The organism is Allobosea sp. GW823-FHT02B03 (assembly GCF_058797755.1).
Map to the genome: position 1 here is coordinate 334,088 of NZ_JBXAJY010000001.1, position 114,452 is coordinate 448,539.

A 114,452-nucleotide genomic window follows, 5' to 3' on the forward strand; every position below is an offset into this window, starting at 1 on the left:
ATGTCGGCCCAGCTCGACGGCTTCTTGTCGCGGTACTTCTCGTCGCTCCAGGCCAGGGTCGTGGCGTAGACCAGATTCGAGATCCAGCCCTTGCCCTTCATGTTGTCGGCGATGCCCTTGACCCCGAGGATGGCCGGCGTCAGCGGCTCGGTGTTGCCTTCCTTGTCGAGCAGCGCGCAGCCATAATTGCCCTGCTGGACGAGATCCCAGGTCGGGCGCCCGGAGGCCACCTGCGCGCGCACATCGGCGACGCCGGATGTGGTCTCCTCCTTGATCGTCACGCCGAGTTCCTTCTCGACGATGTTGAACCAGGCCTCCCTCTGCGCCTTCTGGTAGGCGCCGCCCCAGGACGAGATCGTCAGGGTCTGTTGCGCGGCGGCCGGTGCGATATGGCCGGCGGTCGCGGCCAGTGCCACGGCTGCGAGGGCGTGAGCGACGAATTTCATGGTATCTCCCCTTGTGGTTATGCGCGCATGCAGATGAGGCTGTGCTCTCCTTCTCGCGTCACGTCTGACGCGAGAATATTCGATCTCCCCCGAGATAGGTTTCATCGACACGGACATCGGCGAGGGTCTCTGGATCCACGCTGAAGACATCCTCGTGAAGGATGGAAAAGTCCGCAAGCTTGCCGACTCCGAGATCACCCTTGATGTGTTCTTCCTTGCCGCAATAGGCGCCGAGCGTCGTGTAGGCTTCGACGGCCTCGTAGACGCTCACCGCCTCGCGGCGGTCGAGATCGGCGCCGCTGTCGGTCTTGCGGTTCACCATCGAGTAGATGCCGCGGAACGGATTGGGGTGGCAGACGGGGCAATCGGAATGGCCCGGCGCCTTCACGCCTGCATCGATCATGCTCCGGTGCGGCCACATGTATCGCATCGCCGCCGCGCCGCGATTGCGCCGATACGCATCGCCGAGATCGTAGGCGAAGCCGGTGGCGGAGGAGCAGATGACCTGCAGCTTCTTGAGGCGCTCGAGGATGGCCGGGGTGACGTTGCAGCAATGCTCGACGCGCAGCCGGTGATCGTGGACCGGGTGATGATGGAGCGCGTGCTCGAACGCATCGAGCACGAAGTCGATGCCGCGGTCGCCGACACCGTCCGCGCCGACGAGCAGGCCCGCCTTGTGCGCGCGCAGGACCCGCTGCTTGAAGTCCTCGAGCTCGTAGAGCAGCATGCCGCGATTGTCCTCGGGCTCGCCGAGGACCTTCTCGCCGATATAGGGCTCGTAATAGGCGGCGGTCCGGCCGCTGGTCGAGCAGTCGGGGCACCATTCCACCCCGGTCAGCCGGATCCATTCGTCGCCGAAGCCGGTGCGCCAGCCCGAGCGGATGATCGCGTCGATCAGCTCGTCCTCGCGGCCGCTGGCCAGGAGGCCGACACGCATGCGCAGCTCGTTGTTCTCGCGCATCTTCTGATAGGCGACGATGCCTTGCGTCGAGCACAGGCTGTTGTGCACGGAGGTGATGCCGTAGGACGCGAAATCGTCGAAGACCCGCACCAGGCCGCCGGCGAAATCGTCCGGCGTGAAGCCGCGCTGGCAGAGATTGACGATCTCATGGGCTGCGGTCTCGCGCAGCAGCCCGGTCAATTCGTCCGTCTGCGGGTCACGGTCGAGGCGGCCGAAGGGCGGATCGCCGCTCTCACGCGTGAAGCCGGCCGCGGCCAGGGCCGCGCTGTTGGCGAAGCCGAGATGCGCGTCGCGCCGATAGAGAAAGGCCGGTCGCCCGCCTGCTGCCTGGTCGAGCTCGTCACGGGTCGGATAGCCGCCCAGCCGGGTATCGTCGTAGCGAAAGCCGACGAACCAGTGATCGGCCGGCTTGCCCTCGAGCGTGGCGCGGACATGGGCGAGCACGTCCTCCTTGCTGCCGAACCCGGTGGAAAGGTCCGACCAGCGGCCGAGCCGGGCGCCGTGCATGTCGGGATGGCAATGGCTGTCGATGAAGCCCGGCAGCACCGTCCGGCCACCGCAGTCGATCCGCTCGGCGAAGGGCGCGAGTTCCTTGATCTCCTGGTTGCTCCCATGTGCGACGACCTTCGAGCCGCTGATCGCGAGAGCTTCCACGAAATGGTCCGGTCGCTCCATCGTCGCGATCTTGCCGTTGACCACGATCCTGTCGATCCGAGGCACTGTCATCGCCGGTCCCACTCCCTCCCGCTCAGCGCGGCGCTCGACAAATCCCGCGCATCGCCGGCCGTCGCGCGGGCATCCGCGGACGGCGTAGGGTGGCGTCGGCCGGAAAACGAAGCTGCATGCCCGGCGCCCGATGATCGCAGCTGCACCGCTGCGTCAGGTCTTGTTTGACATGTCAGTAAAGGCAGCGTCACAAAGCTAAGAGGCGTTGTCAATCATGAATTTTCACGGAAACGCGAGCGTGGCTGTCTTGCCGTTCTGAGAGGTTGCAGCCTACTCTGATATGTCAGTTTTGGCCGGGCGCCCTAGGCGGTTTGAGGAGAGATGAATGGGTTTTGCGGGGGAGGCGTCCTCGACCTTGGCCGTGGAAGCCTACAGGCGTCTCGAGGAAATGATCATCCTCGGCGAGCTCAGGCCAGGAACGCGGTTGTCGGAGCAGACGCTGGCGCAGGCCCTGGCCCTGGGGCGCACGCCGATTCGCGAGGCCTTGCAGAGGCTGCGCGAGAACAATCTCGTCGATATCCTGCCGCGCTCCGGCGTCTTCGTCACGGATGTCGACTTCCGGGACCAGTTTCTGCTGATGGAGGTTCGTCGCCCCCTGGAGTGTCAGGTCGCGGTGCGGGCCGCCAGGCTCGCCTCGAGCGAGGACAGGGCGCGCTTCATGGAGATGGCGCAGCGCATGCGGGCTGTCGTCGACGCCGGAGACAAGGTCGGCTTGATGAACGTCGACCGAAGCTTCAAGGATTTGTCGCTGCGGGTGGCGCGCAACAAGTTCCTGACTGCGGCGCTCGCTCCCATTCAGGCCAATTCCCGGCGTGTGTACTTCATGCATCTCGAGGCGACGAACATTCCCATAGGGCATGCGCATGCTGATGCGATCGAGGCGATCGGGCGCGGCGATGTCGATCGGTCATTGGAGGCCGCGACGAAATTCCTCGACGAGATGGAGTCTTTCCTGAGGAGGCGGCTCGCGAATAGTCTTGTGTTTTCCTAGTCTTGGCGAGATTTCTGCCGAAGCGGTTCCCGAAGTGATCCGATCGCTCTCGTGAAGAGGCGTAAATTTCGGCTCGCTGGTTAGGCAGGTGGGGTCTTGCGCAGCCGTCATGGGTCGCTCGCAACGGCCGCGTCGCGAGGAATTGCACCGACCAGCCTGGTTGGCGACGCTGTGGGATCGCCGGCCGAGCAAGCCTGCCAAGCTTGACAAGCCCGTGCATTCAAACGACCAACGCGACGGTCCGGGGGCGGGCATGATCTCGGACGTCCAGCCTGCTCGGGTCGCCAGGAGGTGCCGTGCATGCCATTACGCATCATGAATGAGCCGGGCATGGCGGGAGAACGTCGCGCGGCATCTGGCTCGACCTTTCCGGTACGGCATTGAGCTGTTCGCTCGCAAATTTTCCTACAGTCGCAGTCGCAGCAGCAGTGCGCGATAGACCGTGAATTGCACCCGGGGCCAGCGTCGATGATCAGCAATCCGATCCCCTGGCCCAACAATGCGCGTTGCGCCGTCGCCTATACCTTCGACATGGATGCGGAGGCGCTGCTTCACATCAACTTCCGCGAGCAGGCGCCGGACCGTGTCGCACTGGCCTCGATGCTGCGCTACGAGCCGCAGGTCGCCGTGCCGCGGCTTCTGGAGATATTCCGCCGCTCCGGGTTGCGGCAGACCTTCTTTATCCCGGGATGGTGCGTCGAAGCCTATCCGGCGACCGTCGAACAGATCCTCGTGGCGGGGCATGAGCTCGGCCATCATGGCTACCTCCACAGGCGGCCGAATACGCAGAGCCGAGACGAGGAGGCGGAGAGCCTCGGGCGCGGGATCGAGGCGTTGGCGCGGCTGAGCGGGCAGAAGCCTGCCGGCTATCGTGCCCCGGCCTACGCCTTTTCCCGGCACACGCTGGAGCTGCTGCAGGATAGCGGCTTCCGCTATGACAGCTCGCTGCTGGGCGACGACCAGCCCTATCTGATCGGCAATGCACGCGGAGATCTCGTCGAGCTGCCGACCGACATGTCGCTCGACGATTGGACGCAATATGTCTGCGTCAAGGAGTTCGGCTACATGCTGCCGATCGCCTCGCCGGCGCGGGCGATGGAGGTCTTCCGGGCCGAGTTCGACGCCGCCTGGCGCCATGGCGGCCTGTGGAACGCCGTCTGGCACCCCTTCGTCTCGGGGCGTCCGTCCCGCGCGGACGCCTTCGCCGGGCTGATCGAATACATGCAGGAGAAGGGCGGCGTCTGGTTCGCTACCCTTGCCGAGATCGCCGCTCATGTCCGCGGCCTCGCCGATCAGGGAACCTGGCAGCCGCGGCGCGATCAGGTTCCGTTCTGGCCGGAGCCCCTGCAGGACAGGGAATTGACCTGAAACTGCGACCGGCGGCCAGGAATCGCTGGACGGGACATCATGCCAGGATGCGGCCGCGGTTCAGGATCCTCCCTGGGTCGAGCGCGTCCTTGAGCGTTCGCATCAAGGCGAGCTCGGAATCGGAGCGGCTGTAGCCGAGATAGGGGCGCTTCAGCACGCCGACGCCGTGTTCGGCCGAGATACTGCCCTCGACGTCCCGGACGGTGCGGTACACCACCTCGGCAAGTCCGTCGAAGCCCGTGCCTTCGGGCGGATGGATCGAGAGATGCAGATTGCTGTCGGCGAGGTGCCCGAACAGGATCAGTGTTGCGTCGGGCCTAGCCTCGGCGATCCGGGCGTGCAGGAGATCGACACCCTGCGCCATCGCCGCAAGCGGCACGCTGATGTCGAAATGCAGGCCGGTCGGCAGGTGCCGGTAGAACTCCGAACTCGCCTCGCGATAGGTCCAGAAGCGGGCGCGTTCCCGGCTCGATTGCGCGACGAGCACGTCTTCGAGCAGCCCTTCCTCGACGAGCGCGCCGAGCGCCTCCAGGAACAGCTCCGCATAGGCTTCGCCGGCGGGAAGCGCCGCCTCGACCAGCAGGGTGAGTGCTGGGCCCGATGTGAAGGGCGGCTGCAGCGCGGCATGGGCTGCCGTGGCGGCGAGATAGTCGCGCCACATCGCCTCGAAGGCGAGGAGGCCGCCCGGCAGCTTCGCCTCTAACCGGTCGAGTACCTGCAAGGCTTCAGCGACGCCCGCGACGGAACAGAGCGCGGTGTGGTGGCTCGGCACGGCCGGCTGCAGCGCCAGCAGGACACGCGTGACGACGCCGAGCGTGCCCTCGCTGCCGATCAGGAGCTGGGTCCAGTCGTAGCCGGCATTGTTCTTGATGACCTTGACGAGCGAGCTGACGATGCGGCCGTCCGGCAGCACCGCTTCGAGGCCGAGCACGTTGCGGCGGGTCATGCCATAACGTAGGACCTGCACGCCCCCGGCATTGGTCGCGACATTGCCGCCGATGGTGCAGCTGCCGCGCGCGCCGAGATCGACGCCGTAGAGGAGCCCGGCCTCGGCCGCCCGCTGCTGGATCGCCTCGAGCGCCGTGCCGGCGAGGGCGGTCATCGTCCGGCCGACGGGATCAAGCTCCTCGATGCCGTTCATGCGTTCGAGCGAGAGCGCGATCTCGCCTTCGACCGGATGCGCGCCGCCTGCGAGCCCGGTCAGGCCGCCCTGGACGACGACCGCCAGCGAGAAGCGATGGCAGATCGCTAGGGCCGCTGAAACCTCGGCCGTGCTGCGTGGCAGCAGCAGCGCCGCCGGGGCGCAAGGCGGCAACCCGGCGCTGTCGGCGCGGTTGCGCACGGGCACGGCGTCGCCGACGCGGATCTGCTCATCGCCGAGGGCGGTCCTGAGCGCCGCCAGCGCTTCCTGGGGCAGGCTCATGCCGCCGCGTTCTCGCAGCCGTGGCCGAAGTTGGCCGCGGCGTCGGCGGCCGGAACCCGGCGGCCGCCGATATCGAGCCGGCGCCAGGATTTCACGGGGTCGCTCCCGGTTTCGTCTCGGCGAGCCGGCGGTCGTAGTCGAGCACGGCCTGGAGCAGCACCTGCGCTCCGGCGCCGCAATCCTCGAAGGAGGCGTCCTCCGCCTCGTTGTGGCTGAGGCCCCCGGCACAGGGCACGAAGATCATCGCCGTCGGCGCGATGCGGGCGATATAGGCGGCATCGTGGCCGGCGCCGGAGACGATGTCGCGCATGCGGTAGCCGAGGCTGCCGGCGGCATCGCGCACCGAAGCGATGCAGCCGGGATCGAAGGGCACGGGCGGCGAGTCCCAGATCCGCGTCAGCGTGCCGGTGACGCCGTGTTCGGCGCAGATTGCCGCCAGAGCCTGCTCGATGGCAGCCTCGGTCCCGTCGAGCGCGCCGGCATCGGGATGGCGCAGGTCGACCGAGAGCGAGGCTGCGCCGGGAATGACGTTGCGGGAGCCGGGATGGACCGCGATCGTTCCGACGGTGGCGACGGCCCCGGGGCAGGCGCGGGCGGCAGCCTGCACGGCCAGCACCAGCGCGGCCGCGGCGGGGAGGGCGTCCCGGCGCATCGCCATCGGCGTCGAGCCGGCATGCGACTCTCGGCCGGTGATCTCGACATCGTACCAGCGCATGCCCTGGACGCCGGTGACGACACCGATCGTATCGCCCTCGGCCTCGAGGATCGGCCCCTGCTCGATATGGAGCTCGAACATGGCGCCGATCGGCGTCGTTCCGATCCCGACCTCGCCACGATAGGAGATCGCCTCGATCGCCTCGGCGAAGCTCACGCCCTCACCATCCTTGCGCGTATCGGCATAGGTCCGGTCGAACACGCCGGCATGGACGCCGGAGCCGAGCATGGCGGGCGCGAAGCGCGAGCCTTCCTCGTTCGTCCAGTTGGCCAGCATGACCGGCGCATGGGTCTCATAGTCGGCGGCGTGCAGGGTCCGCAGGCATTCGAGCCCGGCGAGCACGCCGAGCACACCGTCGAACTTGCCACCGGTCGGCTGCGTGTCGAGATGGCTGCCCATGGCGATTGGTGGCAGCGCGTTGTTCCGGCCCGGCCTGATCGCGAACATGTTGCCGACCTCGTCGACATGCACGCTGCAGCCGAGGCTCTCGCATTCGGCCCGGAACCAGTCCCGGACGCGGCGATCTTCCTCGCCCAGCGTCAGGCGCCGGATGCCGCCCTTGGCGGTTCCGCCGATCCGGGCGGTCTCCATGAGATCGCTCCAGAGACGCCTTGCATCGATGCTCAGATTGTTCGCGCGCTTCGTCATGACGTTTCTCAGCAGGGGACTTCGATCAGGAACGGCCCCGGCTGGCGGAAGCTGATTCCGACGAGTTCGATCAGGCGCTCGACGCTGTCCGCGCGGGCGGCTTCCACGCCCATGCCGCCGGCGAGCTTGACCCAGTCGAGATCGGGGCGGCGCAGGTCGAGCATGTCGAGCGCCGTCCGTCCTGGGTTCAGCGCGCCGACATTGAACAGCTCGGTCTCGAGGCTCTGATACGCCCGGTTCGCGAAGATGATGTTGGTGACATTGAGATTCTCGCGTGCCTGCGTCCACAGCGCCTGCAAGGTGTACATGCCGCTGCCATCGGCCTGCAGCGCTACCGTGCGCCGCTCCGGGCAGGCCACGGCAGCGCCGGTCGCCAGCGGCAGGCCGATGCCGATCGAGCCACCGGTCAGCTGCAGCCAGTCATGCGCGGGAGCGCCGGCCGTGTGCCGGTAGCAGAAGCCCGCGGCATTGATGCTCTCGTCGATGAGGATCGCGTCCTCCGGCATCAATGCGCCGACGACGGCGGCGGCGGCCTCGGCGGTGAGCGCCCCCGAGGGAAGGTCCGGACGGGCCAGCGCCTGCAGGACCGGCGGTGCGCCGGCACCGATCAGGTCGGCGAGGCGTTCGAGCGCGTCTTCGAGATCGTCCTCCGGCGCGGCGAGGCGGTGGATGGCGCATTCGGGCGGCAGCACGAGGCTCGGCTTGCCGGGATAGGCGAAGAAGGCCACCGGCTCCTGCGCACCGACCAGGACGACGCGGCGCACTTCGCTGAGTTGCGCGAGCGAGTCCGCGACCGGGTAGAAGACCCGCTCGAGCACGACGCGCCCGGCGCCGCGTGCGATGCGGGCATTGGAGGTCGGCGCCATCAGGCGCGCACCATGGGTTTGCGCGATCCGGCTGGCGAGCTCCAGCGGGCGGGCGCGCAAGGCGCGGCCGCCGACCAGCAGCAAAGTCGGCTCGCCGGATCGCAGAGCGGCGGCGGCGTCCTTCAGTGCCTCGTCCGAGACCTTCGGCCGTGCCGGCAAGGGCAGGCGCGGCGCCGGGCCGTCGGCATCGTTCCAGGCGGTGTCGGCCGGCAGGATCAAGGTCGCGACCCGGCCGGCGCCCGAAAGCGCCGCGGCTACCGCTTCGGCGCCGTCGCGTGCGACCGCGCGGGCATCCTTCGAGGTCCTGACCCAGTCTGACATCGGCCGGGCCACGCCTTCGACATCGGAGGTCAGGGGCGCGTCGTAGACGGCGTGGTGCGTGGCATGATCGCCGACGATGTTGACGATCGGGGTATTGGCCTTGCGGGCGTTGTGGAGATTGGCGAGTGCATTGCCGAGGCCGGGCCCGAGATGCAGCAGGGTGGCGGCCGGCTTGTCGGCCATCCGGGCATAGCCGTCGGCTGCGCCGGAGACGACGCCCTCGAACAGCCCGAGCACGCAGCGCATGCCGGGGACGCGGTCGAGCGCCGCGACGAAGTGCATTTCAGACGTGCCCGGATTGGCGAAACACGTATCGATCCCGCTGGCGATCAGCGTCCTGACCAGGCTTTCCGCGCCGTTCATGCCCTCTTGTCCCGCCTTGTCCTGCCGGAGGAATGTGAGGGCCGGGCGTGAGCCCGGCCCGCGGAGCCCGTTCCGATCAGATGGATTCAATCTGATCGGATCCGGCTCTGATGTCAGAGCGGATCGCGAACGAGCGGCGAGGTCGAGCAGTGAATGCCGCCGCCGCCGAGCGCAACCTTGTCGTACTCTACGACGCGGACGGAGATGCCCGCCTTGTCGAACTTCGCCTGCGTGCGCTCGGAGAGGCCGCCGGCCATGATCACCCGGCCCGGGCGCACCGCAAGGCAGTTGATCACCCAGTTGCCGTCATCCGGGCAGACCTCGATCTGGCGGATGCCGAGCTGCTTCAGCCGCTCGAGGAACCAGAAGGGCAGCAGCGTCGGATTCACGAACGCGGTCTCGGCGTCGACCATCACGAACATGCCGTCGATGTGCAGGCGATAGCCGGTGAGCTCGACCCGCAGCAATTCGACCCCGTGGACACGCAGCACTTCCTCGAGCTGGCGGGCGCCTTCCTCGTTGACGCGGCTCGAAAGGCCGACGACGGCGACCTTCGGCGTGATGAAGGCGAAGCTGCCGCCTTCCATCAGGCCGGTGCCGCCGATGGTCCGCAGGATCGGCATGCCGAGCTTGCCGAGGGTGCGCGTGACCGGCAGTTCCTCGCCACGGCGGATCGGCGGGCCGAGACGGGTGACGATGGCGCCGCCATCGATGGCGATGACGCTGTCGCGGGTGTAGACGGACTTCATCTTGCCGGGCGCGCATTCGTCGAGGAAGACGACCTCGGCACCTTCCTCGCGCAGCGCGGCGACGAGCTTGTCATGCTGGGCCTGCTGGGCCGGAAGGTCGGGGATCGAGTCGCCGCGCCAGTACCAGCCTTTCTCCGGGTCACCGAAGGCGCCGATGTCGGGGATGCGCTTGGTGGGATCGACGACGTTGAGCTCCGGGCCGGGGCGGTGCATTAGCACCTTGCGGATCTGGCCGACATCGTTGTTGCAGCCCCAGCGCTGCCCCCAGACTTCGACCTGCTCGGACTCGGCCTCGAAGGCCGGCTCGGCCCGCGAGGCGAAGGTCTTGATGAGCATGTTGTAGCGGTATTCGTGTTCCGAAATGATCGACATGGTCTTCTCCTGAATCCGATGCTGAACTGATCTCTCGCAGCCGGGTCTCAGCCGGCAGCGGTCGGAATGGTCCATTCGTCGCCACGGGCGGTGGTGACGTATTCCGGCCAGCGATAATTGACGGGGGCCTCGAAATCGGCCGGCAGAAGCGGCGCGACCCATTTCTCGCCGCCGATGCCGCCGCCGGTGCGATCCTTGAACTCCGCCTGCGCGGCGGCGAGGCTGGTGCCGTCGGTCAGGAGGTCGACGATGGTGGTGGCGATGACCTTGGCGGCCGTGCTCCACATCGGGTCGATGCAGGCCGGCATGCCGCCCATGGCGTAGCGGGTCCACTCCGGATAGCGGTAGCCGGGCGGCGCCTTGAGGGTCGGGCGGCCGACATAGAGCCGCACCGTCGGCGCGTGCCACGTGTAGTCGACATAGTCGTCGGCAGCGAGGTTCTTCTGCCAGGACGGCAGTTGCGCACGGAAGGCCTCCTCGCCCTCCCAGGGCGCCGTCAGGCGCTGGATCTCGGGCATGAACGGGTCGTCCATCGGCTCCAGGCCGAGATTGCGCTGGATCTCACGGCCGAAGGCGCGCGCGTCCTCGCCCCATTGCGGCGCGCCGATCGCGGCGAAGTTGCGCCAGGCCGCCTGCGCCATCGCGTGGTTCGGCAGGCCGGCGCGGGTGCGGGTGATCCAGGCGGGGCTGACCGTGCAGTGGCTCATCGCGGCGCAATGCTCGGCATTGCGGTCGAGCACCGCGAAGACGCGCTCGCACATGTCGAGCGTCGGGGCGCGCAGGGAGTACTGGATCTGGGCGAGGCCGGGCGCGAGATTGTCCGCGGCCGCATAGCCCGCCTGGATGATGTGCTCGTTGAGCGTCCAGCTGCCGTGATGCGGCAGCATCGACTCCTTCATGTACTTGGACGAGGTGTACATCAGGCAGACCGCGTCGATCGCGCCCGGGGCGCGCGCGGTCGAGTGGCTGTGGGTCACGCCGGCGAAGGCGCCGGTCTGCTGCCAGGTCTCCGGGTTCGGGCACTCGAAGGTGTAGACGCGGCTCCAGTAGGGCGCGCTGTGGGTATCCCAGAAGCAGCTGTTCGCCAGCGCCGGGAACGAGTGCGGGTGGAAGCTGATCGCCGCGTCGAGATCGTTGTAGTAGCCCTTCGCAGCGTGCACCGGCTTCGAGCCGCACATCTTCTCGGCCGGCTCGCCGAAGAACTTGATGCGCCCCTTGATGCCGTGCTTCTCCATGGCGTGCTTGGCGGCGAGGAAACCGGCGAACGCGCCGATGCCGAGCGCCGAGTGCGGGTCGGTATGGCCGGCGGCGTGGCGGCTCACGCCCTCGCGCGGCTTGCGGAAGGGCACGGCCTCCTGGGAGGTGCCGGGCACGGCGTCGTACTCGGCATAGCCGCCGATGGTCGGACCCTCGCCATTGGACCATTCGGCGCAGAACGCCGTCGGCATCCCGCCGGAGCCTTCCTCGACGGTGAAGCCCTCGGCGCGCAGCCGCTCGACATACCAGGCGGCGGAGCGGTACTCGCGCCAGGACGGCTCGTGCAGGTCCCAGATCGTCATATGGTCGGCGGAGAGACGCTCTGCGTTCTCTTCCAGCCAGGCGAGGGCGCTCTGCTTGTCGGCGCCAAAACCGCTGATGTCGGACATGGTTCTGCCTTTTCGGATGGTTCAGTTCCCGCGCCGGGAGCGCACATAGGCGTCCGCGCACAGAAGGCTCACGGTGACGGCGATGAGGACCGCCGCGACGGCGGCCATGGTGGGATCGAGCGCCTCGTTGATGCCGTCCCACATGCGGCGCGGCAGGGTGAAGACGGCGCGACCGGCGATGAAGAGGGCGAGGACGAGCTCATCCCAGCTATGGATGAAGGCGAAGATCAGCCCCGAGACGACGCCGGGCATGATGTTCGGGATGATCACCAGGCGCAGCGTCTGGCTCATGCTGGCGCCGAGGCTGAGCGAGGCCTGTTCGAGGCGCGGATCGAAGCCGGCGAGCGCGGTCGAAACCGTGATCACCACATAGGGGACACCCGTCACCGCATGGGCGATGATCAGGCCGGTGTAGGTGTCGAGCAGGCGCAGGTCGATCCAGAACTGGTAGATGCCGAGCGCGTAGACGATGGTCGGCACCATGATCGGCACCAGCATCAGCATGCGGACGAAGTCGCTGGCGCGGTTGCCGAGGCGCCAGCAGCCGATGGCGCAGAGCGTGCCGGCGACGACGGCCACCGCCGTCGAGACGCAGGCGATGATGAAGCTCTGCAGGATGCTGGTCAGCCAGGGACCGCTGCTGAACAGGTTGCGGTAGTACTGGAACGAGACCTCCGACTCCGGCAGCGAGAGATAGTGCCGGTCGGTCACCGAAACGGCGAAGACCACGGTGATCGGAAGGACGAGGAAGCAGATGATCAGCCACGCCAGCGAGCGTGTCATGATCGAGATGTTGCCGAAGCCGTTTGCGGTCATGGTCTCAGCCCGCCCCGAAGAGTTTGCGCAGATTGACCAGCCGGCTCAGCGCCGCGAGCAGCACGCCGATGACGATCAGCAGCACCGCGGCGAGCATGCTGGCGACGCCCCAGCGCACGACCTCGAGGATCTGGACCTTGATGTATTCGGCGATCATCAGCGTCTTGCCGCCGCCGAGCAGGGCCGGGGTGACGAAGAAGCCGAGCGAGAAGATGAAGACCAGGATGCTCGCGCCGACGACGCCGGGCAAGGAAAGCGGCAGGAACACTCGCCAGAAGGCTTCGAACCGCGAGGCGCCGAGGCCGCGGGCGGCGGCGATGCAGCGCTGGTCGATGTCCCGCATGTTCGAGAAGATCGGCAGGATGCCGAGCGGCAGCATGTAGTGCACCATGCCGATCATGACGCCGGTCTCGTTCCAGATCAGGCTCAGCGGGGAGTCGGTGACGCCCGTCGCCATCAGCGCCGAGTTGATCAGCCCCTCGCGGCGCAGCAGTACGAACCAGGCGAAGGCGCGCACCAGCACGGAGATCCAGAGCGGCACGAGCACGCCGAGGAACATCCAGCGCTGGACATTGGGCGAGGCGTGCACGAGCGCATAGGCGACGACATAGGCCAGCAGCAGCGTGAACATCGTCGTCAGCACGCTGATGCGGGCCGTGGTCCAGAGCATGCGCTGGATCGAGGCGCTGCTGGCGAGCAACTCGTAATTGTCGAGGCCCGGAGCCGGCACGGTGACGCTCATCCAGAGCACGCGGCCGATCGGGTAGATGTAGAAGACCCCCATCAGGAGGAGAGCCGGCGCGATCAGCAGCCAATAGCGCGTCGCAGGCGACGCGAAGAGGCTGAGACCGGCCCGGCTGCGCGCTGAGTCGGCAGGAGCAGTCATCACATGTCCGATCGGGGTGGGAAAGCGCCCTCGGGCGCGGTCATGCCCCCTTTGGGGAGGGCATGACCCGTCGTGCGTCGCGAGACGCCGAGCCGTTACGAGGAGATCAGATCCAGGAAGCTCTGGAAGGTCTTCGAATGGTTGGCCTTGTACCAATCGGCGTTGATCTTGGCCTGGACCGCGGCGTTGGCGGCGTCCGACGGGTTCTTCTTCTTCAGCTCCGCCGGCACGAGCGCGTCGGCGGCGGGGTTCGACGGGCCGTTGCCCATCGCCGCCAGGAGCTTCACCTGGCCTTCCGGCTGCTGCATCGAGGCGATGGCGCGCATCGCTTCCTTGCCGGCCGGGTTGCCCTTGGGCACGACCCAGAGGCCGGGCTGGAGCAGGCCGTCCTTGAAGGTGTAGGTGACGCGGCCCTGCGTCTCGTCGGCCAGCACATTGGCGCGGGTGTGCCAGAGCAGGCCCATCACGCATTCGCCGTCGCGCATCAGGCTCTGGCTCTCCGAGCCGCTGTTCCAGAACAGCAGGTCCTTCTTGATCGTCGCGATCTTGGCGAAGGCACGCTTGACGTCGAGCGGGTAGAGCTTGTCCTTCGGCACGCCGTCGGCCAGCAGCGCGAATTCGAGCATGGCCTGCGAGTCCTTGCGCATCATGCGCCGGCCCGGATACTTCTTGGTGTCGAAGAAGTCGGCCAGCGTCGGCTCGCCGGAAATCTTGCTCTTGTCCCAGGCGAGGACCGAGCTGAACATGTAGTTCACCACGCCTTCGTCATAGGCAAAGGTGGGATCCAGCTTGGTCTTGTCGACGATCGAGTAATCGATCTTTTCCAGCGCGCCATGCGGGCCGAGCTCGGCAAGGGTCGTGATGCCGGCGTCGCAGATGTCCCAGGTGACGTGGCGCGACTGGACCATGGTGAGGATCTTGCCGTTGAGCGCGCCGCTGCCGTCGAGCACGATCTTGCCGCCCTGGGCGGCGAACGGCTTCACATAGGCCTCGTCGAAGGCCTTCATCGCGACGCCGCCGAAATTGACCAGCACCACTTCCTTGCCGGCCTGGGCCCGCGCGGCGCCACCGCCCAGCGCGAGCGCCGCAGGCGCGATGCCGAGCGCGAGCGCACTGCGGATCAGGTCGCGACGGGTCTGACCGCCGCCGAGTTCGGCCGCGAGGGCCCTGCAATCTTCCGCGAAGCTCTGCTTTTCCATCATGATCCCCTGTTCTTGTTGATGATGAAGATGAGGCTTTCCGGTCGCCTGGCTCGGCCGTCAGGCCTCCTGGACTTCCATCCCCGCCCGCGCGCTCCAGCCCAGCTCGAGGGATTGCCCGACTTCCGGAGCCGCGCCCGCATTCCAGGCCGGCAGCGAGACGCTGATCGGGCCGCAGCCCGCGGTTTCGACGAGGATGCGGAACTCCGAACCAAAGTAGTTCCACTCGCTGACGACGCCGCTCAGCCGGTTGTCGCTTTCGGTGCCAGGGGCGACGATGGAGAGCTTTTCCGGCCGCAGCGCGACCGTGACGTTCGAGCCGATGCCCGGTTTGGCATCGCGTGCCTTCTGCACGAAGCGCACGCCATCCCCGGAGAAGACGAAGCCGTCCCCGACATGAGACTCGACCTTGCCGCGCACGAAATTGCTCTTGCCGAGGAAGTCGGCGACGAAAGCCGTCCGGGGCCGGTCGTAGAGCTCGCCCGGCGTGCCCTGCTCGACCAGTCGCCCGTCGCTCATCACGACGATGCGGTCCGACATGGACAGCGCCTCGTCCTGATCATGCGTGACATAGATGAAGCTGAGCCCGACCTGGCGGTGCAGGCGTTTCAGCTCCTCCTGGAGTTCGGCGCGCAGCTTCTTGTCGAGCGCGCTCAAGGGCTCGTCGAGCAGGAGCAGGTGAGGGGTGAAGACGAGCGCACGGGCAAGCGCCACACGCTGCTGCTGCCCGCCCGAGAGCTGGCGCGGCAGGCGCTCGCTCTGGGTCGTCAGCTTGACCAGATCCAGTGCCGCCTTGACCTTTTCCTCGATCTCGGCGCGCGGGCGCCGGCGGACCTTCAGGGGAAAGGCCACATTGTCGAAGACCGACAGATGCGGGAACAAGGCATAGCCCTGAAAGACCATGCCGAAATTGCGGCGTTCCGGCGGCAGGTGCGTAATCGGCTGCCTGTCGAGGTGGATGCTACCTTGGTCGGGTTGCACGAACCCGGCAATCATCATCAACAAGGTGGTCTTTCCGGAGCCGGAAGGACCAAGCATCGTAAGAAATTCGCCGCCCTTGATGTCGATGGACACGTCTTTGACAGCTTTGAATGTGCCGAATGTCTTCGAAACACCAGATATCGACAGGTCGTGACCTGGAATCATTGCCGTCATTGTCAAGGCAGCCCCTCTGTTATATTTATTTCGACCTTGGCTGTCTGGTCGAGTGATTACAGAGCTTAGCCACGTCAAAATCAGAGTCAACTATAAAAAAAGAGCCAACTCTAATTTTTTGAGGTAAGCTCGGGCATCGGCAGGAGGACGTTTTGGCCAGCAAGGTGATCGGACTGAGAGAGCGCAACCGGCAGCACCGCGTCGGGCTCATTCTGGGCGCAGCCTCTCGCCTGTTCGCGCAGAGCGGCTATGACAGCACGCGTATCGAGGAGATCGCAGAGGCGGCGGAGGTCGCGCCGGCGACGGTCTATAACTACTTCACGAACAAGGCGAACATCCTCACCGCGCTGGCTGCGCGGCATGTCTACAGCTCTTGGGCCGAGCGCAGCGCTTATGTTCAGAACCCGCCGAGCGACCCCGTGGAGGCCGTGCAGGGCTTCGAGCGCCTGCTCGCCGACCAGGCGATGCGCACGCTCGGCCGGGAATGCTGGCGGGTCATCCTGGCCGCACCCTATCTCCAGCCCGGCAGCCGCCTCCACCGCGCCGGAATCATCTTTGGCTGGCTGATCGAGCGCCATTACCGGCGCATGCTGCGAACCTTCCAGGAGCGCGGCCAGCTCGATGCCGATGTCGACATCAGGGCGCTCGCCGAACTGATCACCGCGATCGGGACTTATCATTTCGGCCGCCGCGTCTCGGACGAGAACATGACGCTCGACACGCTGAAGCAGGACATCGAGAAACATGTCCTGATGACCTTTCTCGGCGTCATGCCCAGACAGGCGCGCCCGGAGGCTCCGGGCGCGCTGCCTTAGACGCTGAGGCAGAGGTATTTGATCTCGAGATAGTCCTCGATGCCGTATTTCGAGCCTTCGCGGCCGAGGCCCGATTGCTTGATGCCGCCGAAGGGCGCGACTTCGGTCGAGATCAGCCCGGTGTTGATCCCGACCATGCCGTATTCCAGCGCCTCTGCGACGCGGAAGATCTTCGAGACGTCGCGCGAGTAGAGATAGGAGGCGAGGCCGAACTCGGTGTTGTTGGCCATCGCCACCACCTCGGCGACGGTCTCGAAACGGAAGAGCGGCGCGACCGGGCCGAAGGTCTCCTCGCGCGCGACCTTCATCGCCGCGGTGGCGCCGGTCAGCACGGTCGGCTCGAAATAGAGGCCGCCGCGCTGGTCGCGTCTGCCGCCGGTCAGCACCTGCGCGCCTTTGGCGGTCGCGTCGGCGATATGCTCCTCCACCTTTGCCAGCGCCTTGTCCGAGATGAGCGGGCCGGCGAGCGCGCCCGCCTCGAAACCGTCGCCGACCTTGATCTGTCCGACCCGCTCGGCAAGCTTCTGCGCGAAGGCGTCGTAGACTCCGGCCTGGACGTAGAGGCGGTTGGCGCAGACGCAGGTCTGGCCGTTGTTGCGGTATTTCGAGACGATCGCCCCTTCGACCGCGGCGTCGAGATCGGCATCGTCGAAGACGATGAAGGGGGCATTGCCGCCGAGTTCGAGCCCGAGCTTGAGCACCTGGTCGGCGCCCTGCCGCATCAGGATCTTGCCGACATTGGTCGAGCCGGTGAAGGTCAGCTTGCGGATCTTCGGGTTCTCGCAGAACTCGCGGCCGACGGAGACGGAATCGGTCGAAGGCAGCACGCTGAAGAGCCCGGCGGGCAGTCCGGCACGTTCGGCGAGAACGGCGAGGGCGAGCGCCGAGAGCGGGGTTTCCGACGCCGGCTTGGCCAACATGGCGCAGCCGGCGGCCAGGGCCGGCGCCAGCTTTCGCGCCAGCATCGCGTTGGGAAAGTTCCACGGCGTGATCGCCGCCACCACGCCGACGGGCTGCTTGACGACGATGATCCGCTTGTCGGGCTGGTGCCCGGGGATGGTGTCGCCATAGACGCGCTTGGCCTCCTCGCCGAACCATTCGACATAGGAGGCGCCGTAGAGGACCTCGCCCTTGGCCTCGGCCAGCGGCTTGCCCATCTCGGCGGTGAGGATCGCCGCGAGGTCGTCCGCATTGGCGACCATCAGGTCGAACAGCCGGCGCAGGATCGCCGCCCTGTCCTTGCCGGTGCGGGCCGCCCAGTCCTTCTGCGCCTCCTGCGCGGCGTCGATGGCGGCGGCAGCCTCAGAGCGGTTCAGGTCCGGCAATGTCGCCAGGACCTCGCCCGTCGAGGGATTGGTGACCTCGAAGGTCCGGCCCGTCGCCGCGGAGGCGACGGGCCGGCCGGCGATGAAGCCGCTTTCGACGACGAGCGAGGTGTCCTTCAGCCGCGCGAGGAGGCTTGCTGCGATCGCCATCGCCTCAGGCCTCCGCTGCGCATTCGCGCAGGCTGTCCTCGAGGATGTCGAGCGCCTCGGAGAAGATCTCGTCGCTGATGGTCAGCGGCGAGAGGAAGCGGATCACATTGCCGTAGACGCCGCAGTTCAGCAGGATCAGGCCCTTTTCCAGCGCCCGGGCGCGGACACGGTTGGTGAAATCGGGAGCGGGCGTCTTCGTGCCCGGCAGGGCGAACTCGACGGCGTTCATGAAGCCGGGGCCGCGGATGTCGGCGATCTGCGGTATGTCCGGCGTCAGCGACTGCAGGCGCTGCTTCAGGCGGGCGCCGAGTTGCTCGGCGCGTGCGCAAAGCCCCTCATCGGCGATGACGTCGAGCACGGCATGGGCCGCGGCGATGCCGATCGGGTTGCCGCCATAGGTTCCGCCGAGGCCACCGGCACCGGGAGCGTCCATGATCTCCGCGCGGCCGGTCACGGCCGCGATCGGAAAGCCGCCGCCGAGGCCCTTGGCCATGGTGGTGATGTCGGCAACCACGCCGGCGCGCTCCATGGCGAACATCCGGCCGGTCCGGGCGAAGCCGGTCTGAACCTCGTCGGCGATCAGCAGGATGCCATGCTGGTCGGCGAGCGCCCGCAGGGCCGTCATGAAGGCGCGCGGCGCCTCGTAGAACCCGCCTTCGCCCTGGATCGGCTCGATGATGAACGCCGCGACGCGGGACGGATCGACATCGGCCTTGAACAGCCGGTCGAGCGCGGCCAGCGAAACCTCCGCGGTGACGCCATGCAGCTCGACCGGGAAGGGGATGTGGTAGACCTCCGGCATCATCGGGCCGAAGCCGACCTTGTAGGGCGCCACCTTGCCGGTCATCGACATGCCCATGAAGGTCCGGCCGTGGAAGCCGCCGGCGAAGGCGATCACGGCCGAGCGGCCGGTGGCTGCGCGGGCGATCTTGACCGCGTTCTCGGTCGCCTCGGCACCGGTGGTGACGAAGATGGTCTTCTTGGCGAAGTCGCCCGGCACGGCCTCGTTCAGCCGCTCGGCCAGCCCGACATAGTTCTCATAGGGCACGACCTGATGGCAGGTGTGGGTGAAGCGTTCGAGCTGCTCCTTCACCGCCGCGATGACCCGCGGATGGCGGTGGCCGGTGTTCACCACGGCGATGCCGGCGGAGAAGTCGATGTAGCGCTTGCCCTCGGTGTCCCAAAGCTCGGCGTTCTCCGCGCGGTCGGCATAGATCTGGGTCGCGACGCCGACGCCGCGGGAGACGGCTGCAACCCTGCGGGCTTCGATGGCGGAATTGGACATTGCTTGCTCCCCTCGGATGGCCGCGCCTGCGCCGGCAACTCTTGGAGGAATTTCTTGCAGTTTTTCTGCAAGAAGACAAGATGGCCGCGGGACGCTTTCCGCCATAGGTTCTCGCCCGATCGCCGTGACGATCGGCGCAGCCCGGGACCGGATGTGGAGCCTGTTCGATTTCGCATTACCGAGGCCGCCCGCATGGCGGGGGTTTCGGCCTCTACCTTGCGGCTCTGGGAGGCGCAGGGGCTGATCGAACCGATCCGGACCGCGTCGGGACAGCGGCTCTACAGCCGCGAGCAGCTCGACCGCCTGCAGGAGATTGCCTGGCTGCGGCGCGAGAAGGGGCTCAACCCGCCGGCGATCGCCGATCGCATGGGCCGTGAGGACGCATCCGAGGCGCCAGCCGGAGCGGCCGCTGACGTGTCAGCGCGGGAAGTGCCGGTCGGGATGAAGATGCGGCGGCTGCGCCAGGCGGCGCATGAGACGCTGGAGGATGTCGCCCAGGCTACGGCGATCCCGGTCTCGGTGCTCTCGACCTTCGAGCGGACCTCGGTCGGCCTGTCCTTCAAGGCCCTGCATGAGCTCGCCCGTCACTTCGGGACGACGGTGGCGGCGATCAGCGGCCAGGAGGATCATGACGGGCGCGAATCCCTGGTGCGCGCCGGCGCCTGGGCGACATGGCCGCCCACCTCGCCCGGCGTCACCGTGCAGGCGCTTGCGCGGGGCCAGACCCTGATGGAATGCCATCGCTTCCAGCTCGCCCCCGGAGCCTCGAGCGAGGGCACCTACGAGCACGAGGGCGAGGAGTTCCTGCACATTCTCTCGGGAAGCCTCGAGATCGTTCTCGACGGAGACAAGTTCTTCCTGCTCGAAGCCGGCGACAGCTTCTATTTCGAGAGCCGCCGCCCGCATGCCTGGCGCAATGCCAGCGAACAGGAGACGGTGGTCGTCTGGATCAACACGCCGTCGAGCTTCTAGGCCGTGAAGCTCCGCTGGAGTCTCGCCTCTGTCGCCACATGCTGGTCGCCGCGGCAACCGCACCGATTGCAGGAAAGCAACCGAGTCGCGTGGCGCGAGATCACCTTGGCAAGCTGATGCAAGATGGCTTCGTCGAGCGGCTGCGCCGTCATGTCCTGGCGCTGGACGCCTCATCCCGAACAGGTTCGCGGCCTGGATCCGCAAGGGGCGAGAACGAGCATCGTGGCCGGTGCTGCCCCCGATCGATAGCGGGCCGGCATCACGAGCCTCCAACGACGCAGGAGAGGCAGGACGCCTTTCAGGAGCTGCCGGATAGGCTACAATGCGACCGGGCGCCTTCATCGCGACGAGGCGATGGAGGGAGCTCGATGCCTTCCACAGGGGAGGACGCCATGGGACGCAAGTTCATCGACTGCCGCGCATTCCCGAGTGAGATGAAGTGCTCGATCGCGATCAGCGCCGATTCTGAGAAGGAGCTGCTGGAGGCCGCCGTCCAGCATGCCGTCGCAGTGCATGGTCACAAGGACAGCCCCGAACTGAGAGGCCAGCTGCTAGGAGTCATCAAGGATGGCATGCCGAGCGAGACGGCGCCTGGCCGCGCCGCCTGACGCTCTGGACCCTCGGACGGCCGCTATCCTCCACGGCTCCGGACATGACATCGCTTCACGCTTTGCGTTCGCCTGGTGCCATAACCCGGCGGGGGCGGGGCCGTGTGGCTGACAGCGGTCAGCTCTGCTCCAAGCGCCCCCACGAAGCCCGCGGCCATGGGCCGGCGGTTGCCAGCGTGGGCGCGCCGCCGGATAGTACGCCTCCCGGTAGGCGAGGAGGTGATGTGATGACATTGTCGATCAAGACCGAGAATTCCCTGCTCAAACAGGACGAGATCGCCTTCGTCGCAGGGACGCATTACCCGGCCATCGTCGATGCCGACGACAAGGCGCTCGCGGAAATGCGCAAACGAATCCGCGACCTGCAGGAGAAGGAGCGCACATTCGTTCGGCAGATGCGCCGCAGTATTCGCGGCAAGGCAGATGCGCGCGGCGCGAGCTTTCCGGGCGAGGTCGAGCGCCCCTCCCGCCGCAAGCAGGTCTGGGCGCAGGCCGCCAAGCGGCTCAACCGGGAGACGGCGCGCCGCCGGGCGATCGCCGCCCATGAGGAGATGAAGGAGGCCGCCCGCCGGGCGCTCGCGCTCAAGGCTGACGGCAAGGCCAAGGCCCGCCCTGCCGACAAGACCGCGAGTGACGGCATGATCGCGATCGAGAGTCGCAAGCGCCGCTTCAGCGTCAACCGCGCCAAGGTTGGCAGCGTCTCGCAGGCCGGCAAGCGCGCCCAGGCCAGGCGGGACGCGAAAGGCGCGTAGGCGCCGTCAGGACAGGACGGCGCCGGGTTTCGACCGGCGCCGCTCGGTTTCTCACTGCGCCGCGCTGACGGCGGCTGCGACGGCAAAGCCGCAGACGATCATCGCTGCCATCCGGTAGGAATGTCGCCGCAGGCTTACCGGCAGGCTCGCGCCGAGCAGCGTCCAGCCGAAGCCGGCGGCGATCGAGAGCGCGACGAAGGCGAATAGGCCGAGCACCGGCTGCCCCGGCAGCAGCGACGGGATCGAGAGCGTCCCGACCAGCATCGCCTTCGGGTTGAGCAGGGTCGTGACGAGCACCCGCGCAAAGGCGCCGGAGCGTGCCGGCATCTCGGGAACGACCGGCAAGGACCAAAGTTTTCGCGCCGACAGCAGCAACCAGATGGCGGCGACCGCCTTCATCAACGGCAAAGCCTGCGGAACATCCCCGAGCAGGTTTGCGAGCGAGAGAAAGAAGCCGATGGCGAACGCATAGCCCAGCGCCTCGGCCAGCGGCAGCAACCTCGCCTGGCGCAGCCCCATCGCCGCGCCGGAGGCGGCGAGGATGGTGTTGGTCGGTCCCGGCGTGAGCAGGATCGCCGCGGATGTCAGCAGGAAGGTCGTGAGCTGCAAGGGGCGCCTCGGGATAGCGGTCGCCATCGGCTACCCCAGGACCACCCTTGGCACTTTGACTTGCCGCAAGCCGGTCCGGCTTTCCTTCGGAAATCAGAGCGAGGGCCCGGCCGCCGCGCGCGGAAGCCGGGCCGGTCGTTCAGTCTTCTGCGGCCATCGCGACCTGTGCCGGCTCCGGCTTCGGCTCGGGCTTTGCTTCCTTGGGCGCGAACAGCTTCATGATGAACACGAAGAAGGCCGGCACGAAGAAGATCGCGAGCACGGTCGCCGAGATCATGCCGCCGAGCACGCCGGTGCCGATGGCGTTCTGGCTCGCCGCACTGGCGCCCGACGCGATCGCCAGCGGAACCACGCCGAGCGTGAAGGCCAGCGAGGTCATCAGGATCGGCCGGAAGCGCAGATGCGCCGCCTCGATCGTCGCTTCCCGCAGCGGCTTGCCCTCGGCGTGCAGGTCCTTGGCGAACTCGATGATCAGGATCGCGTTCTTGGCCGAGAGACCGATGATCGCGATCAGCCCGACGAGGAAGTAGACGTCGTTGGGCATGCCGCGCAGCGTCACCGCCGCCACCGAGCCGATCACGCCCAGCGGCACGACCATCATCACCGAGAGCGGGATCGACCAGCTCTCATAGAGCGCCGCCAGCAGCAGGAAGACCAGGAGGATGCTGAGCCCGATCAGCAGCGGCGCCTGCGAGCCCGACTGGATCTCCTGCAGCGACTGGCCGGTCCACTCATAGCCGAAGCCGGACGGCAGCTCGCGCGCCAGCCGTTCCATCTCGGCGATGGCGGCGCCGGACGAATAGCCCGGGGCGGCCTGGCCGGCGATGCGCACCGCCGGATAGCCGTTGTAGCCGACCACCTGGGATGGGCCCTTCGACCATTCGATGCTGGCGAAGGAGGAGAACGGCACCATGCCGCCATGGGCGTTGCGGACGTTCAGGCGCAGCAGGTCGGCGGTCTGCATGCGCTGGCCTTCATCGGCCTGGACCGTGACCCGCTGCATGCGGCCGGCATTGGGGAAGTCGTTGACATAGGACGAGCCGAGATTGGCCGAGATCGTCGCATTGATGTCGGCGAAGGCGACGCCGAAGGTGTTCGCCTTCTCGCGATCGATGATGAGGTTGACCTGGGCGGCGTCGGCGAGCCCCTCGACGCGCAGGCCGGCGAGCACCGGGCTCTGCGAAGCGGCGGCGAGCAACTGCGCGCGTGCCGCCGAGAGCGCCTCCTGCCCGAGACCGGCGCGGTCCTGCAGGCGGAAGGTGAAGCCGCTGGAGTTGCCGAGGCCCTGGATCGGCGGCGGCGACAGCGCGAAGGTCTGCGCGTCCTTGATGCCGAACATCTTGCCGTTCATCCGCGCCGAGATGGCGGTGGCGGAATCGTTCGGGCCGCGCTCGCTCCAGTCCTTCAGGGTGATGAAGGCGAGCGCCGCGTTCTCGCCGGCGCCGGCGAAGCTGTAGCCGGAGATGCCGACCATGCGCGAGACGGCCGGCTCGGCGAGCGCGATCTTCTCGATCTGCTGGAGCACGTCGAGCGTCCGGTTGGCGCTGGCCTCCGGCGGAGCCTGCACGTCGACCAGGAGATAGCCCTGATCCTCGTTCGGCAGGAAGGCGGAAGGCAGGCGCATGAATGACCAGCCGAGGCCGACGAGCAGCGCGAGATAGATCACCATATAGCGTCCGGTGCGACGCGTGATCCCGCCGACGATGCCGCTATAGCCGTGCGACATCCGGTCGAAATTGCGGTTGAACCAGCCGAAGAAGCCCTTCTTCTCCGCGTGATGGCCCTTCGCGATCGGCTTCAGGAAGGTCGCGCAGAGCGCCGGCGTCAGCGTCAGGGCGAGGAAGCCCGAGAACAGGATCGAGACGACCATGGTCAGGCTGAACTGCTGGTAGATGATGCCGACCGCGCCGGGGAAGAACGCCATCGGCACGAACACCGCCGTCAGCACCAGCGTGATGCCGATGATCGCGCCGGTGATCTGGGTCATCGCCTTGCGGGTCGCCTCCTTCGGCGAAAGCCCTTCCTCGGCCATGATCCGCTCGACGTTCTCGACCACCACGATGGCGTCGTCGACCAGGATGCCGATCGCCAGCACCATCGCGAACATGGTCAGCACGTTGATCGAGAAGCCGGCCGCGAACATCACCGCGCAGGTGCCGAGCAGCGCCACCGGAACGACGAGCGTCGGGATCACCGTGTAGCGGAAGTTCTGCAGGAACAGGAACATCACCACGAAGACCAGGGCCATCGCCTCGAGCAGCGTGTTCAGCACCTTCTGGATCGAGACCTCGACGAAGGGCGAGGTGTCGTAGGGGATGTCGTATTTCAGCCCGGCCGGGAAGAAGCGGGCGAGCTCCTCCATCTTGGCCTGCACGCCCTGCGAGGTCGCGAGTGCGTTGCCCGTCGGCGAGAGCTGGACGCCGATGGCGGCGCTCGGCTGGCCGTTGAGGCGCGTCGAGAAGTTGTAGGATTCGCCGCCGACCTCGATCCGGGCGACGTCCCGCAGGCGCACGGACGAGCCGTCGAGATTGGCGCGCAGCACGATCGAGCCGAACTGCTCGGGCGAGGTCAGCTGGCCCTTGACCAGCACTGTCGCGGAGAGCTGCTGGTTGATCGGGTTCGGCTGGGCACCGATGCGGCCGGCCGCGACCTGCGCGTTCTGGGCGCGCACCGCGGCGATGACGTCGGCCGAGGTCAGGCCAAGGCCGAGCATCTTCTCCGGGTCCATCCAGATCCGCATCGAGCGTTGGGTGGCGAAGAGCTGGGCGCTGCCGACGCCGGAAATGCGCCGGATCTCGCCGAGCACGTTGCGGTTGAGATAGTCGCCGAGGCCGATCGCATCGACCTTGCCGTCGGGCGAGGTCAGGGTCACCAGCATCAGGAAGCCGGTGCCGGCCTGCTCGACGCGCATGCCCTGCTGCACCACGGTCTGCGGCAGGCGCGGCTCGACCCGGCTGATCCGGTTCTGCACTTCGACCTGGGCTTCGCCGATCTTGGTGCCGGGCGCGAAGGTGACGGTCAGGTTGATCCGGCCGTTCGCCTCCGAGGTCGACTCGAAATAGAGCAGGCCCGGGACGCCGTTGAGCTCCTCTTCGACCGGGCGCGTGACGCTCTGGTAGATGTCCTCCGGCGAGGCGCCGGGATAGTTGGTGCTGATCGTGATCTGCGGCGGCGCGACGTTCGGATACTGCGCGATCGGCAGCATCGGAATGGTGATGACGCCGGCGAGCATGATGAAGATCGCGACGACCCAGGCGAAGATCGGGCGGTCGATGAAGAAACTCGGCATTGCGTTCAGCCCTGCTTCTCGGTGGCGGGGGCAGGGTCGGCGGCGGCCGGCTTCCAGGGCGCGCCGGTGAACTTGGCGCCGGGGCGGATCTTCTGGAAGCCTTCGACGACGACCTGATCGCCGGGCTTCAGCCCGTCATCGATCACCTGGAGGTTGTCGACCGTGCGCCCGGTCCTGACCGGACGCAGCTCGAGCGTGCCGTCGGCCTGCAGGACATAGAGCTGTCCCTGGCCGGCGCCGTCGCGCTGGATCGCCTGCAGCGGCACGGCCAGCACGTTGTTCTGCACGCCCTGCTCGAGGACGACGCGGACATACATGCCCGGCAGCAGGTCGCCGTCAGGGTTGGGGAACTGGCCGCGCAACGTCACCTGTCCAGTCGTCACGTCGACCGTGGCCTCGGAGAACAGCAGCTGGCCGCGGTGCTTGTAAGTGGCGCCATTGTCGAACAGCAGCTGGACATTGGCGGCGCCCGGATTGGGGCCGGTCAGCGCGCCGAGCTTGAGCGCCTGCCGCAGGGCGAGCAATTCGCCGGCTGACTGGGTGAAGTCGGCATAGACCGGGTCGAGCTGCTGGATCGTCGCCAGGATATCGGCGGCGCCGGTGCCGACAAGGGCGCCTTCGGTGATCAGGGCGCGCCCGATCCGGCCGCTGATCGGCGCCCGAACCTCGGAATACTGGAGATCGAGCTGCGCTGCGTCGAGACCGGCGCGGGCGGCGGCGACATCGGCCTCGGCCTGGGCCAATTGCGCGACCGCCGTCTCCTGCTGCTGGGTGCTGGCGACCTTGCGATCGAGCAGCTCGACGATCCGGTCAGAGTGCTGGCGGGCCTGAAGCTGGCTCGCCTCGGCGCGCTTCAGCGCCGCTTCGGCGCTGGCGACCCGCACACGGAACGGCGCCGGGTCGATCCGGTAGAGCACGTCGCCCTGCTTGACCATGGTGCCTTGCTGGAAGACGCGCTCGACGACGATGCCCGAGACGCGCGGGCGCACTTCGGCGATCCGCGTCGGCGCGATGCGGCCCGGCAGGTTGTTGGTCACGGGCAGCGTCTGCGGCTCGGCGGTGATTACGCCGACGGCGACAGGCGGGCGCTGCGCACCGGCGCCCTGCGCCGGCTTCTTCTCTTCGGAGCAGGCGGCGGTCAGCAGAAGCACGCCGAGCAGGAGGCCGCGGCCGAGATGCGAGATCGGAAAGGTCATGCGGAAAATCCGGAGGGGACGGTGCAAAAGGAGAGGGCGGAGTTCGGGCCGGCTGCGGCAGGTCCGCCAGCTAGGCGGTCGGCAGGCCTGGGGACTGGTCGACCAGCCAGCCGATATCGGCGACGAGGCGCGCGCGCTCTTCTGCCGACCAGCAATGCAGCTCGAACCATTCCATCAACATCAGCCCCTGAGCGGCGAGGAAGGCGAGCATCGCGCCGCGCGGATGAGTGGACTGCTCGGCGATTTCGGAGACCTGCACGCGGTTGATCTGCTGGATCGGTTCGCGCAGCTCGGCATCCTGGGCCAGCGCCGCGCACAGGTTGAACGCCACGGCGCGTTCCTCGTCGGAGCGGAGGCGCGAGGCGGAGGCGAGACGCCCGCGTATCAGCGCATCGGGCTCGCCCGCGAGCGCATCGACGAAGGTCTGGATATAGGCGGTCTCGACGGCGACGCGCCGCTCGATCACCGCGCGGATCAGGGCGCGCTTGGTCTTGTAGTCGTAGAGCACGCTGGCCTTGCTGATCCCGGCCTCGGCCGCGACGGCCTCCAGCGTGAGATGCACCGCGCCGTCACGGCTCACCACTTTTTCGGCGGCGTCGAGGACGGCTTCCCGGTCGATGGTGCGATGGCGGCCCATATATCCTCATTGAAAATATCCGACCGGTTGGATATAAATTCTCTTGCGCTATGTCAAGCCACCCGGCCCAGCGATGGGGCATCCTCGGCGATCGCGGCGGCGCCAGGGCGCGCTACGAAATGCGTACGTGGAAGGAGCAGGATCCTGCGGACGGCCTATTTTCACGATCTCGAGAACGACATCCTCCTCGCCGAGGAGGGCGGCGTCCTGACCGTCAGCCAGAATGGCCGGTCCTATCTGGCCTTGCGCTGGAGAATGACCGAGGAGGTCGTGGCCGTCGTCCAGACCGCCATCCGCTTCGGCCTGTCGAAGCTCTGGCAGGACGGTCACCCAAAGGGCCGGCAAAGCTCGCACATCAGCTTTTCGTGCACCCATGAGCCGGCCTCATGGGTGTTCGCCCTCGGGCTCGAGGCGTGCCCGCCACGCCTGCAGAAGATCACCTTCAACAAGCGCTTCCTGCCGATCTTCGAGACCAGCCACCTGGAATGGAGCAGCCGGAAGAGCGGCGGGCACATTCTCGTACCGCCCGGCAGCCTCGCCGAGGTGCTCGGCCTTCTTCGCGCGGGTGTGACGCGTTCGGCGGCTCCAGAGTAGCGCGCCGTTCCGCGACGGCTGGCCGCTCCGAGCGGTCCGCTGTCGCCGGGGCGAAAGGAAACCCCGCGTTGTCGGTCAGGAGGCGCCGGCCGGCTTGTCGCTCGCATGGCGCGTCATGCTCGACGCCATCGCCGGATTGTAGCCCGGCAGGACGCGCGCATCGATCAGCACTGGGCGTCCCTTTCGAGCCAGCGTCGTTGCCTCCCGCACGGCCTGTGTCAGCTCCGCCATGGTCGCCACCGGTCCGATCCCTTCCAGCCCCTGCGCACGCGCCATGGCGGCGATGTCGATGTCGGGCTCGGCGATGCGCTGGCCGATCCATTTGTTCTCGACCGGGCGCTGGCGCTGCCTGGCGACGCGCTCCTGATGGATCTCGTCATTGAAGAAGGAGCGGTTGTTCGACACGATCGCGACGAAGGGCAGCTGGTAATGCGCCGCTGTCCAGAGCGCCGCGATGCCCATCAGCGTGTCGCCATCGCCGAGCACCGCGACCGGGAGCCGGCCGGTATCCTTCAGCGCCAGCGCCGCGCCGACCAGCATGCCGGGGCCGGCCGCGATGCCGCCGCCGCCATCGATGCCGAGATAGTCGAGCGGATGGCGGAAATGCCAGGATTCGCCGGCCCAGCCGAGCGGCAGCCTGACCAGCGAGATCACCTCCTCGCGCAATGCCGCGCCCATCGCGGCAGCAAGAGTGACGACGTCGAGCGGCCGATCCTCGTCGGCCTGGAAAGCGGGCAGGGCGGGTAGGTCGGCGGCCGCCTTGCCTGCGCCGATGCCGAGCGCATCCGCGATGAGATGCAAGGCGGCGTCGGGTGCGCAGGCAAGGTGGAGATCGGCCGGGGCCAGGGCCTGATGGTCCATGCTCCAGCCATTATGGAGCTGATGGTCCGGCGAGATGTTGATGATCTTCGCAACAGGCAGGCCGCCGGCCTGCTTCAGCATGCCGCCGAGATCGACGCAGTCGAGCGCCAGGATGACGTCGGCTGCGCGGATGGCCGCGCCGGCGGCCTCGTCGAGGAAGAAGCCGGGCTTGGTCACATGCAGTGGATGGTCGGTCGGGAAGCTGGCGCCGGTCTTGATGTCGGTCAGGACCCGCGCGCCGAGATGCTCGGCAAGCGCAACCCGCCTCGCCCAATCGACGGGGCTGCGCGACATCCGGCCCATCAGGAGGAGCGGCTCCCTGGCGGCGGCGAGCCAGTCGGCTGCGGTTGCGATATCCTTGGCTGCGGGAACCGGGGCCGCGGCGGCGGCATAGCGCTTCGGATCAGGCAGCGCGGGCATCTCGTCGAGCCGCTGCTCCTGCATGGAGACGTCGAGGCAGACATAGGTCGGCCCGCAAGGCGCCATGCGGGTGAGGTTGGCGGCTCTGGTCAGTGCCTCGATCGCGGCGGGGACCGAGACCGGCTGGTCGTCCCATTTCACGTAAGGCCGGATCAGCGCGCCCTGGTCCTTGGCGGTGTGCAGCCAGTCGATCCAGGGCCGGCGCTGGGCGGCGTCGACCGGGCCAGTCGCGCCCAAGATCAGCATCGGCACCCGGTCGCACCAGGCATTGTAGATCGCCATGGCGCCGTGCATCAGCCCGACATTGCTGTGCAGAATCACGCCCATCGGCCTCTCGGTCACCTTGGCGTAACCATGGGCGAGCGCGACCGCGTGCTCCTCATGCAGGCAGAGCAGCATTTGCGGCTCCTGGTTGCCGGTATGGTTGACCAGGCTGTCATGCAGGCCGCGGAAGCTGGAGCCGGGGTTGAGCGCGACATAGGGAATGTCGAGCGCCCGCAGCATCTGCGCGACGACGTCGCTGCCCCAGACGCCGTTATCGGTGCAGGGCAGGGGCTGATCGATGCCGGCAAGTTTGCCGCCGGCCTTGCCGATGTCGGTCATCGATGCTTCTCCGCAGCGCTGTCGGTTCGGGAGTTCAGTGGCCGAGTCGCGCCTTCCAGAAATCCCAGAGCCGGGTCTGGACCAGCGGCCCGAGATTGAGCTTGGCGGCGAGTTCGATCTCCTTCGCGGTCAAGGGCGAGACCTCGCCCAGCATCGCCGACTGGAACTGCAGTTCGGCGTTCTGCTTCAGATGAACCGAACGGAACACCATCTCCTTGACCGAGCGGCCGAGATTGCAGGCGCCATGGCGGCGCAGCAGCACGCTCCAATGCGGGCCGCAGGCGCGCGCCAGCGAGTCCGCCTGGGCCATGTTCTCGACCAGGAGGTTGGTGTCGCCGAACTCGTCGCGACTGTCCCAGAACGGCACCTGCGCGCCGATCACCGCGCCGACATGGAAGACCGGCACGACGGGTACCCCGGTCTGGCAGAACGGCATCACCGAGGCGGCATGGTGATGGCTGACCGCCATCACATCGGGCCGAGCCCTGTAGAAGGCGGCGTGGATGACGCGCTCGACATAGAGCCCGACGGAGAGCGGCGCTTCCGGCTCGCCATTCAGGTCGAGCTCGACGATGTCGGCGGCGGTGACGAGGGCGGGGCTGCGCGAGCGCGAGATCAGGAAGCGGTCGGCCCGTTCGGGATGGCGGGCGCTGACATGGCCGAACCCGTCGAGCACATCCTCGTTGGCGAGGATCCGGTTGGCGTCGACGATGTCCTGGATGGTCTGGGCGAGGGCAGAGGGCGTGTCTGGCATCGGCGTTTCCAAGCTCGGGCTGAGTGCCTCTGCGCGGACACTCGCCCGGCCATCGTCGCCTTTCCAAGACTTTCGCCGTTGGGCACCGATACGGGAAACGTGCTGGCGGACGGTGCGCTCAGCGCCCGGCGCCCGCCATTTCGGCTTCCGTCTCGTCCTACTCCATGCCATCCAGCGCCGCGATCTCCTCGCTGGAGGCGCCGAGCTTCCGCCAATCCTCGCTCTTGGGCACGATGCCCTGATACGAGGAAAGCCTCGCCTGCGGGATATGCGGCTCGATCCGCCCGATCGCCTCGCCGCCGGCCGCGAGCTTGCGCGCCGCGTCGATCATCACCCGCCGGAACTGCACGATGGCGATGTCACTGGCGCCGAGCCGCTCGCTGGTGCGGTCGGCGATAGGCCCCATCGACTCCCACATCATGATGTCCTGGTTGGGAATGCCGGGCACGCCGGTGAAGTCGCCGAGTTTCATCGCCTTGCGGTCCTGGAGATAGTCATTCTCCTTGCTGCGCAGCATCTTGCGGTAGTTCTTGTCGAGATCGATGCCGACCTGCGCGACGCAGAATTTTCGCCAGGCCTCCTGGTCGATGCAGTCGTCATTGCCCCAGGCGATGAAGTGGAAATAGCTGGAGACGTCGTCCTTGGGCACGATCACCGTCGCGACGTTGTAGGACGAGTTCGGCGGGATCAGCGCCGTATAGGGCGCGACGAAGACGGTCAGCCGGATGTAGTCATGGGTTTGTGCATTGCTGATCGGCCGGCGGATCGCGGCATAGCGGAAGCCGTAATTGGTCAGCTGGACCTGGATCCGCGGGTTCTTGTCGGTCGAGGGCCGCGTCCAGTGCGTGGCATTGGCCCCGGCAGAGGTGACGCGCGCCGGCTTCATGTCGGAGGAGTGCAGGCTCGAGGAATGGGCGGAGTCGATCTGCCCTTCCATGATCTGCGCCCAGTTCACCGGCAGGTCGATCTTGACGATCGAGACCTTGGCCTGCGGCGTCGGCGCCCAGGCAGGCGCCTCGAATTCCGGCTTCAGCTCGGGCGGGCCCATATAGACCCAGATGAAGCCGCCGGCCTCCTCCACCGGATAGGCCTTGTGCTTGACCTTCTCGGCAAAGCCGCTCTCCGGCGGCTCGGAGACCATCTCCAGGACGTTGCCGTCCACGTCGAACTTCCAGCCGTGATAGAGGCAGCGCAGCCCGCATTCCTCGTTGCGTCCGAAGAACAGCGAGGCCTTGCGATGCGGGCAGTACTCGCCGAGCACGCCGATCCGCCCATCGGTGTCGCGGAAGGCCACGAGGTCTTCGCCGAACAGCCGCACCCGGACCGGGGCACCATCGCTCTCGACGAGTTGCTCGGAGAGCAGCGCCGGCGTCCAGTGTCGCCGCATCAACTGCCCCATCGGGGCATCGCCCTCGACGCGGGTCAGGATCTCGTTCTCCTCATGCGTCAGCATGGCGGCCTCCCCGGCGCTTGCCCCGGTACTAGCCAGAGGCAAATTACTTAGTTATCTAAGTCTGAGATTAGTCGGGTTCAAAACGCTTGTCGAGAGAGGCAGGCGCAGGGCGGTGGGCAAGGCGGTGCGCATGGCTGACGGGAGCGAGGCGATCACCCTCAGGATCGCCGAGAAGACGATGATCGCTGAGGACATCTGCCTGTTCGAATTGCGGGCCGGCGATGGCAGCGAGCTACCGCCTTTCACTGCGGGCGCGCATCTTTCCGTAACCGTCCCCAATGGCGAGACCCGCAAATACTCGCTGTGCAACGACCCCGCCGAGAGCGACCGCTATGTCATCGCGGTCAAGAAGGAGATCGGCGGCCGCGGTGGCTCTGTCTGCCTGATCGAGCAGGCGCAGGAAGGCGACGCGATCTCGGTCGGCGCGCCGCGCAATGATTTCCAGCTGAAGCCCGGCCCGGCCAGCTACATCTTCATCGCCGGCGGCATCGGCATCACGCCGATCCGCGCCATGATCAAACACCTTACGGCGACCAGGGCAAAGCCCTTCAAACTCTACTACTTCACCCGCTCGCCCGAGCTGATGGCCTTCCGCGACGAGTTTTCCGCCCCGGAGTTCCGCGGCAAGGTGGTGATCCACCATGATGGCGGCGATCCCGCCAAAGCCTATGATCTCTGGCCGGTATTGGAGGAGCCGAAGGGCGCCCATCTCTATTGCTGCGGACCGCGTGGCCTGATGGAGGCGGTGCGCGACATGACCGGGCACTGGTCGTCTTCCGCCGTGCATTTCGAGGATTTTGGCGCCGCCAAGGCGAGGCCGGAAGACAATGTGCCCTTCACGGTCAGGCTGGCGAAGAGCGGCGGCAGCGTCATGGTGCCCGCCGACAAGTCGATCCTCGAGGCGTTGCGCGAGGCCGGCAAGGTCCTGCCCAGTTCCTGCGAGAGCGGCACCTGCGGCACCTGCCGGACGCGGCTGATCGCCGGCGAGCCCGACCATCGCGACCTCGCTCTGTCCGAGCACGAGCGCGCCCGCAACATCATGATCTGCGTCTCGCGGGCGAAGTCGTCCGAGCTGGTGCTGGACCTCTAGAGGAGCCGCCGATGAGCGAACCCCTGCGCCTCGGCGTCCTCGGCCTCGGCCGTGCCTTCATGCTGATGCTGCCGACGCTGTCGCAGCATCCACTTTGTCGGCTGGTCGCAGCCGCCGATCCTCGCCCCGAGGCGCGGGCGCAGTTCGAGGCCGATTTCTCGCGGCCCGGCGCGCCTGCCAGGGCTTATGCCGAGATCGAGGCGCTCTGCGCCGACCCGGACGTAGAGGCGCTCTATATCGCCACGCCCCACCAGTTCCATGTCGAGCATGTCGCGCTCGCCGCCCGCCACGGCAAGCACATCCTGGTCGAGAAGCCGATGGCGCTGAGCATCGCAGATTGCCAGGCGATGATCGCCGCGGCGCGGCAGGCCGACGTTCATCTCATGGTCGGCCACAGCCACTCTTTCGATACGCCCTATCTCCATGCCGCGGCGCTGATCCGCTCCGGCCGCTTCGGCGCGGTCCGCATGATCACCGCGCTGAACTACACCGATTTCCTTTATCGCCCGCGCCGGCCGGAGGAACTCGACACCGCCCAGGGCGGCGGCGTGGTCTTCAGCCAGGGCGCCCATCAGGTCGATGTCGCCCGCCTGATCGCCGGCGGCAGGGTCGAGAGCGTGCGCGCGATCACCGGGCGCTGGGATGCAGGACGTCCGACCGAGGGCGCCTATCAGGCCTTGCTGACCTTCGAGGGCGGCGCCAGCGCCAGCCTGACCTATTCCGGCTATGGCCGCTATGACAGCGACGAACAGTTCGGCTGGCTGGGCGAGCTCGGCCAGCAGCGCGATCCCGACAATTACGGTGCGGCCCGGCGCGGCCTCGCCAAGGTCGCGACGCCGGAGGAAGAGGCGGCCCTCAAGAACACCCGGACCTATGGCGTCGCCAAGAGTTCCGTCGCCGCCGCGCCAGTCGCGCACAACCATTTCGGCCAGGTCGTGATCTCCTGCGAGCGGGCCGATCTGCGCCCGCTCGCCGACGGCGTCATGGTCTATGCCGATGCCGAGCGCTGGTTCGAGCCGCTGCCGGCACCGTCCGTGCCACGGGCCGAGGTGGTCGACGAGATGCACGCCGCCATCCGCCATGGCGTGGCGCCGCTGCACACCGGCGAATGGGGCATGGCGACGCTGGAGATCTGCCTCGCCATCCTCGAATCGGCGGAGACCGGCCGTGAGATCCAGCCGCAGCATCAGGTCGCTGTCGGCTGACCTGCATCTTCTCCAGCCCTCATCCTGAGGAGCCGCGCAGCGGCGTCTCGAAGGATATTTCAGGAGTCTCCGGAAGCGGCTGGACCATCCTTCGAGACGCGGGCCGACGCCCGCTCCTCAGGATGAGGCTGAGTAGTTGGAGCCGTGTTCAGCGCCGGCTGGGCGGCTCCACCGGCGGCGGGTTGTTGGCGGCGGCGGAGAGGATCGCGATCATGTCCTGCTCGGCGGCGGCGGCGCTCTTGTAGCGCGCCGCCGTCGTCACCAGCGGGCGTTCCGCATCGGCCGGATAGTGGATCGCGATGGCATAGCGGCCGGTCTGCGGATCCTCGAAAGGCTCGATGCGCAGCAGCATGGCAGGTGTCTCCGATCTCGTGCTGCCGTCATTGAACCTGCCGATGCGCCGCAGTCCAAGACAAAGGCGCATTCGCAGCAAGGTCTTTTCGCACTGGCCGCGCGTTGCCGCGGCGGCCGGCTCGCCCTATCCCTTGGGAAAGGCTGAGGACCAGGGCGGAAAGCGTATGGCGGGCGAGACCAGCATCGGCACCTTCGACTATGTCATCATCGGCGCAGGCTCGGCCGGCTGCGTGCTGGCGAACCGGCTCTCGGCCGACCGGCGCAAGAACGTCCTGATCCTCGAAGCCGGCGGCAAGGACGACTGGGTCTGGTTCCACATCCCGGTCGGCTATCTCTACGCCATCGGCAATCCCCGGGCCGACTGGCTGTTCCAGACCGAGCCGCAGCCCGGCCTCGCCGGCCGCTCGCTCGCCTATCCGCGCGGCAAGGTCGTCGGCGGCTGCTCGGCGATCAACGCGATGATCTACATGCGCGGCCAGTCCGCCGACTACGATGGCTGGCGCCAGCTGGGCCTCGATGGCTGGGGCTGGGACGACGTTCTGCCGCTCTTCCTCAAGCAGGAGGACCATATCGCGCCGGCCAACGCCTTCCATCGCTCGGGCGGCGAATGGCGGGTCGAGCATCCGCGGGTGCGCTGGGACATCCTCGACGCGGTCCGCGACGCGGCCGAGGCGGCCGGCATCCGCAAGATCGACGACTTCAACACCGGCGACAATGAGGGCTCCTCCTATTTCCAGGTCAACCAGAAGCGCGGCCGGCGCTGGAGCGCGGCCCGGGGTTTCCTGGAGCCGGCGCTCGACCGAGAGAACCTGCGCGTCGAGCTCGGCGTCACCGTCGAGCGCATCATCGTCGAGGACGGCAGGGTGACCGGCGTCGTCGTCAGCGATGCCGACGAGAGCTTCATCGCCCATGTCTCCGGCGAGGTCATCCTCAGTGCCGGCGCGGTCGGCTCGCCCGCCATCCTCGAGCGCTCGGGTATCGGTGACGGCGCGCATCTGCAGAGCCTCGGCATCGAGACGGTCCGGCACGCGCCCGGCGTCGGCGAGAACCTGCAGGACCATCTGCAGCTGCGGCCGATCTACAAGGTCGAGGGCGTGCGCACGCTCAACACCGAATACGCCAAGCTCTGGCGCCGCCCGCTGATGGCGCTGGAATATGCCGCGCGTCGCACCGGCCCGCTGACCATGGCGCCCTCCCAGATGGGTGCCTTCGCCCGCTCGGACCCGCATTACGCCACGCCCAATCTCCAGTTCCACTTCCAGCCGCTCTCGCTCGACAAATGGGGCGACGGCCTGCACCCGTTCGGCGCCTTCACCGCCAGCGTCTGCAATCTGCGGCCCACCAGCCGCGGCAGCGTCCATCTCAAGACCCCCGACCCGAAGGCGGCGCCGGCGATCTCGCCGAACTATCTGGCGACGCAGGAGGACCGGCAGGTTGCGGTCGATGCGCTGAAGCTGGCGCGCCGGATCGTCGCGCAGCCGCCTCTCGCCCGCTTCCGGCCGCAGGAATACCTGCCCGGGCCCGGCTGCGACACCGACGAGGCGATCGCCGAGGCGGCCGCGCGCATCGGCACGACGATCTTCCACCCGGCCGGCACGGTGAAGATGGGGCGCGACGACGACCCGATGGCGGTGCTCGACCAGCGCCTGCGGGTCCGCGGCATTTCGGGGCTGCGCGTGATCGACGCCTCGGTGATGCCGGCGATCACCTCCGGCAACACCGCTGCGCCGACCATGATGATCGCCGAGAAGGGCGCGCAGATGATCCGCGAGGATGCCAAGCTGGCGACAGGCTAGCGGCGCTTCGCTCGGGCGCGGCGACCTCGCGTCCCGGTAGAGCCGGCTTCCAAGGAAACGAGCCCGGCCAAATCGGAAGACGCTGCCATGCGACCAAGAGGCATGCGAGGGCCTGATCTTGGGCGTTATTGGCTTTTCTAGTCTTTACATTTGCCTACAAATCACATCACCACGTTGGGGTCGTCGTGCGCTTTTTTAGGCGATGCCGCGGCGGGGGGCTTTCGTCATGTCTATGCTTGTTCCCGTGCTTTCAGGGAACCGTCGCGCGCGGCTCGCGTCGCGCCTGTGCGCGGGAACCGCGCTTTCACTCCTGGCCGTAATGCTCGCGGCGCCTGCTCTGGCCGGAGGGGGCGTCGGCGGTGGCGGAGCCCCCGGCGGTAGCGACAGTGCCAGCACTGGCGGAACGGCCGGCACCGGGGGTGGTGTCGGTGTTGGCGGTGGAGGTGGTGGCGCCGGCGTGGGCGGTGGCTGGGGCGGCCTCGGCAGTGGAACCGGCGTTCGCGGCGCAGGCGGGGCGGCTCCGGGAGCTTTCGGCGGCCCCGGTGGCGACGGGGGCATTGGCGACAGCGGTGGCGGTGGTGGCGGCGGCGCGCACGGTGCCTTCGGCATGACCCCGCCGCTTGCGGCCGTCTCCGGCGGCAACGGCGGTCAGGGCGGCGCCGCCGGTGGCATGGCTGGCGGTGGCGGTGGTGGTGCCGGTGGCTGGGGGGCGGTCGTCGCCGGCTCGGGCGGGTCGCTCGGTTCGCTCGATGCGAGCGCGACGGGTGGCACCGGAGGCAGAGGCGGCATCAGCGAGGGCTCCGCGGGCGGCGGCGGCAGCGGCGGGCATGGCCTGGCGGTCACCGGTAGCGCGGGAACGTCACTGGCGATCGGTGCCACAGTCCAGGGCGGTGCTGGTGGGAGCGGTGGCGAGGTTTGGGGAGGCTTGGGCGGGACTGCTGGCAAGGGAGGCGACGGCGGCAGCGGTCTGCTTCTGACCAGCGGTGCGACGGTGACCATCAATGCGAGCGTCAGAGGCGGCACGGGAGGCGCAGGCGGCCAAAGCCTGGAGTTCGGCTTCGGCGGCCATGGCGGCGCGGGCGGTGCCGGGGTGAGCGCGGCGACGGGCGCTGTGATCACGGTCAATGCGACCGTCAGCGGCGGCCTTGGTGGCGCTGGAGGTTCAGGCCTCACGCCCGCCGTCCACGGCTCGGCCGGCGCGGGCATCGCCGGCAATGACCTGACCATCACGCTGGGGGCGGGCGGCCTGATCGCCGATGCCGATGGCGTTGGCGGCATATTGGGCGACGCCGTTCAGCTGGGCGGCAACAACAGCAGGCTGACCATTGGCGTAGCAGGCACGGCCAACATCGCCGGAAAGATCAACATCACGAGCGGCGCGCTGACGCTCGATCAGGCAACCGATGTCACCATCGCCAACACGATTTCCGGCACCGGCGCCCTTGGCAAAACCGGCGCGGGAATGGTGACGCTGACCGGCGTCAGCACTTACGCCGGCGGTACGACGATCTCGGATGGGGCACTTTCGGTTTCCTCCGACGCCAATCTCGGGGCTCTGGCGGGTGGCGTGTCGATCTCGGGCAGCGCGCCCTATGTTCCGGCGAGCGATACGGGCGCCGACGCGACGCTGCGCACCACGGCCAGCTTCATCAGTGGCCGTACCTTTGGCTTCGACAGTGCCGGCGGTCGCATCGAGACCGACACCGGAACGACCCTGACGCTTACGGGCACGTTGACCGGGGATACCGGGGCGAGCTTCGTCAAGCAGGGCGCCGGTGCGCTCGTTCTGACCGGTGACAGCAGCGGTACGACTGCAGCGACCGGCTTCCTCGGCGCAACCCATGTCATCGGCGGTGCGCTGCGGATCGAAGGCGGCGGCAAGCTCGGCAGCGCCTCCTCCGGCGGCGGCTACATCTCGAACGGCGCCTCGGTGGTCGTGACGGGCGCCGGCTCGACCTGGAGCACCGGCAGCGACCTGATCGTCGGCGATGTCGGCGCCGGTGCGCTGACGATTGCGGATGGTGGTGTCGTGAACGTCGCCGCCTTCGCCGGGACCCTCCAGCTCGGCCGCCTGGGTGGCGCCGGCGGGACCCTGAACATCGGCGCGGCGCAGGGCATGGCCGCAGCGGCTGTCGGCGTCCTCGAGGCGGGTGGGGTCGCACTGACGACGAGCGACAGCCGCATCGTCTTCAACCATACCGATGCCTACTACTCATTCGCGCCCTCGATCAGCGGCACCGGTTCGCTGGTCCAGGTGGCGGGCACCACGCGCCTGCAAGGCAACAATGATTATTCCGGAGCGACGCAGGTCCTCGGCGGGGAACTCGCCAGCGTCAACGACACCGGCTTCTCGGCGAACTCAGACTATACGATCGCGGCGGGGGCGGTGCTGAAGCTCGATGGCGATCCCAGCACCGTCGCCAGGGTCGGCTCGCTTTCGGGCGCCGGTGAGGTCGTTGTCGTCGACGGTATCCTTGTCGTCGGCTCGACCAACGTCAACGCCACCTTCTCCGGCAGCTTTTCAGGCACCGGCGGGCTCGAATTCTCCGGGTCTGGAACGCAGATCTACACCGGCACGGGCACACTGGGCGGCGGTCTGTCGATCTGCGCCTGCGGCGGCGGCTCCTTCGTCATTCGCGGCGGCTCTCTGACCCTCGGCCAGGACGTCCAGGTCATAGGCGGCTCCCTGGTCGTCGACCAGGGCGGCATGCTCGATAATGGTGGCACGGGCTTTTCCGTGGCTTCGAGCGCCGTGATCGACGGGGCGGGCACCGCTGTGTCCGTCGGCACGATGTTCGTCGATGGTATCCTCGACCCGGCCTCGGTCACGATCTCAGGCGGCGCGACGCTGACCGGCAGCGACTGGGCCGGAGTTTTCGGCGTCAACGCCGCGGCTTCGGTGTTGGTGACCGGGCCGGGCTCGCGCTGGAGCGTCGCCGGCAGCGGACTGATGATCGGTGATCCGCTCCTGACCGAGGCGGCATCCGTAACCGTCGCCAATGGCGGAGCGTTGCGCGTCACCTCGGGTGATATTGCGATCAGCACGGCCGGCACGCTGAATATCGGCACCGGCGGCCTGGCGGGAACGGTCGAGATTTCCGCCGGCATCATCCGCAATGATGGCCGCATCGTCGCGGACTTCACCGACAGCGCGACGCTGACTGCGAACATCGACGGCAGCGGTTCGCTGACCAAAGCCGGCGCGGGTACGCTGACGCTCTCAGGCAGCAACACCTATGCCGGCGGGACCACGATCGCGGGCGGGGCGGTGAGTATCTCGTCCGACGCCAATCTCGGTGACGCCTCGGGCGTGCTGACCCTTGATGGCGGCGTGCTGCAGGTGACCGGCACGACGCTGACGCAGCTTTCGCGCAGCATCGTCCTTGGCGCTGCCGGCGGCGGCTTCGACATCGCCGATGTCGGAAGCTCCGTCGCGCTGTCGCAATCGTTCTTGGGCAGCGGAGCGCTTTCCAAGGCCGGCGCCGGGAGGCTCGTCCTGAGTGGCGCCAACAGCTACACCGGCGCGACGACGGTCCTCGGCGGAACGCTGGGAGCGGGCGCGACCGGCGCCTTCGCCGCGGCCTCCGCCTTCACGGTCGCTTCGGGCGCCACGCTCGATCTCGCCGGCTTCAGCCAGAGCATCGCCTCGCTTGCCGGGGCGGGCACGGTCACGCTCGGCTCGGGCACGCTGAGCACCGGCTCGGACCACACGTCGACGAGCTTCTCAGGCGCGATCACCGGCACCGGCGGCCTGAACAAGGCCGGGACCGGCAGCTTCACCTTGACCGGGACGAGCAGCTATACCGGCGCGACGACGGTCAATGCCGGCAGGCTGGTGGTCAATGGCTCGCTGGCGAGCGCGGTGACGGTCAATGGCGGGGCGACGCTCGGCGGCTCCGGCACGGTCGGTGGCATCGCGGTCGCGAGCGGCGGCATGGTGGCGCCCGGCAATTCGATCGGCACGCTGAGCGTCGCCGGCAATGTCGCCTTCGCGGCGGGCTCGACCTATCAGGTCGAGATCAACGCCGCCGGCCAGGGCGACCGGATCGCTGCGACGGGGATGGCGACTCTGTCCGGCGGCACCGTCCAGGTCCTGGCCGAGGCCGGCAATTATGCGGCGGGGACGCGCTATACCATCCTGACCGCGAATGGCGGCGTGACCGGCCAGTTCGCCGGCGTCTCCTCGAACCTAGCCTTCCTGACGCCGACCTTGGTCCATGGCGCCAGCGACGTGACGCTGACCATGACCCGCAACGACACCGGCTTCGGCCCGGATGGCGGCGGCGGGTCGGGTGGTGGAAGCTCAGGTGGCGGGAGCGGTGGTGGTTCGGGCGGAGGCTCCGGTGGCGGCGGGGCTACGGGCGGCGGCGGCAGCGGCCCGCGCCCCTATATCGCTGCGACGCGCAACCAGGGCTTCATCGCCAATGCGGCGGAGCGGCTGGGCGTCGGCAACCTGGTCTACGACACGCTGGTCTCGGCGACGGCAGCCGAGGCAAGGGCCGGTTTCGACCTGCTCTCCGGCGAGGCCCATGCCCAGGGCGTTGCGGTCGCGGTCGGCGAAAGCCGGCTGGTGCGCGAGGCGGTGCTCGGGCGCCTGCGCGGCTCGCTGCTGCCGGTGCCGGGCGGCGAGGTCGCGGCCGGTTTCTCGGCCGATCTGCCGAGCGCCAAGGGGCCGGTCGCGATGCCGGCGCCGCGGCCGGGCGAGCGCTTCAGCTTCTGGGGCGAGGGTTTCGGGGCCCATGCCAACACCGACGGCGACGGCAATGCCGCCTCGCTCTCGCGCCGCACCGGCGGGGCGATCCTCGGCGCCGACATGAAGCTCTACGACAGCGGCCTGAGCTCGCTCAGGGTCGGCATCGCCGGCGGCTATACCCGCTCGGACTTCGACGTCGATACCAGGTTGTCGAGCGGCCGGCTGGAGAGCGGCCATGTCCTGCTCTATGCCGGGGCGCGCCATGGCAACTGGCGGCTTGATGGCGGCGTCGGCTACTCCTTCGGCGAGACGAACCTGACCCGCCAGGTCCTGATCCGCGGTTTTGGCAACACGCTGCGCTCGGAGCGCGACACCGACGTGCTGCAGGCCTTCGCCGAGCTCGGCTACGCCTTCCGCTTCCAGGGCTTTGCGCTCGAGCCCTTCGCGCAGGTCGCGCTGCTGCGGGTCTCCTCCGGTTCGGCGATCGAGCAGGGCGGGGCGGCGGCGCTGCGGGTCGCCTCGCAGGACCAGTCGCTCGGCTTCACCACGCTCGGCCTGCGGGCCGAGGCGCAGCTCGGCGCGATGCCGCTCTTCGCGCGCGGCCTCGTCGGCTGGCGCTACGGCTTTGGCGATCTCACCCCGCAGGCCGGAACCGCCTTCGTCGCCGGCATCGCCCCGGCCCGGGTCTATGCCGCCCAGATCGACCGCAATGCCCTCGTCGCCGAGGCCGGGCTCGACTGGCGCGCCACCGCTTCGACCACGGTCGGCATCGCCTACTCAGCCGCGATCGGCGAACGCACCAGGGACCATGCCCTCAAGGGCAGGCTCGAGGTCAGGTTCTGAAGGCCGGGGGCGCGCTTCGCGCCCCTCTCACTCCGCTTCGAGCACCAGCTCCAGCGTCATCAGGACCGGGTTCTCGCCGCGCCTTAGCGCGCCTTGCGCCATGCCGCCGGTATAGTCGACCAGCGCGATGGCGATCTCGGCCTCCGGCCCGCCGTCGCTGCCCGGGCCGATGCCGCCGGCGGTGATCGCGATCTCGGTGGCGAAGGGCTCGATCTGCGCGCCATCGGCAAAATGCGCGCCGATCGTCGAGCCGACGCCGCCATGGATCGTGGCGCGGCCGATGCCGCGTTCGGCGCAAAAGCCTTCCAGCGCTGCGAACACGTCCTGGTTCGGGCGCAGGCGCAGCGCGTAGAAGCGCCCTGCGGCCCGCGGAGCGGCCAGCGTCGCTTCCGCCGGCATGAACAGCTTGAAATTCGTCTCGGGATCATGCCCGGCGACGAAGGCCGCGCCATCGATCCCGACCGCCTCGACCGTGATCGGCTCGGCGAGGAAACTCTGGTCGGGCAGGATATGGCCGCCATTGCGCCGGCCATCGGCCTCGCGCCAGAGCGCATGACCGTGGAAGAAGGGCGCCCCGTCGCGCTCGCCGAAGGTCAGCGCGCCCGTCTCGATCCGCGCCACACCGTCCGGCCGGAAGGTCTCGCTGTAGAAGGCGGCGTGCTCCGGCGTCGCCGAGAGCGCCGGCATCACATAGGCGAAGGGCGAGAGCGCCAGTCCCGCCGGCAGGCGCAGCACGCCGCTGGCAAAGCCTTGCGCTGCAAAGGCCTCGGCGACCGCGTCGAGCAGCAACTGGCCGGGCTTCAGCGCGAGCGTGAGCCGTTGGCCGCCTGCCGCGACCCATTGTACGCGCTCGGGCTGGGCCGGTCCCGGCTGGCGTATCGTCCTCATGTGCCGGAGCCCGGCGCGCGCACGAAATCGAGCAGGCCGCGCTTCTCCAGTTCGTCGCGGACGAGGCGCTTCGGCACCTTGCCATAGCCGGATTTCGGCAGTTCCTCGAAGAAGAAGAAGCGCTTCGGCATCTTGTAGCGCGGGATCTTCTCGCCGAGATATTCGGCGAGCTCCGCCTCGCTCGGGCCGTTGCCGCGCGCGACGCAGACGGCGATGCCGATCTCGCCCCAGACCGCATCGGGCACGCCGAGCACGGCCGCTTCCGCGATCGCGGGATGGGTCAGGATCTTCTCCTCGATCTCACGCGGGTAGATGTTCGAGCCGCCGGAGATGTACATGTCCGAAGCCCGGCCGGTGATGTAGACAAAACCCTGCTCGTCCATATGGCCGAGATCGCCGGTGCGGAACCAGCCGTCGCGGAACGATTTCGCATTGGCCTCCGGGTTTTCGTAATAGCCGGCGAAGACGGCCGGGCCGATCACGCAGATCTCGCCGGTCTCGAAGGGGGCGAGTTCCTTGCCCTCGTCGTTCTGGATCTGGACCTGGATGCCGGTGCGCTCGACGCCGCAGCTGCCGATCCGGGCCTGCGGCCCATCCTCGACCTCGTGCAGATAGGGCGGCAGCACGGTGATGTTGCCGGTGACCTCCCCGAGGCCGAAATACTGCACCAGCACCTTGCCGAGCTTCTTCAGCGCCGTCTTCTGGTCCTCGCGATACATCGGCGCGCCGGCATAGATGACATGGCGCAGCGAAGAGTGATCGTGCTGGTCGACGGCCGGATGCTCGACCAGCATCTTCAGGATCGTCGGCACGGTGAAAATGTTGGTGACCCGGTACTTCGCGACCAACCGGAAGGCCTCGTCGATGTCGAAGCGCTCGGTCGGCAGGAGGATGCTCGGCGCGCCGCGCGCCGAAAGCACGAGCTGGTGCACGCCGGCGCCATGCGAGAGCGGCGCGACGACCAGCGAGGCGTCCTTCTCGGTCGAGCCCGGCACGAGGTCGGCGAGGTGGTTGGTGATCACGAAGCCCATCTGGCCATGGGTCAGCACTGCCGCTTTGGAGCGCCCGGTCGTGCCCGAGGTGAAGAAGAACCAGCAGGGATCGTCGCGCTCGACCATGACGTCGGGCATGCGGGCGCCTTCATGGGCCGCGATCGCTTCGCCGACCGTCGTCTCGCCGAAATCGCCGGCACCGATCCGCCAGGTGAACTGCAACGCCTTGCTTTCCTTGGCGACGGCCGCTGCATGCTCCGGAAAGTCGCCATGGCAGAGAAAACCCTTGGCGCTCGAGGAGGTTGCGAGATAGGCAACCTCGTCCGGCATCAGCCGGAAATTGGTCGGCACCCAGACGGCGCCGAGCCGGAAGGCGGCGAACATCGAGAAGAACATCTCGTCGCAGTTCTTCGAATGCACGAGGATGCGGTCGCCCTTGCCGATGCCGCGGGCGGCAAGCGCCGCGCAGAGCGCATGCACGGCGGCGTCGATCCGGCCCCAGCTCCATTGCCGCTCGCCCCAGATCAGCCCGGGCCTGTCGGCGAAGCGCCGGCCATTGCGGGTCAGGAAATGCGCGAGGTTCATCACCCGCGTCGAGACGGGCTTCAGCCCGCCGAGCGGGCCGGAGGCCTCTCCGGATGTCGTCATCAACTCGTCTCCGCTGGCTGTTTGGGCGCACGTGCCGGCGCATCTGGCGGCACGTGCAGGAAGGGCTGCCGGCTCAGCATGCCGGCGAGGCGCTGCTCGACCTGTTTCGCCTCGTGCCGCAACTGCACGGCGAGCTCCTCCTGGCGCTGCGGCCGCATGCGCGAATCGATCGCGGCGAGGCTGAGCGCGCCGGCGACGCGCCGGTCCGGGTAGCGCACGGCGACGCCGATACCCCAGGAGCTGGCGACGATGCGGCCGGGGTTGAGCGAGAAGCCCCGCTCGCGGGCCTGCGCCACGTCGGTGCGGATGCTGGCCGGCGTATAGCTCGGATAGCTCTCGACCAGGATGGCGCGATTGGCCTCGATCATCGCTTCGACCTCGTCGTCGGCCAGGGCAGCCAGCATGGCGAGCGAGCCCGCGCCGATGCCGAGCGGGTGCTGATCGCCGGCCTGGAGTGCATGGGTGCGGACCGGCCAGGTGCCTTCCTCGCGATGCAGGCAGACAGCGGAGCGGTCGCGCCTGACCGAGAAGAAGCTGGTGTCCTGGGTCGTGTCGGAGAGCCGGCGCAGGCTCGCCATGGCAAGGTCGAGCAGGCCATGCCGGCTGCCGGAGAGCAGGCCGAGCACGAAGGCCTCCTCGCCGAGATGATAGCGCTTGGTCGCATCCGCCTGCTCGACCAGTCCGGCGCGCATCAGTGCCAGCAGCAGACGCCGCACCGTCGGCTTGCTGAGGCGTGTCTCTTCGACGATCTCGCTCAATGGCAGGCCGGCTGCGCTCTCGCGGCCGACGAGCGAGAGCAGGCGCAAGGCGCGGTCGACGCTTTGCGAGCCCGGCAAATCTGGCGTCGGCATGGCTCCTGCTCGCATTTCCTCGCACTCATGGGTCCATTATGCGGACCTTCGATTTCTCCATAAATCTGTAGTTCGGCGCGGTTGCGATTGCAACGACCCTCGATCCGTGTATGGTCCAGCCGGAAACAATGGCCAAAAAGGCCATGATATGGACCTGCAGCCGGCGCTAGATTCGGCGGATCGGGTGAATGGGAGGACGGCCGGATGGCCGATACCGGTACGAGTGACGGCGCCGCCGCCGTCCTGGATAGTCTCGATCACGAGCCGGCGCGCACCGGCTCGCCGCTGGTGCGGCCGCTCGAGATGGTCGCAGCGGCCCTGCTGGTCATCATCATCACCCTGCTGCTCGGCGGCGTCACCTCGCGCTATGTGCTCTCGATCCCCGTGGTCTGGATCGACGAGGCAGCCTCGATCTCCTTCCTCTGGCTCGCCATGCTCGGCGCCGCCATCGCCATCGACCGCAACGAGCACCTGCGCCTGACGCTCTTCGTCGGCATGCTGCCCGAGAAATGGCGCGGCCCGGTCCACGCCTTCGGCCTGCTCGTGGTCGCGACCTTCCTGCTCGTGATGACCTGGCCGGCGATCGACTACGTCATCGAGGAATCCTACGTCACCACCGCCGCGCTCAATATTCCCGCGAGCTGGCGTGTCTCGGCGATCGCCTTCGGCATCATCGCCATGCTCGCGCTGGTGCTGAGCTATGCCGTGCGGGTCTGCAGCTTCCGTGACCTCGTCATGGCGGGGCTTCTGATCGCCGCGGTGGCCGCGATCTGCTATCTAATGACGCCGGTCTTCAAGACGCTCGGCTATCTCAACATCCTGATCTTCCTGATCGGCGTCGTCGGCTTCTGCCTCGTCGCCGGCATCCCGATCGCCTTCTGCTTCGGCATGGGCGCTCTCTGCTTCCTCGCCTTCAGCACCTCCGTGCCGATCTTCGTGATGATCGGCCGGATGGACGAGGGCATGTCGAGCCTGATCCTGCTCTCGGTGCCGATCTTCGTTCTGCTCGGCTGCGTGCTCGACGCGACCGGCATGGGCAAGGCGATCGTTGATTTCCTGGCCTCGATGCTGGGCCATATCCGCGCCGGCATGTCCTATGTGCTGCTCGGCTCGCTCTTCCTGGTCTCCGGCATTTCCGGCTCGAAGGTCTCTGACATGGCGACGGTCGCCCCGGCGCTGTTCCCGGAGATGAAGCGGCGCGGCTACCAGCCCAAGGAGCTGATCGCGCTGCTCTCGACCGGCGCGGCCATGGCCGAGACGGTGCCGCCTTCGATCGTCCTGATCGTGCTCGGCTCGGTCGCCGGCGTCTCGATCGCCGGGCTTTTCACCAACGGCCTCGTCGTCGCCACCGTGCTGCTCCTGGTCCTCGCCATCCTGGCGCGCTGGAAAGCCCGCGGCGAGGTGCTCAAGGGCGTGCGCCGCGCGCCGCTCGCGGTGATCGGCAAGACCGCGCTGATCGCGACGCCCGCCCTGGTGCTGCCCTTCCTGATCCGCGGCGCGGTCGGCGGCGGTGTCGCGACCGCGACCGAGGTTTCGACCATCGCCGTGCTCTATGCGCTGATCGTCGGCGTCGTGCTCTATGGCGGCATCGGCTGGCGCAAGTTCTATGGGATGCTGGTCGAGACCGCGGCGCTCTCCGGCGCGATCCTGATGATTCTCGGCACCGCCTCGGCCATGGCCTGGGCCCTGACGCAGACTGGCTTCGCCCGCGATCTCGCGACGCTGATGACCGGCCTGCCCGGCGGCTGGGTGACCTTCATGGCCGTCACCATCGTGGTCTTCATGATCCTCGGCTGCGTGCTCGAGGGGCTGCCGGCGATCGTGCTGATGGCGCCGCTGATGTTCCCGATCGCCAAGAGCCTTGGCATCAACGACGTGCATTATTCGATGGTGGTCGTCACCGCGATGAACATCGGCCTGATGACCCCGCCGATCGGCATCGGCTTCTACATCGCCTGCAAGATCGGCAATGTGCAGCCCGACGAGGCGATGGGCGCGATCTGGCCCTATCTCCTGGCGCTGATCGCCGGCCTCCTGATCATCGCCTATGTGCCGTCCTTCTCGACCATGTTCCTGTGATGCTGAGCGCCGGGAAGAACGCCGCCATGTCGCCGCGTCGCCCTTGCGATCAGACTTCAGTCGAAGAGGCGATGCGGGGGGATTGCGTAAGCCCCGCCGGATTGCTTCGTTTCGTGCCTAGTGACGGCGCAGACCGTCGCGATCGATAACAGCGCCCCCTGGAGGAAATAGAATGTCGATTTCACGCCGCACCATCCTGCAGGGCGCCACCGCCGCTGCCACGATCGGGACCTTCTCGATCGCCCGGGCCCAGACGCCCGAGTTCACCTACAAATACGCCAACAACCTGCCGCTCGCGCACCCGATGAACGTGCGCGCCGCCGAGGCGATGGAGAAGATCAAGGCCGAGACCAATGGCCGAGTCGTCATCCAGATCTTCCCGAACAACCAGCTCGGCTCCGACACCGACATGCTGAACCAGGTCCGCTCCGGCGGCGTCGAGTTCTTCACGCTGTCGCCGCTGATCCTCTCGACCCTAGTGCCGAACGCCTCGGTCAGCGGCATCGGCTTCGCCTTCCCGAACTATGATGCGGTCTGGAAGGCGATGGATGGCGACCTCGGCGCCTATGTCCGCGGTCAGATCGCCAAGGCGAACCTGCACGTCATGGACAAGATCTGGGACAATGGCTTCCGCCAGATGACCTCTTCCAAGGGACCGATCGCGAGCCCCGCCGACCTCAAGGGCTTCAAGATCCGCGTGCCGGTCTCGCCGCTCTGGACCTCGATGTTCAAGGCCTTCGACTCCGCCCCGGCCAGCATCAACTTCGCCGAGGTCTACACCGCCCTGCAGACCAAGATCGTCGACGGCCAGGAGAACCCGCTCGCGATCATCGCGACCGCCAAGCTCTTCGAGGTCCAGAAGTATCTCTCCGCGACCAATCATATGTGGGACGGCTTCTGGTTCCTGGCCAATCGCCGCGCCTGGGAGCGGCTGCCGCAGGACCTGCGCACGATCGTCGCCAAGAACATCGACGCTGCCGCCGTTCTCGAGCGCGCCGACGTCGCCAAGCTCAATGCCGGCCTGCAGGCCGAGCTGACCTCCAAGGGCATGGTCATCAACGAGACTAAGCCCGACGAATTCCGGGCGGCGCTCCAGAAGGCCGGCTTCTACGCCGAGTGGAAGGGCAAGTACGGCGACGAGGCCTGGGCGATCCTCGAAAAGGCGGTCGGCGGCAAGCTCGCCTGAGCGCTCCGAGCCCGGCGGCGAGCCGGACCGGCAACCGTCATCACTCGGAGGCCCGGCGCTCTTGCGCCGGGCCTTCTTGCTTGGAGCGGGAAACTCGCTTGTGTCGGCCTTCCGATGAGCCTACCGTCCGGTAGGTAGATGAGCTGGACATGCGCCTCAAGGCGCCGGGGAGGATCGCGATGACGGTGGCGGAGAGCTTCGGGGCAGGCGACATGGTGCAGCGGCGCTCGCCCTATTTCGGCGAGGAACACGAGGCGCTGCGCGCCCAGATCCGCCGCTTCGTCGAGACCGAGGTCAAGCCGCATGGGCTGGCCTGGGAGGAGGCCGGCATGGTGCCGCGCGCCGTGCTCGAGCGCATGGGCGAACTCGGTTTCTTCGGCATCCGCTATCCCGCCGAGTATGGCGGCGCGGAGATGGACACGCTCGCGACCGTCGTCCTTGCCGAGGAACTGGGCCGCTCGACCTTTTCCGGCTTCGCGATCACCGCGCTCGTCCACACCGACATGGCCTCGGTCCATCTCTTCAATGCCGGCAGCAAGGCGCAGCGAGACCGATGGATGCCCGACGTCGTCGCCGGCAAGGCGATCTGCGCGGTCGCCGTCACCGAGCCCGATGCCGGCTCGGATGTGAAGGGCATCCGCACCACCGCGCGGCGCGAAGGCGACCATTACGTGCTGAACGGCGCCAAGATGTTCATCACCAATGGCGTCCATGGCGATCTCTACTGCGTCGCCGCCAAGACGGATGTTTCGGCGAAGCCGTCGCAATCGGTCTCGATGTTCCTGGTCGAGAAGGGCACGCCGGGCTTCCACGTCGGCCGCGCGCTCGACAAGCATGGCTGGCGCTGCTCGGACACCGCCGAGCTCATCTTCGAGGATTGCCGCGTGCCGGCCGAAAACCTGCTCGGCGGCGAGGGGCGCGGCTTCTACGCGATCATGAGCAATTTCCAGAACGAGCGCACGGTGATCGGCGCCATGGCGATGGGGGAGGCGCAGGCCGCGATCGAATCGACGCTCGACCATGTCCGCACCCGCAAGGCTTTCGGCGCGTCGCTCTGGGAGAAGCAGGCGATCCGCCAGAAGCTCTCCATGCTGGCTGCCAAGGTCGAGGCCGGGCGCCAGCTCGTCTACCATGCCGCCTGGCTCGACGCGCAGGGCTTCGACGCGACGCGCGAGGTCTCGATGGTCAAGGCCTATTGCGGCGAGCTGGTCAACGAAGTCATGTACGCCTGCGTCCAGTTCCATGGCGGCATGGGCTTCATGCGCGAGAGCGCCATCGAGCGCATGGCCCGCGATGCCCGCGTCCAGGCGATCGGCGGCGGTGCGACCGAGGTGATGCTCGAAGAGGTGGCGAAGCGGCTGTGACGGTGGTGTCGGGGCGCGCCGAGCGGGCGGAGCTGGAGGGCGGCGCCGGCCGCCTGATCCTCGACCATGCCGCGCGCCTGCTGCGCAGCAATGGCTATCACCAGACGAGCCTGCGCGAGCTCGCCGAGGCGGTCGGCATCCGCAAGGCGAGCCTCTATCACCACTTCGCCTCGAAGGAGGAGATCGTCGAGGCCGTGGTCAACGACGGCGTCCGCTTCGTCCACGAGGCGGTGGCTGCGGCGCTGGCAGACGCGGCGCAGGCGGGGCCGCGCCAGCGGCTGGAGGCGGCGATCGCGGCTCATCTTTCCGCCCTGCACGGCCATGGCGACTATACCAGCGCGGCGATCAAGGTCTTCACCTTCGGCGGCGGCCCGACGCCGGAGGGCGTGCGTCTGTCGCGCCGGCTCTACGAGGATGTCTGGCGTGGCCTCGTCGCCGAGCTGCAGCAGGCGGGGGCGATTGCGCCGGGGCGTTCGCCCGAGGCGCTGCGCCTTTTCCTGCTCGGTGCCATGAATGGCTCGATCGACTGGTACCGGCCCGAGCGCTTCGACATCAGGGCGCTGGCCCGCGAATTCGCGGCACTAGTCGCTCCCGATGGCGGCAGAGCCCCGGAATAGCGTCGGTTCCTGTCGTTTTCGGCGGTTTTCCGTTGAAGGCAGCAGTCAGCCTTAACCTCGCTTTGAGGTTCGCCGGCGACGATGGCGCATGGCGCGCGACAACCTGTTTCGATTCGGTGGCGAGTTTCTCGATTCCGACCGCGAGGCGACGTTTCGCCAGGCACGCCTTGCCGAAACGCTGCGACAGTGCCGCCTGATTTTCCTGGTTTCGGCAGTTCTTAACACGCTGTTCCTGGCCAGCGACTGGCGCTTCTATGGCACCGCGCATTTCTTCGTCGCGGTTCCGGCCCGGCTCGTCGTGGTCGCCGCCTCGCTGCTCTGCTACGCGCTGGTCCGCAAGGCGACGCGCTTCGACGAGGCGCAGGCGATCCTGATCGGCTGGGAGATGGCGACCGCGCTGGCGGTGGCGCTGCTCGTCTCCTCGCGCAGTGATCTCGCGCTCTTCGTCGTGCTGATGCTGCCCTCGATCTTCTATCTGGTGGCGCCGACCGCTTTCCGCTGGACGATGGCGCTGGGGATCGGTTGCAGTGTCCTGATGCTTGCCGGCTATCTCGGCCGCGGTCCGTTCCCGACGACCCTGCCTGGGCTGGTCCTCGTCCTGGTCATGCTGAACTTCGCGCTCGGATTGGTGGTCATCCATGGCAACCGCTTGCGCCGACTGGAATGGACGGCGACCCAGGCCGAGCGACAGGCCAAGGATGCGCTCGGCGTCAGCCAGGCGATGATCGAGCGCCTGTTCATGGCGGTGCCGATCCCGCTCGTGGTCGCCTCTCGCGAAGATGGCCGCTTCCTGCGCAGCAATGATGCGGCCAAGCGCTATTTCGGCCGCGAGCAGCTCGCCACTGCGCGCGTCTCGGACATCCTGTTCGCGGAGCGCGACCGGCGCGAGATCCTGCTCAAGCTCGAGCGCCAGGACCAGATCGCCGGCTACGAGGCGCAGATGCGAGATGGCGACGGCGTCCGGCGCGACGTCCTGATCACCGCGACCGGCGTTCCGATCGACGGCGGCCTCGCCGTGGTCGCCGGCATTGTCGACATCACCGATCGCAAGGCGGCGGAGGCTCGCACCCGGCGGCAGGCTACCCATGATGCGCTGACCGGCTTGCCGAACCGCCTGCTGTTCCAGGAGCGCCTGCAGCAGGCGCTCGACGTCATGGCCGAGGCCGGCGGCACGGTCGGCCTGTTCCTGATCGACCTCGACGACTTCAAATCGGTCAACGACACGCTCGGCCATGATGCCGGCGACGAACTGCTCTTCCAGGCGGCGGCACGGCTCGCCGGGGCCATCGGTCCCGCGGACATGGTCGCCCGTCTCGGCGGCGATGAGTTCGTCGTGCTTTCGCAGGAGGTGTTCGACATAGCCGGGGCCCGTCTCAAGGCCGCAATCCTGCTCGATGCGTTGCGCGAACCCTTCGAGCACGCCGGCCAGATGATCAGCGCGCGTGCCAGTCTCGGCATCGCCCTGGCGCCGGAGCACGATCTCGACGGCGGCGAGCTGATGAAGGATGCCGACCTCGCCCTCTATCGGGCCAAGGCCAGGGGGCGCAACATCGCGGTGGTCTACGAGCCCTCGATGCGGGCTGCGATGATCCGGCGCGTCGCGATCTGTCGTGACCTGGCGGAGGCCCTGCGGGAGGATCGCATCCTGCCGTTCTACCAGCCGCAGGTCTCGCTCGCGGACGGCAAGGTCGCGGGTTTCGAGGCGCTGGCTCGCTGGCGCCACCCGGAGCGCGGCATCATCCCGGCCGCCGCCTTCCAGGAAGGCTTCCAGGATGTCGAAATCGCCGCCGGAATTGGCGATGCGATCGTTCGCGCCGTCCTGCGCGATCTGCGCCAATGGCTCGATGCCGGCCTCGAGCCGGGCGTCGTCTCGGTCAACCTGTCGGCGGGCATCTTCCGCGATCCGGAGCTGCCCGAGCGCCTGCTCGGCAAGCTCGCGGCGGCCGAGGTTCCCGCCCGCTGCTTCGGTATCGAGGTCACCGAAAGCGTGCTCCTGACACGCAGTGCCGGCGAGGCCGAGCGGACCTTGCAGGCGCTGCGGGCAGCGGGACTGCATGTCTCGCTCGACGATTTCGGCACCGGCTATGCCTCGCTCACCCACCTCAAGCGCTTTCCCGTCGATACGATCAAGCTCGATCGCGGCTTCGTCAGCCAGGTCGAGGATGAGGGCGAGGATGCGGCGATCGTCCGGGCAATGATCGGTCTCGCCGCCGATCTCGGCCTCGGCATCGTTGCAGAAGGCGTCGAGACGCCGGGACAGGAGGCCTTCCTGCGCCAGCATGGCTGCGGGCTCGCCCAGGGTTATCGCTATGCGCGGCCGGTCGCGGCCGCGCGTGTCCCCTTGCTGCTGCAGCAGCCGAACCTGTTTCCCAGCGCCTCCGCCATGCGTGACGACAGCGCCGCGGCCTGATCCTGCGCGCTGGCGGCGGCAGGTTTTTCATGGCCGAATGGCGCCCGTCCGAGCATCGAAGCGAGTCGAATCCGCATGCGCGCCTTCTACCATCCCGAACAATCGCTCCACGATCCCCAGCAGTACATGCGCTTCGGCCGTGTCGTCCCGCCGAAGGACCTGCCGGAGCGGACCGAAAAGCTGCTGGCCGCGCTCGCGCGCCACGGCATCGGCCCGGAGACGCCGCAGCAACACGGCACGGCGCCGATCCTGGCGGTGCATGACGAGGGCTTCATCCAGTTCCTGCAGACGGCCTGGGCCCGCTGGCAGGAGCTGCCGGCCGAGCGCGGCCCGGAGGTCTGGCCTGCGACCTTCCCTTATTGGAGCGGCAGGCCGGACGAGGACAAGCGCCCGCCCTGTCGCCCGACCGGCTTCCTCGGCCAGCTCGGCTGGTATCTCGGCGATCTCTCGGTGCCGATCGGTGAGCATTGCTGGGTCTCGACGCTGCGCTCGACCGAAACGGCGGTCTCCGGCGCCGACGCGGTGCTCGCCGGAGAGCGTGCCGTCTATGCGCTCTGCCGCCCTTCCGGCCACCATGCCCGGGCCGACCGCTCCAGCGGCTTCTGCTATGTCAACAACAGCGCGATCGCCGCGCAGCGTCTGCGCAGCCGCTACGGCAAGGTCGCGATCCTCGACGTCGACGCGCATCACGGCGACGGCACCCAGCAGATCTTCTATCGGCGCGACGACGTGCTGACGGTCTCGATCCATGCCGATCCGTCGAACTATTACCCGTTCTTCACCGGCTACGACGACGAGCGCGGCAATGGGCCGGGCGAAGGCTTCAACCTCAACCTCCCGCTCGTCCATGGCGCCGCCGGGCCGGAAATGGAGGCGGCGATCGACCGGGCCGGACGCGCGATTCGCGAGTTCGGTGCCGAGGCGCTCGTCCTCGCGCTCGGCTACGACGCCCATAAGGATGACCCGATCGGCGTGCTGAAGCTCGAATCCGCCGATTTCGGCACCATTGGCCGCCAGGTCAAGGCGATGGGTCTGCCGACCCTCGTGGTGCAGGAAGGCGGCTACGCGATAGAGGCGATCGGCGAGTGCCTCGATGCGTTCCTGGGCGGGTTCAAATAGCGCTCCTTCTCCCCCTATGGGCGAAGAAGGTCCCGGCTGGGGGATGAGGGCGCTTTGACCGGGTGAAACGAGAAAAGGGCCGCTTGCGCGACCCTTCCCTCATCCGTCAGCGCGATGCGCTGCCACCTTCTCCCGCCGCATGTCGGACGTTTCCGACATGCGCATCCAAAAGTACCAATCTCGGGCGAGCCCGAGATTGGTGGGGAGAGGGTCGATTGCGTTACTCCGCGGCCTCGCGCCGCGGCAGCACCCAGTCCGGCCGGACCCAATGGCAGGTATAGCCGGCCGGGTAGCGCTCCAGATAATCCTGGTGCTCCGGCTCGGCCTCCCAGAAATCGCCTTCGGGCCTCACTTCAGTGACCACCTTGCCCGGCCAGCGGCCGGAGGCGTTCACCGCGGCGATCACCTCCTCGGCGATCTGCTTCTGCGCCCCGTCGACATAGTAGATCCCCGAGCGATAGCTGGTGCCGAGATCGTTGCCCTGGCGATTCAGCGTCGTCGGGTCGTGGATCTGGAAGAAAAACTCCACCAGCTGCCGGTAGCCGATCTTGGCGGGGTCGAAGACGATCTCGATCCCCTCGGCGTGGGTCCCGTGATTGCGATAGGTCGCGTTCTTCACGTCGCCGCCGGTATAGCCGACCCGGGTCGTCTCGACGCCGGGGAGCTTGCGGATCAGGTCCTGCATGCCCCAGAAGCAGCCGCCTGCGAGTACAGCACGTTCCGTCATGTCAAACCTCCTTGCTTGCGGCGACATAAGCATCGGCAAGCGAATTCGCCATGTCACAGCGTTAGGTTACGGCTGGCAAGGCAGGTCGCTGCAAGCGGCTGCTCGGCCGTGGTTCTCCAACTCGGCTTGGCCACGCCGATTTCCGCCAATCACGCTGCCCTGCACCTTCTTGGATTGGTTTAATCGATTCTTCGCCAATGAGATGTATTGGGAGGCATGCTCGGCCTCTGGGATTCCGTCAGCGCGTGGTTCTGGGACATTCCGAGTCTCTGGGCCGCCTTTTGGCGAGCCCTGATTACGGCCTTTGCGGCGGTCTCGATGAGCATGCTGATGGGCCTGCCCGCAGACATACCTTTCACGGCTCAATGGTTATGCCTGATCTGGTTCTTCGGTCGCTGGCAGCACCAAAAGCGGCAGAAGTCCTGAGAGCGCGGAAGGTCCGCGCTCCAGCAAACGCCGTTCTCGCTCAGATCACCGCCTCGATCAGGAACGGCCCCTTCCGTGACAGCGCGCCCTTGAACAGCCTGGTGAACTCCTCGGCCGTGCTGGCGCGGCTAGCCTCGACGCCCATGCTCCTGGCCATCGCGACCCAGTCGAGTGCCGGCTGGTCGAGGTTGAGCATCTGCGTCGCGTTCTTGCCGAAATCGTTGACGCCGACCGCCCGCATCTCGCCATGCAGGATCGCATAGGTCCGGTTGGCGAAGATCACGGTGACGACGTCGAGGTTCTCGCGGGCCTGCGTCCACAGGCCCTGGACCGTGTACATGCCCGAGCCGTCTGCCTGCATGCCGATGACCTTGCGGTCGGGGCAGGCGACCGCCGCGCCGATCGCCAGCGGGATGCCCTCGCCGATCGCGCCGCCGGTGAGCTGGATATAGTCGTGCTGCGGCGCGTGATGGCACTGCGCATAGAACATCCGGCCCGACGAGATCGATTCGTCGCAGATGATGCTGTTCTCGGGCAGCAGCGTCGAGACGATGGTGCAGACCTTGTCGGCGTCGAGCGTGCCGGTCGGGAGCGCTTCGTTTGCCGGGGCGGCTTCGGCGATGAAGGCCGGCGCCACGGTGCGGGCCGACAATTCGTCCGCCAATGCCGCGATCGCGCCGGGCAGATCGTCGCCGGGCGCCGCAAGCGTTTCGACCGCGCAGCCGTCATGAATCAGCCGGCCGGGCTTGCCGGGATAGGCGAAGAAGCCGACCGGCACCTGCGCCCCGACCAGCACCAGGAGATCGACGTTCTCGAGCTGCTTCAGCGCCATGTCGATCGGATAGGGCACCTTCGGCAGCGCGACGCGGCCGGCGCCGCGCTCGATGCGGCCGTTCGACATCTGGCCGAAGACGCGGGCCCCGGTCGCGGCGCAGATCCGCGCGGCAATTTCCATCGGGCCCTCCCGCAGCGCGAGGCCGGTCATCATCAGCGCCGCGCGCGAACCATGCTTGCGCAGCAGCGCCGCGATCTCCCGCACCCGTGCCGGGTCGGCGCTCTTCAAGGCGGGAACCTTGGTTGGCGCGAGCGTCGCAGGCTCGACGCTGCCCCAGGCGCAATCGGCCGGCAGGATCACTGTGGTGACGCCGGGCAGGGAGAGCGAGGCGGCATAGGCCTCGCCGATCGCCGGGCCGACATCCTCCGGGTTCGCGATGCGCCGGACGAAGTTGGACATCGGCCAGGCCAGCCCTTCGATGTCGCTGGTTAGCGGCGCGTCGTGCTGAAGATGGTAGGTCGCGTGGTCGCCGACGACATTGATCATCGGTGTCCGGGCACGCTTGGCGTTGTGCATGTTGGCGAGGGCGTTCGCCATGCCAGGCCCGCAATGCAGCAGCGTCGCCGCCGGCTTGTCGGCCATGCGGGCATAGCCGTCGGCGGCCCCGGTCACCACGCCCTCGAACAGGCCGAGCACGCAGCGCATCTGCGGCTTGCGGTCGAGCGCCGCGACGAAGTGCATTTCGGAGGTGCCGGGATTGGCGAAGCAGACGTCGACGTCGTTGATCAAAAGGGTGTCGCAGAGGCGGTCGGCGCCGTTCATTCGGAAAACCTCGTCCAGTAGGCGCAGGCGCCGGGGAGGCGAGGGGAGGAGATATCCCGCCTGCTGTCAAACAAGAGAAATTCATTGCCTCCCCCAGCGTCGTTGATGCTGGCTTGACTGATTTGCATAGGCATTTAACCTGCCTTGGAACAAAGGTTGCATCGTGCCACGACGAGGCTGTGTTCAGCTCCGCCGAGCGAGGCCGGCGCAGATAAACGGGGAAGGGTTTCGGATGACGGGTATGAAGCGTATCGGAGCGGCGGCTGGCCTCGGGCTCGCGGCGCTCCTGGCGGCGGGCGCCGCCCAGGCGCAGACCAAGCTGACGATCGGCATGTCGGGCTGGACCGGCTTCGCGCCGCTGACGCTGGCCAAGGAAGCCGGCATCTTCGCCAAGAACGGCCTCGACGTGACGATCAAGAAGATCCCGCAGAAGGACCGCCACCTCGCCATCGCCTCGGGCGACATCCAGTGCGCCGCGACCACGGTCGAGACCTGGATCGTCTGGGATGCCGCCGGCATCAAGACCAAGCAGATCTTCCAGCTCGACAAGAGTTACGGCGCCGACGGCATGGCCGTGCGCGGCTCGACCGGCTCGATCAAGGATCTCAAGGGCAAGACCGTCGCCGCCTCGGCGCCCGGCACCTCGCCCTATTTCGCCCTTGCCTGGTTCCTGAAGGAGAACGGCATGTCGGTGAAGGACGTCAATGTCGTCAACATGGAGCCGGGCCCGGCGGCGCAGGCCTTCATCGCCGGCCAGAACGACGCGGCGATGACCTACGAGCCCTATCTCTCGGCGGTGCGCGACAAGCCCGATTCCGGCAAGATCATCGCCACCACGCTCGACTATCCTATGGTGATGGACACGTTCGGCTGCACGCCGAAGTTCCTGAGCGAGAACGATGCCGCCGCGCAGGCACTGACCAAGAGCTATTTCGAAGCGCTCGAGATGATCAAGGCCGAGAAGGACAAGGCCTATACGATCATGGGCGCCGATGTGAAGCAGTCGGGCGAGCAGTTCGGCAAGTCGGCCGGCTTCCTGCGCTGGTCCGACGCCGAGGGCAACAAGAAGTTCTTCGCCGGCGACTGGCAGACCTTCACCAACAAGGCGGCCGACCTCCTGCTCGAAATCGGCCTGATCAAGACGAAGCCCGACATCAACACGCTGGTCGAGACGAAGTACGTCGCCGGCAAGTGAGCGATGATGTCCTGCCGGATGTGCTGACGCCCGGCCTGCATGTCGTGTTCTGCGGCACGCAGGCCGGCGCGGCCTCCGCCCGGCGGGGCGCCTACTATGCCGGCCCCGGCAACAAGTTCTGGAAGACCCTGTTCGATACCGCGCTGGTTCCTCGGCAGCTGGGCCCCGCGGACTTCCCGGATTTGCCGCGATACGGCATCGGCTTCACCGACGTTGCGAAAGCGACGTCGGGGCCCGACTCGGCATTGACGCGGCAGCATTTCGACATAGCGGGCCTTCTGGCCAAGCTTCATGCGCATGCTCCGGCGATCGTCGCGTTCAACGGCAAGCGTGCTGCTCAGGCCGCGCTGGGAGAAGAGAGGGGACTGAAGCTCGCCTATGGTCTCCAGCCCTCCCTCCTTGTAGGAAGCCGCGTCTTCATCCTGCCCTCAACCTCGGGGGCGGCCTCCGGCTACTGGTCCATCGAGCCCTGGCGTGAACTCGCCGCTCTCGTGAAGGAAACAAGTTTCTGACGATGAAACCCCTCCAGCCGGTCTCCGGCGGCGTCCGCATCGGTTACGGCGTCGCCTTCTTCGCGCTTTTCGTCGCCTTCTGGTCGGTCGCGACCTTCGGCGGCTATGTCCAGAAGCTCTTCCTCGCCGATCCGCTGACCATGGTGGCGGAGGGCTGGAACCTGCTCACCGTCCACGGCTTCATGTTCGATATCGGCATGACGATCTGGCGGGTGCTCGGGGGGTTCGTCCTTGCCGTGCTCGTCGCTCTGCCGCTCGGCATCCTGATGGGCGCCTACAAGCCGATCGAGGCTTTCCTCGAGCCCTTCGTCTCCTTCGCGCGCTATCTGCCGGCCTCGGCCTTCATTCCGCTGCTGATCCTCTGGGCCGGCATCGGCGAGACCCAGAAGCTGCTCGTCATCTTTATCGGCTCGGTCTTCCAGCTCATCCTGATGATCGCCGTTTCGGTCGGCTCGATCCGGCGTGACCTGGTGGATGCGGCCTATACGCTCGGCGCCAGCGATTCCTCGGTCGTTCGCCGGGTGCTCCTGCCCAATGCCGCCCCCGAGATCGCCGAGATCTTCCGCCTCGTGCTCGGCTGGGCCTGGACCTATGTCATCGTCGCCGAGCTGATCGGCTCTTCCTCCGGCATCGGCCACATGATCGTCGACAGCCAGGCGCTGCTCAACACCGGGCAGATCATCTTCGGCATCATCGTCATCGGCCTGATCGGCCTGATCTCCGATTTCCTGTTCAAGGCGGTCAACCAGCGCCTGTTTCCGTGGGCGCAGGCATGAGCAAGCTTCTGATCGACCAGGTCGGCAAGGTCTTTCCGGCGCGCGGCAAGGGGCAGCCGACGCGCGCGCTGATGCCGACCTCGCTGAAGGTCGCCGACAACGACTTCATCACCATCCTCGGTCCTTCCGGCTGCGGGAAGTCGACACTGCTGCGCATCATCGGCGGGCTGGAGACGGCGAGCGAAGGCAAGATCCTGCTCGACGGTGCGCCGGTCACCGGGCCGGGCGCCGATCGCGGCTTCGTCTTCCAGAGCTACACGCTGTTCCCCTGGCTGACCGTGGTCCAGAACATCGCCTTCGGCCTGCGCGAGAAGGGCGTGCCGGAACGTGAGCGGCTCGACATCGCCCGCAAATGGGCGGAGCGCGTCGGTCTTGCCGGCTTCGTCGATCATTTCCCGAAGCAGCTTTCCGGCGGCATGCAGCAGCGCACCGCGATCGCCCGCGCCCTCGCCAACGATCCAAAGATCCTGCTGCTCGACGAGCCCTTCGGCGCGCTCGACAACCAGACCCGCGCGCTGATGCAGGAAATGCTGCTCGGCATCTGGGAGCGCGAGCAGAAGACCGTGCTCTTCGTCACCCACGACATCGAGGAGGCGATCTTCGTCGGCTCGCGCGTCGTGGTGATGAGCGCGAGGCCCGGCCGGATCAAGGCCGACATCGCCATCGACCTGCCGCATCCGCGCCCCTACACGATCAAGACCACGCCGGACTTCGTCGCGCTCAAGGAGCGGCTGGTCGAGGAGATCCGTGTCGAGGCCGTGCTGGCGGCCGAGGGGCACTGAGGCGGCGCGGTTGCGGTACCGCCCTGCAGTTGCAGCGGCGTAGTTGCCGGCGGCACTGGCGACAGGTGAAGCGCACCCCCATCTTTCCTGCAAATGGGGCTGACGGCCGCGATATGCGGCCAGTGTAGAGCGGAATTGCATCGACTCATCTGCCGCAAGGCCGGGTGTCGTTGCCATTCTACACTGCAAAGGGGCACTGCCATGAGGTGGGGCCATGCGCGCACTGATTGCGAGAATGCTGTCCCGGCTGGTCCGGGAGCCCAGGATTGACGTCGTCTTCGCCGATGGATCGTTGCATTCGGCCGGGTCGGGCTCGACCGCGGCGGTACGGCTGAGGATTGCCGACCGCGAGACCGAATGGCGGCTCGCGCTCGATCCCGAGCTTGCCCTCGGCGAGGCGGTGATGGATGGCCGCGTCATCGTCGAGCGCGGCACGCTCTACCAACTGCTCGAAGCCCTGGTCTGCGGGCTGTCGCGCCAGCCGCCCTCGGCCTGGGCCGGGGCTTTAGGGCGCTTGCGGACCTCGATCCGCCGCATCAAGCAGCACAACACCCCGAGCTGGGCGAAAAGCAACGTCCACCACCATTACGATCTCAAGCGCGCCTTCTTCGAGCTCTTCCTCGATGCGGACCAGCAGTATTCCTGCGCCTTCTTCGAGCGGCCGGACGCCACGCTGGAGGAGGCCCAGGAGGCCAAGAAGCGTCGGATCGCCGCGAAGCTCGCACTGGAGCCCGGCCAGCGGGTTCTCGATATCGGCAGCGGCTGGGGTGGGCTCGGCCTGAGCATCGCCCGCCAGACCGGCGGCCACGTCACCGGCATCACGCTTTCGGAGGAGCAGTTTGTCCGTTCCAGCGAGCGTGCGGCGGAGTCCGGCCTGCCGGTCGAATTCCGCCTGCAGGATTATCGCGACGTCAAGGAGCGCTTCGACCGGGTCGTCTCGGTCGGCATGTTCGAGCATGTCGGCGTCGGCTATTACCGCGATTATTTCCGCAAGATCTCGGAACTGCTCGTCGATGACGGCGTCGCGCTGATCCATACGATCGGGCGCGCCACCCCACCCGGCGCCACCAACCCCTTCATCGCCAAGCACATCTTCCCGGGCGGCTATATCCCGGCCCTGTCGGAGATATCGGCCGCCGTCGAGAAGGAGGGGCTGGTCATCACCGATGTCGAGGTGCTGCGCCTGCATTATGCGCAGACGCTGAAGGCCTGGCGCGAGCGCTTCCTGGCGCGCCGCGGCGAGGCGGTCGCAATGTATGACGAGCGCTTCGCCAGGATGTGGGAGTTCTACCTCGCCGCGTCGGAAGCGAGCTTCCGCTATGACGGGCTGGTGGTCTTCCAGCTCCAGCTCGCCAAGCGGCTCGATACCTTGCCGATGACCCGCGACTACATGGTGCCGGGCGTCGCCACGGGGGCCGGGCCGACATAGCGGGCACGCGGCCGGATCAGTCTTCCGGTCTCGTTCTGCTCCAGCGCATGGGCGAGCCAGCCGGAGCAGCGCGCGGCGGCGAAGATCTGGAAGGGCGCGTCCGCCGGCAAGCCGAGCCGCGCAGCAAGTGCAGCCAGCGCGAAGTCGATGTTCGGCTCTTCTCCGGTCAGCGCAGCGATGGCGGCCTGCGCCCGCGCATAGGCGGGCGGCAGCGCGAAGGCTGCGAGCAGCACCCGCGCCCGCGGATCGCCATCGGTGTAGAGCGGATGGCCGAAGCCCGGCAGCCCAGCGCCGGTCTCCAGCCGCGCCGCGAGGGTGGTCTCCAGCCCGTCGCGCTCGATATCCCGCATCAGCGCCAGTACCCGCGGCGCGACGCCGCCATGCAGGGGGCCGGAAAGCGCCGCGAGGCCCGCCATGGCGCAGGCTGCGAGCGAGGCCCCGGTCGAGGCGGTGACGCGCGCGGCGAAGGTCGAGGCGTTGAGCTCATGGTCGGCGAGCAGGACGAGCGCCCGCCGGATCGGCTCGGCGCCTTGCGTCTCGCAACGCCAGGCCCGCGCCAGCCGCGCATGGATCGGCCCTTCGCCCGGCCCGCCGGCGATGGCGTCGACCAGCGTGTCGAGCACGGCGGCGGCTTCCAAATAGAGCGCCTTCTTGGCCCGGCCCGCCATCGGCCGGTCGGTCGCGGTGCGCGCCGCGATCACCGCGAAGATGCGCGCCAGCGGCTCGCCCGGCGGTACGACCGTCGCCAAAGGCGGGAAGCGCTGCGTGCCGCAATCCCAGAGCAGGCGCGCGACGTCCTCCAGCTTGGCGCTCTCGGCGAGGCGCACCGCGTCCTGCCCGCGATACCAGAGGCCGCCGCGCTCGATCGTGGTGATGCTGGAGGACAGCACCGGCTCGCCATAGGCGATCGCGTCCTCGGCGATGGCGGCCGGGCGCCGGCCGCGCGCCTTGCGGTGCTCCAGCCGGGCGACGTCCTCGGCACGGTAGAGGCTGCGCCTTGAATCGCCTTCGTCGCCGCGCGCCTCGATCAGCCCGCGGCTGACATAGGCGTAGAGCGTCTGCGGCTTCAGTCCGAGCCGCGCCATCGCCTCCTGTGCGGTCAACCAGTCCTGCATCACCTCTCCCAAAGATATGTTGATTATATTGTTCAAGGTTGATTGTTGCAATGCGGGAGCCGATCCTCAGGCGAAGCCTTTGAGGAGTTCCTGACATGTCCGATGGTCTCGATGACGTCGTCGCCGCCCATACCGTGCTCTCGGAAGTCGACGGCGCCGCCGGCCGCCTGGTGATCCGCGGCCACAGCCTCGCCGAGCTCGCCGGTCGTACCAGCTTCGAAGAGATGGCAGCGCTGATGTTCGACGGCCTGCTGCCCGGCCTGCCGCAGGGGCGTGACCTCACGGCAGCGCTTGGCCAGGCCCGCGCCGATCTCTTCGGCATCGTCGAGCGTACTGCGCTGTCGGATGATCTCGGGCCGGTCGAGGCGATCCGTGCCTGGACGGCGCAGATCGCGGATGGCGAGGGGCCCGACACCGCGCTGAAACTGCTCGCCGCGCCGGCCGTCTTCACTGCTGCCGCCGTGCGCAAGCGGCGCGGCCTTGCCCCGATCGCCCCCGATCCCGCGCTGTCGCAGGCGGCCGATACGCTGCGCATGCTGCGCGGCGAGGCGCCGACCGCAGCTCAGGCCGCCGCCCTCGACACCTATCTCGTCACGGTCGCCGATCACGGCCTCAACGCCTCGACCTTCGCGGCGCGCGTCGTCGCATCGACCCGCGCCGGGCTGGTCTCGGCCGTGCTGGCCGGGATCAGCGCGCTCAAGGGGCCGCTGCATGGCGGCGCGCCGGGGCCGGTGATCGAGATGCTCGATGCGATCGGCGAGCCGGCCAATGCCCGCGCCTGGCTGGAGGATGCGCTGGGTCGCGGCGAGCGTCTGATGGGCTTCGGCCATCGCATCTATCGCGTCCGCGATCCGCGCGCCGATGCGCTGAAGCAGGCGATCGCCAAGCTCGGCGCGGATGCCGGGCGCCTGCGCCATGCCGAGGCGGTCGAGCAGGCGGCGCTCGCCATCCTGCGCGAGCGCAAGCCCGGCCGTTCGCTCGAGACCAATGTCGAGTTCTACACGGCGCTGCTGCTGGAGGCGCTCGGCTTCCCGCCGGAGGCCTTCACCTGCGTCTTCGCGCTCGGCCGCACCACCGGCTGGCTCGCCCATGCCCGCGAGCAGATCGAGACCGGACGCCTGATCCGGCCGCAATCGGTCTATGTCGGCCCGCAGCCGCGGCAGGCGGCGTGAGTGTTACGCGCGGGATCCCCTCTCCTGTAAGGAGAGGGGTAGGGGTGAGGTGTAGGCGGCCCGACTAGTTGCGTGAGCGTCGAACGCGGATGGGTTGAGGCTCGCGATATCTCTCCCGAACACCTCACCCTGTCCTCTCCTTTCAGGAGAGGGTTCCCCGCGTCTCCATCGTTAGCCAGACCGCATAAAGCTCTGCCTCATTGCCGCTCACGACCAGCTCGACGGGCCCGGGCGCCTCCAGGATCGCATTGTCGCCGGCGGGTAGCGCTGCGCCATTCACCAACCATTCGCCCTTGCGGGCAACCAGCACCAGCAGGCTCTCGCTCGCCGTGAGCGAGCCGGCGTTCGACAAGCGCTCGACCCGGTGCCGCCAGCGGCCGCGTCGGCTCATCACGTTGAGATCGTCGATCGCCCCATCGACCAGCATTCCGTCGACCGCCCGGTCGGCGGCGAAAGGGTAGGGCGCGCTGCTGCGGTCGAGCTTGACGCGCTCGCCATCGCCGAAGGCCAGCGTGATGCCGGCCCCGGTCAGCACCGACAATGTCCGGTCGATGCCGGGGAAGGACGAGAACGGCCCGTCCTGCCCGACATGGGCCATGCTGATCCGCCAGTCGAAATCATCGAGCGAGGCGCTTTCGGGAGCCACCGCGATCTCGGTCGTCGTCCCGCCGCCGTTCTTCCAAGGCATGGTCCGGCAGTCGGCGGCGCGGATGATGCGCATGGATCGGTCCTTCGAACTCAAGCGGCCACCCTTGTCATTCCGGGGCGCCCGAAGGGCGAACCCGGAACCCACGACGGGGTGCAACGTGGTGATCAGTAAGGTTCACCCAGTCGTGGGTTCCGGGTTCTCCGCTGCGCGGAGCCCCGGAATGACACATGGGTCAGCCCAGAATACCGGGCAGCTTCAGCCCCTTCTCCCGGGCGCAGTCGAGCGCGATGTCGTAGCCGGCATCGGCATGGCGCATCACGCCGGTGGCGGGGTCGTTCCAGAGCACGCGCTCCAGGCGCTTGGCCGCTTCCGGCGTGCCGTCGGCGACGATCACCACGCCCGAATGCTGCGAATAGCCCATGCCGACGCCGCCGCCATGGTGCAGCGAGACCCAGGTCGCGCCGCCGGCGGTGTTGAGCAGGGCGTTGAGCAGCGGCCAGTCGGAGACCGCGTCCGAGCCGTCCTTCATCGCCTCGGTCTCGCGGTTGGGCGAGGCGACCGAGCCGGAATCGAGATGGTCGCGGCCGATCACGACCGGGGCCTTGAGCTCGCCCTTGGCCACCATCTCGTTGAAGGCGAGACCGAGCCGGTGGCGGTCGCCGAGGCCGACCCAGCAGATCCGCGCCGGCAGGCCCTGGAACTGGATGCGCTCGCGCGCCATGTCGAGCCAGTTGTGCAGGTGCTTGTCGTCCGGCAGCAGTTCCTTGACGCGCTGGTCGGTGCGGTAGATGTCCTCGGGATCGCCCGAGAGCGCGGCCCAGCGGAACGGGCCGATGCCGCGGCAGAACAGCGGGCGGATATAGGCCGGCACGAAGCCCGGGAAATCGAAGGCGTTGTCGACGCCCATATCCTTGGCCATCTGGCGGATATTGTTGCCGTAATCGAGCGTCGGCACGCCCATGCGCTGGAAGTCGAGCATCGCCCTCACATGCTCGGCCATCGACGTCTTGGCGGCCTCGATCGTTCCGGCCGGGTCGCGCTCCTTGCGCTCTTCCCATTCTTCCAGGGTCCAGCCGGCCGGCAGATAGCCGTTGAGCGGGTCATGCGCCGAGGTCTGGTCGGTGACGACATCCGGGCGGATGCCGCGGCGAACCATGTCCGGGAAGATCTCGGCGGCATTGCCGAGCACGCCGACCGAGACGGCTTTGCCTTTGGCATGGGCGGCCTCGATGATCTTCAAGGCTTCGTCGACGCTGTCCGCCTTCTCGTCGAGATAGCGGGTGCGCAGGCGGAAATCGATCGAGGACGGCTTGCACTCGACCGCGATCATCGAGGCGCCGGCCATGGTCGCGGCGAGCGGCTGGGCGCCGCCCATGCCGCCGAGGCCGCCGGTCAGGATCCATTTGCCCTTGAGGCTGCCATTATAGTGCTGGCGGCCGACCTCGACGAAGGTCTCGTAGGTTCCCTGAACGATGCCCTGCGTGCCGATATAGATCCAGGAGCCGGCCGTCATCTGGCCGTACATCATCAGCCCGGCCTTATCGAGATGATGGAAATGCTCCCAGTTGGCATAGGCCGGGACGAGGTTGGAATTGGCGATCAGGACGCGCGGCGCGTCCGGATGCGTCTTGAAGACGCCGACCGGCTTGCCCGACTGGACCAGCAGCGTCTCGTCGGCCTCCAGCCCGCGCAGGGCGCCGACGATCCGGTCGAAATCCTCCCAGGTGCGGGCGGCGCGGCCGATGCCGCCATAGACCACGAGCTCGCCAGGCTTCTCGGCGACATCCGGGTCGAGATTGTTCATCAGCATGCGCAGCGCCGCTTCGGTCAGCCAGGACTTGGCGGTGCGGTCGGTGCCTTTCGGGCTGCGGATGACGCGGCTGTTGTCGATGCGGGTCATGACTTCGTCCGTTCGATGTGGCTGGCCGCTGCGAGCGCGGCTTCGATCATGGCGGAGAGGGCGGATTGCAGGCTGGCGGCGCGGGCCGCGTCGAAGGTCCAGGGCGGCGCTTCCTCGGCGAGGTAGGCGCTGAGCGCGATCTCCATCTGGAGCGCGTGCACATGGTCACTGGGGTGGCCGTAATGCCGGGTGATCCAGCCACCCTTGAAGCGGCCGTTGACGACCTGGGTGAAGGCGCTGCCGGCCATGGCCTTGACCGCGGCGGCTTCGACTGCGGCCGCGGCGCTCCGGCCGGAATTGGTGCCGAGATTGAGCGTCGGCAGCGTGCCGGGGAACAGGCGTGGGATCGCCGACTTGATCGAGTGGCAGTCCCAGAGCAGGCAGAAGCCGTGCTGCGCCTTGGCATGCGCGATCTCGGCGGCGAGCGCGTCATGATAGGGCTGGAAATAGGCTTTTCGCCGCCGCTCGATCTCGGCCTCGCCGGGAGGCATCGTCCAGATCGCTTCGCCGGAAAAGGTGGTGGTCGGCACCAGCTCGGTCGTCGCCTGGCCGGGATAGAGCGAGACGCCGGCCGGGTCGCGGTTGAGGTCGATGACGAAGCGCGACAGCGAGGCCTCGACGATCGTTGGTTTGAAACGCTCGGCAAAGCCGTAGAGCTGGCGCATGTGCCAGTCGGTGTCCTCGACCTGGGTGCCGCGCATGTTGAGCTGCGCCGCGACCTCGGCCGGCAGGCCGGTTCCGGGATGCGGCATGGAGAGGACGAGCGGCGAAGAGCCGCGCTTGACCGAGACGATATCGGTCATGCCCTGCCTCCAACGTCATGCTCGGCCTTGTGCCGAGCATCCACGTCTTGAACACCACGCTCGACCAGCGAAGACGTGGATGGTCGGGACAAGCCCGACCATGACGGAAAGGGGGAGTTCTTCATGCCGAAAGCTCCCCATAGCTGTCGACCCCCGCCGCCTTGCCGAGCGTGCCCGAGAGCACGAGCTCCGTCGCAGCGGCGAGGTCGGGTGCGAGATAGCGGTCCTCGGTCAGCGGCGCGATTTTTTCGCGGATCAGCGCCAGCACTGGCTCCAACCGCGGCGAGGTTTTCATCGGGCGGTGATGCTCGATCGCCTCGGCGGCGGCCATCAGCTCGACCGCGACGATGCTCGCCGCGTTCTTCGCCATCTCGATCAGGCGGAAGGCGCCATGCGTCGCCATCGAGACATGGTCTTCCTGGTTGGCCGAGGTCGGGATGGTGTCGACGGAAGCCGGATAGGCCTTCTGCTTGTTCTCGGAGGCCAGCGCCGCCGCCGTCACCTGCGCGATCATGAACCCGGAGTTGAGGCCGGCGTCGCGGGCGAGGAAGGGTGGCAGGCCGCTCATCACGGGATCGACCAGGAGCGCGATCCGGCGCTCGGCGAGGTTGCCGATCTCGCAGACCGCCATCGCCAGCATGTCGGCGGCAAAGGCGACCGGCTCGGCGTGGAAATTACCACCCGAGACGATCTCGCCGGGCCCCAGCACCAGCGGGTTGTCGGTTACGGCGTTGGCCTCGATCGCGAGCGTCGCGGCCGCATTGCCGAGAAGGTCGCGTACCGCGCCCATCACCTGTGGCTGGCAGCGCAGCGAATAGGGGTCCTGCACCTTGCTGTCGCCGAAGCGGTGGCTCTCGCGGATCTCGCTGCCGGCGACGAGGTCGAGCAGCAGGGCCGCGACCTTGATCTGGCCTGGCTGGCCGCGCAGCTTCTGGATGCGTGGATCGAACGGCGTGTCGGAGCCTTTCAGCGCATCGACCGAGAGCGCCCCGGCGATCAGCGCCGCGTCGAAGACGCGGGCGATGCTGGCGAGGCCGGCCAGCGCCAGCGAGGCCGAGACCTGCGTGCCGTTGATCAGCGCGAGGCCTTCCTTGGCGCCTAGCGCGAGCGGCTGCTGGCCGATGCGCTTCAGCGCCTCGGCGGCCGGCAGCACCTCGCCCTTCAGCCTGATCTCGCCGACGCCCATCAGCGCGGCGGTGAGATGGGCGAGCGGGGCAAGGTCGCCGGAGGCGCCGACCGAGCCCTTGGCCGGCACGACCGGCAACGCGCCGGCCCTGAGCGCGCCGACCAGCGCCTCGACAACGACGGGGCGGATGCCGGAGGCGCCGCGCGCCAGGCTCGCTGCCTTCATGGCGAGGATCAGCGCGACGACCTCGTCCGGCAAGGCAGGGCCGGTGCCGACCGCATGCGAGAGGATGAGGTTGCGCTGCAGCGTCGCGAGGTCGGCGTCGGCTATGCGAACGCTGGCGAGCTTCCCGAAGCCGGTGTTGACGCCATAGGTCACGGTGCCCTTGGCGACGATCTCGTCGACGATCGCCTGGGCGCCGGCGATCGCGCCGGTTTCGGAAAGAGCGACGCTGGCGCCGTCGAGGACATGGCGCCAGTCGGCGAGGCGGGCCTCGCCGGGGGTGAGAGAGAGCGTGGTCATTGTCCGTTCCGGATGCGGGCGTGAAGCGGGTTAAAGCCGATGCGATAGGCGAGCTCGGCCGGACGCTCGATCTCCCAGATCGCGAGATCGCAGGCCTTGCCGGTCTCCAGCGTGCCGGTCTCGGCCTGGAGGCCGAGGGCGCGCGCGGCATTGCGGGTCATGCCGGCCAGCGCCTCCTCCGGCGTCAGCCGGAACAGGGTGCAGCCCATGTTCATGGTCAGGAGCGGCGAGGTCAGCGGCGAGGTGCCGGGATTGGCGTCGGTGGCGAGCGCGATCGGCACGCCATGCTGGCGCAAGAGCTCGATCGGCGGCTTCACGGTCTCGCGCAGGAAGTAGAAGGCGCCGGGCAGGATCACCGCGACCGTGCCGGCCTTGGCCATCGCGATGACGCCGGCCTCGTCGAGATGTTCGAGATGATCGGCCGAGAGCGCGCCCATGCCGGCGGCGAGCGCCGCCCCGCCGAGATTGGAGAGCTGCTCGGCATGGATCTTGATCGCCAGACCCTTCGCCTTGGCCGCGGCGAAGACGCGCGCGGTCTCCTCCGGCGAGAAGGCGATGCCCTCGCAGAACACGTCGACGGCGTCGGCAAGGTCGCCGGCCGCCACGGCGTCGAGCATCGGCCCGGTGACGAGGTCGATATAGTCGCCGGACCGGCCCTTGAACTCGGGCGGCACCGCATGCGCGCCGAGGAAGGTGGTCAGCACGCGGACCGGCTGCTCGCGCCCGAGCCGGCGGGCGACGGCGAGCACCTTGACCTCGCTCGCGACGTCGAGCCCGTAGCCCGACTTGATCTCGACGGTGGTGACGCCCTCGGCGATCAGCGCGGAAAGCCGCTTCTCGGCGCTGGCGAAGAGTTCGTCCTCGCTCGCTGCGCGCGTCGCCTTGACCGAGGAGACGATGCCGCCGCCGGCGCGGGCGATCTCCTCATAGCTCGCGCCCTTCAGACGCAGTTCGAACTCATGGGCGCGGTCGCCGCCATAGACGAGGTGGGTGTGGCAATCGATCAGGCCGGGCGTGATCCAGCGGCCCTCGCAATCGATGGTCTCGGCCGCCGAAAAGGCGGGCGCCGTGGCGCGCGGGCCGACATGGACGATGCGCCCGTCGCGTGCTGCAATGACCCCGTCCTCGATCGCGCCATAGGCGGAGGAGGCGCCTTCGGCCATCGTCGCCAGTCGCGCATTCAGCCAGAGCCGGTCGCAGCTCAAAGACGTTTCCGCCACCATTGCCCGTCGCACCCTCTCGACTTCGCTTTCGTTCCGGGTAAGCTAGCCAATTGCATATGCAAAAGGCAAGCGCTTAATTGCATATGCAATTAGAGAGGTGGATGGCATGGCGGTCAGGCAGGAACTGTATCTCGAGGAAGCGTTGCTGCCGGAGGGCTTCGCGCGTGGCGTCACGCTGCTTGTCGAGGACGGCGTCATCGCCTCGGTCTCCCGTGATGGCGCGGCCCCAGCGGCAGCGACACGACTGTCGGGGTTGACCTTGCCCGGACTGCCCAATCTGCACAGCCACACCTTCCAGCGCGGCATGGCCGGTCTCTCCGAGCGGCGCGGCGCTTCCGAGGATTCGTTCTGGACCTGGCGCGAGGTGATGTACCGCTTCCTCGACCGGCTGAACCCCGACGATGTCCAGGCGATCGCCGCCCAGGCCATGGTCGAGATGCTCGAAGGCGGCTTCACCGCACTCGCCGAGTTCCACTACCTGCATCACGACAAGGATGGCCGCGCCTATGCCGACATCGCCACCATGGGCGGGGCGATCGCCGCCGCGGCGGGCGAGACCGGCATCGGCCTGACGCTACTCCCGGTGCTCTACCGCTACGGTAATTTCGGCAAGGCGCCGGCCGCGCCCGGCCAGCGCCGCTTCCTCAATGATCGCGACGCCTATCAGCGGCTTCTCGAAGGCAGCGAGAAGGCGGTCGCTTCTTTGCCGGACGCCAGGGTCGGCGTCGCGCCGCACTCGCTGCGGGCGGTGGCGCTCGACGATTTGCCCTGGATCGCCGCGCTCAGGCCTGAAACCCCGGTGCATATCCATGTCGCAGAGCAGATGCGCGAGGTCGAGGACAGCATCGCCATCACCGGCCGCCGCCCGGTCGAGCTCCTGCTGGCGAGCGTCGCCGTCGACGGGCGCTGGTGCCTGATCCATGCGACGCATCTGAGCGACGCCGAGCGCGACGCCATGGCGCGCAGCGGTGCGGTGGCGGGCCTGTGCCCGATCACCGAGGCCAATCTCGGCGACGGCATCTTCGACGGCGTTCGCTATCGCGCCGCCGGAGGGCGCATCGGCGTCGGCAGCGATTCCAACATCGAGATCGGGGCGGGCGGCGAATTGCGTCTGCTCGAATATTCGCAGCGCCTGCGCGACCGGCGCCGGGCGCTCTGGGCCGAACCCGGCACATCCGCCGGCGTCAGGCTCTGGCAGGATGCCTGTGCCGGCGGCGCCCAGGCTTGCGGGCGCAGCATCGGCGCCATCTCCCCGGGAGCGAGGGCCGATCTCGTGACGCTCGCTGCCGAACATCCGGCCGTGGTCGGCAAGTCCGGCGACTTCGCGCTCGACAGCGCGGTCTTCGCGGCGCCCGCCCTGCCGGTCGAGACCGTGATCGTCGGTGGAAAGACTGTGGTCAGCGGCGGCCGGCACATTGACCGGGCGCGCATCGCCGCGCGCTATGGCACGGTCATCCGAAATCTGCTCGCCTGAGCCGGAAAGAGTCCATGTCCGCAAGCCAGATCGACGCCGTAGCTCTCGATGGCGCCGGTCCGCTCTACGACCAGATCCGGCGCGCCATTCGCGACCTCATCCTGAACGGCGCCTGGCCGCCGGGGACGGTCGTGCCGCCCGAGCATGCCCTGATGGAGCGCCTCGGCGCCTCCCGCATGACGGTGCACCGCGCTTTGGGCCAGCTGGCGCGCGAAGGGCTGATCACACGCCGGCGCCGCTCCGGAACCATCGTCGCGAGCCCGCCGGCGAGCCATGCCATGCTCGACATCCTCTCGATTCCCGAAGAGGTGCGCGGGCTGGGCCATGAGTATTCCTACAGGATCCTGGCGCGGCGCGACGGCCGGGCGCAACGGCCGGTCGTCGCCCTGTTCGAACTCGGCCGAGCCGTCGAGGTGGTGCATCTGACGGTGCTACACTTCGCTGACGGCGTGCCGCATGTGCTGGAAGAGCGGGTGATCCATCTCGCCACCGTGCCGGCGGCCGGACAAGAGCAGTTTGCCGCCATGCCGCCGGGGGACTGGCTGCTGCAGAACAGTCTGTGGTCGCAGGCGGAGCACGCGATCAGCGCCGTCGCGGCGGAGACCGATCAGGCACAACTCCTCGCCATCGGCGAGGGAGAGCCCTGCCTGCTCGTCGAGCGGCGGACCTGGAACCAGCGCGAACCGGTGACTGCGGTGCGCCTGCTTTATCCGGGCGGCCGCCATCGCTTCATCGGCCGCTTCGGGCCCTATGGCAAAGTCTAGCGCCGACGAGGAGCGGTTGAGCACCGCCCCTCGCAGCTAGAGGATATCCTGGCCGGCTCAGCAGGCGTAGCTGACGCGGCGACCCCATTCGTCTCGTCCGACGCAGACCCGGTCGCGCGTGGTCGCATTTCCGATGATGGCACCGCCGACGCCGCCGATCGCTGCGCCCGCCGCTGCACCGCCCGCGCGGCCGGTCGCAAGGCCGCCGATGACGGCGCCCGTGCCGGCACCGATCAGGGCGCCTGTCGCCGTGTTTTCCTCACGCGCCGTACAGGCGCCGAGAGAACCGGCGGCCAGGGCGACGATGATGAGTTTTTTCATGGCTTTAGTCCTTGCTTTGCGCCGGAGGCGGGAGGGGCTGCCTCGCCTCCTCGGCTTGGGTCGTCTTTCGCCGGGGCATGGTCCGACACGCTCCGGGCAGCCACCGCAGCGAGACGGCAACGGCCCATCACCTGCGGCATCAACGAACCGTGTCGGCAAAGGTTCCGGATGAGGCCTGCGGGTGGCAGGTCCGGAACTCCAAGCCGGTGCCTGCAGCGGGCGAACCCGTCCGGCCGGCAGGCTCGTCGAATTTGTCTCTCTTGCCGTGGAACAGCGACCAAGTTGCGGCGTTGGTTTGGCAGGCCGGTTCGCGCTGGCCCGTGAATTCGATGGAGGGAAACGATGAGCGCAACGATGACCGCGGCTGCGACTGCTGCCAACCCGCTGATCGCCGGCGCCCGCGTCGCTGGCACCGACGTCTACAATGCCGCAGGCGAGCATCTCGGCTCGATCTATGACGTCATGCTCGACAAGGCCACCGGCAAGGTTGCCTACGCCATCATGTCGTTCGGCGGCTTCCTCGGGCTCGGCGAGAAGTATCATCCCGTCCCGTGGAGCATGCTCGACTACGATGTCGACCGTGGCGGCTATGTCGTGCCGCTGACGCGCGAAAAGCTCGAGGCCGCGCCGATGTACGGCAGCGATGGCGAGCCCGATTGGCACGACAAGGAATACGGCAAGCGCGTGCACGACTACTACGGCACCATGCCCTACTGGATGATGTGACGGCCCCTGCGGCTGTCGCTTCTCCAAGGCGCCCGTCGCGGCGATTGCTATCCCCCCAGCCGGATCGCTGCGACAGCGTGATGCGGGCCGAAAGGCCCGCATCTTTTTTAGGGCAGGTGCTCCGGCTCCGGGCAGGCGCGCAGGGCGGTGTCCGCAGAAGACGCGCTGGCGCCCCACCGGCGAATTCCAGAGTGATAGAGGAGACGGGAATGCAGATCCGCTACGGCTATCGCATCGAGATCGTCTGTGACCGGCCGACCCCGCTGGTGACCATGCTCGACGTCCACCCTTCTCGGCGTCACGACCGGCTGGCGTCGGACGAGATGTGCGCGGCCGGCCTTGCGGACGCTGGCGTTCCGCTGCGTGTCGAGCGGCATTTCGACATGTTCGGCAACATTTGCCGCCGCATGGTTGCGCCGGCAGGCGGCGTTCGGCTCGAGGCGAGCGGCCTGATCTATGATGGCGGTCGGCCCGACGTCGTTGCGCCCACTGCGCGCCAGCTGTCGCCCGCCGAGATTCCCGCCGACTTGATGGTCTTCCTGCTCGGCAGCCGCTACTGCGAGACCGACAAGCTGATGGACACGGCCTGGAACCTGTTCGGCCATCTCGAGCCGGGCTGGGGCAGGGTGCAGGCGGTGGTCGATTTCGTCCATAACCACCTGACTTTCGGCTATGCCTTCGCGCGCAGCACCCGCACCGCCGCCGAGGCCTATGAGGAGCGCATCGGCGTCTGCCGCGACTTCGCGCATCTCGCCGTCGCCTTCTGCCGCTGCCTCAACATTCCCGCGCGCTACTGCAACGGCTATCTCGGCGACATCGGTGTGCCGCCGAACCCGGCGCCCATGGATTTCAACGCCTGGTTCGAGGTCTGGTTGGACGGGCGCTGGTACACGCTCGACGCGCGGCACAACCAACCCCGTATCGGCCGGGTCGTCATCGCGCGCGGCCGCGACGCCACCGACGTGCCGATGCTGAATTCCTTCGGCTCGCATCTCCTGCAGCGTTTTGAAGTGGTCACCGAGGAAGTCGCCGAGGAGATTCCGCTGCGCGCCTCGTCGCCGCGGCCGCGCCTTGTGCCGGACGAAAGGGGTGCCCATATCGCCGCCTAGCCATGCCGGACCTGTCGGAACCATCGGTCGAGCCTGAGGCGAGGGCGCAGCTCCGCTGCTTCCGGGTCATCGCCAATGCGCGTGCCGGTACCGTGCTCGAGGCCGGGGCCGATAATTTCTCGCATCGCCTCGAGGAGGCTTTCGCCGCGGCCGGCTGCAGGGCCGAGATCGAATTGCTGCCGCCGCGCCAGCTTCAGGAGCGCCTGCGCACGGCGATCGAGGACGAGAACATCATTCCCGTGATCGCCGGGGGCGATGGCACCGTCAACGGCGCCTTGCCCGTGCTGCTCGGTTGCACGCGGCCGGTCGGCATCCTGCCGCTCGGCACCGTCAACGTGCTCGGCCGCGATCTCGGCCTGCTCGGAACGATCGAGGAGCGGGTCGCGGCGCTCTGCCGGGGCGAGCCCGTTGCCATGGACCTCGGCAGCATCAACGGCCGCCCGTTCCACTCGATTTCCGGCATGGGCTTCTTCAGCCTGATGGCCCGCGAACGCGAGCATGCCCGCCGGCGCTTTCCCTTCAGCCGCACCATCGCCTTCGCCTTCGCTGCGACGCGCTCGATCCTGTTCACCCGGCCGATCCGCGTCGCCATGGAGATCGGCGGCGAGCAGCGCCAGGTCGAGGCTGACGCCGTGCTGGTCACCGTCAACCAGTTCGACGGCGCCGAGTGGCGTCGCAACCGGCTGGATGGCGGCCAGTTAGAGGTGCACATCCTCGATACCGGCGGCTTGCTCTCGCGCGCCAAGGCGGCGCTTTCCATGCTGACCGGAAGCTGGCGCACCTCGCGCAACCTCGTCTCGCTGACCGCCGAAGCGGTGACGCTGACCCGTCGCGACAAGCGGCGCGGCCATGTCACCTTCGATGGCGAGGTCGAGCGCCGCGCCGGCTCGCTCGAATACCGCTTGCTGCCCGCCGCGCTGCAGGTCATCGCTGCGCGGCCGGCCGAAATCTGAACACGCTTTGGTCATAGGCCGCCGCCACTCCCGCCTGGATAGCTCTCGATGTTTCTCCTGCAGCCGCGTTTTCTCCTGCCGACCGCCGCGGCTTTCGGCTTCCTCGGCCTCGCGATCTTCGTCATCGCCGGCCGTGATTTCGCCTTCGACACCAGATTGGTGATGCTGTTTCGCGACGCGGCCGCCCCGTCGACCCCGCTCGGCCCGGCCTGGTTCCGAGAGATGATGCGCGACGTCACCGCGCTCGGCAGTTTCGTTGCGCTCGGCACGATGACGGTAGTGGCGGCCCTCACTTTGCGGCTCTGCGGCCATTGGCGCCTGGCGCTCGGGCTCATCGTGACCGTGCTGTCGGGGGTGGCGGCCAGCACGCTTCTGAAGATCGCGATCGGGCGCGAACGCCCCGACATCGTCGAGCATGCGGCCCTGACCTTCACCGCGAGCTTTCCCAGCGGGCACGCCTTCCTCTCGGCGGTCGTGCTGCTCGGCATTGCCGGCTTCGTCGGCATCGCTTCACGCCGGGCCGATATCTCGCGGATCTGTCTCTGGGTCGCCTGGCTCCTGATCATCGCGATCGGCGTCAGCCGCATCTATCTCGGTGTGCACTGGCCGAGCGACGTGCTCGGCGGCTGGTGCCTCGGCATCACCTGGTCGAGCGTCGCGGTCGCCTGGCTCGGCCGGCTCGCAGCCAAGGCCGAGGCACGCGAGGCGGGGGCGGGTGGCGCCGAACTCGGCATGTCTCCGGGAACCGCACGCGAATAAGCGCGTTCCAGTCATGGCGCCGCGCGAGAGCGGCGCTTTTTCATGACTGGAGTCCTATTCATGACCATCTCGCGCAATCTGCTCTTCCTCCTCGTCGGCCTGCTCATCGCGGGCCTCGCTGCGACGAGCTATGCGCTCTACCAGGAGAAGAAGCAGCCGGAAGGCGTCGAGATCTCGGTCGGCAAGAACGGGCTCTCGATCAAGGAGAAGTGAGGCTGCTCAGGCGGCGAGCGGCGCAGCCTGCACGACGCGGTTGCGCCCGTCCCGCTTGGCGGCATAGAGGGCGTCGTCGGCCTGCTTCAGCAGACCCTGAAGCGAGGCGGTGGCTGCCGGGCAGCATACCAGGCCGATGCTCATCGTGATGCGGACCACCCTGCCATTGTCGAGCATCAGCTCGATGTTGGCGCAGGCTTCGCGCAGGCGCTCGGCCACGGCCACGGCGTCGTCCGAGTCGATCTCTGGCAGGACGATCGCGAATTCCTCGCCGCCCATCCGCCCGAACAGGTCTTGTGATCTGAGCAGAGTGCCGATCTGCCGGGTCAAGGCGACCAGCGCGGCATCGCCGGCGGCATGACCGTGCTCGTCGTTGATGCGCTTGAACTGGTCGGCATCGAGCATCAGGAGGGCGAGGCTGGTGCCCCGGCGGGCGCTTTCCGCCAGCACGGCTTCGCTGCGCTGCATGAAAGCCCTGCGCGACAGGGTCCCGGTCAGGGAATCTTCGTTGGCGGCGCGGTTTAGCTCCTTCACCAACTCGCTGCGCGCGCTGTTGATGCTGGAAACCATGATCGGCCCAAGCGCCAGCAGGGCGAGGCTGAGACGATGCGCGATCACCGCGGGCAGGAACTCCGCCGCGCTCGGCGGCAGGTTGGTTACCAGAGCTGTGCCTTGCCAGAGGCCGGTGGCGAAGGTCAGCACCGCGGTCGGGAACACGCCGTAGCTCAGCGCGCACCAGAGCAGAGCGGGCATCGGGGCCGAGATAGCGCCCGATCCGCCGATCATGCTCCCCGCCGCGATCGAAATGAGCAGCGCAGCTACCGGCAGCAGGGGGCGGACCGAGCGGCCGAGCGCACTGGCATGCTGGCGCAGAGTCCGTAGCGGCGGCGCCGTCAGTACCATCGGCAGCACCACGAGATTGCTGGCGAGCTCGCTGGTCAGGTAGAGCTCGACGGCGTGCCGGAGGCTCCCGCCGAAGTAAACGATGATGCTGCCGCTGCCGACGATCGTCGCCGCACCTGCGGCGGCGGCGCTGATCAGCAGCAGGAAGAGCAGCGATTGCGGCCGTTCGAGCCTGCGGTCTGTCGGGTCGATGCGCTGGAACAGCACGAAGCCGGCGACGACGCCGGCGAGATTGGCCGCGGTCAGCCAGAATGTCAGCAGGAGCCCGCCGCCCATGGCGAAGTCGGCGGCCAAGTAACCCGCGGCAATGGCGAGCCAGCCCGACGGCGTGGCGAGTTGCGGGGCGCGGACAAGGATGCCGATCAGCAGCGCATTCGCTACCCAGAAAGAGGCGAGGAAGCCGACGGGCCGCGTGAGATGGCCGAACAGCGCGGCCCCGAAGGTCATGGCCGCGAGCAGGACGGCGCGGCGCAGGACGAGGACTGCCGGAGACGGGGTCTGTCCGGTATCGACGGCGCTGGCTTCGCGCGAAAGGGAAGGGCCCCGGCCTGCGGTCATATCGCTTCGAACCGTGCCCGCAAAAGGTTAAGAGCAAGCTGCTGTGTTCCTGCCAAAACGGCTCCCGCATTTCGGCCAGCATGCGCTGGCGGCGCGACTGCCGGGCATTTCGGCAGGTGCTGCGGCATGGCCTTGGCCAGCCAAAGGCGTTAAGACCGGCTCCTCTTCCGATCAGGCGCGAGGTTTCTCGATGAATGCTCCCTTCAAGAATTTGATCGCCGGCGAGTGGGCCGGCTCGCAGAACGCCTCGCGCAACATCAACCCCTCCAACACCAACGACGTCGTCGGCGAGTACGCCCAGGCGACCGTCGAGGATGCCAACAATGCGGTCGCTGCCGCCAAGGCCGCCTTCCCGGCCTGGAGCCGCACCACGCCGCAGGAGCGCTACGAGATCCTGAAGAAGGCCTCCGACGAGATCCTCGCCCGCAAGGACGAACTCGGCCGCCTGCTGTCGCGCGAAGAGGGCAAGACCCTCGCCGAGGGCATCGGCGAGGCCGGCCGTGCCGGCCAGATCTTTGCCTTCTTCGCCGGTGAGTGCCTGCGTCTCGGCGGCGAGAGCATTACCTCGGTCCGTCCGGGCGTCGGCGTCGAAGTGACGCGCGAGCCGGTCGGCATCGTCGGCATGATCACGCCCTGGAACTTCCCGATCGCGATCCCGGCCTGGAAGATCGCGCCGGCGCTGGCCTACGGCAACTGTGTCGTGATCAAGCCGGCGGACCTCGTTCCGGGCTCCGCCTGGGCACTGGTCGACATCATCCAGCGCGCTGGCCTGCCCAAGGGCGTGCTCAACCTCGTGATGGGCCGCGGTTCGGTCGTCGGCCAGGCGCTGCTCGAGCACAAGGACGTGCATGCGATCAGCTTCACCGGCTCGGTCGCGACCGGCCGCAAGGTCGCAGCGGCCTGCATCGCTTCGAACCCGATGAAGAAGGTCCAGCTCGAAATGGGCGGCAAGAACCCGCTCGTCGTGCTCGACGACGCCGACCTCAAGGTCGCGGTCGAAGCCGCCGTCCAGGGCGCCTTCTTTTCCACCGGCCAGCGCTGCACCGCCTCCTCGCGCCTGATTGTCCAGGCCGGCATCCATGACCGCTTCGTCGAGGCCGCGATCGAGCGTCTCAAGGGCCTGTCGATCGACGATGCCCTCAAGGCCGGCACCCATATCGGCCCGGTGGTCGACCAGAGCCAACTCGACCAGGACCTGAAGTACATCCAGATCGCGCGCGACGAGGGCGGCAAGCTCGCCTGGGGCGGCGAATTGCTCAACCGCGAGACGCCCGGCTTCTATCTCCAGCCGGCGCTGTTCACCGAGACCACCAACGCCATGCGCATCTCGCGCGAGGAGGTCTTCGGCCCGGTCGCCAACGTCATCCGCGTCAAGGATTATGACGAGGCGCTCGCGCTCGCCAACGACACCGATTTCGGCCTCTCGGCCGGCATCTGCACCACCTCGCTGAAGCATGCGACGCATTTCAAGCGCAACAGCGAGGCCGGCATGGTGATGGTCAACCTCGCCACGGCGGGCGTCGACTATCACGTGCCGTTCGGCGGCCGGAAGGGCTCGAGCTACGGCCCGCGCGAGCAGGGCGCCTATGCCAAGGAGTTCTACACCACGGTGAAGACCGCCTACACGCTCGCCTGAGCCGGGGCGTCGTCCAGAGGTTCAGGGCCGCGCCGCGAGGCGCGGCCCTTTTCGTATCGGTCTTCGATGGGCGTGAAAGGCCCTGACCCCGCATCCCGGCTGGCGGCGCAGCAACACGCCGTGCGAAAACGGGGGTGTGAGAAAGGCCGCTCGACGCACGCCGAGCGCCTGTTCCCGACCTCAGCGATTGCCGCCGCTGGAGAGCTTCGCCATAACCTCGTCGAGGTTGAAGCTGGCCGGCTTCTGCCTGACGGGGAACTCCTTGAAGCTCTCGAGCCATTGCGCCGCCAGCGCCTGCATCGGGACCTGCACGAAGGCGCGGTCGACGACCCACTTGTCGTAGAGAATGCTCTCGTCCCCGCGTTCGAACGGGTCGGCGCGGAGGTTGAACAGCTTGGGCAGACGGAGCTTGGTGAATTCGCGCTGCCAGACGCCCATGCTCTGGTTTTCCTGGACCAGGAAATGTGCCTTCCAGTCGCCGGCCCGGATCGCCACCAGACCGCCATCGTCGTTCCAGTAGATGAACTCCTTGCGGGGGGATTCCTTCGCCTCGCCCTTGAAGAACGGGATCAGGTTGAACCCGTCCAGATGAACCTTGAAGGTCTTCGCCCCGATCTGGTGACCCTTCCTGCATTTGCCGACGACATCGGGCTCGCCGCCTGCCGCGCAGAATGTCGGGATCAGGTCGTAATGCGAGAAGAAGTCGTTATAGATCGTGTTCGGCTTGATGGTGCCCGGCCAGCGGATCAGCATGGGCACCCGGTAGCCGCCTTCCCAGTTCGTGGCCTTCTCGCCGCGGAACGGCGTCTGTCCCCCATCGGGAAAAGACAGCACCTCGGCGCCGTTGTCGGTGGTGAACAGGACGATGGTGTTGTCGGCGACGCCGAGATCGTCGAGCTTTTTCAGGAGCTGTCCGACATAGCCGTCGAGCTCGACCATGCCATCCGGATAGAGGCCCTTGCCGGTTTTCCCGTCCGAAGCAGGCTTGAGATGGGTCCAGACATGCATCCGGGTCGAGTTGAAGTAGCAGAGCCAGGGCTTTCCGGCACGGTGCTGGCGATCGATGAAGTCGAGCGCGCCGGCGAGGAACTCCTCGTCGACCGTCTCCATACGCTTCTTGGTGAGCGGGCCGGTGTCCTCGATCTTGCCATCGGAGGAGGAGCGGATCACGCCACGTGGGCCGAAGCGTTTGCGGAACTCGGGGCTCTTCGGATAGTCGGGATTCTCCGGTTCTTCCTCGGCATTGAGGTGATAGAGATTGCCGAAGAACTCGTCGAAGCCGTGATTGGTCGGCAGGAACTCGTCCTTGTCGCCGAGATGGTTCTTGCCGAACTGACCGCTGACGTAACCGAGCGGCTTCAATAATTCTGCGACGGTCGGGTCCTCCGGCCTGAGGCCGATATCGGCGCCGGGCAGACCGACCTTCGTCAGCCCCGTGCGGATCGGCGACTGTCCGGTGATGAAGGCGGCACGGCCTGCCGTGCAGCTCTGCTCTCCATACCAGTCGGTGAAGGTCGCGCCCTCGTCGCCGATCCGGTCGATGTTGGGGGTGCGATACCCCATGATCCCGAGATTGTACTTGCTGACGTTGAACCAGCCGATGTCGTCAGCCATGATCATCAGGATGTTGGGTTTGCGAGCACCTGTGCCCGTCGTACCCGGCTGCGGCGCCTGGGCCAGTACCGTCGGTCCGGTTGCAAGGCCCGAAACCGCTAGGGCAGTGCCTCCCAACAGGAGATTTCTGCGCGGAAGACCGTCTTGGCTTGCCATATGTTCCTCCCGGTTCAGTCAGAAAACGGGCGGTGCCAGGGGACTTGGAGATGGAAAGCAAGTGTCGAGCGCACCGCTGCCTCCCAGCTTACTCTCCGAACGTCATTGATGCGAGGTGCGAGCCGCATTGAACTTGCTGCCGCGGCAGCACGCGGTGCAGGGCCGGCCCGCTGCCAGCGATGATAGAAGCTGCCCGCCGCCGCGGGCTGTTTCAATCGAACAGCGCCTGCTCCAGATCGGCGACGCTCGGCAGCAGGAGATCGCTGAGCGGGCGCAGCGTCTCGGCGCTGCCGGCCCCGGTCAGCACGGCGATGCGCAGGCCGGCGCCGGCCGCCGCCGCCATATGCATGTCATGGGCGGAATCGCCGATCACGGCGACCGCATCCACCGGCAGTCCGGTCGCGCGGCAGAAGCCCGCGACCATCCCGGGCTCCGGCTTGGCGCCATGGCCGGAATCGTAGCCGCACAGGAAATCGAGCTGGCCGGCGATGCCGAAGCGCTCGGCGGTGGCGGTGACGGCCGCCTCGCTGTCGCTGGACGCGATGCCGAGCGCGAGACCGCGGCCCGACAGGCCGGCGAAGAGGGCGCCGAGATCACAGACCGGCACGACATTGCCGACGCCGGCCTGGAACAGCGCGTCGAGCCGCAAGGTCAGCTCGGCGATGGGGAAGGGACTGCCAGCCACGTGCCAGGCCTGCGCGACCTCGCGCGTATTGCCGGCCGCTAGCAGCCCGTCCGAGGTCGAGAAGCCGGTCGCAGGATCGACGCCAGCCAGGATGAGGAGATGCTCTTCCAGCGCCGCGTCGCCCTGAGCCGCAAGCCGGCCAGCACGCAGATTGATCGGCGCCCAGCTTGCCTGGTAGTCGAGCAGCGTGCCGTCCTTGTCGAACAGGATGCCGCGTATCGTCGGAAGCGCGCTCATGACACCGGGATCACGTCGACCTTGACGTCGAGCTTCTGGCTGCCGGGCCCGACCAGCACGCCGTCGAGCGGCGAGACGTCGGCATAGTCGCGGCCGGTGGCGGTGATGATGTGGTCGTCGCCGACGATCAGGTCATTGGTCGGGTCGAGGCCGATCCAGCCGGTCTCCGGCCCGCACCAGACCATCACCCAGGCATGGGTCGCGTCGGCGCCTTCGAGGCGGGGCTGGCCGGGCGGCGGGATGGTGCGCAGATAGCCGCTGACATAGGCGGCGGGCAGGCCGAGGCCCCTGAGTCCGGCAATCATGATGTGGGCGAAGTCCTGGCAGACGCCGTGGCGCTGCGCAAAGGCTTCGCGGATCGGCGTCGAGACCTCCGTCGCCTCGGGGTCGTAGGTGAAGTCCCGGCGGACCCGGCCCATCAGCTCGCGGGCCGCCTCGAACACCGGGCGCCGGGCCTGGAAGCTCTCCTGCGCATAGGCGGTGATCTCGTCGACGGTCGGCACCAGCCGGCTGGGATAGATGTATTGCGCCGGTGAATCCGGGGCGAGACTCTGGGCGCCCTGGGCCAGGGCCGTCACCTCCTCCCAATTGCGCGTCAGCGCCGGAAAAGGGGCAGCAGCGCGGTTCACCTCGACCCGCGATCTGGTCTCGATCCGCAGTTCGCGGTGCGGCTTCGCGATGGTCAGCGTGGTCGTGCGGTTGCCGAAGAAGCAGATCCCGTCATGCCGCTCGACGGAGCGTGGCGTCACGCTGAGCTCGCTTGCGACGACGTGCTGGCCGTCGCCCTCGCGCGGCAGCACGCGCAGGATGCAGCGGGCGAACGGAACCGGCCGCGCATAGGCGTAGCTGGTGAGATGTCGTATTTCGTAGATCACTCGGCTGCCGTCATGCGAGCTGCGTCATCCGCGACCCTTCCGGATGCGCGTTCTGCAGGAAGTAGCGGTCGGCGACGGCGTTCGACAGCCCCATCAACAACTGTTCGAACAGCAGGATGCTGGCGCGGTCGAGCCGGCTCGCCTCTGCCGTGCGGCATTCTGCTGCCAGCCTGAGCGCCAGCCGGCGCGGCTCTTCCAGCATGCCGTCGTCGCTGAGTGTCGGCAATGCCGCGATCTCCTGGTCCAGTCGCTCCACCTGGAAGGCGACCGAGCGCGGATTGTAGGGATCGAGCATGACGAGATCGAGAACCGGCTGCAGCGCCGCGCCGAGCTGATAGCGCGAGCGATAGGTGATCTGCGAATCCGTCAGGTCGAGCAGGGCGTCGAGGCAGTTTCCGGGCGTGCCGCTCTCGGCAAAATGCCGGGCATAGCGACAGGTGGTGACCCCGCGTTCGAGCCGCCGGCCGATGTCGAGGAAGCGCCAGCCGGCGCCGCGCACCATGTTCTCCTGGGACAGGCCGGAAAAGGCGGCGAGCGATTTCAGGGCGCTGTCGGCGACCTCGAAGGCCTCGCCCTCGCTCACCGGCTTGCGCGGCGCGGTGAGCTGGCGCTGCAGGTCGCCGAAGAGGCGCCAGGCATCGACCGAGAGCCGCTCGCGGATCACCGAGGCGGTCCGGCGCGCTTCGCGTATGGACGCCGCGGCGGAGCCGTACTCGTCCAGCCCGAAAAGGGCGCTGGTCGCCTGGCTGGCGATGGCCTTTCCGCGGCCGGCGGGAGCGGCGCCCCAGGCCACCAGCAGGTTGGCGAGGCGCTTGATCGTCTCGGCATGGCCCGGGGCCTGGTCGTCGGCGTTGATCAGCCGGCCGAGCACGGCACGCACCAATCTCAGCGTCGCCTCGGTTCGCTCCAGATAGCGCCCCAGCCAGAACAGGTTGTCGGCCGCGCGGCTCGGCAGGATGCCGACAATGCGGCGGATCGCGATCTTGTCGGGGCTCGGCAGCAGCGTCACCGGCTCGACCGGCTGGTCCGAGGTCACCCAGACATCGCTGGAGCGCACGCCCGAGCGCATCGTCACGGCGCGCGCATCGGTCTCGTCGGAGATGCGGCAAAAGCCGCCCGGCATCACCTGCCAGCCCTCCGGTGTCGCCGCAGCGAAGACCCGCAGCGTCATCGGGCGCGGTTCCAGCCGTCCGTCGTGCAGGACGGGCATGGTCGAGAGCCGCACCACCTCCTGGCCGACATGGTCGAGCCCGCGCTGTTCGATCGCGGCACGCAGCCGCTCGCGCGCGGCGCGGTCGAGGTCGGCGACCAGAACCGGCTGGTCGTCGAGGCTTCCGCCATTGGCGCGGAAGGCGGGCGCGATGCTCATCTCGTCGAGCCGGTCGAGCACGATCCGGCGCTCGTGCGGCTGGCCGCACCACCAGGTCGCGATGTTCGGCAGGATCAGCTCCTCGCCGAGGATATCGCGTGCCAGAGCCGGCATGAAGCTCATCAGGGCGCGGGATTCGACCACGCCGGAGCCGAGCCCGTTGGCGACGACGACATTGTCCTGGCGGATCGCTTCGACTAGGCCGGGCACGCCGAGCGCCGAGGCGGCATTGAGCTCGAGCGGGTCGGCGAAATCGCCGTCGATACGGCGCCAGATCACGTCGGCGCGCTTGAAGCCGGCGATGGTGCGCACATGCACCAGCCCGTCGCGCATCACGAGATCGCCGCCCTCGACCAGGAGGAAGCCGAGATAGCGGGCGAGATAGGCCTGTTCGAAATAGCTTTCGTTGAGCTGGCCCGGGGTCAGCAGGCAGATGCGTGGCTCGACGCGCCTGGCGCGGGCGACGAGCCCGGTCCGGAAGCTCTGGAAGAAGGCCGCCAGCCGCTCGACATTCATCGTCCGGAACAGGTCCGGGAAGGCGCGGCCGAGCGCCAGCCGGTTCTCAAGCGCGTAGCCCGCCCCAGATGGCGCCTGCGTCTTGTCGCCGAGTATCCACCAGCGCCCGTCCGGCCCGCGCCCGAGATCGGCGGCATAGGTCTGGAGCTGGCCGGCGCCGTTCGTTCCCTGCAGCGGCCGCAGATAGTCGGGGCTGCCGGTGATCGCCGCGGCCGGCAGCGCGCCTTCGCGGACCAGCCGGCCCGGCCCATAGATGTCGCCGAGCACGGCGTTCAGCAATTGCGCGCGCTGGGCGACGCCGGCGGCGATGACCTGCCATTCGGCACCGGTGATCACCAGCGGGGCATGGTTCAGCGGCCAGGCCCGCTCGCCGGCGAGCGGGTCGTTGGCATCGACGTCGCCATGGACACGGTAGGACACGCCGGTGTCGCGGACATGGCGGTCGGCAAGGCCGAAGCGGCGTTGCAATTCGTCGGCGGAGAGACCGGACCATTCGGCGAGGAATGGCTCCCATTGCGGACGCACGGTTCCGTCCGGAGCCATCAGCTCGTCATAGGCGCCGGGCAGCGGACGATAGCCCGTGAGCAGCGCATTGCGCCGCTCACCCCGTGTCCGCGCCGAGTTCAACCTGCCGTGTAGCGCCATGGCGCAAACTAAATCCCGATCGGGCGACGCAAATCGAGGGTCATGGGGAACTCCGGATTGCGCTCTTCGGCGGGAATCGCCAGGGGACCGGGACTATGGCCGATCGCCTCGAAACGGGCGAGTCTTCTCGCCTCGGCCTCGTAGGAATTCACCGGCGGCGTCTCGTAGTTGCGCCCGCCGGGATGGGCGACATGGTAGACGCAGCCCCCGAGCGAACGGCCGGCCCATATGTCGACGATGTCGAAGGTCAGCGGCGCATGCACCGGGATCGTGGGGTGCAGGCCCGAGGCCGGCTGCCACGCCTTGAAGCGCAGCCCGGCGACGGCGACCCCCGAAGCGATCTCGCTCATCGGCAGCGCCCGTCCGTTGCAGGTGATGACGTGCCGGCCGGGCACGAGGCCGCTGGCCTTGACCTGCAGGCGCTCGACTGAAGAGTCGACATAACGCACCGTGCCGCCGATCGCGCCTTCCTCGCCCATGACGTGCCAGGGCTCGAGTGCCTGCCGCAGTTCGAGCTCGACGCCGCCCTGGGCGACTTTGCCGAAGAACGGGAAGCGGAACTCCTGCTGCGCGGCGAACCAAGCTGGATCGAAAGCGTAGCCGGCGCCGGCGAGGTCATCGAGCACCTCGCGGAAATCCTGCGCCACCATCTCGGGCAGCATGAACCGGTCGTGCAGGGCGGTGCCCCAGCGCACCAGCCTGCCGCGCTGCGGCGTGCGCCAGAACCAGGCGACCAGGGCCCGGATCAGCAATTGCTGGGCGAGCGACATGCGCGCATCCGGCGGCATCTCGAAGGAGCGGAACTCGATTAGCCCGAGCCTGCCTGTCGGCCCGTCCGGCGAATAGAGCTTGTCGATGCAGATCTCGGTGCGGTGGGTGTTGCCGGAGACGTCGACGAGCAGGTTGCGATAGAGCCGGTCGACCAGCCAGAGCGGGATCGCCGGCTCGCCTGGCCCCGGCGTTTGCGCCAGCGCGATTTCGAGTTCGTAGAGCTGGTCGTGCCGGGCCTCGTCGATGCGCGGCGCCTGGCTGGTCGGGCCGATGAACAGGCCGGAGAACAGGTAGGACAGGGACGGGTGGCGCTGCCAGTAGAGCACGATGCTCTTGAGCAAGTCCGGTCGGCGCAGGAATGGGCTGTCGGCGGGGGTGATGCCGCCGAGCACGACATGGTTGCCACCGCCGGTGCCGGTATGGCGCCCGTCGACCATGAATTTCTCGGCGCAGAGCCGCGATTGCCTTGCGTCCTCATAGACGCCGCGCGTGATCGCGACCGCCTCCGCCCAGTTTCGCGCCGGATGAACGTTGACCTCGATCACGCCGGGATCGGGCGTCACCTTGATGACGTTGAGGCGCGGATCATGCGGCGGCGCATAACCCTCGATATGGACGGGTTGGCCGCTCTCCTCGGCGGCGGCCTCGATGCTGGCGATCAGGTCGAGATAATCCTCCAGCCGCTCGACCGGTGGCAGGAAGACGCAGAGCACCCCGTCGCGAACCTCAATGCTGAGCGCGGTGCGCACCGCCTCGGCCGTGAGGTCCTGCTCGACCACGTCCTGCCGTGCGGCCGGGTCTGCGCTCGCGACGGGGCGGGATGGCTGGATCGGGCTCGCGGGAGGCGCAGCTGCGACGGCACTGATTCTCCCCGGCGGAGTCGGATCCGCGGCCGAGGAGCCCGGCAGCGGGCCGCGCGGCTCCAGCGGGTCCTGCGGGTGGATGTGCGGATAGTCGCTCTTCGGCAGATGCGGCAGCGAGCCGAGCGGCAGGCGATAGCCGACCGGGGAATCGCCCGGCACCAGGAAGAGCCTGCCGCGCCGCAGCTTCCATTTTTCGGAACGCCAGCGGCGGTCGTTCGCCGCTGCCTGCCAGCGCTGCACCGGGATGACATAGCCGCTCGGCTTGTCGAGCCCGCGCTCGAACACCCGCACCATGCGGGCGCGCTCCTCGGGGTCGGAGAGCTTCGGGTCGAGCGGGTCGACATTGGCGGGTAGCTGCCCCTCCTTCACCAGCCAGTGCCCGGTATCCTCATAGGCTGGCAGGACATGATCGGGGCCGATGCCGAGGCGCTCGGCAAGCCCGGCCGCGAGCGTCTCGACGGCAGCCGGCGTCGGCACGACCTCATGCTCGCGGTCGCTGCCGGTGAGGGCGCCGGGTTCGCGCGCGATCAGCGCCGCATTGCGCCAGATCGGCACGCCATCCTGGCGCCAGTACAAGGCGAAGGCCCAGCGCGGCAGGCTTTCGCCCGGATACCATTTGCCCTGGCCGTAATGCAGCATGCCGCCCGGCGCGAAGCGCTCGCGCAGCCGCCGGATCAGCACATCGGCGCGCTGGCGCTTGGTTGGCCCGACGGCGGCGGTGTTCCATTCCTCGCCCGACTGGTCGTCGATCGAGACGAAGGTCGGCTCGCCCCCCATGGTGAGGCGGACATCCTGCGCCTGGAGATCGGCCTCGACCTGCTGGCCGAGCGCATCGAGCCTCGTCCAGGATTCGTCGGAGAAGGGCAGGGTGATGCGCGGCGCCTCATGGACGCGCGTCACCTCCATCTCGAAGTCGAACTGCGTCTCGGCATAGCTCGCCATGCCGCTGACCGGCGCGGCCGAGCGATAGTGCGGCGTCGCAGCTAGCGGCAGATGGCCCTCGCCGGTGAGCAGTCCCGAGGTCGGGTCCAGCCCGATCCAGCCGGCGCCGGGAATGTAGACCTCCGCCCAGGCGTGCAGGTCGGTGAAGTCCTTGTCGGTGCCGCGCGGCCCTTCCAGCGGGTCGATATCGGCCTTCATCTGGATCAGGTAGCCGGAGACGAAGCGGGCGGCGAGGCCGAGATGGCGCAGGATCTGGACGAGCAGCCAGGAGGTGTCGCGGCAGGAGCCCGCCTTCAGCGCCAGCGTCTGCTCCGGTTCCTGCACGCCGGGCTCCATGCGGATCCCATAGGCGATCAATTTCTGGAGACGTGCGTTGAGGTCGACGATGAAGTTGACGGTGTTGGTCTTCTCCCGCGGGATCGTCGCGAGAAGCCCGCTCAGCAGCGGTCCCGCCGTCTCGGTGACGAGATAGGGCGCGAGTTCGTCGTGCAGCTCTTCGGGATAGGCGAAGGGGAAGTTCTCGGCCTCGGTGGCGACGAAGAAATCGAAGGGGTTGATGATCGAGAGCTCGGTGACGAGGTCAACCTCGATGCGGAACTCGCTGACGGGCTCCGGGAAGACATAGCGCGCGAGCCAGTTGCCGTTCGGATCCTGCTGCCAGTTCACGAAATGCTGCGCCGGCGTGACCTTGAGCGAATAGCTCTGCACCGCCGAGCGGCAATGCGGGGCCGGACGAAGCCGGATGATCTGCGGCCCGAGCGTGACCGGCCGGTCGTAGCGGTAATGCGTGACGTGATGCAGAGCAGCGATGATGGCCAAGGGCGGGCGCCTGCGTTCAGGGTTCGCCGGGCCGGGCGGCCTGACCTGTCCACGATAATCGGGGAGTGGACCGGAGCAAGCCCGTCCTTGCGCAAGAATGCGCCGGAAACCCGCTCCGTATGCGCAAGAAGCAAGCAGTCCTGGCGGGGCATTTTGGACGCATTGCGAGGCGCTGGACATCCGCCCCGCTCTGGCTCCACATTGCGCCCCAACGGGCACCCGAGCGCCCGCAAAACCGCACAATGGGGATTTCCATGCGTCATGTCGCGAAATTGATGGCGGCTTCGGCCTTCGCCGTCCTGATGGCCTCGACGGCCCAGGCCCAGACGCCGAAGGACACCATCGTCATGGCCAAGCAGATCGACGACATCATCACGCTCGATCCGGCCGAGGCCTTCGAATTCTCCGGCGTCGAGGTCGTCACCAACCTCTACGACAAGCTGATCGGCGTCGACCTCAAGAACAACAACGCGCTGATCGGCGAGCTCGCCCAGAGCTGGACCGTCAGCCCCGACAACCTGACCTACACCTTCAAGCTGCGGCCCGGCGTCAAGTTCCATTCCGGCAACCCGCTTACCGCAGCCGACGTGGTCTATTCCTTCCAGCGCGCCGTGACGCTGAACAAGTCGCCGGGCTTCATCCTCACCCAGTTCGGCCTGACCAAGGACACGGTGCTCGACAAGGTGAAGGCCGCCGATGACAACACCGTCGTGATCACCGTCTCCAAGCCGTTCGCGCCGAGCTTCTTCCTGAACTGTCTGACCTCCGGCGTCGCCTCGATCGTCGATTCCAAGCTGGTCAAGGCCAATGAGAAGGATGGCGACTGGGGCAATGGCTGGCTGAAGCTGGCCTCGGCCGGTTCGGGCGCCTACAAGGTCCGCGCCTATCGTCCGAACGAGCAATATGCGCTCGACGCCAATGAAGGCTGGTACAAGGGCGCGCCCAAGACCAAGCGCGTCATCGTCCGCCATGTCGCCGAGCCGGCCTCGCAGCGCCTGCTGCTGGAGAAGGGCGACATCGACATCGCCCGCAACCTCTCCAAGGACCAGCTCGCCGCGGTCAAGGGCAACGCCAATGTCGAGATCGTCCAGGGCGACAAGGGCTACATCCTCTATCTCGGCCTGAACCAGAAGAACCCGAACCTTGCCAAGCCCGAGGTACGCGAGGCGCTGAAATGGCTGGTCGACTACGACGCGATCGAGAAGAACATCGTCGAGGGCACCTATAAGGGCCATGAGGCGTTCCTGCCCAAGGGCTTCCTCGGCGCGATCGACGACAAGCCCTACAAGCTCGACGTCGCCAAGGCCAAGGAGCTGCTCGCCAAGGCCGGCCTGCCGAACGGCTTCACCGTCACCATCGACACCCGCTCGGTCAATCCGATCACCGACATCACCCAGGCGATCCAGTCGACCTGGGCCCAGGCCGGCATCAAGCTCGAGATCATCCCGGGCGACGGCAAGCAGACGCTGACCAAGTACCGTGCCCGCACCCATGACATCTATATCGGCCAGTGGGGCCCGGACTATCTCGATCCGCACACCAATGCCGAGACCTTCGCCATCAACGAGAACAATGGCGAGGACGCCAAGTCGAAGACGCTGGCCTGGCGCAATGCCTGGGACATCCCGGAGATGACCAAGGTCACGCAGGCGAACGTGCTTGAAACCGATGCGGCCAAGCGCGCCGCCGTCTATGGCGATCTGCAGCGCGAACACCAGAAGGTCTCGCCCTTCGTCATCATGTTCCAGCAGGTCGAAGTCTCGGCGCAGCGCAAGAATGTCGACAATTGGGTGATCGGACCGAGCTCCGACACCAATTTCTACGCGCCGATCGCCAAGAACTGAGGCGCCTGTCGCCGCCGCAACCCGCCGTAGCCCGATAGGAGGCTGCGGCGGGTTTTCTGCTTTGACGCGAGGCGGCGTCGGTGAAAGCCCAAAAACAACAAGAAGAGCCAAGAACAAGAAACGGAGCCGCCCATGGCCTCGACTACCGCACCGACACCGCCTGCCGCTTCCCGATCCGGCAACCGGGCCCTGCGCTGGAGCAGGATCCTCGGCCGCGAGCTGACCACGGTCGCGATCACGATCTTCGGCCTGCTGCTCGTCACCTTCCTGATCGCCCGCGTCATGCCGATCGACCCGGTCCTCGCCGTGGTTGGCGACCGCGCACCCGCCGATGTCTACGACAAGGCGCGGCTCGAGCTCGGCCTCGACAAGCCGCTCTGGGAGCAGTTCTCGATCTATGTCGGCAAGGTCTTCCGCGGCGATCTCGGCACCTCCGTGCTGACCGCGCAGAAGGTCACGGACGATATCAAGACGGTGTTTCCGGCGACGCTGGAGCTGGCGACGCTCGGCACGCTGATCGGCGTCGCGCTCGGCGTCCCGCTCGGCATCCTCGCCGCCGTCAACCAGGGCCGCTGGATCGACCAGGTCGCCCGCGTGATCGGCCTGATCGGCTACTCGATCCCCGTCTTCTGGCTCGGCCTGATGGGCCTGCTGCTGTTCTACGCCAAGCTCGGCTGGGTCGCAGGTCCCGGCCGCCTCTCGGTCGCCTATCAGGACTTCGTCACCCCGATGACCGGCATCGTCATGCTCGATGCGGCGATGCAGGGTGAATGGGAAGCGGTCGTGGACGCGTTCTGGCACCTGATTCTGCCGGCTTCCGTGCTCGGCTTGCTCTCGGTCGCCTATATCAGCCGCATGACCCGCAGCTTCATGATCACCGAGCTGCAGCAGCAATATGTCGTGGCGGCGCGGGTGAAAGGGCTGTCGGAGTGGCGCGTCGTCTGCGGCCATGCGCTGCGCAACGCCTTCGTGCCGCTCGTCACCGTGATCGCGCTTTCCTACATGCACCTGCTCGAAGGCTCGGTGCTGACCGAGACGATCTTCGCCTGGCCGGGGCTCGGCCGCTATCTCACCAATGCGCTGCTCAACGCCGACATGAATGCGGTGCTCGGCGCCACGCTGGTGGTCGGCGCCGTCTTCATCGCGGTCAACCTGTTCTCCGACATTCTCGGCCGGCTGGCCGACCCGCGGGCGCGCTGAGGAGGATGGCCATGACCGATCAAGCCTCCGCCCCCGTCACCTGGCAGGCCTGGCTGACCACGACCTCGCCGGCATCGCGCCGGCAGGCCCGGCTCGGGCAGCTCTACCGGCAATGGCTCGCCTTCAGGAAGAATCCGGCCGCCATGGTCGGCCTCCTGATCGTCCTTGCCCTGCTGCTGCTCGCGGCCTTCGCGCCGCTGGTCGCGCCGCACGATCCGCTCGCCCAGGCGCTCGACCAGCGCCTGCTGGCGCCGTCCGCCAAGCATCTGTTCGGCACTGACGCGCTCGGCCGCGACATCTTCAGCCGCGTCGTCTACGGCACCCGCGTCACGCTGGTGATCGTGATGCTCGTCGTGATCACGGTCGGGCCGCTCGGCCTCCTGATCGGCTGTGCCGCCGGCTATTTCGGCGGCTGGGTCGACACCGTGCTGATGCGCATCACCGACGTCTTCCTCGCCTTCCCGCGCCTCGTGCTGGCGCTCGCCTTCGTCGCCGCGCTGGGGCCGGGGCTGGAAAACGCGGTCATCGCCATCGCCTTCACCGCCTGGCCGCCTTACGCCCGCGTCGCCCGGGCGGAGACGATGATCATCCGCAATGCCGACTACATCTCGGCGATGCGCCTGCAGGGCGCCAGCCAGATGCGCATCGTGCTGAAGCATGTCGTGCCGATGTGCGTGCCCTCGCTGATCGTGCGCACGACCTATGACATGGCCGGCGTCATCATCATCGCTGCCGGTCTCGGATTCCTCGGCCTCGGCGCCCAGCCGCCGATCCCCGAATGGGGCGCGATGATCTCGACCGGCCGCGAGCAGATCTTCGACCAGTGGTGGGTCGCGACCTTCCCGGGCATCGCCATCTGCGTCGTCGCCCTCGGCTTCAACCTGCTCGGCGACGGGCTGCGCGACGTGCTGGATGCGAGGTGAGCGCCGAGATGAACGCAACCTCTGACGCACCTCTGCTCACGCTCGACGACCTGCGCGTCGACTTCCACACCCCGACCGGCATCGTCAATGCGGTGCGCGGGCTGTCCTTCACGCTTGGCCGCGAAAGGCTCGGCATCGTCGGCGAATCCGGCTCCGGCAAGTCGATGACCGGCCGCGCCATCCTCGACCTGATCCCGCATCCCGGCGTGGTCAGCGCCAAGCGGATGGAGTTCCGCGGCAAGGATCTGACGGCGATGGACAAGGGCAGCCGCCGCAAACTGCGCGGCCGCCACATCTCCATGGTGATGCAGGACCCGAAGTTCTCGCTGAACCCGGTCAAGACCGTCGGCGACCAGATCGCCGAAGCCTATCGCGTCCATCACAAGGCGAGTGCGCGCGAAGCCAGGGAGCGCAGCCTCGCCATGCTCGAAGCCGTGCAGATCCGCGAGCCCGCCCGCGTCTACGGCCTCTATCCGCACGAGGTCTCGGGCGGCATGGGCCAGCGCGTCATGATCGCGATGATGCTGATCGCCGAGCCGGAGATCCTGATCGCCGACGAACCGACCTCGGCGCTCGACGTCACCGTCCAGCTCCAGATCCTCAAGATCCTCGACGATCTCGTCTCCAGCCGCGGCATGGGGCTGATCTTCATCAGCCACGACCTGCATCTGGTGAAGTCGTTCTGCGACCGGGTCATCGTCATGTACGGCGGCAAGGCGATGGAGACCCTGCCGGCGCAGGAACTCGACCGGGCCCAGCACCCCTATACGCGCGGGCTGCTCGGCTGCCTGCCCGATCTCGACCATCCCCGCGAAAAGCTCGCGACCCTCACCCGCGACCCGGCATGGCTGGCATGAGCACGAACTCCGCGATCAACGCCGAGCGGCTCAACGTCTCCTTCGGCGACTCCCATGTGGTGAAGGACCTCTCCTTCGCGGTCTCGCCGGGCGAGAGCTACGGCATCGTCGGCGAGTCCGGCTCGGGCAAGTCGACGGTGCTGCGCGTGCTCGCCGGTCTCAACCGCGACTGGAGCGGGGAGGTCGATATCCTCGGCAAGCGCCAGCCCAAGATCCGCGACAAGGCCTTCTACCGGGCCGTCCAGATGGTCTTTCAGGACCCTTACGGTTCGCTGCACCCGAAGAAGACCGTCGACGACACGCTGGCCGAGCCGCTCGCCATCCATGGCATCCGCGATGCCGAGGCGAAGATCACCCGCGCCATGGCGGATGTCGGCCTGCCGTCCTCCTTCCGCTTCCGCTTCCCGCATCAGCTCTCCGGCGGCCAGCGCCAGCGCGTCGCCATCGCCCGCGCTCTGGTGCTGGAGCCGACGATCCTCCTGCTCGACGAACCGACCTCGGCGCTCGACGTCTCGATCCAGGCCGAGGTGCTGAACCTGCTGCAGGCGCTGCGCCAGGAGCGCAAGCTCACCTACATCCTGGTCAGCCACGATCTCGCCGTCGTCGCGCATATGTGCGAGCGGCTGCTGGTCATGCAGTTCGGCCGCGGCGTCGAGGAGATGAGTGCCGAAACGCTCGCCGCCCGCACGCCGCAGACGGACTATGCCCGGCAACTGCTGATCGCGAGCGAGGGCTTTCGCCGGGCGGGGTAGACCCCGTCATTGCGAGCGCAGCGAAGCAATCCAGAGGGGCGTAGAGCTCTGCCGCCCCTGGATGCTTCGTCGCTTCGCTCCTCGCGATGACGGCATAGGGGCCCCGCTACCCAAAGCGTTTGGCAAGCTGCGTGCTTGGTCGCATTGTCGTCGCAGGATTCGGTTCGACTGGCGCGCGCATTTCGTTCGACCGCGGAACGGGTCGAGCGGATAGAATGCGCGCCGACCACGCGTCGGGCCGCCCAGGAGTATGCCGTCATGGATGCCATCGCCGAACGCCTTCTGAAGCCGGAGGCTGCGCCCGAGCGCACGCCGGTGCCGCCCTTCGACCTGGTGATCTTCGGCGCCGGCGGCGACCTTGCTCTGCGCAAGCTCTTTCCAGCGCTCGCCCAGCGCAATGAGGAAGGCGTGCTGCCGGCCGAGAGCCGCATCCTCGGCATCGTCCGCAAGCAGGAGGATATCGAGGGCATCCCGCGCGAGATCGCCGACAAGCTCGCCGCGGCGGGCCTGTCGCCCGAGCGCATCGCCGCCTTCCAGCGCCGCCTGACCATGGTCATGCTCGATGCCGTCAAGCCCGAGACCTATGGCGCGCTGAAGGAGGCGCTCGGGGATTCCGAGCATGTTCGCTCCTTCTATCTCTCGACGCCGCCGGACCTGTTCATACCGATCTGCGAGAATCTCGCGGCGGCCGGCATCCTGACGCCGACCTCGCGCGTCATCCTGGAGAAGCCGCTGGGGCGGGACCTTCATTCGGCGCGGGCCATCAACGATGCCGTCGCCCGCATCCTGCCGGAAAGCCGGACCTACCGGATCGACCATTATCTCGGCAAGGAGACGGTGCAGAACCTGCTCGTCCTGCGCTTCGCCAACACGCTGTTCGAGCGCTCCTGGTCGAGCCGCGACATCGACAATGTCCAGATCACCGTGGCCGAGACGGTCGGGCTCGAATCCCGCGCCGGCTATTACGACAAGGCCGGGCATCTGCGCGACATGGTCCAGAACCACGTGCTGCAACTGCTCTGCCTCTTCGCCATCGAGCCGCCGAACCTGCTCGAAGCCGATGCGGTGCGCGACGAGAAGGTGCGCGTGCTCAAGGCGCTCAGGCCGATCGTCGGCCCCGATGTCCAGCGCTGGACCGTGCGCGGCCAGTACGGGCCGGGCGCCATCGAGGGCCAGAGGGTCAAGGGCTATGCCGAGGAACTCGGCCACGCCAGCAACACCGAGACCTTCGTTTCGATCCGCTGCGAGCTCGACACCTGGCGCTGGGCCGGCGTCCCGATCTATCTGCGCACCGGCAAGCGCATGGCGCAGCGCTATTCCGAGATCGCCGTCACCTTCAAGCCGGTGCCGCATTCGATCTTCGGCCATGCCGCCGATTGCGGCCGCCTCGACGCCAACCGCCTCGTCATCCGCCTGCAGCCCAATGACGGCGTGCAGATGCAGCTGATGATGAAGGTGCCGGGCTCCGGCAAGCTCAAGATCGTGCCGCGCCAGCTCGACCTGCGCTACGAGACCGCCTTCGACGTGCGTACGCCCGACGCCTATGAGCGCCTGCTGACCGACGTCATCCGCGGCGACCAGACCTTGTTCATGCGCCGCGACGAGGTCGAGCAGGCCTGGACCTGGATCGACCCGATCCTGGCTGGCTGGCAGGAATACTATCCCCAGCCGCATCGCTATGCCGCCGGCTCCTGGGGCCCGTCGCAGTCGATCGGGCTGATCGAGCGCGAGGGCCGCTCCTGGGCCGATCCGGAGTTCGGCGAATGACCGCTGCCGGCCCGTTGCTGCGCCATCGCTTCGAGACGCTGGCCGATGCCTCCGCGGCACTGGCCGAGGCCGTCGCTGTCAGGCTGCGCGCCTGCATCGACGCGCGGGGCAGGGCGCTGCTCGCCGTGCCCGGCGGCACGACGCCGGCGCGCTTCCTCACAGCCCTCGGCGAACATGAGCTGCCCTGGGAGAAGGTCACGGTGCTGCCGACCGACGAGCGCTTCGTCGCCCCCAGCGATCCCGCCTCGAACGAGCGGATGATCCGCGCCGCCTGCGCGCCCTTGCGCGACGGGCGCGCCGGCTTCGTCTCCTTCCACAATGCCGGCGACGATCTCGCCGCCGCCGCCGCCAGCCTCGACCGTCTGCTCGCCGGCCTGCCGGCGCTCGACGTCGTGGTCAGCGGCATGGGGGCGGACGGCCACATCGCCTCGCTCTTTCCCGGTGACGAGCGCGGCTTGTCGGCCGGCCCCGGCGTGCACGCCATCGCCGCGAGCCCGCCCGACCTGCCGCCGCGGCTCTCGCTCTCGCCGGCGCGGCTGCGTGGCGCCGAGCATGTCTGCCTGCTGATCTCCGGCCAGGAGAAGGATGAGGTCCTGGCCTCGGCGGTCGAATTGCCCGGAGCCTTCCCGGTCGGGCTGCTGCTCGGCCGTCCGCAGGGGCTCGACGTCTACTGGGCGAAGGCTTAAGCGGGCTCCTAGAGAAGCAGCGAACATCCTCAGCCCTCATCCTGCGAGACGCGCTCTTGCAGAGCGCTCCTCAGGATGAGGGCTGAAGGAGAGATCAGGAGAGATGTCGATGTCCACCGCCCCCGAGATCGCCCGCTTGGCCGCTTGCGGCGTCGTCCCCGTCGTCGTCATCGACGAGGCGGAGATCGCCGTGCCGCTCGCCGAAGCGCTGCTCGCCGGCGGCATTGACGTGATCGAGATCACTTTGCGCCGCCCGGCCGCCATGGCAGCGCTCGAGGTCGTGGCGAAGAAGGTACCTGGCATCCTGCCCGTCGCCGGAACGGTGGTGACGCCGACCCAGGCGGCCGAGGTCCAGAATGCCGGTGCCCGCGCCGTGGTCAGCCCCGGCTTCACCGAAAGCGTCGACGAGGCGATGAAGAAGACCGGGCTGCCCTGGCTGCCGGGCGTCGCGACGGCCTCCGACTGCATGCGCGCCGTCTCGGCGGGGCGTCTGCACTGCAAATTCTTCCCGGCCGAGCAGGCCGGCGGCGTGCCCGGCCTGAAGGCGCTCTCCGGCCCGTTCCCGCAGATGAAGTTCTGCCCGACCGGCGGCGTTTCGCTCGCCAATCTCGGCAACTACCTCGCCTTGCCGCAGGTTCTCTGCGTCGGCGGCTCCTGGCTCGTCCCGGCCGATGCCGTGAAGAACCACGACTGGGCGCAGGTGACCAAGCTCGCCCGAGAAGCGCGCGAGAAGGTTGCGGAGCTGCGCGGCTAGTCCGCCCGGCCGAGGCGGCTGAAGGCGAGTTCCTGCGCATAGGTCCGGATGTCGCCGGGCCAGCTTGCCGCATGATCCCTGAAGCCGGCCTCGTCGCCGGCGAACAGGGCGCGTGACGCCTCTTCGAAGCCGTGCAGGTCTCCGGCCATCGCCGCCATGAAGCGATAGGCGGTCTCGCGGGCGATCCGCGCCCGCGTCTGCCCGCCATCGCCGCGCCGTGCTTCGTCGACGAGCCGCCGCAGTGCCTGCGAGGCGCCGCCCGGCTGGGCCGACAGCCACTCCCAGTGCCGCGGCAGCAAGGTGACCTCGCGCGCCACCACGCCGAGCTTTGGCCGGCCGCGCCCGCGCGGTTCGCCGCCGCCGAGCCGCGCCACGATCTCCGCCTCGGAGCCGCGCAGATCGAGGTCGATGACCCGTCCCGTCGCATCGTCGAAAGTCAGCAGGCTCGCATCCGGGCGTTCGGCCAGCCGTGCCCGTACCGCGAGTGCGACCTGAGCCAGCGGCCCGCGCGCCAGTAGGGCCTCGCCATCGAAGGCGGTGCAGGGGTGGTCGGCGGTGTCGGTCATCATTGGGCTCCGTGGTTGCGGATTAATTACCCGGATGAAATTCCTTGAGTCAATATTGCCCGGGTGATATTTGGCATCCGACAACGACAGGAGAGGTCGATGCTGACTGAGGACAGGAAGGCCGCCGTGGCGGCCTATAAGGAGCGCAAGGTCGTCGCCGGAATCTATCTCGTGCGCTGTGGCGCGACGGGAGCGTGCTGGGCCGGGCAGGCGCCGGACCTTTCGACCATCCAGAACCGTGTCTGGTTCACGCTCCGCCATGGCAGCCACCGCCAGCGCAGCCTGCAGGCGGCCTGGATCGCGCATGGCGAGGGCGCATTCTCATTCGAGGAAATTGAACGGCTGGACGAAAAGGCTCTGGAAGCCGGCCGCGAGCGCGTCATGAAGGCGCGGCTGGCGCATTGGTGCGCGGAGCTCGGGGCGGAGGGGGTGTGAAATAGGGCTCGGGTGGGAGAGGGCAGGGTGAGGTGTAGGCCGTTCGCCCTGTTCCGTGAGCGCTCACCGCGCGGTCGGGTCAGGCCAACGAAGTCCCTCCCGAACACCTCACCCCTACCCCTCTCCTTCCAGGAGAGGGGATCCCGCGCTTCCTTGCTAAGGTTGGGCGGTCAGTCCGCCAGCCGCGCGACCACCATATCCGCGATCGCCAGCGAGCTCGTCAGCCCCGGGCTCTCGATGCCGAGCAGATTGACCAGCTGCGGCACGCCATGCACGGCCGGGCCGTCGATCCGGAAATCCGGCATCGGCTCGGTCGGCCCGTGCAGCTTCGGCCTGATCCCGGCATAGTCGGCGACGAGCGCGCCATCGGGCAGGCCCGGCCAGTAGGTCCGGATCGCTGCGTAGAACTTCTCCGCCCGCGTGGGATCGACGACGAGGTCCTGGTCGTGCTCGACCCATTCGACATCGGGGCCGAACTTGACCCGGCCCGCCATGTCAATGGTCGCGTGGATGCCGAGGCCGGCCGCTTCCGGGATCGGGTAGACCAGATGGCTGAAGGGCTGCTTGCCGAGCAGCGAGAAGTAATTGCCCTTGGCGAAGTACTGCTTCGGCACATGGGCGGGCGGAAAGCCCTCGAGCTTGCCGAGCAGACGCGGCGCGCCATGGCCGGCCGCGTTGACGATGGTATTTGCCGTATACGTCGCGGGATCCTCGCCGCCGAAATCGACGCTGAAGCCACGGGCCTCGCGCCGCCAGGCGAGGATCGGCGTGTTGAGCGCAAGCGACCCCCCCGCCGCCTCGCATTCGCCGAGCAGCGAGAGCATCAGCGCATGGCTGTCGACGACGCCGGTCTCGGGCGAGAGCAGGGCGATCTCGCAGGTGACCTCGGGCTCGAGCGCCTTCGCCTCGGTGGCGTCGATCCAGCGCAGCGAGGCGACGCCGGAGGCTTCGGCGCGCGTCGCGATCGTTTCCAGCGCCGGGCGCTGGCCGGCATGCGTGCCGACGATCAGCTTGCCGCAGGCCTTGTGCGGTAGGCCGCGCTCACGAAGGTAGTCGTAGAGGAGCTTGCGGCCCTCGACGCAGACCTGCGCCTTCAGCGAGCCCGGCGGATAGTAGATGCCGGCATGGATGACCTCGCTGTTGCGCGCCGAGGTCTGGGTGCCGATGCCTTCGGCGGCTTCCGCGATCACGACCTCGCGGCCGGCGAGCGCGAGCGCGCGCGCCGTCGCGAGGCCGACGACGCCGGCCCCGATGACGAGACAGTCGATGTCGCTCATCTTCCGGTGCTCAACCCGCCCGCTGCGGCATGGCGATCTCGACCAGGCTCGCCCAATAGGTCATGCCGACCGGCAGCGCCTTGTCGTTGAACTCGTAGGCCGGGTGATGCAGCCCGGCGGAGTCGCCATTGCCCATGAAGATGTAGGCGCCGGGCCGCTCTTCCAGCATGAAGGAGAAGTCCTCCGAGCCCATGGTCGGCGGCACCTCGGTGTCGATCGCCTCCTTGCCGAAGACGTTCTTCGTCGCGCTGGTGACGAAATCGGTCTGGCCGGCATGGTTGAAGGTCACCGGATAGCCGCGCTCGTACTCGATCTCGAAGGTCAGGCCGAAGGCCTGGGCCGTGCCGGTGACGATCTCGCGGAAGCGCTTCTCGGCGAGGTCGCGCATCTCCGGGGAGAGCGAGCGTACCGTGCCCTTGATCACGACATGTTGCGGGATGACGTTGAAGGCCTCGCCGGCCTGCAGCGCCGTCACCGAGACGACGACGGAGTCGAGCGGGTCGGCATTGCGCGAGGCGATGGTCTGCAGCGAGGAGACGAGCTGGCAGGCCGCGACCAGTGGGTCGACGGTCTCGTTCGGCTTGGCGGCATGGCCGCCGCGGCCCTCGAGCTTGAGCAGGAAGCGGTCGGCGGCCGCCATCATCGGGCCCTTGCGGATCGCGAACTGGCCGACGGGCAGGCCGGGCATGTTGTGCAGGCCGTAGACCTCCTGCACGCCGAAGCGCTCCATCAGCCCGTCCTTGCACATCTCCCGGCCGCCGCCGCCGCCTTCCTCGGCCGGCTGGAAGATCATGATGGCGGTGCCGTCGAAATCGCGGGTGTCCGCCAGGTACTTCGCGGCGCCGAGCAGCATGGCGGTGTGGCCGTCATGTCCGCAGGCATGCATCTTGCCGGGTACGGTCGAGCGATGTTCGAGATTGGTCTCCTCATGGATCGGCAGCGCGTCCATGTCGGCGCGCAGGCCGATGACCTTGCCGGAATTCTGACCCTTGCCCTTGATCACGCCGACCACGCCGGTGCGCCCGATCCCGGTGACGACTTCGTCGACACCCCATTCCCGAAGCTTGTCGGCGACGATGCCGGCGGTCCGGTTCACATCGAACAGCAGTTCGGGATGGCGGTGGAAGTCGCGGCGGATCGCAGTGATCTCGGGCTCGATCGCCGCGATGAGTTCGGATTTGGGCATCGTGTCCTCGGGCCGTTTGGGGCAACTTCGCAGAAATCGGGTTGCTTGATGCGGCAAGCTAGCCCGAGCGGGCGCACCCTGTCCAAGCCGATTGCGGCATGAGGGGGAGGAAGCGCACGAATGACGATGCGCGGCCGTCGCACTGATCCCGACCGTCTTCTGCCGCTAGACTGCGGCGACGCCCTTGGCGAAACTTCATGCGAAGCGAACTTGCGAGGACCATCATGGAGATCAAGCGAAGCGGATCGCAGCCTTCGGGCAAGGGCCCGGCCGATTATTTCACCGGTCAGGTGCGGATCGACCCGCTGTTCAACCCGCCCGAGCCCGCGCGCATCGCCACCGCGCATGTCACCTTCGAGCCCGGCGCGCGCACGGCCTGGCACACCCACCCGCTCGGCCAGACGCTGATCGTCACCGCCGGCTGCGGCTGGGCCCAGCGCGAGGGCGGCCCGGTCGAGGAGATTCGGGCCGGCGACGTGGTCTGGTTCCCGCCCGGCGAAAGGCACTGGCATGGCGCCACCGCGACCACCGCGATGAGCCATATCGCCTTGCAGGAGCGCCTCGACGGCGAGACTGTCAAATGGCTGGATCACGTTACGGAAGAGCAGTATCGTCGCTGAATTCGGGAGCTGCTTCCGAGTTCTCGGCGGTTCGCTTCCGGAGGATGGAACGCGCGTGATCTTCGCGCGTTCGAGTTGAACCGCCATCGCTTTGAATGGGAGGCCGCCATGCGCCGCCTGATCGTTCTCGCCGCTTCCTTCCTCCTTGTCGCGCCATTCATGGCCAGCGAAGCCGATGCCCAGGGGCGCGGCGGCTGGGGCGGCCGTGGTGGAGGTTTCCATGGCGGCGGCTTCGCCGGTGCAGGCATGCGAGCCGGCGGGCTCGGCATGAACCGGGCCTTTGCCGGCCCGGGTTTCGGCTATCGCGGGGGCGGCATAAGGGCCGCTGGCTTTGGCTACCGCGGCGGTGCCTATCGCGCCGGCTTTTATCGTGGCGCTGGCTGGGGATACGGGAATCGCTGGTATGGCGGCGGCTATTATGGGCGCGGGGCCTATTGGCGGCGCGGCTACTACAACAACTGGGGCTGGGGCGCCGGAGCGCTTGCCGCCGGCGCGGTCATCGGCGCCGCAGCGGCCTACCCCTATTATGGCTCGTCCTATTACTACGATACGCCCGGCTATTATGGCGGGGACTATTACAGCGGGGCCTACTATGCGCGGCCTTATTACGCCGCGCCGGTCTATGCGGCTCCGGTTTCGTCTGGGATCGGCGGCTTCTGCAGCACGCCGGTCCGGACCTGCCAGTTGATCAATGCCGCGGAGGTCGGCAGCGGCTGCTCGTGCAGTGTCGCCGGCGGGCGGGCTCGCGGAGCCGTGATCCCCTAACGTTCTCTCCGGGGAGGTCCGGGCGCGCGACGCTTCGCGCGCCCGATCTCGTTCTGCTCAGAGCCCGAACTGCTGGCGCCAGCTTTCGATATCCTCCAGCGCGACATTCGAACCGCACAGCACCAGCGCGACGCGCTCGCCCGGCTTGAATTTGTCCTTGCGGGCCAGCGCCGCGGCGACCGTGCAGGCGGCTGCCGGCTCGAGCAGTACGCGGCCGTTCTGCAGCACCCACAGCAGTTCGCGCACGGCGTCCGCATCCGGCACCAGCACGATCTCTTCGAGGAATTCGCGGGCGGCGGCCATGGTCCGTTCGGTCGCGAACGGGGCGCCGAGCGTGCGGGCGATCGAGGTCGGGCGGATCGGCACCGGCTTTCCGGCCTCCAGCGCCTGCGTCATCGTCGTCGCGCCCTCGGTTTCGACGCCATGGATGCGCACCGCCGGGTCGAGCCCCTTCAGCGCCGCCCCGACGCCGGCCGAAAAGCCGCCGCCGCCGATCGAGATGAAGACATGGTCGAGCCGGCCGCCGGCATCGGCCGCGAGTTCGAGGCCGACCGTGCCGTGGCCGGCGATGATCGCCGGATCGTCGTAGGAATGAACGTTGGTCATGCCCTTGGCCGCGTATTCATCGGCCTTGGCGAAGGCGGCGATCGAATCCTCGCAGAGCTCGACCTCGCCACCGGCCTCCTTGGTCAGGCGGATGTTCAGCGGCGCGACGTTCTTCGGCATCAGCACGAGCGCCTTGATGCCGAGCATGCTCGCCACCAGCGAAACGGCGATGGCGTGGTTGCCGCCGGAGACGGTGACGACGCCGCGGGCCTTCTCGGCGTCCGACAGGCCGAGCAGCTTGTTGTAGCAGCCGCGCACCTTGAACGAGCCGGCGAGCTGCAGGCTTTCGACCTTGACCACCGTCTCGACGCCGAGGCGCTGGGAGAGGCCGGCGCTGAGGAAGGTCGGCGTCCGTCTGACCTTGCCGGCGATGCGGCTGGCGGCGGCCTGGATGTCGGCGAGGGTGACGTCGAAGGACATGGCGGACTCACGGGGAAAGCTCGGTTCGGTCGGCACAACAGCGCGCCGGGTGCGGCCGGGTCAAGCGCGGCGCACGCATGACCCTTGGACAAGCGCGTGCAGGCCGCCGGCTGTGCATCAATGCCGGGGAGCAGCCGCTCGTCATGCGTTGGCTCGGGCGTCGGCGCACCATCGCCGGTGATTGACCTCCTGTGGTGCGGGCGTAGCCTGCCCGGACGGATCATGCCTGTCGGCCAGTCTCTGGAGAAATCTGCCCGTGCGTTACACCCCGAAGGAAATGCTGGCCAAGCTGGTCTCGTTCAACACCGAATCGCAGCGCAGCAATGTCGAGCTGATCCATTTCTGCCGCGACTACCTCACCGCCCATGGCGTTGAGAGTACGGTGGTACCGAGCCCGGATGGCTTCAAGGCCAATCTCTACGCGACCATCGGGCCCAAGGTGGATGGCGGCGTCGTCCTCTCCGGCCATACCGATGTCGTTCCGGTAGAGGGGCAGGACTGGACCTCGGACCCGTGGACGCTGACCGAGCGCGACGGCAAGCTCTATGGCCGCGGCTCCTGCGACATGAAGGGTTTCGATGCCATCGCGCTCGCCCTGGTGCCGGAGATGCTCGCCGCCGGCTTGAAGCGGCCGGTTCATATCGCCCTGTCCTATGACGAGGAGGTCGGCTGCATCGGCGCGCGCTACCTGATCGACGCCATGGCGGCGGTCGGGGTCAAGCCGTCGGCCGTGATCGTCGGCGAGCCCTCGATGATGCAGGTCGTCACCGGTCATAAGGGCGGAACGCGGATGCGCACGACCGTGCGCGGTCATGCCGTGCATTCGAGCCGCGTCGACATCGGCGTGCCCGCCGTGATGGTCGCCGGCAAGCTGATCGCCTGGCATGACGAGGTCATGGACGAGAACAAGGCGAAGGTACAGCCGGGCATCCCCTTCGAACCCCCTTATTCCACGCTTCATGTCGGCGTCGTCGAGGGCGGCACCGCGGTCAACATCACCGCCGAGCATTGCGCCTTCAGCCATGAGGTTCGCGTCATGCCGGGTGACGACGCCGACTATGTCGCCCGCTATCGCGCGAAGATCGCGGAGCTTGAGGCGCCGATGAAGGCCATCGCGCCCGAGACCGGCATCGCCATGGAGATCACCTCCTACACCCCGCCGCTCGCGCCGGAGAAGGAGGGCGCGGCCGAGCAACTGGCGCGCCGCCTCACCGGCGACAATGCCAGCCATGTCGTCGCCTATGGCACCGAGGGCGGCCTGTTCCAGGCGGCAGGCTGGTCGACCGTGGTCTGCGGCCCCGGCGACATCGCCCAGGCGCACCAGCCGGACGAGTTCATCACCGTTGCCCAGCTCGATGCCGGAGCATCGTTCGTGCGTGCGCTGATCGCGGACCTGACCCGCTGACGGTGCAGGGCAGCGCGCCTTTGCGCCGGAAAGTTATCCTGCGCTCGCATGAACGTGCGCAGGGTGATTGGTATATGCAATAAAGTTCGATCTCGGGGGAAGCGCGCGGCCCGCACTGGACGCGGACTTCGAAGCACCTCTAATCTGCCGCCTTCCTCGGATCGTCGCCAATGTACGTGGCGGTCCGGGCGCCGCTCCTGGGGAGGAGTGGGAAACAACCAATCGGGAGAACGCTCTTCATGTCCTTCAAGACCCATTGCCTGGCCGCCGTAGCGGCGTTGGCTCTGATGTGCGGTGCGGCTCAGGCGCAGACGCTGCGCTATGCCAACCAGGGCGAGTTGAAGTCGCTCGACCCGTATACCGTCAACGAAACCACCACGAACGCCCATATCGGCCACCCCTATGAGGGGCTGACGGCGCGCGGCAAGGATCTCAAGATCGAGCCCGCCCTCGCCGAGAAGTGGGAAGTCTCCGATGACGGCCTGAAATGGCGCCTGTTCCTGCGCAAGGGCGTCAAGTTCCATGGCGGCGAGGATTTCACCGCCGACGACGTGATCTTCTCCGCCGAACGCGTCCGCGCCCAAGGCTCGAACTTCACCACCCGCATCCCGACCAGCGCCAAGTTCGTCAAGGTCGATGACCACACGGTCGACGTCATCCTCACCGCGCCGAACCCGATCCTGAACGCGCAGTGGGACACCTGGTACATCATGTCGAAGAAGTGGGCGGAGGCGAACAACGCCGTCGCCCCGACCCCGGCAGCCGCGACCACGCCGAGCTATGCTGCTCTCAACGCCAACGGCACCGGCCCCTACAAGATCGAGAGCCACCAGCCGGGCGTGAAGACCGTCTTCAAGCTCAACGAGAACTACTGGAAGAAGATCGAAGGCAACATCAAGGAGATCGTCTTCACGCCGATCGCCTCCGACGCCACGCGCGTCGCCGCGCTGCTCTCCGGCGAAGTCGACGTGATCGAGCCGGTTCCGATCCAGGATATCCAGCGCGTCAATGCCTCGGGTAACGCCCAGGTCCTCACCGGGCCGGAGCTGCGCACCATCTTCCTCGGCATGGACCAGACCCGTGACGAGCTGCTGGAATCCAGCGTCAAGGGCAAGAACCCCTTCAAGGATGTCCGCGTCCGCCAGGCCTTCTTCCAGGCGATCGACATCGAGACGATCAAGAGCCGCGTCATGCGCGGGCTCTCGACGCCTTCGGCTCTGATGATCGCGCCGGAGCTGTTCCCGCATGCCGGCTTCACCCGCGCCAAGTTCGACACCGAGGCCGCCAAGAAGCTGCTGGCGGAAGCCGGCTATCCGAACGGCTTCGAGATCGGCATGGACTGCCCGAACGACCGCTACGTCAATGACGGCCAGATCTGCCAGGCCGTGGTCGGCATGCTGGCGCGCGCCGGCATCAAGGTGAACCTGAACGCCCAGCCCAAGGGCCAGTACTTCGCCAAGGTGCTGAAGTCCGGCGGCTACAAGACCTCGTTCTACCTGCTCGGCTGGACGCCCGGCACCTTCGACAGCCACAACGTCCTGCACGACATCATCGGCTGCCGCGATGTCGCCGGCTCCTCGCGCGGCGAGTCCAATCTCGGCAATTACTGCAACAAGAAGGTCGACGAGCTGACCGACAAGATCCTTGTCGAGTCCGACACCGCCAAGCGCGACGCGATGATCAAGGAAGCCTACAAGATCTCGGTCGACGAATTCGGCTACATCCCGCTGCATCAGCAGGCGCTGGCCTGGGGCGTGTCGAAGAAGGTGAAGCTCGCCCAGCGCGCCGACAATTCGGTGCTGCTCTACTACGCCACCAAGGAGTGATGGCGCGCGGTGTGCGGGCCAGGGCTCGCGCACCGCGTCCGTTCCACGTCGAAAGCACCTTCGCCCTGCCGGGCCGCCTCACGGCGCGGCAGGGAGTGACGGGCTCGTTGGCATAGACGGGCGCTCCGGTGGAGCTCCCGCCCTCATAGATTCCTCGTAAAGGCGGCCATGCTCGCTTTCATTCTGCGTCGGCTGTTCCAGTCGCTTCTCGTCATGCTGGCGGTGGCGCTGATTGCCTTCGCCATGTTCCGCTTCGTCGGCGACCCCGTGAACCAGCTCGTATCTCTCGATACGCCGCAGGAGCAGGTCGCGCAGATCCGCAAGTCGCTCGGGCTCGACGAGCCCGTCATCGTCCAGTTCGCCCGCTACATCTACAATGCGGTGCGGCTCGAATTCGGCGTCTCCTACCAGTTCCGCCTGCCGGTGATCTCGCTGCTCGGAGAACGCGCCCCGGCGACGCTCGAACTTGCCTTCATGTCGGCGCTGTTCTCACTGCTGGTCGGCATTCCGATGGGCGTCTACACGGCGCTGCGGCGCGACAGCTGGCTCGCCAAGATCTTCCAGACGGTTTCGCTGGTCGGGATCAGCCTGCCGACCTTCCTGATCGGCATCCTGCTGATCTACCTGTTCTCGGTGACGCTCGGCTGGCTGCCCTCCTTCGGGCGCGGCGAGGTCGTCAAGATCGGCAACTGGTGGACCACCGGCCTGCTCACGGCCTCGGGCTGGAAGGCGCTGATCCTGCCCTCGATCACGCTCGGCCTGTTCCAGATGACGCTGATCATGCGCCTTGTCCGGGCCGAGATGCTGGAGGTGCTACGCACCGACTACATCAAGTTCGCGAGGGCGCGCGGCCTGAAGACCCGCGCCATCCATTTCGGCCATGCGCTGAAGAACACGCTGGTGCCGGTGATCACCATTGCCGGCCTGCAGCTGGGCTCGATCATCGCCTTCGCCATCATCACCGAGACGGTGTTCCAGTGGCCGGGCATGGGCCTGCTCTTCCTCAAGGCGGTGCAGCAGGTCGATATCCCGATCATGGCGGCCTATCTCATCCTGATCTCGTTCCTCTTCGTCAGCATCAATCTGATCGTCGACCTGCTCTACGCCGCGGTCGACCCGCGCCTGCGCGCGACGATCGGCGCGCATTGAAGGCGGGAGACCAATCATGACCATCCAGACCCCGCCCTCCACCCCCGCTCCCGCGGCTGCGTCGAGCAACCCGCCCTCGCTCTGGGCCCGCATCCTCGACAGCGACATCCTCGCCAGCTTCCTGCGCTCCAAGGTGACGATGGTCGCTGCGGTGATCGTGCTCCTGATGTTCATCGGCGCGGCCTTCTCGCCCTGGATCGCGCCGACCAATCCGTTCGATCCGGCCACCGTCTTCCTCTCCGATGCCAACATTCCGCCGGCCTGGCAGGCCGGCGGCGATCCGAAGTTCATCTTCGGCACGGACGATCAGGGGCGCGACCTCTATTCGGCGATCCTCTACGGCCTGCGCGTCTCGCTGATCGTCGGCGGCCTCGGCGTCGCGCTGGCGGCGACGATCGGCATCACGCTTGGCCTGCTTGCCGGCTATCTCGGCGGCCGCGTCGACTCGCTGATCATGCGCATCGCCGATGTCCAGCTCACCTTCCCGGCGATCCTGATCGCCTTGCTGATCGACGGCGTCGTGCGCGGCATCTTCAAGGGCGCGAACCGCGAGGATACCGCGCTCTACGTGCTGGTGATCTCGATCGGTCTCAGCTTCTGGGTGCAGTACGCCCGCACCATCCGCGGCTCGACCCTGGTGGAGCGCAACAAGGACTATGTCCAGGCGGCGCGCCTGGTCGGCCTGCCCGCACCGCTGATCATGCTGCGCCATGTCCTGCCGAACGTGATCGGTCCGGTGCTGGTCATCCTGACGATCAATCTCGCGCTCGCCGTGATCACCGAGGCGACCCTGTCCTTCCTCGGCGTCGGCCTGCCGCCGACCCAGCCTTCGCTCGGCACGCTGATCTCGATCGGCAACCGCTATCTGTTCTCCGGCGACTGGTGGATCGTCGCCTTTCCGGGGCTGACGCTGGCGATCCTGGTGCTCGCGGTGAACCTGCTCGGCGACTGGCTCCGGGATGCCCTCAATCCGAGGCTGCGATGAGCGGGAATCTCCTGCGCGTGGCGCTTGCGAAGGCGGTAAATGCCACTTTCCGCTATGTGTTTCGCGCAGATTAGACCCGTGACAGACAAGGGGCTCAGCCCTAACATCTCGTCCTTCACCGGCCCTGGAGCAGGGCCGCGACCGGGAGGTTCGTTATCATGAAACCGCGTATGTTTGCCGTTGCAGCCGCGCTGATCGGCGTCTCCGCGCTGGCGCTCGGCGCCGCCGAGGCGAGGCCGCTGAAATGGGCCTCGGCAGGCGATGCCCTGACCATCGACCCGCATGGCCAGAACGAGGGCCTGACCACCACGGTCAACCAGCAGATGTATGAGGCGCTGACCGAGCGCGACCATGCCGGCAAGCTGCATCCGCTGCTCGCTTCGTCCTGGAAGGTGCTGGCGGACGATCCGACGACCTGGGAATTCAAGCTGCAGGAGGGCGTCAAGTTCCATGACGGTTCGCCCTTCACCGCCGACGACGTGGTGTTCTCCTATGAGCGCGCCATGCAGCCGACCTCGGACTTCAAGGGCTATCTGACCTCGGTCGAGAAGGTTTCGAAGGTCGACGACCTGACGGTCCGGATCAAGACCAAGGGACCGAACCCGCTCCTGGTCAACAACACCTCCGCCATCCGCATCATGAGCAAGGCCTGGGCGGAGAAGAACAACGCCACCAAGGCGCAGGACTTCAAGAACAAGGAAGAGAATTACGCCGTTCGCAACGCCAACGGCACCGGTCCCTTCATCCTCGTCTCGCGCGAATCCGACGTGAAGACGGTGATGAAGCGCAACGACAATTATTGGGCCAAGGCGAAGGTACCGCTCGAGATCACCGAGCTCACCTATGTGCCGATCAAGCAGGACGCGACCCGCATCGCGGCGCTGCTCTCCGGCGAGGTCGATCTCGTCCAGGACGTGCCGGTGCAGGACATCGCCCGGCTGAAGAGCCAGCCCAAGGTCCGCGTCACCACGGGCCCCGAGAACCGTACCATCTTCTTCGGCATGGACGTCGCGTCCAAGGACCTGAAGGGCGACAATGTCGAGGGCAAGAACCCCTTCGCCGACAAGCGCGTCCGCCAGGCGATGAACATGGCGCTCAACCGCGGCGCGATCCAGCGCGTCGTGATGCGCGGCGAGTCGATCCCGACCGGCGTCATCCTGCCGCCCTTCGCCAATGGCTGGACCAAGGAACTCGACGCCGCGCCGGCGACCGACGTCGCCAAGGCCAAGGCGCTGCTCGCCGAGGCCGGCTATCCCAACGGCTTCTCGGTGACGCTGCATTGCCCGAACGACCGCTACATCAACGATGAGGGCATCTGCCAGGCGGCGGTCGGCATGTTCGGCCAGATCGGCGTCAAGGTGAACCTGGTCTCGCAGTCGAAGTCGATCCACTTCAACCTGATCCAGAAGAACCCGCCGGAGACCGAGTTCTATCTCGTCGGCTGGGGCGTCCCGACCTTCGACAGCGACTACGTCTTCTCCTACATGTACCACACCCGTACCGGCTCGCAGGGCAGCTGGAACGCGACCGGCTACTCCGACAAGGATGTCGATGCGCAGATCCAGTCGCTCTCCAAGGAGATCGACATCGCCAAGCGCGACGCCGCCATCGCCAAGATCTGGGCGAAGGTGAAGGACGAGACGATCTACCTGCCGATCCACCACCAGACGCTCAGCTACGGCATGAACTCGACGCTCGACGTGCCCGTCGACGTTCAGAACCAGCCCAAGCTGAAGATGGTCTCGTTCAAGGGCTCGTAGAGCCGGCATCCTGTCGGGGGGGCCGCACCAAGACGCCCCCCGCGACCTTCGTTTCTGTAAGGGGTTCAAGACGCGATGCTCGCCTATATCCTGCGCTCGCTGATGCAGGGGCTGGTGGTGATGATCGCCGTCGCCTTCATCGCCTTCTCGATGTTCCGTTTCGTCGGCGATCCCGTGGTCAACATGCTCGGCCAGGAGGCGACGCTGCAGGACCGTGCCGAGCTGACGCAGCGCCTCGGCCTCAACGATCCCGTGCCCGTACAGTTCGCCCGCTTCATCGCCGATGCGGCGCGCGGCGACTTCGGCATCTCCTATCGCCAGGGCCGCAAGGTTTCCGAGCTGATCCTCGAGCGGCTTCCCGCGACAGTGGAGCTGGCCGTACTATCGGCAGTCTTCGCCTTCGTCGTCGGCATCGCTTTCGGCGTCTACGCCGCGATCCGCCGCGATGGCTGGATCGCCAATCTCGTCATGTCGGTCTCGCTGATCGGCGTTTCCCTGCCGACCTTCCTGATCGGCATCGGCCTGATCTACATCTTCGCGGTCGAGCTACGCTGGCTGCCCTCCTTCGGGCGCGGCGATACCGTCAAGATCGGCTGGTGGACCACCGGCCTGCTGACCGTAAGCGGGCTGAAATCGCTGGTCCTGCCGGTGCTGACGCTCGGCTTCCTCCAGCTCACCTTGATCATGCGGCTCGTCCGCTCCGAGATGCTCGAGGTGATGCGGGCCGACTTCATCCGCTTCGCCCGTGCCCGTGGCATTCCAGAGCGCCGCATCGAGTTCCGTCATGCTCTGCGCAACACCATGATTCCGGTCATCACCATCGCCGGCCTCCAGCTCGGCGGGGTCATCGCCTTCGCCATCGTCACCGAGACGGTGTTCCAGTGGCCGGGGCTGGGGGCGCTTTTCGTCAACGCCGTGCAGTTCGTCGACGTCCCCGTGATGTCGGCCTATCTGCTCTTCGTCGCCTTCGTCTTCGTGCTGACCTCGCTCTTGGTCGATCTTGTCTATGTCGCGCTCGATCCGCGTCTGCGGTCGGGCTCCGCGGTTCCGGCGAAGTGAGGCGGCGATGAGCGACGAACCTCTGCCCGTTCTCCCGCCCAGCCGCCTCGCCCGGTTCTGGGATTCCGATCTGGTCTATTCCTTCCGCTCCTCGCCGGTCACGGTGGTGGCGAGCGTCATGGCGTTCCTGCTCGTGCTCGCCGCGATCTTCGCGCCGCTGATCGCGCCCTATGATCCGTTCGACCCGGCCTCGCTGGACCTTTCCGACGGGTTCTCGCGCCCGATGCAGCCCAATGAGATCACCGGCAAGGTGTTCTGGCTGGGATCGGACGGGCAGGGGCGCGACATCTTCTCGGCCATTCTCTACGGCTCGCGCGTCTCGCTGCTGGTCGGCGCGGCCTCGGTCGTGTTCTCGCTGATCCTGGGCGTCGGCCTCGGCCTTGTCGCCGGCTATGTCGGTGGCCGCACCGAGGCGCTGATCATGCGCATCGCCGACATCCAGCTCTCCTTCCCGGCGATCCTGGTGGCGCTGCTGGTCTTCGGCGTGGCGCGCGGGCTGATCCCCCCGGCGGCGCAGGAGCAGGCGACGCTGCTCGTCCTCGTCATCGCGATAGGCCTCGCCAACTGGGCCCAATATGCCCGCACCGTGCGCGGCTCGACCCTGGTCGAGAAGAACAAGGTCTATGTCGATGCGGCCCGGCTGATCGGCCTCAAGGCCTGGCCGGTGATGCTGAAGCACGTCCTGCCCAATGTCGCCGGGCCGGTGCTGGTCATCGCCACCATCAACCTCGCGCTCGCGGTGATCGAGGAGGCGACCCTGTCCTTCCTCGGCGTCGGCATGCCGCCGACCCAGCCCTCGCTCGGCACGCTGATCCGCTTCGGCCAGCAATACCTGTTCTCGGGCGAGTGGTGGATCCTGCTCTTCCCGTCGCTCGTCCTGATCCTGCTCGCGCTGTCGATCAACCTGTTCGGCGACTGGCTGCGCGACGCGCTCAATCCGAAGCTGAGGTGAGAGATGACCCGCACCCCGTTCAAGTCCAGGCCTTCGGAGCAGCGATGACCCAGCCCGTCATTTCCGTGAACGAACTGACCGTCGAGTTCGTGACGCGGCGCGGCACCCTGCGCGCCCTCGACAAGGTCTCGTTCGACGTCGCCCGCGGCGAGGTGCTCGGCGTGGTCGGCGAATCCGGCGCCGGCAAATCGGTCACCGGCTCGGCCATCATCGGCCTGATCGATCCGCCCGGCCGCATCGCTGGCGGCGAGGTTCTGCTCTCCGGCGAGCGCGTCGACAATCTGCCGCCCGAGGCGATGCGCAAGATCCGCGGCAAGCGCATCGGCATGATCTTCCAGGATCCGCTGACCAGCCTGAACCCGCTCTACCGGGTCGGCGAGCAGTTGATCGAGACGATCCAGACCCATACCGATCTCAACGCCGCCGACGCCCGCAAGCGCGCCATCGCCTTGCTCGACGAGGTCGGCATTCCCGCGCCGGAGCGGCGCATCGATGGCTATCCGCACGAGTTCTCGGGCGGCATGCGCCAGCGCGTCGTGATCGCGCTCGCCCTCTGCGCCGAGCCGGAATTCATCATCGCCGACGAGCCGACGACGGCGCTCGACGTCTCCGTGCAGGCCCAGATCATCGCTTTGATCAAGCGGCTCTGCAAGGAACGCGGCACTTCGGTCATGCTCGTCACCCACGACATGGGCGTCATCGCCGAGACGGCCGATCGCGTCGCGGTGATGTATGCCGGCCGCGTCGCCGAGATCGGCCCGGTCCGCGATGTCGTCAAGCAGCCGCTCCACCCCTATGCGGTCGGCCTGATGGGTGCGATCCCCTCGATCGAGGGCGACGCCGAGCGGCTCGTCCAGATTCCGGGCTCGATGCCACGCCTCTCCAACATACCCAAGGGCTGCGCCTTCAATCCGCGATGCTCCAAGGCGTTCGCGCGCTGCTTCGTCGAGCGGCCGGAACTGATCGATATCGGCGGCCGTCAGGTCGCCTGTCATCTCTACGACCAGTCGAAGGCTCCGACTGGCCAAAGCCCGACCGACAAAGCGGAGATCGCCGCGTGACCGAGACCCCCTTCGTCCAGGTCCGCGACCTGAAGCGCGTCTTCGACGTTTCCAAGCCCTGGCTCAACCGGGTGATCGAGAGCGCGCCCAAGCAGTATCTCAAGGCGGTCGACGGCGTCTCCTTCGACATCCGCAAGGGCGAGACCTTCGCGCTCGTCGGCGAGTCCGGCTCCGGCAAGTCTACGGTGGCGCGCATGGTCGTCGGCCTGCTGCCGCCATCCGGGGGCACCGTCTCGATCGACGGCGTCTCGATGACCGATGCCGCCGCTGCGCAGGAGCGCCAGCGCCTGCGTCGTCGTATCCAGATGATCTTCCAGGACCCCTACGCCTCGCTGAATCCGCGCTGGCGTGTCGGCCGGATCATCGCCGAGCCGATCCGCGCCTTTGACATCATCCAGGGCGACCGTGAGATCGAGGGGCGCGTCGGCGAACTGCTCAGCCTAGTCGGCCTGCATCCGGACGACGGCAAGAAGTTCCCGCACGAATTCTCAGGCGGCCAGCGCCAGCGCATCGCGATCGCCCGCGCGCTCGCCTCCAATGCCGAGTTCATCGTCTGTGACGAGCCGACCTCCGCGCTCGACGTCTCCGTGCAGGCGCAAATCCTCAACCTGATGCGCGATCTGCAG

General features: G+C 67.6%; 95 protein-coding genes (2 of these 95 running past the window's edge). 52 read left to right on the top strand and 43 right to left on the bottom strand.

Going from position 1 to position 114,452, the window contains the following annotated elements:
- On the bottom strand, positions 1-446 hold the start of the coding sequence (locus AC1REK_RS01580; RefSeq protein WP_316018145.1) for a polyamine ABC transporter substrate-binding protein. The gene continues 592 nt to the left of window position 1, outside the view; the window shows 446 of its 1,038 coding nt (coding positions 1-446); the start codon lies at positions 444-446; its stop codon lies beyond the left edge, outside the window.
- Between the two features lie 58 nt (positions 447-504).
- Positions 505-2,133, bottom strand: a complete 1,629-nt coding sequence (locus AC1REK_RS01585; protein WP_492267426.1) for an amidohydrolase — start codon at positions 2,131-2,133, stop codon at positions 505-507.
- 361 nt (positions 2,134-2,494) lie between these two features.
- Here AC1REK_RS01585 and AC1REK_RS01590 point away from each other — a divergent pair, with 361 nt between their 5' ends.
- Positions 2,495-3,124 carry a GntR family transcriptional regulator gene (locus AC1REK_RS01590; protein WP_492267672.1) on the top strand — a complete coding sequence of 210 codons (630 nt, stop codon included), beginning with the start codon at positions 2,495-2,497 and terminating at the stop codon, positions 3,122-3,124.
- Positions 3,125-3,592: 468 nt separating this feature from the next.
- Positions 3,593-4,492 carry a polysaccharide deacetylase family protein gene (locus AC1REK_RS01595; protein WP_492267425.1) on the top strand — a complete coding sequence of 300 codons (900 nt, stop codon included), beginning with the start codon at positions 3,593-3,595 and terminating at the stop codon, positions 4,490-4,492.
- Between the two features lie 37 nt (positions 4,493-4,529).
- Here AC1REK_RS01595 and AC1REK_RS01600 read toward each other — a convergent pair whose 3' ends face one another.
- From AC1REK_RS01600 to AC1REK_RS01640, 9 genes are all read right to left on the bottom strand, one after another.
- Positions 4,530-5,915: an FAD-binding oxidoreductase gene (locus AC1REK_RS01600; protein WP_492267424.1), complete on the bottom strand. Its 1,386-nt coding sequence runs from the start codon at positions 5,913-5,915 to the stop codon at positions 4,530-4,532.
- Positions 5,916-6,006: 91 nt separating this feature from the next.
- Entirely contained in the window at positions 6,007-7,278 is a 1,272-nt protein-coding gene (locus AC1REK_RS01605; RefSeq protein WP_492267423.1) for a Zn-dependent hydrolase, read from the bottom strand.
- Positions 7,279-7,286: 8 nt separating this feature from the next.
- Complete coding sequence (locus tag AC1REK_RS01610) at positions 7,287-8,828, bottom strand: acetolactate synthase large subunit (RefSeq protein WP_492267422.1); 1,542 nt, start codon at positions 8,826-8,828, stop codon at positions 7,287-7,289.
- Between the two features lie 113 nt (positions 8,829-8,941).
- A complete protein-coding gene (locus AC1REK_RS01615) occupies positions 8,942-9,949 on the bottom strand; it encodes a dimethylarginine dimethylaminohydrolase family protein (protein ID WP_327523061.1) in 1,008 nt (335 codons plus the stop codon).
- A 47-nt stretch (positions 9,950-9,996) separates the two neighbouring features.
- Positions 9,997-11,595 carry a M20/M25/M40 family metallo-hydrolase gene (locus tag AC1REK_RS01620; RefSeq protein ID WP_492267421.1) on the bottom strand — a complete coding sequence of 533 codons (1,599 nt, stop codon included), beginning with the start codon at positions 11,593-11,595 and terminating at the stop codon, positions 9,997-9,999.
- 21 nt (positions 11,596-11,616) lie between these two features.
- The gene (locus AC1REK_RS01625; RefSeq protein ID WP_316018154.1) at positions 11,617-12,411 is read right to left on the bottom strand and encodes an ABC transporter permease; all 795 of its coding nucleotides are present in this window, start codon (positions 12,409-12,411) and stop codon (positions 11,617-11,619) included.
- 4 nt (positions 12,412-12,415) lie between these two features.
- Positions 12,416-13,297: an ABC transporter permease gene (locus AC1REK_RS01630; protein WP_492267420.1), complete on the bottom strand. Its 882-nt coding sequence runs from the start codon at positions 13,295-13,297 to the stop codon at positions 12,416-12,418.
- A gap of 95 nt (positions 13,298-13,392) precedes the next feature.
- Positions 13,393-14,499, bottom strand: coding sequence for an ABC transporter substrate-binding protein (locus tag AC1REK_RS01635; RefSeq protein ID WP_327523064.1), 1,107 nt, complete (start codon positions 14,497-14,499; stop codon positions 13,393-13,395).
- 57 nt (positions 14,500-14,556) lie between these two features.
- Positions 14,557-15,729: an ABC transporter ATP-binding protein gene (locus AC1REK_RS01640; protein WP_492267418.1), complete on the bottom strand. Its 1,173-nt coding sequence runs from the start codon at positions 15,727-15,729 to the stop codon at positions 14,557-14,559.
- Between the two features lie 74 nt (positions 15,730-15,803).
- Here AC1REK_RS01640 and AC1REK_RS01645 point away from each other — a divergent pair, with 74 nt between their 5' ends.
- On the top strand, positions 15,804-16,466 hold the full coding sequence (locus AC1REK_RS01645; protein WP_316018158.1) for a TetR/AcrR family transcriptional regulator: 663 nt from the start codon (positions 15,804-15,806) through the stop codon (positions 16,464-16,466).
- Here AC1REK_RS01645 and AC1REK_RS01650 read toward each other — a convergent pair.
- Entirely contained in the window at positions 16,463-17,941 is a 1,479-nt protein-coding gene (locus AC1REK_RS01650) for an NAD-dependent succinate-semialdehyde dehydrogenase (RefSeq protein WP_492267417.1), read from the bottom strand. The two genes, AC1REK_RS01645 and AC1REK_RS01650, sit on opposite strands and share 4 nt — an antisense overlap.
- A gap of 4 nt (positions 17,942-17,945) precedes the next feature.
- The gene (locus AC1REK_RS01655; RefSeq protein WP_492267416.1) at positions 17,946-19,226 is read right to left on the bottom strand and encodes a 4-aminobutyrate--2-oxoglutarate transaminase; all 1,281 of its coding nucleotides are present in this window, start codon (positions 19,224-19,226) and stop codon (positions 17,946-17,948) included.
- Positions 19,227-19,418: 192 nt separating this feature from the next.
- On the opposite strand from AC1REK_RS01655, the gene AC1REK_RS01660 reads away from it, so the two are divergent.
- From AC1REK_RS01660 to AC1REK_RS01670, 3 genes are all read left to right on the top strand, one after another.
- Entirely contained in the window at positions 19,419-20,198 is a 780-nt protein-coding gene (locus AC1REK_RS01660; protein ID WP_492267415.1) for a cupin domain-containing protein, read from the top strand.
- Positions 20,199-20,590: 392 nt separating this feature from the next.
- A complete protein-coding gene (locus tag AC1REK_RS01665; RefSeq protein WP_316018241.1) occupies positions 20,591-20,806 on the top strand; it encodes a DUF1059 domain-containing protein in 216 nt (71 codons plus the stop codon).
- Positions 20,807-21,033: 227 nt separating this feature from the next.
- Positions 21,034-21,558: a hypothetical protein gene (locus tag AC1REK_RS01670; protein WP_492267414.1), complete on the top strand. Its 525-nt coding sequence runs from the start codon at positions 21,034-21,036 to the stop codon at positions 21,556-21,558.
- A gap of 51 nt (positions 21,559-21,609) precedes the next feature.
- Here AC1REK_RS01670 and AC1REK_RS01675 read toward each other — a convergent pair whose 3' ends face one another.
- From AC1REK_RS01675 to AC1REK_RS01690, 4 genes are all read right to left on the bottom strand, one after another.
- Positions 21,610-22,167: a LysE family translocator gene (locus AC1REK_RS01675; RefSeq protein WP_492267413.1), complete on the bottom strand. Its 558-nt coding sequence runs from the start codon at positions 22,165-22,167 to the stop codon at positions 21,610-21,612.
- Between the two features lie 139 nt (positions 22,168-22,306).
- On the bottom strand, positions 22,307-25,456 hold the full coding sequence (locus tag AC1REK_RS01680; protein WP_492267412.1) for a multidrug efflux RND transporter permease subunit: 3,150 nt from the start codon (positions 25,454-25,456) through the stop codon (positions 22,307-22,309).
- Positions 25,457-25,461: 5 nt separating this feature from the next.
- Complete coding sequence (locus AC1REK_RS01685) at positions 25,462-26,652, bottom strand: efflux RND transporter periplasmic adaptor subunit (RefSeq protein ID WP_327523071.1); 1,191 nt, start codon at positions 26,650-26,652, stop codon at positions 25,462-25,464.
- A gap of 70 nt (positions 26,653-26,722) precedes the next feature.
- The gene (locus AC1REK_RS01690) at positions 26,723-27,232 is read right to left on the bottom strand and encodes a TetR family transcriptional regulator (RefSeq protein WP_492267411.1); all 510 of its coding nucleotides are present in this window, start codon (positions 27,230-27,232) and stop codon (positions 26,723-26,725) included.
- Between AC1REK_RS01690 and AC1REK_RS01695 the strand changes: the two genes are divergently transcribed.
- Positions 27,209-27,883, top strand: a complete 675-nt coding sequence (locus AC1REK_RS01695) for a hypothetical protein (RefSeq protein WP_492267410.1) — start codon at positions 27,209-27,211, stop codon at positions 27,881-27,883. The genes AC1REK_RS01690 and AC1REK_RS01695 overlap by 24 nt on opposite strands.
- Positions 27,884-27,958: 75 nt before the next feature.
- Here the strand turns inward: AC1REK_RS01695 and AC1REK_RS01700 are convergent, their stop codons facing one another.
- The 3 genes from AC1REK_RS01700 to AC1REK_RS01710 form a co-directional block, all read right to left on the bottom strand.
- On the bottom strand, positions 27,959-29,767 hold the full coding sequence (locus AC1REK_RS01700) for a thiamine pyrophosphate-binding protein (protein ID WP_492267409.1): 1,809 nt from the start codon (positions 29,765-29,767) through the stop codon (positions 27,959-27,961).
- A 34-nt stretch (positions 29,768-29,801) separates the two neighbouring features.
- Positions 29,802-30,521 (bottom strand): class II aldolase/adducin family protein, encoded by a 720-nt coding sequence (locus AC1REK_RS01705; RefSeq protein WP_492267408.1) that lies wholly within the window; start codon positions 30,519-30,521, stop codon positions 29,802-29,804.
- Between the two features lie 157 nt (positions 30,522-30,678).
- A complete protein-coding gene (locus AC1REK_RS01710; RefSeq protein WP_492267407.1) occupies positions 30,679-31,974 on the bottom strand; it encodes a Rieske 2Fe-2S domain-containing protein in 1,296 nt (431 codons plus the stop codon).
- 130 nt (positions 31,975-32,104) lie between these two features.
- On the opposite strand from AC1REK_RS01710, the gene AC1REK_RS01715 reads away from it, so the two are divergent.
- Together AC1REK_RS01715 and AC1REK_RS01720 are read left to right on the top strand one after the other, a co-directional pair.
- Positions 32,105-33,064, top strand: a complete 960-nt coding sequence (locus AC1REK_RS01715) for a PDR/VanB family oxidoreductase (protein ID WP_492267406.1) — start codon at positions 32,105-32,107, stop codon at positions 33,062-33,064.
- An 11-nt stretch (positions 33,065-33,075) separates the two neighbouring features.
- Positions 33,076-34,269, top strand: coding sequence for a Gfo/Idh/MocA family oxidoreductase (locus tag AC1REK_RS01720; RefSeq protein WP_492267405.1), 1,194 nt, complete (start codon positions 33,076-33,078; stop codon positions 34,267-34,269).
- A gap of 148 nt (positions 34,270-34,417) precedes the next feature.
- Here AC1REK_RS01720 and AC1REK_RS01725 read toward each other — a convergent pair whose 3' ends face one another.
- Entirely contained in the window at positions 34,418-34,621 is a 204-nt protein-coding gene (locus AC1REK_RS01725; protein WP_316018173.1) for a hypothetical protein, read from the bottom strand.
- Positions 34,622-34,787: 166 nt separating this feature from the next.
- Between AC1REK_RS01725 and AC1REK_RS01730 the strand changes: the two genes are divergently transcribed.
- Together AC1REK_RS01730 and AC1REK_RS01735 are read left to right on the top strand one after the other, a co-directional pair.
- Positions 34,788-36,419: a GMC family oxidoreductase gene (locus AC1REK_RS01730; RefSeq protein ID WP_492267404.1), complete on the top strand. Its 1,632-nt coding sequence runs from the start codon at positions 34,788-34,790 to the stop codon at positions 36,417-36,419.
- 226 nt (positions 36,420-36,645) lie between these two features.
- Positions 36,646-41,955 carry an autotransporter domain-containing protein gene (locus AC1REK_RS01735; protein WP_492273776.1) on the top strand — a complete coding sequence of 1,770 codons (5,310 nt, stop codon included), beginning with the start codon at positions 36,646-36,648 and terminating at the stop codon, positions 41,953-41,955.
- Between the two features lie 27 nt (positions 41,956-41,982).
- Here the strand turns inward: AC1REK_RS01735 and AC1REK_RS01740 are convergent, their stop codons facing one another.
- The 3 genes from AC1REK_RS01740 to AC1REK_RS01750 are packed head-to-tail and all read right to left on the bottom strand — an operon-like array spanning position 41,983 to position 45,334.
- Positions 41,983-42,843: a PCC domain-containing protein gene (locus AC1REK_RS01740; protein WP_492267402.1), complete on the bottom strand. Its 861-nt coding sequence runs from the start codon at positions 42,841-42,843 to the stop codon at positions 41,983-41,985.
- Positions 42,840-44,483 carry an acyl-CoA synthetase gene (locus tag AC1REK_RS01745; protein WP_492267401.1) on the bottom strand — a complete coding sequence of 548 codons (1,644 nt, stop codon included), beginning with the start codon at positions 44,481-44,483 and terminating at the stop codon, positions 42,840-42,842. Before AC1REK_RS01745 ends, AC1REK_RS01740 begins: the two co-directional genes overlap by 4 nt.
- Entirely contained in the window at positions 44,483-45,334 is an 852-nt protein-coding gene (locus AC1REK_RS01750) for an IclR family transcriptional regulator (RefSeq protein ID WP_327523082.1), read from the bottom strand. Before AC1REK_RS01750 ends, AC1REK_RS01745 begins: the two co-directional genes overlap by 1 nt.
- 204 nt (positions 45,335-45,538) lie before the next feature.
- On the opposite strand from AC1REK_RS01750, the gene AC1REK_RS01755 reads away from it, so the two are divergent.
- From AC1REK_RS01755 to AC1REK_RS01780, 6 genes are all read left to right on the top strand, one after another.
- Positions 45,539-47,413 (top strand): TRAP transporter large permease, encoded by a 1,875-nt coding sequence (locus AC1REK_RS01755; RefSeq protein ID WP_316018178.1) that lies wholly within the window; start codon positions 45,539-45,541, stop codon positions 47,411-47,413.
- 172 nt (positions 47,414-47,585) lie between these two features.
- On the top strand, positions 47,586-48,599 hold the full coding sequence (locus tag AC1REK_RS01760) for a TRAP transporter substrate-binding protein (RefSeq protein WP_316018179.1): 1,014 nt from the start codon (positions 47,586-47,588) through the stop codon (positions 48,597-48,599).
- 149 nt (positions 48,600-48,748) lie between these two features.
- The gene (locus AC1REK_RS01765; RefSeq protein WP_492267400.1) at positions 48,749-49,963 is read left to right on the top strand and encodes an acyl-CoA dehydrogenase family protein; all 1,215 of its coding nucleotides are present in this window, start codon (positions 48,749-48,751) and stop codon (positions 49,961-49,963) included.
- Positions 49,960-50,580 (top strand): TetR/AcrR family transcriptional regulator, encoded by a 621-nt coding sequence (locus tag AC1REK_RS01770; RefSeq protein ID WP_492267399.1) that lies wholly within the window; start codon positions 49,960-49,962, stop codon positions 50,578-50,580. The genes AC1REK_RS01765 and AC1REK_RS01770 overlap by 4 nt, the downstream gene beginning before the upstream one ends.
- A gap of 88 nt (positions 50,581-50,668) precedes the next feature.
- Positions 50,669-52,990, top strand: coding sequence for a putative bifunctional diguanylate cyclase/phosphodiesterase (locus AC1REK_RS01775; RefSeq protein ID WP_492267398.1), 2,322 nt, complete (start codon positions 50,669-50,671; stop codon positions 52,988-52,990).
- A 75-nt stretch (positions 52,991-53,065) separates the two neighbouring features.
- Positions 53,066-54,109, top strand: coding sequence for a histone deacetylase family protein (locus AC1REK_RS01780; protein ID WP_316018183.1), 1,044 nt, complete (start codon positions 53,066-53,068; stop codon positions 54,107-54,109).
- A gap of 220 nt (positions 54,110-54,329) precedes the next feature.
- On the opposite strand, the gene msrA is transcribed toward AC1REK_RS01780, so the two are convergent.
- The gene (msrA, locus tag AC1REK_RS01785) at positions 54,330-54,836 is read right to left on the bottom strand and encodes a peptide-methionine (S)-S-oxide reductase MsrA (protein WP_492267397.1); all 507 of its coding nucleotides are present in this window, start codon (positions 54,834-54,836) and stop codon (positions 54,330-54,332) included.
- A gap of 216 nt (positions 54,837-55,052) precedes the next feature.
- Between msrA and AC1REK_RS01790 the strand changes: the two genes are divergently transcribed.
- The gene (locus AC1REK_RS01790) at positions 55,053-55,262 is read left to right on the top strand and encodes a hypothetical protein (RefSeq protein ID WP_492267396.1); all 210 of its coding nucleotides are present in this window, start codon (positions 55,053-55,055) and stop codon (positions 55,260-55,262) included.
- Between the two features lie 40 nt (positions 55,263-55,302).
- Here the strand turns inward: AC1REK_RS01790 and AC1REK_RS01795 are convergent, their stop codons facing one another.
- A complete protein-coding gene (locus tag AC1REK_RS01795) occupies positions 55,303-56,859 on the bottom strand; it encodes an acetolactate synthase large subunit (protein ID WP_492267395.1) in 1,557 nt (518 codons plus the stop codon).
- Between the two features lie 241 nt (positions 56,860-57,100).
- Here AC1REK_RS01795 and AC1REK_RS01800 point away from each other — a divergent pair, with 241 nt between their 5' ends.
- The 5 genes from AC1REK_RS01800 to AC1REK_RS01820 all read left to right on the top strand — a co-directional run bounded on the left by AC1REK_RS01800 (position 57,101) and on the right by AC1REK_RS01820 (position 61,553).
- On the top strand, positions 57,101-58,054 hold the full coding sequence (locus AC1REK_RS01800) for an ABC transporter substrate-binding protein (protein WP_492267394.1): 954 nt from the start codon (positions 57,101-57,103) through the stop codon (positions 58,052-58,054).
- The gene (locus AC1REK_RS01805; protein ID WP_492267393.1) at positions 58,051-58,566 is read left to right on the top strand and encodes a mismatch-specific DNA-glycosylase; all 516 of its coding nucleotides are present in this window, start codon (positions 58,051-58,053) and stop codon (positions 58,564-58,566) included. The genes AC1REK_RS01800 and AC1REK_RS01805 overlap by 4 nt, the downstream gene beginning before the upstream one ends.
- 2 nt (positions 58,567-58,568) lie before the next feature.
- The gene (locus tag AC1REK_RS01810; protein WP_316018188.1) at positions 58,569-59,342 is read left to right on the top strand and encodes an ABC transporter permease; all 774 of its coding nucleotides are present in this window, start codon (positions 58,569-58,571) and stop codon (positions 59,340-59,342) included.
- Positions 59,339-60,124 (top strand): ABC transporter ATP-binding protein, encoded by a 786-nt coding sequence (locus AC1REK_RS01815; RefSeq protein ID WP_492267392.1) that lies wholly within the window; start codon positions 59,339-59,341, stop codon positions 60,122-60,124. The genes AC1REK_RS01810 and AC1REK_RS01815 overlap by 4 nt, the downstream gene beginning before the upstream one ends.
- Before the next feature lie 214 nt (positions 60,125-60,338).
- A complete protein-coding gene (locus tag AC1REK_RS01820) occupies positions 60,339-61,553 on the top strand; it encodes a class I SAM-dependent methyltransferase (RefSeq protein WP_492267391.1) in 1,215 nt (404 codons plus the stop codon).
- Here AC1REK_RS01820 and AC1REK_RS01825 read toward each other — a convergent pair.
- Positions 61,511-62,668 (bottom strand): citrate synthase family protein, encoded by a 1,158-nt coding sequence (locus tag AC1REK_RS01825; RefSeq protein ID WP_492267390.1) that lies wholly within the window; start codon positions 62,666-62,668, stop codon positions 61,511-61,513. The genes AC1REK_RS01820 and AC1REK_RS01825 overlap by 43 nt on opposite strands.
- Before the next feature lie 95 nt (positions 62,669-62,763).
- Between AC1REK_RS01825 and AC1REK_RS01830 the strand changes: the two genes are divergently transcribed.
- Positions 62,764-63,840: a citrate synthase/methylcitrate synthase gene (locus AC1REK_RS01830; protein WP_492267389.1), complete on the top strand. Its 1,077-nt coding sequence runs from the start codon at positions 62,764-62,766 to the stop codon at positions 63,838-63,840.
- A gap of 142 nt (positions 63,841-63,982) precedes the next feature.
- Here AC1REK_RS01830 and AC1REK_RS01835 read toward each other — a convergent pair whose 3' ends face one another.
- The 5 genes from AC1REK_RS01835 to hutI all read right to left on the bottom strand — a co-directional run bounded on the left by AC1REK_RS01835 (position 63,983) and on the right by hutI (position 70,045).
- A complete protein-coding gene (locus AC1REK_RS01835) occupies positions 63,983-64,561 on the bottom strand; it encodes a HutD/Ves family protein (RefSeq protein WP_492267388.1) in 579 nt (192 codons plus the stop codon).
- 160 nt (positions 64,562-64,721) lie between these two features.
- The gene (hutU, locus tag AC1REK_RS01840; protein WP_492267387.1) at positions 64,722-66,389 is read right to left on the bottom strand and encodes a urocanate hydratase; all 1,668 of its coding nucleotides are present in this window, start codon (positions 66,387-66,389) and stop codon (positions 64,722-64,724) included.
- Positions 66,386-67,192, bottom strand: a complete 807-nt coding sequence (gene hutG / locus AC1REK_RS01845; protein ID WP_492267386.1) for an N-formylglutamate deformylase — start codon at positions 67,190-67,192, stop codon at positions 66,386-66,388. The genes hutU and hutG overlap by 4 nt, the downstream gene beginning before the upstream one ends.
- A 121-nt stretch (positions 67,193-67,313) precedes the next feature.
- Positions 67,314-68,840 carry a histidine ammonia-lyase gene (hutH, locus tag AC1REK_RS01850; RefSeq protein ID WP_492267385.1) on the bottom strand — a complete coding sequence of 509 codons (1,527 nt, stop codon included), beginning with the start codon at positions 68,838-68,840 and terminating at the stop codon, positions 67,314-67,316.
- Positions 68,837-70,045, bottom strand: a complete 1,209-nt coding sequence (hutI, locus tag AC1REK_RS01855; RefSeq protein ID WP_492267384.1) for an imidazolonepropionase — start codon at positions 70,043-70,045, stop codon at positions 68,837-68,839. The genes hutH and hutI overlap by 4 nt, the downstream gene beginning before the upstream one ends.
- 124 nt (positions 70,046-70,169) lie before the next feature.
- Here hutI and AC1REK_RS01860 point away from each other — a divergent pair, with 124 nt between their 5' ends.
- Positions 70,170-71,537, top strand: a complete 1,368-nt coding sequence (locus AC1REK_RS01860) for a formimidoylglutamate deiminase (protein WP_492267383.1) — start codon at positions 70,170-70,172, stop codon at positions 71,535-71,537.
- A 14-nt stretch (positions 71,538-71,551) separates the two neighbouring features.
- Complete coding sequence (gene hutC / locus AC1REK_RS01865; RefSeq protein WP_327520352.1) at positions 71,552-72,301, top strand: histidine utilization transcriptional repressor HutC; 750 nt, start codon at positions 71,552-71,554, stop codon at positions 72,299-72,301.
- Positions 72,302-72,358: 57 nt separating this feature from the next.
- Here the strand turns inward: hutC and AC1REK_RS01870 are convergent, their stop codons facing one another.
- The gene (locus AC1REK_RS01870; protein WP_316018200.1) at positions 72,359-72,622 is read right to left on the bottom strand and encodes a YMGG-like glycine zipper-containing protein; all 264 of its coding nucleotides are present in this window, start codon (positions 72,620-72,622) and stop codon (positions 72,359-72,361) included.
- 342 nt (positions 72,623-72,964) lie between these two features.
- Between AC1REK_RS01870 and AC1REK_RS01875 the strand changes: the two genes are divergently transcribed.
- The 5 genes from AC1REK_RS01875 to AC1REK_RS01895 all read left to right on the top strand — a co-directional run bounded on the left by AC1REK_RS01875 (position 72,965) and on the right by AC1REK_RS01895 (position 76,382).
- A complete protein-coding gene (locus AC1REK_RS01875) occupies positions 72,965-73,348 on the top strand; it encodes a PRC-barrel domain-containing protein (protein WP_316018201.1) in 384 nt (127 codons plus the stop codon).
- A gap of 209 nt (positions 73,349-73,557) precedes the next feature.
- On the top strand, positions 73,558-74,457 hold the full coding sequence (locus AC1REK_RS01880; RefSeq protein WP_492267382.1) for a transglutaminase-like domain-containing protein: 900 nt from the start codon (positions 73,558-73,560) through the stop codon (positions 74,455-74,457).
- Positions 74,458-74,459: 2 nt separating this feature from the next.
- Entirely contained in the window at positions 74,460-75,410 is a 951-nt protein-coding gene (locus AC1REK_RS01885; protein ID WP_492267381.1) for a diacylglycerol/lipid kinase family protein, read from the top strand.
- 48 nt (positions 75,411-75,458) lie between these two features.
- Complete coding sequence (locus tag AC1REK_RS01890) at positions 75,459-76,169, top strand: phosphatase PAP2 family protein (RefSeq protein WP_492267380.1); 711 nt, start codon at positions 75,459-75,461, stop codon at positions 76,167-76,169.
- Between the two features lie 60 nt (positions 76,170-76,229).
- On the top strand, positions 76,230-76,382 hold the full coding sequence (locus tag AC1REK_RS01895) for a hypothetical protein (RefSeq protein ID WP_184231601.1): 153 nt from the start codon (positions 76,230-76,232) through the stop codon (positions 76,380-76,382).
- Positions 76,383-76,388: 6 nt separating this feature from the next.
- On the opposite strand, the gene AC1REK_RS01900 is transcribed toward AC1REK_RS01895, so the two are convergent.
- Positions 76,389-77,843: a GGDEF domain-containing protein gene (locus AC1REK_RS01900; RefSeq protein ID WP_492267379.1), complete on the bottom strand. Its 1,455-nt coding sequence runs from the start codon at positions 77,841-77,843 to the stop codon at positions 76,389-76,391.
- A 190-nt stretch (positions 77,844-78,033) separates the two neighbouring features.
- Here AC1REK_RS01900 and AC1REK_RS01905 point away from each other — a divergent pair, with 190 nt between their 5' ends.
- Positions 78,034-79,479 carry an aldehyde dehydrogenase family protein gene (locus AC1REK_RS01905; protein WP_492267378.1) on the top strand — a complete coding sequence of 482 codons (1,446 nt, stop codon included), beginning with the start codon at positions 78,034-78,036 and terminating at the stop codon, positions 79,477-79,479.
- A 180-nt stretch (positions 79,480-79,659) separates the two neighbouring features.
- On the opposite strand, the gene AC1REK_RS01910 is transcribed toward AC1REK_RS01905, so the two are convergent.
- The 5 genes from AC1REK_RS01910 to AC1REK_RS01930 form a co-directional block, all read right to left on the bottom strand.
- Positions 79,660-81,249, bottom strand: a complete 1,590-nt coding sequence (locus tag AC1REK_RS01910; RefSeq protein WP_492267377.1) for an arylsulfatase — start codon at positions 81,247-81,249, stop codon at positions 79,660-79,662.
- Between the two features lie 211 nt (positions 81,250-81,460).
- Positions 81,461-82,171, bottom strand: a complete 711-nt coding sequence (locus AC1REK_RS01915) for an HAD family hydrolase (protein ID WP_492267376.1) — start codon at positions 82,169-82,171, stop codon at positions 81,461-81,463.
- A complete protein-coding gene (locus AC1REK_RS01920; protein ID WP_316018209.1) occupies positions 82,168-83,046 on the bottom strand; it encodes a transglutaminase family protein in 879 nt (292 codons plus the stop codon). The genes AC1REK_RS01915 and AC1REK_RS01920 overlap by 4 nt, the downstream gene beginning before the upstream one ends.
- A 10-nt stretch (positions 83,047-83,056) precedes the next feature.
- Positions 83,057-85,576, bottom strand: a complete 2,520-nt coding sequence (locus AC1REK_RS01925; RefSeq protein WP_492267375.1) for a circularly permuted type 2 ATP-grasp protein — start codon at positions 85,574-85,576, stop codon at positions 83,057-83,059.
- An 8-nt stretch (positions 85,577-85,584) separates the two neighbouring features.
- Complete coding sequence (locus tag AC1REK_RS01930) at positions 85,585-88,971, bottom strand: transglutaminase family protein (protein ID WP_492267374.1); 3,387 nt, start codon at positions 88,969-88,971, stop codon at positions 85,585-85,587.
- Between the two features lie 254 nt (positions 88,972-89,225).
- On the opposite strand from AC1REK_RS01930, the gene AC1REK_RS01935 reads away from it, so the two are divergent.
- The 8 genes from AC1REK_RS01935 (at position 89,226) to eda (ending at position 97,754) form a co-directional block, all read left to right on the top strand.
- On the top strand, positions 89,226-90,815 hold the full coding sequence (locus tag AC1REK_RS01935; RefSeq protein ID WP_390893308.1) for an ABC transporter substrate-binding protein: 1,590 nt from the start codon (positions 89,226-89,228) through the stop codon (positions 90,813-90,815).
- A gap of 132 nt (positions 90,816-90,947) precedes the next feature.
- Positions 90,948-92,015, top strand: coding sequence for an ABC transporter permease (locus tag AC1REK_RS01940; RefSeq protein ID WP_492267373.1), 1,068 nt, complete (start codon positions 90,948-90,950; stop codon positions 92,013-92,015).
- Between the two features lie 11 nt (positions 92,016-92,026).
- Positions 92,027-92,938 carry a nickel transporter permease gene (nikC, locus tag AC1REK_RS01945; protein ID WP_492267372.1) on the top strand — a complete coding sequence of 304 codons (912 nt, stop codon included), beginning with the start codon at positions 92,027-92,029 and terminating at the stop codon, positions 92,936-92,938.
- 8 nt (positions 92,939-92,946) lie between these two features.
- Positions 92,947-93,795 carry an ABC transporter ATP-binding protein gene (locus AC1REK_RS01950; RefSeq protein ID WP_492267371.1) on the top strand — a complete coding sequence of 283 codons (849 nt, stop codon included), beginning with the start codon at positions 92,947-92,949 and terminating at the stop codon, positions 93,793-93,795.
- Positions 93,792-94,547: an ABC transporter ATP-binding protein gene (locus AC1REK_RS01955; RefSeq protein WP_492267370.1), complete on the top strand. Its 756-nt coding sequence runs from the start codon at positions 93,792-93,794 to the stop codon at positions 94,545-94,547. The genes AC1REK_RS01950 and AC1REK_RS01955 overlap by 4 nt, the downstream gene beginning before the upstream one ends.
- A 258-nt stretch (positions 94,548-94,805) precedes the next feature.
- Entirely contained in the window at positions 94,806-96,314 is a 1,509-nt protein-coding gene (gene zwf, locus AC1REK_RS01960) for a glucose-6-phosphate dehydrogenase (protein ID WP_316018217.1), read from the top strand.
- Positions 96,311-97,000 (top strand): 6-phosphogluconolactonase, encoded by a 690-nt coding sequence (pgl, locus tag AC1REK_RS01965; protein ID WP_492267369.1) that lies wholly within the window; start codon positions 96,311-96,313, stop codon positions 96,998-97,000. Before zwf ends, pgl begins: the two co-directional genes overlap by 4 nt.
- A gap of 103 nt (positions 97,001-97,103) precedes the next feature.
- Positions 97,104-97,754 (top strand): bifunctional 4-hydroxy-2-oxoglutarate aldolase/2-dehydro-3-deoxy-phosphogluconate aldolase, encoded by a 651-nt coding sequence (gene eda, locus AC1REK_RS01970; protein WP_492267368.1) that lies wholly within the window; start codon positions 97,104-97,106, stop codon positions 97,752-97,754.
- Here eda and AC1REK_RS01975 read toward each other — a convergent pair.
- A complete protein-coding gene (locus AC1REK_RS01975; protein WP_492267367.1) occupies positions 97,751-98,320 on the bottom strand; it encodes a DUF2239 family protein in 570 nt (189 codons plus the stop codon). The genes eda and AC1REK_RS01975 overlap by 4 nt on opposite strands.
- Positions 98,321-98,419: 99 nt before the next feature.
- Between AC1REK_RS01975 and AC1REK_RS01980 the strand changes: the two genes are divergently transcribed.
- Entirely contained in the window at positions 98,420-98,755 is a 336-nt protein-coding gene (locus AC1REK_RS01980; protein ID WP_492267366.1) for a GIY-YIG nuclease family protein, read from the top strand.
- Positions 98,756-98,925: 170 nt separating this feature from the next.
- Here AC1REK_RS01980 and AC1REK_RS01985 read toward each other — a convergent pair whose 3' ends face one another.
- Together AC1REK_RS01985 and AC1REK_RS01990 are read right to left on the bottom strand one after the other, a co-directional pair.
- Complete coding sequence (locus AC1REK_RS01985) at positions 98,926-100,032, bottom strand: NAD(P)/FAD-dependent oxidoreductase (protein WP_492267365.1); 1,107 nt, start codon at positions 100,030-100,032, stop codon at positions 98,926-98,928.
- Between the two features lie 10 nt (positions 100,033-100,042).
- Complete coding sequence (locus tag AC1REK_RS01990) at positions 100,043-101,218, bottom strand: M20 aminoacylase family protein (protein WP_492267364.1); 1,176 nt, start codon at positions 101,216-101,218, stop codon at positions 100,043-100,045.
- A 224-nt stretch (positions 101,219-101,442) separates the two neighbouring features.
- On the opposite strand from AC1REK_RS01990, the gene AC1REK_RS01995 reads away from it, so the two are divergent.
- Both AC1REK_RS01995 and AC1REK_RS02000 read left to right on the top strand, forming a co-directional pair.
- Positions 101,443-101,838, top strand: coding sequence for a (R)-mandelonitrile lyase (locus tag AC1REK_RS01995; RefSeq protein ID WP_327520332.1), 396 nt, complete (start codon positions 101,443-101,445; stop codon positions 101,836-101,838).
- Between the two features lie 108 nt (positions 101,839-101,946).
- Positions 101,947-102,603: a hypothetical protein gene (locus AC1REK_RS02000; RefSeq protein ID WP_316018225.1), complete on the top strand. Its 657-nt coding sequence runs from the start codon at positions 101,947-101,949 to the stop codon at positions 102,601-102,603.
- Positions 102,604-102,660: 57 nt separating this feature from the next.
- Here AC1REK_RS02000 and AC1REK_RS02005 read toward each other — a convergent pair whose 3' ends face one another.
- Positions 102,661-103,629, bottom strand: coding sequence for a threonine ammonia-lyase (locus AC1REK_RS02005; RefSeq protein WP_492267363.1), 969 nt, complete (start codon positions 103,627-103,629; stop codon positions 102,661-102,663).
- 256 nt (positions 103,630-103,885) lie between these two features.
- Between AC1REK_RS02005 and argE the strand changes: the two genes are divergently transcribed.
- From argE to AC1REK_RS02050, 9 genes are all read left to right on the top strand, one after another.
- The gene (argE, locus tag AC1REK_RS02010) at positions 103,886-105,034 is read left to right on the top strand and encodes an acetylornithine deacetylase (RefSeq protein WP_492267362.1); all 1,149 of its coding nucleotides are present in this window, start codon (positions 103,886-103,888) and stop codon (positions 105,032-105,034) included.
- 239 nt (positions 105,035-105,273) lie between these two features.
- A complete protein-coding gene (locus tag AC1REK_RS02015; protein WP_414644989.1) occupies positions 105,274-106,860 on the top strand; it encodes an ABC transporter substrate-binding protein in 1,587 nt (528 codons plus the stop codon).
- A 168-nt stretch (positions 106,861-107,028) separates the two neighbouring features.
- Complete coding sequence (locus AC1REK_RS02020; RefSeq protein WP_327523345.1) at positions 107,029-108,009, top strand: ABC transporter permease; 981 nt, start codon at positions 107,029-107,031, stop codon at positions 108,007-108,009.
- A gap of 16 nt (positions 108,010-108,025) precedes the next feature.
- Positions 108,026-108,994, top strand: a complete 969-nt coding sequence (locus AC1REK_RS02025; RefSeq protein ID WP_492267361.1) for an ABC transporter permease — start codon at positions 108,026-108,028, stop codon at positions 108,992-108,994.
- A 158-nt stretch (positions 108,995-109,152) separates the two neighbouring features.
- Complete coding sequence (locus AC1REK_RS02030) at positions 109,153-110,754, top strand: ABC transporter substrate-binding protein (RefSeq protein WP_492267360.1); 1,602 nt, start codon at positions 109,153-109,155, stop codon at positions 110,752-110,754.
- 75 nt (positions 110,755-110,829) lie between these two features.
- Positions 110,830-111,813 carry an ABC transporter permease gene (locus AC1REK_RS02035; RefSeq protein ID WP_492267359.1) on the top strand — a complete coding sequence of 328 codons (984 nt, stop codon included), beginning with the start codon at positions 110,830-110,832 and terminating at the stop codon, positions 111,811-111,813.
- A gap of 7 nt (positions 111,814-111,820) precedes the next feature.
- A complete protein-coding gene (locus AC1REK_RS02040) occupies positions 111,821-112,765 on the top strand; it encodes an ABC transporter permease (RefSeq protein ID WP_327523341.1) in 945 nt (314 codons plus the stop codon).
- Between the two features lie 44 nt (positions 112,766-112,809).
- Complete coding sequence (locus tag AC1REK_RS02045) at positions 112,810-113,826, top strand: ABC transporter ATP-binding protein (protein WP_492267358.1); 1,017 nt, start codon at positions 112,810-112,812, stop codon at positions 113,824-113,826.
- On the top strand, positions 113,823-114,452 hold the 5' portion of the coding sequence (locus AC1REK_RS02050) for an ABC transporter ATP-binding protein (RefSeq protein ID WP_316018233.1). Its footprint extends 363 nt past the window's final position; 630 of the gene's 993 nt are visible here — the first part of the coding sequence; it begins with the start codon at positions 113,823-113,825; its stop codon lies beyond the right edge, outside the window. The genes AC1REK_RS02045 and AC1REK_RS02050 overlap by 4 nt, the downstream gene beginning before the upstream one ends.

Bases quoted from the DNA above. Each gene is read 5' to 3' on its own strand.
- AC1REK_RS01585 (WP_492267426.1), bottom strand. From the start codon at position 2,133: ATGACAGTGCCTCGGATCGACAGGATCGTGGTCAACGGCAAGATCGCG.
- AC1REK_RS01595 (WP_492267425.1), top strand. From the start codon at position 3,593: ATGATCAGCAATCCGATCCCCTGGCCCAACAATGCGCGTTGCGCCGTC.
- AC1REK_RS01600 (WP_492267424.1), bottom strand. From the start codon at position 5,915: ATGAGCCTGCCCCAGGAAGCGCTGGCGGCGCTCAGGACCGCCCTCGGC.
- AC1REK_RS01605 (WP_492267423.1), bottom strand. From the start codon at position 7,278: ATGACGAAGCGCGCGAACAATCTGAGCATCGATGCAAGGCGTCTCTGG.
- AC1REK_RS01610 (WP_492267422.1), bottom strand. From the start codon at position 8,828: ATGAACGGCGCGGAAAGCCTGGTCAGGACGCTGATCGCCAGCGGGATC.
- AC1REK_RS01615 (WP_327523061.1), bottom strand. From the start codon at position 9,949: ATGTCGATCATTTCGGAACACGAATACCGCTACAACATGCTCATCAAG.
- AC1REK_RS01620 (WP_492267421.1), bottom strand. From the start codon at position 11,595: ATGTCCGACATCAGCGGTTTTGGCGCCGACAAGCAGAGCGCCCTCGCC.
- AC1REK_RS01625 (WP_316018154.1), bottom strand. From the start codon at position 12,411: ATGACCGCAAACGGCTTCGGCAACATCTCGATCATGACACGCTCGCTG.
- AC1REK_RS01630 (WP_492267420.1), bottom strand. From the start codon at position 13,297: ATGACTGCTCCTGCCGACTCAGCGCGCAGCCGGGCCGGTCTCAGCCTC.
- AC1REK_RS01635 (WP_327523064.1), bottom strand. From the start codon at position 14,499: ATGATGGAAAAGCAGAGCTTCGCGGAAGATTGCAGGGCCCTCGCGGCC.
- AC1REK_RS01650 (WP_492267417.1), bottom strand. From the start codon at position 17,941: ATGGCGATCGCAGCAAGCCTCCTCGCGCGGCTGAAGGACACCTCGCTC.
- AC1REK_RS01655 (WP_492267416.1), bottom strand. From the start codon at position 19,226: ATGTCCAATTCCGCCATCGAAGCCCGCAGGGTTGCAGCCGTCTCCCGC.
- AC1REK_RS01660 (WP_492267415.1), top strand. From the start codon at position 19,419: ATGGCGGGGGTTTCGGCCTCTACCTTGCGGCTCTGGGAGGCGCAGGGG.
- AC1REK_RS01665 (WP_316018241.1), top strand. From the start codon at position 20,591: ATGGGACGCAAGTTCATCGACTGCCGCGCATTCCCGAGTGAGATGAAG.
- AC1REK_RS01670 (WP_492267414.1), top strand. From the start codon at position 21,034: ATGACATTGTCGATCAAGACCGAGAATTCCCTGCTCAAACAGGACGAG.
- AC1REK_RS01680 (WP_492267412.1), bottom strand. From the start codon at position 25,456: ATGCCGAGTTTCTTCATCGACCGCCCGATCTTCGCCTGGGTCGTCGCG.
- AC1REK_RS01685 (WP_327523071.1), bottom strand. From the start codon at position 26,652: ATGACCTTTCCGATCTCGCATCTCGGCCGCGGCCTCCTGCTCGGCGTG.
- AC1REK_RS01695 (WP_492267410.1), top strand. From the start codon at position 27,209: ATGCACCGCGCCGTCACGGCTCACCACTTTTTCGGCGGCGTCGAGGAC.
- AC1REK_RS01700 (WP_492267409.1), bottom strand. From the start codon at position 29,767: ATGACCGACATCGGCAAGGCCGGCGGCAAACTTGCCGGCATCGATCAG.
- AC1REK_RS01705 (WP_492267408.1), bottom strand. From the start codon at position 30,521: ATGCCAGACACGCCCTCTGCCCTCGCCCAGACCATCCAGGACATCGTC.
- AC1REK_RS01710 (WP_492267407.1), bottom strand. From the start codon at position 31,974: ATGCTGACGCATGAGGAGAACGAGATCCTGACCCGCGTCGAGGGCGAT.
- AC1REK_RS01715 (WP_492267406.1), top strand. From the start codon at position 32,105: ATGGCTGACGGGAGCGAGGCGATCACCCTCAGGATCGCCGAGAAGACG.
- AC1REK_RS01720 (WP_492267405.1), top strand. From the start codon at position 33,076: ATGAGCGAACCCCTGCGCCTCGGCGTCCTCGGCCTCGGCCGTGCCTTC.
- AC1REK_RS01725 (WP_316018173.1), bottom strand. From the start codon at position 34,621: ATGCTGCTGCGCATCGAGCCTTTCGAGGATCCGCAGACCGGCCGCTAT.
- AC1REK_RS01730 (WP_492267404.1), top strand. From the start codon at position 34,788: ATGGCGGGCGAGACCAGCATCGGCACCTTCGACTATGTCATCATCGGC.
- AC1REK_RS01735 (WP_492273776.1), top strand. From the start codon at position 36,646: ATGTCTATGCTTGTTCCCGTGCTTTCAGGGAACCGTCGCGCGCGGCTC.
- AC1REK_RS01740 (WP_492267402.1), bottom strand. From the start codon at position 42,843: ATGAGGACGATACGCCAGCCGGGACCGGCCCAGCCCGAGCGCGTACAA.
- AC1REK_RS01745 (WP_492267401.1), bottom strand. From the start codon at position 44,483: ATGACGACATCCGGAGAGGCCTCCGGCCCGCTCGGCGGGCTGAAGCCC.
- AC1REK_RS01750 (WP_327523082.1), bottom strand. From the start codon at position 45,334: ATGCCGACGCCAGATTTGCCGGGCTCGCAAAGCGTCGACCGCGCCTTG.
- AC1REK_RS01755 (WP_316018178.1), top strand. From the start codon at position 45,539: ATGGCCGATACCGGTACGAGTGACGGCGCCGCCGCCGTCCTGGATAGT.
- AC1REK_RS01760 (WP_316018179.1), top strand. From the start codon at position 47,586: ATGTCGATTTCACGCCGCACCATCCTGCAGGGCGCCACCGCCGCTGCC.
- AC1REK_RS01765 (WP_492267400.1), top strand. From the start codon at position 48,749: ATGCGCCTCAAGGCGCCGGGGAGGATCGCGATGACGGTGGCGGAGAGC.
- AC1REK_RS01775 (WP_492267398.1), top strand. From the start codon at position 50,669: ATGGCGCGCGACAACCTGTTTCGATTCGGTGGCGAGTTTCTCGATTCC.
- AC1REK_RS01780 (WP_316018183.1), top strand. From the start codon at position 53,066: ATGCGCGCCTTCTACCATCCCGAACAATCGCTCCACGATCCCCAGCAG.
- msrA (WP_492267397.1), bottom strand. From the start codon at position 54,836: ATGACGGAACGTGCTGTACTCGCAGGCGGCTGCTTCTGGGGCATGCAG.
- AC1REK_RS01790 (WP_492267396.1), top strand. From the start codon at position 55,053: ATGCTCGGCCTCTGGGATTCCGTCAGCGCGTGGTTCTGGGACATTCCG.
- AC1REK_RS01795 (WP_492267395.1), bottom strand. From the start codon at position 56,859: ATGAACGGCGCCGACCGCCTCTGCGACACCCTTTTGATCAACGACGTC.
- AC1REK_RS01800 (WP_492267394.1), top strand. From the start codon at position 57,101: ATGAAGCGTATCGGAGCGGCGGCTGGCCTCGGGCTCGCGGCGCTCCTG.
- AC1REK_RS01810 (WP_316018188.1), top strand. From the start codon at position 58,569: ATGAAACCCCTCCAGCCGGTCTCCGGCGGCGTCCGCATCGGTTACGGC.
- AC1REK_RS01815 (WP_492267392.1), top strand. From the start codon at position 59,339: ATGAGCAAGCTTCTGATCGACCAGGTCGGCAAGGTCTTTCCGGCGCGC.
- AC1REK_RS01820 (WP_492267391.1), top strand. From the start codon at position 60,339: ATGCGCGCACTGATTGCGAGAATGCTGTCCCGGCTGGTCCGGGAGCCC.
- AC1REK_RS01825 (WP_492267390.1), bottom strand. From the start codon at position 62,668: ATGCAGGACTGGTTGACCGCACAGGAGGCGATGGCGCGGCTCGGACTG.
- AC1REK_RS01830 (WP_492267389.1), top strand. From the start codon at position 62,764: ATGTCCGATGGTCTCGATGACGTCGTCGCCGCCCATACCGTGCTCTCG.
- AC1REK_RS01835 (WP_492267388.1), bottom strand. From the start codon at position 64,561: ATGCGCATCATCCGCGCCGCCGACTGCCGGACCATGCCTTGGAAGAAC.
- hutU (WP_492267387.1), bottom strand. From the start codon at position 66,389: ATGACCCGCATCGACAACAGCCGCGTCATCCGCAGCCCGAAAGGCACC.
- hutG (WP_492267386.1), bottom strand. From the start codon at position 67,192: ATGACCGATATCGTCTCGGTCAAGCGCGGCTCTTCGCCGCTCGTCCTC.
- hutH (WP_492267385.1), bottom strand. From the start codon at position 68,840: ATGACCACGCTCTCTCTCACCCCCGGCGAGGCCCGCCTCGCCGACTGG.
- AC1REK_RS01860 (WP_492267383.1), top strand. From the start codon at position 70,170: ATGGCGGTCAGGCAGGAACTGTATCTCGAGGAAGCGTTGCTGCCGGAG.
- hutC (WP_327520352.1), top strand. From the start codon at position 71,552: ATGTCCGCAAGCCAGATCGACGCCGTAGCTCTCGATGGCGCCGGTCCG.
- AC1REK_RS01870 (WP_316018200.1), bottom strand. From the start codon at position 72,622: ATGAAAAAACTCATCATCGTCGCCCTGGCCGCCGGTTCTCTCGGCGCC.
- AC1REK_RS01875 (WP_316018201.1), top strand. From the start codon at position 72,965: ATGAGCGCAACGATGACCGCGGCTGCGACTGCTGCCAACCCGCTGATC.
- AC1REK_RS01880 (WP_492267382.1), top strand. From the start codon at position 73,558: ATGCAGATCCGCTACGGCTATCGCATCGAGATCGTCTGTGACCGGCCG.
- AC1REK_RS01885 (WP_492267381.1), top strand. From the start codon at position 74,460: ATGCCGGACCTGTCGGAACCATCGGTCGAGCCTGAGGCGAGGGCGCAG.
- AC1REK_RS01890 (WP_492267380.1), top strand. From the start codon at position 75,459: ATGTTTCTCCTGCAGCCGCGTTTTCTCCTGCCGACCGCCGCGGCTTTC.
- AC1REK_RS01895 (WP_184231601.1), top strand. From the start codon at position 76,230: ATGACCATCTCGCGCAATCTGCTCTTCCTCCTCGTCGGCCTGCTCATC.
- AC1REK_RS01900 (WP_492267379.1), bottom strand. From the start codon at position 77,843: ATGACCGCAGGCCGGGGCCCTTCCCTTTCGCGCGAAGCCAGCGCCGTC.
- AC1REK_RS01905 (WP_492267378.1), top strand. From the start codon at position 78,034: ATGAATGCTCCCTTCAAGAATTTGATCGCCGGCGAGTGGGCCGGCTCG.
- AC1REK_RS01910 (WP_492267377.1), bottom strand. From the start codon at position 81,249: ATGGCAAGCCAAGACGGTCTTCCGCGCAGAAATCTCCTGTTGGGAGGC.
- AC1REK_RS01915 (WP_492267376.1), bottom strand. From the start codon at position 82,171: ATGAGCGCGCTTCCGACGATACGCGGCATCCTGTTCGACAAGGACGGC.
- AC1REK_RS01925 (WP_492267375.1), bottom strand. From the start codon at position 85,576: ATGGCGCTACACGGCAGGTTGAACTCGGCGCGGACACGGGGTGAGCGG.
- AC1REK_RS01935 (WP_390893308.1), top strand. From the start codon at position 89,226: ATGCGTCATGTCGCGAAATTGATGGCGGCTTCGGCCTTCGCCGTCCTG.
- AC1REK_RS01940 (WP_492267373.1), top strand. From the start codon at position 90,948: ATGGCCTCGACTACCGCACCGACACCGCCTGCCGCTTCCCGATCCGGC.
- nikC (WP_492267372.1), top strand. From the start codon at position 92,027: ATGACCGATCAAGCCTCCGCCCCCGTCACCTGGCAGGCCTGGCTGACC.
- AC1REK_RS01950 (WP_492267371.1), top strand. From the start codon at position 92,947: ATGAACGCAACCTCTGACGCACCTCTGCTCACGCTCGACGACCTGCGC.
- AC1REK_RS01955 (WP_492267370.1), top strand. From the start codon at position 93,792: ATGAGCACGAACTCCGCGATCAACGCCGAGCGGCTCAACGTCTCCTTC.
- zwf (WP_316018217.1), top strand. From the start codon at position 94,806: ATGGATGCCATCGCCGAACGCCTTCTGAAGCCGGAGGCTGCGCCCGAG.
- pgl (WP_492267369.1), top strand. From the start codon at position 96,311: ATGACCGCTGCCGGCCCGTTGCTGCGCCATCGCTTCGAGACGCTGGCC.
- eda (WP_492267368.1), top strand. From the start codon at position 97,104: ATGTCGATGTCCACCGCCCCCGAGATCGCCCGCTTGGCCGCTTGCGGC.
- AC1REK_RS01975 (WP_492267367.1), bottom strand. From the start codon at position 98,320: ATGACCGACACCGCCGACCACCCCTGCACCGCCTTCGATGGCGAGGCC.
- AC1REK_RS01980 (WP_492267366.1), top strand. From the start codon at position 98,420: ATGCTGACTGAGGACAGGAAGGCCGCCGTGGCGGCCTATAAGGAGCGC.
- AC1REK_RS01985 (WP_492267365.1), bottom strand. From the start codon at position 100,032: ATGAGCGACATCGACTGTCTCGTCATCGGGGCCGGCGTCGTCGGCCTC.
- AC1REK_RS01990 (WP_492267364.1), bottom strand. From the start codon at position 101,218: ATGCCCAAATCCGAACTCATCGCGGCGATCGAGCCCGAGATCACTGCG.
- AC1REK_RS01995 (WP_327520332.1), top strand. From the start codon at position 101,443: ATGGAGATCAAGCGAAGCGGATCGCAGCCTTCGGGCAAGGGCCCGGCC.
- AC1REK_RS02000 (WP_316018225.1), top strand. From the start codon at position 101,947: ATGCGCCGCCTGATCGTTCTCGCCGCTTCCTTCCTCCTTGTCGCGCCA.
- AC1REK_RS02005 (WP_492267363.1), bottom strand. From the start codon at position 103,629: ATGTCCTTCGACGTCACCCTCGCCGACATCCAGGCCGCCGCCAGCCGC.
- AC1REK_RS02015 (WP_414644989.1), top strand. From the start codon at position 105,274: ATGTCCTTCAAGACCCATTGCCTGGCCGCCGTAGCGGCGTTGGCTCTG.
- AC1REK_RS02020 (WP_327523345.1), top strand. From the start codon at position 107,029: ATGCTCGCTTTCATTCTGCGTCGGCTGTTCCAGTCGCTTCTCGTCATG.
- AC1REK_RS02025 (WP_492267361.1), top strand. From the start codon at position 108,026: ATGACCATCCAGACCCCGCCCTCCACCCCCGCTCCCGCGGCTGCGTCG.
- AC1REK_RS02030 (WP_492267360.1), top strand. From the start codon at position 109,153: ATGAAACCGCGTATGTTTGCCGTTGCAGCCGCGCTGATCGGCGTCTCC.
- AC1REK_RS02035 (WP_492267359.1), top strand. From the start codon at position 110,830: ATGCTCGCCTATATCCTGCGCTCGCTGATGCAGGGGCTGGTGGTGATG.
- AC1REK_RS02040 (WP_327523341.1), top strand. From the start codon at position 111,821: ATGAGCGACGAACCTCTGCCCGTTCTCCCGCCCAGCCGCCTCGCCCGG.
- AC1REK_RS02045 (WP_492267358.1), top strand. From the start codon at position 112,810: ATGACCCAGCCCGTCATTTCCGTGAACGAACTGACCGTCGAGTTCGTG.